At 41.1% G+C, this 115,343-nt stretch carries 101 protein-coding genes, 3 tRNA genes and 3 pseudogenes (2 of these 107 only partly in view); 44 read left to right on the forward strand and 63 right to left on the reverse strand.

Annotated features, from left to right (window positions below):
- A protein-coding gene (locus tag C825_RS20950; protein WP_010800038.1) for a THUMP-like domain-containing protein crosses the window boundary here: on the reverse strand, positions 1-222 show its start. Its footprint begins 966 nt before the window's first position; the window shows 222 of its 1,188 coding nt (coding positions 1-222); the start codon lies at positions 220-222; the stop codon falls past the left edge of the window.
- Between the two features lie 302 nt (positions 223-524).
- Between C825_RS20950 and trpB the strand changes: the two genes are divergently transcribed.
- From trpB to trpA, 7 genes and pseudogenes are all read left to right on the forward strand, one after another.
- Entirely contained in the window at positions 525-1,712 is a 1,188-nt protein-coding gene (gene trpB / locus C825_RS20955) for a tryptophan synthase subunit beta (RefSeq protein ID WP_010800039.1), read from the forward strand.
- A gap of 3 nt (positions 1,713-1,715) precedes the next feature.
- On the forward strand, positions 1,716-3,122 hold the full coding sequence (locus tag C825_RS20960; RefSeq protein WP_010800040.1) for an anthranilate synthase component I family protein: 1,407 nt from the start codon (positions 1,716-1,718) through the stop codon (positions 3,120-3,122).
- A gap of 26 nt (positions 3,123-3,148) precedes the next feature.
- Complete coding sequence (locus C825_RS20965; protein WP_010800041.1) at positions 3,149-3,718, forward strand: anthranilate synthase component II; 570 nt, start codon at positions 3,149-3,151, stop codon at positions 3,716-3,718.
- A 31-nt stretch (positions 3,719-3,749) separates the two neighbouring features.
- Positions 3,750-4,744: pseudogene (gene trpD, locus C825_RS20970) on the forward strand (anthranilate phosphoribosyltransferase).
- 3 nt (positions 4,745-4,747) lie between these two features.
- Complete coding sequence (gene trpC, locus C825_RS20975; protein WP_007652531.1) at positions 4,748-5,560, forward strand: indole-3-glycerol phosphate synthase TrpC; 813 nt, start codon at positions 4,748-4,750, stop codon at positions 5,558-5,560.
- Complete coding sequence (locus C825_RS20980; protein ID WP_044215157.1) at positions 5,554-6,228, forward strand: phosphoribosylanthranilate isomerase; 675 nt, start codon at positions 5,554-5,556, stop codon at positions 6,226-6,228. The genes trpC and C825_RS20980 overlap by 7 nt, the downstream gene beginning before the upstream one ends.
- Entirely contained in the window at positions 6,225-6,998 is a 774-nt protein-coding gene (gene trpA / locus C825_RS20985; RefSeq protein WP_010800044.1) for a tryptophan synthase subunit alpha, read from the forward strand. Before C825_RS20980 ends, trpA begins: the two co-directional genes overlap by 4 nt.
- A 411-nt stretch (positions 6,999-7,409) precedes the next feature.
- Here the strand turns inward: trpA and C825_RS20995 are convergent.
- Together C825_RS20995 and C825_RS21000 are read right to left on the reverse strand one after the other, a co-directional pair.
- Positions 7,410-7,496, reverse strand: a tRNA-Ser gene (locus tag C825_RS20995).
- A gap of 215 nt (positions 7,497-7,711) precedes the next feature.
- Positions 7,712-8,263, reverse strand: a complete 552-nt coding sequence (locus C825_RS21000; RefSeq protein ID WP_007652517.1) for an NADH peroxidase — start codon at positions 8,261-8,263, stop codon at positions 7,712-7,714.
- 185 nt (positions 8,264-8,448) lie between these two features.
- Here C825_RS21000 and C825_RS21005 point away from each other — a divergent pair, with 185 nt between their 5' ends.
- Together C825_RS21005 and C825_RS21010 are read left to right on the forward strand one after the other, a co-directional pair.
- Entirely contained in the window at positions 8,449-9,507 is a 1,059-nt protein-coding gene (locus C825_RS21005; RefSeq protein ID WP_010800045.1) for a class I fructose-bisphosphate aldolase, read from the forward strand.
- Between the two features lie 89 nt (positions 9,508-9,596).
- Complete coding sequence (locus tag C825_RS21010; RefSeq protein WP_010800046.1) at positions 9,597-10,514, forward strand: DMT family transporter; 918 nt, start codon at positions 9,597-9,599, stop codon at positions 10,512-10,514.
- Here C825_RS21010 and C825_RS21015 read toward each other — a convergent pair.
- The 4 genes from C825_RS21015 to C825_RS21030 are packed head-to-tail and all read right to left on the reverse strand — an operon-like array spanning position 10,500 to position 13,490.
- Positions 10,500-11,174 (reverse strand): RluA family pseudouridine synthase, encoded by a 675-nt coding sequence (locus C825_RS21015; RefSeq protein WP_007652514.1) that lies wholly within the window; start codon positions 11,172-11,174, stop codon positions 10,500-10,502. The two genes, C825_RS21010 and C825_RS21015, sit on opposite strands and share 15 nt — an antisense overlap.
- Position 11,175: 1 nt before the next feature.
- Entirely contained in the window at positions 11,176-11,922 is a 747-nt protein-coding gene (fabG, locus tag C825_RS21020; protein WP_007652512.1) for a 3-oxoacyl-[acyl-carrier-protein] reductase, read from the reverse strand.
- Between the two features lie 22 nt (positions 11,923-11,944).
- Entirely contained in the window at positions 11,945-12,889 is a 945-nt protein-coding gene (locus C825_RS21025; protein ID WP_007652511.1) for a 3-oxoacyl-ACP synthase III family protein, read from the reverse strand.
- Positions 12,890-12,896: 7 nt separating this feature from the next.
- The gene (locus C825_RS21030; protein WP_007652508.1) at positions 12,897-13,490 is read right to left on the reverse strand and encodes a TetR/AcrR family transcriptional regulator; all 594 of its coding nucleotides are present in this window, start codon (positions 13,488-13,490) and stop codon (positions 12,897-12,899) included.
- Positions 13,491-13,641: 151 nt separating this feature from the next.
- On the opposite strand from C825_RS21030, the gene C825_RS21035 reads away from it, so the two are divergent.
- The 5 genes from C825_RS21035 (at position 13,642) to makC (ending at position 16,091) form a co-directional block, all read left to right on the forward strand.
- Positions 13,642-13,713: transfer RNA gene (locus tag C825_RS21035), tRNA-Met, on the forward strand.
- Between the two features lie 159 nt (positions 13,714-13,872).
- Positions 13,873-14,796 (forward strand): DnaJ C-terminal domain-containing protein, encoded by a 924-nt coding sequence (locus C825_RS21040; protein WP_010800047.1) that lies wholly within the window; start codon positions 13,873-13,875, stop codon positions 14,794-14,796.
- A 12-nt stretch (positions 14,797-14,808) separates the two neighbouring features.
- Complete coding sequence (locus C825_RS21045) at positions 14,809-15,123, forward strand: chaperone modulator CbpM (protein WP_007652504.1); 315 nt, start codon at positions 14,809-14,811, stop codon at positions 15,121-15,123.
- Positions 15,124-15,299: 176 nt separating this feature from the next.
- Positions 15,300-15,371, forward strand: a tRNA-Met gene (locus tag C825_RS21050).
- Between the two features lie 306 nt (positions 15,372-15,677).
- The gene (makC, locus tag C825_RS21055) at positions 15,678-16,091 is read left to right on the forward strand and encodes an alpha-pore-forming tripartite toxin MakABE regulator (protein WP_010800048.1); all 414 of its coding nucleotides are present in this window, start codon (positions 15,678-15,680) and stop codon (positions 16,089-16,091) included.
- A 138-nt stretch (positions 16,092-16,229) separates the two neighbouring features.
- Here makC and C825_RS21060 read toward each other — a convergent pair whose 3' ends face one another.
- The 10 genes from C825_RS21060 to C825_RS21105 all read right to left on the reverse strand — a co-directional run bounded on the left by C825_RS21060 (position 16,230) and on the right by C825_RS21105 (position 27,479).
- Positions 16,230-17,972, reverse strand: a complete 1,743-nt coding sequence (locus C825_RS21060; protein ID WP_010800049.1) for a hypothetical protein — start codon at positions 17,970-17,972, stop codon at positions 16,230-16,232.
- Positions 17,973-18,190: 218 nt separating this feature from the next.
- Entirely contained in the window at positions 18,191-19,306 is a 1,116-nt protein-coding gene (locus C825_RS21065) for a GNVR domain-containing protein (protein WP_010800050.1), read from the reverse strand.
- 42 nt (positions 19,307-19,348) lie between these two features.
- Positions 19,349-21,745 carry an SLBB domain-containing protein gene (locus C825_RS21070; protein ID WP_010800051.1) on the reverse strand — a complete coding sequence of 799 codons (2,397 nt, stop codon included), beginning with the start codon at positions 21,743-21,745 and terminating at the stop codon, positions 19,349-19,351.
- A 23-nt stretch (positions 21,746-21,768) separates the two neighbouring features.
- Positions 21,769-22,158 carry a lipocalin-like domain-containing protein gene (locus C825_RS21075; RefSeq protein ID WP_010800052.1) on the reverse strand — a complete coding sequence of 130 codons (390 nt, stop codon included), beginning with the start codon at positions 22,156-22,158 and terminating at the stop codon, positions 21,769-21,771.
- Positions 22,146-23,609: a capsule assembly Wzi family protein gene (locus C825_RS21080; RefSeq protein WP_044215159.1), complete on the reverse strand. Its 1,464-nt coding sequence runs from the start codon at positions 23,607-23,609 to the stop codon at positions 22,146-22,148. The genes C825_RS21075 and C825_RS21080 overlap by 13 nt, the downstream gene beginning before the upstream one ends.
- A gap of 28 nt (positions 23,610-23,637) precedes the next feature.
- Positions 23,638-25,113, reverse strand: coding sequence for a CHC2 zinc finger domain-containing protein (locus C825_RS21085; protein WP_010800054.1), 1,476 nt, complete (start codon positions 25,111-25,113; stop codon positions 23,638-23,640).
- On the reverse strand, positions 25,113-25,448 hold the full coding sequence (locus C825_RS21090; RefSeq protein ID WP_052334432.1) for a DnaB-like helicase C-terminal domain-containing protein: 336 nt from the start codon (positions 25,446-25,448) through the stop codon (positions 25,113-25,115). Before C825_RS21090 ends, C825_RS21085 begins: the two co-directional genes overlap by 1 nt.
- Positions 25,445-26,458: a replicative DNA helicase gene (locus tag C825_RS21095; protein ID WP_010800056.1), complete on the reverse strand. Its 1,014-nt coding sequence runs from the start codon at positions 26,456-26,458 to the stop codon at positions 25,445-25,447. Before C825_RS21095 ends, C825_RS21090 begins: the two co-directional genes overlap by 4 nt.
- Complete coding sequence (locus C825_RS21100; RefSeq protein ID WP_044215160.1) at positions 26,439-27,002, reverse strand: hypothetical protein; 564 nt, start codon at positions 27,000-27,002, stop codon at positions 26,439-26,441. Before C825_RS21100 ends, C825_RS21095 begins: the two co-directional genes overlap by 20 nt.
- A 255-nt stretch (positions 27,003-27,257) precedes the next feature.
- Positions 27,258-27,479, reverse strand: coding sequence for a DUF4248 domain-containing protein (locus tag C825_RS21105; protein WP_007657246.1), 222 nt, complete (start codon positions 27,477-27,479; stop codon positions 27,258-27,260).
- Between the two features lie 244 nt (positions 27,480-27,723).
- On the opposite strand from C825_RS21105, the gene C825_RS21110 reads away from it, so the two are divergent.
- Genes C825_RS21110 through C825_RS21120 form a run of 3 tightly spaced genes read left to right on the forward strand, consistent with a single transcriptional unit; the run spans position 27,724 to position 28,976 of the window.
- Positions 27,724-28,173, forward strand: a complete 450-nt coding sequence (locus C825_RS21110; protein ID WP_007657245.1) for an HU family DNA-binding protein — start codon at positions 27,724-27,726, stop codon at positions 28,171-28,173.
- Between the two features lie 12 nt (positions 28,174-28,185).
- Positions 28,186-28,641, forward strand: a complete 456-nt coding sequence (locus C825_RS21115) for a glucosaminidase domain-containing protein (protein ID WP_010800058.1) — start codon at positions 28,186-28,188, stop codon at positions 28,639-28,641.
- A gap of 26 nt (positions 28,642-28,667) precedes the next feature.
- Positions 28,668-28,976 carry a hypothetical protein gene (locus C825_RS21120; protein ID WP_010800059.1) on the forward strand — a complete coding sequence of 103 codons (309 nt, stop codon included), beginning with the start codon at positions 28,668-28,670 and terminating at the stop codon, positions 28,974-28,976.
- A gap of 101 nt (positions 28,977-29,077) precedes the next feature.
- On the opposite strand, the gene C825_RS21125 is transcribed toward C825_RS21120, so the two are convergent.
- From C825_RS21125 to C825_RS21205, 17 genes are all read right to left on the reverse strand, one after another.
- Positions 29,078-29,500 carry a WbuC family cupin fold metalloprotein gene (locus C825_RS21125; protein WP_010800060.1) on the reverse strand — a complete coding sequence of 141 codons (423 nt, stop codon included), beginning with the start codon at positions 29,498-29,500 and terminating at the stop codon, positions 29,078-29,080.
- Positions 29,501-29,503: 3 nt separating this feature from the next.
- Entirely contained in the window at positions 29,504-30,505 is a 1,002-nt protein-coding gene (locus C825_RS21130; protein WP_010800061.1) for an MraY family glycosyltransferase, read from the reverse strand.
- A 3-nt stretch (positions 30,506-30,508) separates the two neighbouring features.
- On the reverse strand, positions 30,509-31,495 hold the full coding sequence (locus C825_RS21135; protein ID WP_010800062.1) for an NAD-dependent epimerase/dehydratase family protein: 987 nt from the start codon (positions 31,493-31,495) through the stop codon (positions 30,509-30,511).
- Positions 31,496-31,506: 11 nt separating this feature from the next.
- Entirely contained in the window at positions 31,507-32,751 is a 1,245-nt protein-coding gene (locus tag C825_RS21140) for a glycosyltransferase family 4 protein (protein WP_010800063.1), read from the reverse strand.
- A gap of 113 nt (positions 32,752-32,864) precedes the next feature.
- A complete protein-coding gene (gene wecB, locus C825_RS21145; protein ID WP_010800064.1) occupies positions 32,865-34,025 on the reverse strand; it encodes a non-hydrolyzing UDP-N-acetylglucosamine 2-epimerase in 1,161 nt (386 codons plus the stop codon).
- 8 nt (positions 34,026-34,033) lie between these two features.
- The gene (locus tag C825_RS21150) at positions 34,034-35,236 is read right to left on the reverse strand and encodes a capsular polysaccharide biosynthesis protein CapF (protein ID WP_010800065.1); all 1,203 of its coding nucleotides are present in this window, start codon (positions 35,234-35,236) and stop codon (positions 34,034-34,036) included.
- A 25-nt stretch (positions 35,237-35,261) separates the two neighbouring features.
- Positions 35,262-36,353, reverse strand: a complete 1,092-nt coding sequence (locus C825_RS21155; RefSeq protein ID WP_010800066.1) for a polysaccharide biosynthesis protein — start codon at positions 36,351-36,353, stop codon at positions 35,262-35,264.
- A gap of 309 nt (positions 36,354-36,662) precedes the next feature.
- The gene (locus C825_RS21160; RefSeq protein WP_010800067.1) at positions 36,663-37,901 is read right to left on the reverse strand and encodes a glycosyltransferase; all 1,239 of its coding nucleotides are present in this window, start codon (positions 37,899-37,901) and stop codon (positions 36,663-36,665) included.
- Between the two features lie 2 nt (positions 37,902-37,903).
- Positions 37,904-39,070 carry a glycosyltransferase family 4 protein gene (locus C825_RS21165; RefSeq protein WP_010800068.1) on the reverse strand — a complete coding sequence of 389 codons (1,167 nt, stop codon included), beginning with the start codon at positions 39,068-39,070 and terminating at the stop codon, positions 37,904-37,906.
- A 35-nt stretch (positions 39,071-39,105) separates the two neighbouring features.
- Complete coding sequence (locus C825_RS21170) at positions 39,106-40,383, reverse strand: nucleotide sugar dehydrogenase (protein WP_010800069.1); 1,278 nt, start codon at positions 40,381-40,383, stop codon at positions 39,106-39,108.
- A 385-nt stretch (positions 40,384-40,768) separates the two neighbouring features.
- Entirely contained in the window at positions 40,769-41,926 is a 1,158-nt protein-coding gene (locus tag C825_RS21175; protein WP_010800071.1) for a hypothetical protein, read from the reverse strand.
- Complete coding sequence (locus tag C825_RS21180) at positions 41,914-42,879, reverse strand: glycosyltransferase family 2 protein (RefSeq protein ID WP_010800072.1); 966 nt, start codon at positions 42,877-42,879, stop codon at positions 41,914-41,916. The genes C825_RS21175 and C825_RS21180 overlap by 13 nt, the downstream gene beginning before the upstream one ends.
- A gap of 186 nt (positions 42,880-43,065) precedes the next feature.
- Entirely contained in the window at positions 43,066-44,064 is a 999-nt protein-coding gene (locus C825_RS21185; protein ID WP_010800073.1) for a glycosyltransferase family 2 protein, read from the reverse strand.
- A gap of 3 nt (positions 44,065-44,067) precedes the next feature.
- Positions 44,068-45,504 (reverse strand): lipopolysaccharide biosynthesis protein, encoded by a 1,437-nt coding sequence (locus tag C825_RS21190; protein ID WP_010800074.1) that lies wholly within the window; start codon positions 45,502-45,504, stop codon positions 44,068-44,070.
- Entirely contained in the window at positions 45,497-46,432 is a 936-nt protein-coding gene (locus C825_RS21195) for a UDP-glucuronic acid decarboxylase family protein (RefSeq protein ID WP_010800075.1), read from the reverse strand. Before C825_RS21195 ends, C825_RS21190 begins: the two co-directional genes overlap by 8 nt.
- An 11-nt stretch (positions 46,433-46,443) precedes the next feature.
- Complete coding sequence (locus C825_RS21200; protein WP_010800076.1) at positions 46,444-47,760, reverse strand: UDP-glucose dehydrogenase family protein; 1,317 nt, start codon at positions 47,758-47,760, stop codon at positions 46,444-46,446.
- Between the two features lie 9 nt (positions 47,761-47,769).
- Positions 47,770-49,710 carry a polysaccharide biosynthesis protein gene (locus C825_RS21205; protein WP_010800077.1) on the reverse strand — a complete coding sequence of 647 codons (1,941 nt, stop codon included), beginning with the start codon at positions 49,708-49,710 and terminating at the stop codon, positions 47,770-47,772.
- Positions 49,711-50,644: 934 nt separating this feature from the next.
- Between C825_RS21205 and C825_RS21210 the strand changes: the two genes are divergently transcribed.
- The 12 genes from C825_RS21210 to C825_RS21265 are packed head-to-tail and all read left to right on the forward strand — an operon-like array spanning position 50,645 to position 65,891.
- Positions 50,645-51,742, forward strand: coding sequence for an MraY family glycosyltransferase (locus C825_RS21210; protein ID WP_010800078.1), 1,098 nt, complete (start codon positions 50,645-50,647; stop codon positions 51,740-51,742).
- Between the two features lie 45 nt (positions 51,743-51,787).
- Positions 51,788-52,993, forward strand: coding sequence for a UDP-N-acetyl-D-mannosamine dehydrogenase (wecC, locus tag C825_RS21215; RefSeq protein WP_010800079.1), 1,206 nt, complete (start codon positions 51,788-51,790; stop codon positions 52,991-52,993).
- Positions 52,993-54,546 (forward strand): lipopolysaccharide biosynthesis protein, encoded by a 1,554-nt coding sequence (locus C825_RS21220; RefSeq protein ID WP_010800080.1) that lies wholly within the window; start codon positions 52,993-52,995, stop codon positions 54,544-54,546. Before wecC ends, C825_RS21220 begins: the two co-directional genes overlap by 1 nt.
- Before the next feature lie 2 nt (positions 54,547-54,548).
- Positions 54,549-55,655, forward strand: a complete 1,107-nt coding sequence (locus C825_RS21225; RefSeq protein ID WP_010800081.1) for an EpsG family protein — start codon at positions 54,549-54,551, stop codon at positions 55,653-55,655.
- Positions 55,656-55,666: 11 nt separating this feature from the next.
- Positions 55,667-56,830 carry a glycosyltransferase gene (locus tag C825_RS21230; RefSeq protein ID WP_010800082.1) on the forward strand — a complete coding sequence of 388 codons (1,164 nt, stop codon included), beginning with the start codon at positions 55,667-55,669 and terminating at the stop codon, positions 56,828-56,830.
- Complete coding sequence (locus C825_RS21235) at positions 56,805-57,965, forward strand: glycosyltransferase family 4 protein (RefSeq protein WP_010800083.1); 1,161 nt, start codon at positions 56,805-56,807, stop codon at positions 57,963-57,965. The genes C825_RS21230 and C825_RS21235 overlap by 26 nt, the downstream gene beginning before the upstream one ends.
- Entirely contained in the window at positions 57,943-58,431 is a 489-nt protein-coding gene (locus C825_RS21240; protein ID WP_007657851.1) for a serine O-acetyltransferase, read from the forward strand. The genes C825_RS21235 and C825_RS21240 overlap by 23 nt, the downstream gene beginning before the upstream one ends.
- A complete protein-coding gene (locus tag C825_RS21245; protein WP_010800084.1) occupies positions 58,432-60,030 on the forward strand; it encodes an alginate lyase family protein in 1,599 nt (532 codons plus the stop codon).
- A gap of 13 nt (positions 60,031-60,043) precedes the next feature.
- On the forward strand, positions 60,044-61,255 hold the full coding sequence (locus C825_RS21250; RefSeq protein ID WP_010800085.1) for a glycosyltransferase family 4 protein: 1,212 nt from the start codon (positions 60,044-60,046) through the stop codon (positions 61,253-61,255).
- On the forward strand, positions 61,252-62,412 hold the full coding sequence (gene wecB, locus C825_RS21255; RefSeq protein ID WP_010800086.1) for a non-hydrolyzing UDP-N-acetylglucosamine 2-epimerase: 1,161 nt from the start codon (positions 61,252-61,254) through the stop codon (positions 62,410-62,412). Before C825_RS21250 ends, wecB (C825_RS21255) begins: the two co-directional genes overlap by 4 nt.
- Complete coding sequence (locus C825_RS21260; RefSeq protein WP_010800087.1) at positions 62,409-64,799, forward strand: SLBB domain-containing protein; 2,391 nt, start codon at positions 62,409-62,411, stop codon at positions 64,797-64,799. The genes wecB (C825_RS21255) and C825_RS21260 overlap by 4 nt, the downstream gene beginning before the upstream one ends.
- 15 nt (positions 64,800-64,814) lie before the next feature.
- On the forward strand, positions 64,815-65,891 hold the full coding sequence (locus tag C825_RS21265) for a GNVR domain-containing protein (protein ID WP_010800088.1): 1,077 nt from the start codon (positions 64,815-64,817) through the stop codon (positions 65,889-65,891).
- Positions 65,892-65,916: 25 nt separating this feature from the next.
- On the opposite strand, the gene C825_RS21270 is transcribed toward C825_RS21265, so the two are convergent.
- Positions 65,917-68,754 (reverse strand): bifunctional fucokinase/fucose-1-phosphate guanylyltransferase, encoded by a 2,838-nt coding sequence (locus C825_RS21270; protein WP_044215176.1) that lies wholly within the window; start codon positions 68,752-68,754, stop codon positions 65,917-65,919.
- 278 nt (positions 68,755-69,032) lie between these two features.
- On the opposite strand from C825_RS21270, the gene C825_RS21275 reads away from it, so the two are divergent.
- From C825_RS21275 to C825_RS21295, 5 genes and pseudogenes are all read left to right on the forward strand, one after another.
- Complete coding sequence (locus tag C825_RS21275) at positions 69,033-69,635, forward strand: master DNA invertase Mpi family serine-type recombinase (RefSeq protein ID WP_007657826.1); 603 nt, start codon at positions 69,033-69,035, stop codon at positions 69,633-69,635.
- A 619-nt stretch (positions 69,636-70,254) separates the two neighbouring features.
- Positions 70,255-70,716 carry a nucleoside-diphosphate kinase gene (gene ndk, locus C825_RS21280; RefSeq protein WP_007657824.1) on the forward strand — a complete coding sequence of 154 codons (462 nt, stop codon included), beginning with the start codon at positions 70,255-70,257 and terminating at the stop codon, positions 70,714-70,716.
- A 284-nt stretch (positions 70,717-71,000) separates the two neighbouring features.
- Complete coding sequence (locus C825_RS21285; RefSeq protein ID WP_044215177.1) at positions 71,001-71,510, forward strand: DUF4494 domain-containing protein; 510 nt, start codon at positions 71,001-71,003, stop codon at positions 71,508-71,510.
- The gene (locus C825_RS21290) at positions 71,507-72,175 is read left to right on the forward strand and encodes a YggS family pyridoxal phosphate-dependent enzyme (RefSeq protein WP_007657822.1); all 669 of its coding nucleotides are present in this window, start codon (positions 71,507-71,509) and stop codon (positions 72,173-72,175) included. The genes C825_RS21285 and C825_RS21290 overlap by 4 nt, the downstream gene beginning before the upstream one ends.
- Before the next feature lie 20 nt (positions 72,176-72,195).
- Positions 72,196-73,173 (forward strand): annotated as a pseudogene (locus C825_RS21295) (dihydroorotate dehydrogenase-like protein).
- A gap of 57 nt (positions 73,174-73,230) precedes the next feature.
- On the opposite strand, the gene C825_RS21300 reads toward C825_RS21295, so the two are convergent.
- Positions 73,231-73,557, reverse strand: coding sequence for a cupin domain-containing protein (locus tag C825_RS21300; protein WP_007657820.1), 327 nt, complete (start codon positions 73,555-73,557; stop codon positions 73,231-73,233).
- Positions 73,558-73,727: 170 nt separating this feature from the next.
- On the opposite strand from C825_RS21300, the gene C825_RS21305 reads away from it, so the two are divergent.
- Both C825_RS21305 and C825_RS21310 read left to right on the forward strand, forming a co-directional pair.
- Positions 73,728-74,093, forward strand: a complete 366-nt coding sequence (locus C825_RS21305; protein WP_010800092.1) for a MarR family winged helix-turn-helix transcriptional regulator — start codon at positions 73,728-73,730, stop codon at positions 74,091-74,093.
- A 66-nt stretch (positions 74,094-74,159) separates the two neighbouring features.
- Positions 74,160-76,616 carry a CoA-disulfide reductase gene (locus C825_RS21310; protein WP_010800093.1) on the forward strand — a complete coding sequence of 819 codons (2,457 nt, stop codon included), beginning with the start codon at positions 74,160-74,162 and terminating at the stop codon, positions 76,614-76,616.
- A gap of 144 nt (positions 76,617-76,760) precedes the next feature.
- Here C825_RS21310 and C825_RS21315 read toward each other — a convergent pair whose 3' ends face one another.
- The 4 genes from C825_RS21315 to C825_RS21330 all read right to left on the reverse strand — a co-directional run bounded on the left by C825_RS21315 (position 76,761) and on the right by C825_RS21330 (position 80,601).
- Positions 76,761-78,053, reverse strand: a complete 1,293-nt coding sequence (locus C825_RS21315; protein WP_010800094.1) for a DUF3472 domain-containing protein — start codon at positions 78,051-78,053, stop codon at positions 76,761-76,763.
- 96 nt (positions 78,054-78,149) lie between these two features.
- Positions 78,150-79,424, reverse strand: coding sequence for a serine--tRNA ligase (gene serS, locus C825_RS21320; protein WP_010800095.1), 1,275 nt, complete (start codon positions 79,422-79,424; stop codon positions 78,150-78,152).
- A 79-nt stretch (positions 79,425-79,503) separates the two neighbouring features.
- Positions 79,504-80,034 carry a C40 family peptidase gene (locus tag C825_RS21325; RefSeq protein ID WP_007657815.1) on the reverse strand — a complete coding sequence of 177 codons (531 nt, stop codon included), beginning with the start codon at positions 80,032-80,034 and terminating at the stop codon, positions 79,504-79,506.
- A 159-nt stretch (positions 80,035-80,193) separates the two neighbouring features.
- Positions 80,194-80,601, reverse strand: a complete 408-nt coding sequence (locus C825_RS21330) for a DUF1848 family protein (protein ID WP_007657814.1) — start codon at positions 80,599-80,601, stop codon at positions 80,194-80,196.
- Between the two features lie 220 nt (positions 80,602-80,821).
- On the opposite strand from C825_RS21330, the gene C825_RS21335 reads away from it, so the two are divergent.
- A complete protein-coding gene (locus tag C825_RS21335) occupies positions 80,822-81,286 on the forward strand; it encodes a YdeI/OmpD-associated family protein (RefSeq protein ID WP_007657813.1) in 465 nt (154 codons plus the stop codon).
- Positions 81,287-81,475: 189 nt separating this feature from the next.
- Here the strand turns inward: C825_RS21335 and C825_RS21340 are convergent, their stop codons facing one another.
- Complete coding sequence (locus C825_RS21340) at positions 81,476-83,857, reverse strand: ABC transporter permease (protein WP_010800096.1); 2,382 nt, start codon at positions 83,855-83,857, stop codon at positions 81,476-81,478.
- 12 nt (positions 83,858-83,869) lie between these two features.
- A complete protein-coding gene (locus tag C825_RS21345) occupies positions 83,870-84,568 on the reverse strand; it encodes an ABC transporter ATP-binding protein (protein ID WP_010800097.1) in 699 nt (232 codons plus the stop codon).
- Positions 84,569-84,782: 214 nt separating this feature from the next.
- Between C825_RS21345 and C825_RS21350 the strand changes: the two are divergent.
- Together C825_RS21350 and C825_RS21355 are read left to right on the forward strand one after the other, a co-directional pair.
- Positions 84,783-86,134, forward strand: a pseudogene (locus tag C825_RS21350) (sigma-54-dependent transcriptional regulator).
- Positions 86,131-87,387 carry a sensor histidine kinase gene (locus C825_RS21355; RefSeq protein ID WP_010800099.1) on the forward strand — a complete coding sequence of 419 codons (1,257 nt, stop codon included), beginning with the start codon at positions 86,131-86,133 and terminating at the stop codon, positions 87,385-87,387. Before C825_RS21350 ends, C825_RS21355 begins: the two are co-directional and overlap by 4 nt.
- On the opposite strand, the gene C825_RS21360 is transcribed toward C825_RS21355, so the two are convergent.
- The 16 genes from C825_RS21360 to C825_RS21435 form a co-directional block, all read right to left on the reverse strand.
- On the reverse strand, positions 87,343-87,885 hold the full coding sequence (locus C825_RS21360; protein ID WP_010800100.1) for an RloB family protein: 543 nt from the start codon (positions 87,883-87,885) through the stop codon (positions 87,343-87,345). The two genes, C825_RS21355 and C825_RS21360, sit on opposite strands and share 45 nt — an antisense overlap.
- Positions 87,886-87,893: 8 nt before the next feature.
- Positions 87,894-89,138: an AAA family ATPase gene (locus tag C825_RS21365; RefSeq protein WP_010800101.1), complete on the reverse strand. Its 1,245-nt coding sequence runs from the start codon at positions 89,136-89,138 to the stop codon at positions 87,894-87,896.
- A 500-nt stretch (positions 89,139-89,638) separates the two neighbouring features.
- The gene (locus tag C825_RS21370; protein ID WP_010800102.1) at positions 89,639-90,409 is read right to left on the reverse strand and encodes a DUF4384 domain-containing protein; all 771 of its coding nucleotides are present in this window, start codon (positions 90,407-90,409) and stop codon (positions 89,639-89,641) included.
- A gap of 39 nt (positions 90,410-90,448) precedes the next feature.
- Positions 90,449-91,156 (reverse strand): hypothetical protein, encoded by a 708-nt coding sequence (locus C825_RS21375; protein WP_010800103.1) that lies wholly within the window; start codon positions 91,154-91,156, stop codon positions 90,449-90,451.
- 76 nt (positions 91,157-91,232) lie between these two features.
- Positions 91,233-92,657, reverse strand: coding sequence for a hypothetical protein (locus C825_RS21380; RefSeq protein WP_010800104.1), 1,425 nt, complete (start codon positions 92,655-92,657; stop codon positions 91,233-91,235).
- A gap of 15 nt (positions 92,658-92,672) precedes the next feature.
- Complete coding sequence (locus tag C825_RS21385; RefSeq protein WP_010800105.1) at positions 92,673-94,103, reverse strand: caspase family protein; 1,431 nt, start codon at positions 94,101-94,103, stop codon at positions 92,673-92,675.
- A gap of 14 nt (positions 94,104-94,117) precedes the next feature.
- Positions 94,118-96,205: an SUMF1/EgtB/PvdO family nonheme iron enzyme gene (locus C825_RS21390; protein WP_010800106.1), complete on the reverse strand. Its 2,088-nt coding sequence runs from the start codon at positions 96,203-96,205 to the stop codon at positions 94,118-94,120.
- On the reverse strand, positions 96,206-99,010 hold the full coding sequence (locus C825_RS21395; protein WP_010800107.1) for a BACON domain-containing protein: 2,805 nt from the start codon (positions 99,008-99,010) through the stop codon (positions 96,206-96,208). It lies immediately after the preceding gene.
- A 12-nt stretch (positions 99,011-99,022) separates the two neighbouring features.
- The gene (locus tag C825_RS21400) at positions 99,023-99,496 is read right to left on the reverse strand and encodes a hypothetical protein (RefSeq protein ID WP_135033565.1); all 474 of its coding nucleotides are present in this window, start codon (positions 99,494-99,496) and stop codon (positions 99,023-99,025) included.
- 385 nt (positions 99,497-99,881) lie between these two features.
- Positions 99,882-100,493 (reverse strand): anti-sigma factor family protein, encoded by a 612-nt coding sequence (locus C825_RS21405; protein WP_010800109.1) that lies wholly within the window; start codon positions 100,491-100,493, stop codon positions 99,882-99,884.
- A 33-nt stretch (positions 100,494-100,526) separates the two neighbouring features.
- Positions 100,527-101,672: a hypothetical protein gene (locus C825_RS21410; protein ID WP_010800110.1), complete on the reverse strand. Its 1,146-nt coding sequence runs from the start codon at positions 101,670-101,672 to the stop codon at positions 100,527-100,529.
- 475 nt (positions 101,673-102,147) lie between these two features.
- Positions 102,148-102,600: a DUF6078 family protein gene (locus C825_RS21415; RefSeq protein WP_007657808.1), complete on the reverse strand. Its 453-nt coding sequence runs from the start codon at positions 102,598-102,600 to the stop codon at positions 102,148-102,150.
- A gap of 22 nt (positions 102,601-102,622) precedes the next feature.
- Positions 102,623-103,036 carry a DUF3592 domain-containing protein gene (locus tag C825_RS21420; protein ID WP_180334981.1) on the reverse strand — a complete coding sequence of 138 codons (414 nt, stop codon included), beginning with the start codon at positions 103,034-103,036 and terminating at the stop codon, positions 102,623-102,625.
- Between the two features lie 97 nt (positions 103,037-103,133).
- Positions 103,134-103,400, reverse strand: a complete 267-nt coding sequence (gene rpmA, locus C825_RS21425) for a 50S ribosomal protein L27 (RefSeq protein ID WP_007657806.1) — start codon at positions 103,398-103,400, stop codon at positions 103,134-103,136.
- A 22-nt stretch (positions 103,401-103,422) separates the two neighbouring features.
- Positions 103,423-103,740, reverse strand: coding sequence for a 50S ribosomal protein L21 (gene rplU / locus C825_RS21430; RefSeq protein WP_007657805.1), 318 nt, complete (start codon positions 103,738-103,740; stop codon positions 103,423-103,425).
- A gap of 361 nt (positions 103,741-104,101) precedes the next feature.
- A complete protein-coding gene (locus C825_RS21435; RefSeq protein WP_010800112.1) occupies positions 104,102-104,839 on the reverse strand; it encodes a hypothetical protein in 738 nt (245 codons plus the stop codon).
- A 266-nt stretch (positions 104,840-105,105) separates the two neighbouring features.
- Between C825_RS21435 and C825_RS21440 the strand changes: the two genes are divergently transcribed.
- A complete protein-coding gene (locus tag C825_RS21440) occupies positions 105,106-106,764 on the forward strand; it encodes an IS1182 family transposase (RefSeq protein WP_010800114.1) in 1,659 nt (552 codons plus the stop codon).
- Here the strand turns inward: C825_RS21440 and C825_RS21445 are convergent.
- The 5 genes from C825_RS21445 to C825_RS21465 all read right to left on the reverse strand — a co-directional run bounded on the left by C825_RS21445 (position 106,742) and on the right by C825_RS21465 (position 110,510).
- The gene (locus tag C825_RS21445) at positions 106,742-107,890 is read right to left on the reverse strand and encodes a leucine-rich repeat domain-containing protein (RefSeq protein WP_010800115.1); all 1,149 of its coding nucleotides are present in this window, start codon (positions 107,888-107,890) and stop codon (positions 106,742-106,744) included. The two genes, C825_RS21440 and C825_RS21445, sit on opposite strands and share 23 nt — an antisense overlap.
- Positions 107,891-108,068: 178 nt before the next feature.
- Positions 108,069-108,659 carry a Maf-like protein gene (locus tag C825_RS21450; RefSeq protein ID WP_007657804.1) on the reverse strand — a complete coding sequence of 197 codons (591 nt, stop codon included), beginning with the start codon at positions 108,657-108,659 and terminating at the stop codon, positions 108,069-108,071.
- An 18-nt stretch (positions 108,660-108,677) separates the two neighbouring features.
- Positions 108,678-109,199 carry a KdsC family phosphatase gene (locus C825_RS21455; protein WP_010800116.1) on the reverse strand — a complete coding sequence of 174 codons (522 nt, stop codon included), beginning with the start codon at positions 109,197-109,199 and terminating at the stop codon, positions 108,678-108,680.
- Positions 109,192-109,959, reverse strand: coding sequence for a Rossmann-like and DUF2520 domain-containing protein (locus tag C825_RS21460; protein ID WP_010800117.1), 768 nt, complete (start codon positions 109,957-109,959; stop codon positions 109,192-109,194). Before C825_RS21460 ends, C825_RS21455 begins: the two co-directional genes overlap by 8 nt.
- Complete coding sequence (locus C825_RS21465) at positions 109,956-110,510, reverse strand: nitroreductase family protein (protein ID WP_007657793.1); 555 nt, start codon at positions 110,508-110,510, stop codon at positions 109,956-109,958. The genes C825_RS21460 and C825_RS21465 overlap by 4 nt, the downstream gene beginning before the upstream one ends.
- Before the next feature lie 145 nt (positions 110,511-110,655).
- Here C825_RS21465 and C825_RS21470 point away from each other — a divergent pair, with 145 nt between their 5' ends.
- From C825_RS21470 to C825_RS21485, 4 genes are all read left to right on the forward strand, one after another.
- Positions 110,656-113,070, forward strand: coding sequence for a TonB-dependent receptor (locus tag C825_RS21470; RefSeq protein WP_007657792.1), 2,415 nt, complete (start codon positions 110,656-110,658; stop codon positions 113,068-113,070).
- 200 nt (positions 113,071-113,270) lie between these two features.
- Positions 113,271-113,681, forward strand: a complete 411-nt coding sequence (gene mce / locus C825_RS21475) for a methylmalonyl-CoA epimerase (protein ID WP_007657779.1) — start codon at positions 113,271-113,273, stop codon at positions 113,679-113,681.
- A gap of 37 nt (positions 113,682-113,718) precedes the next feature.
- Positions 113,719-115,272 carry an acyl-CoA carboxylase subunit beta gene (locus C825_RS21480; RefSeq protein ID WP_007657778.1) on the forward strand — a complete coding sequence of 518 codons (1,554 nt, stop codon included), beginning with the start codon at positions 113,719-113,721 and terminating at the stop codon, positions 115,270-115,272.
- Between the two features lie 19 nt (positions 115,273-115,291).
- On the forward strand, positions 115,292-115,343 hold the 5' end (the start) of the coding sequence (locus C825_RS21485) for a lamin tail domain-containing protein (protein ID WP_010800118.1). 824 nt of this gene lie beyond the right edge of the window; the window shows 52 of its 876 coding nt (coding positions 1-52); its start codon is at positions 115,292-115,294; its stop codon lies off the right edge, out of view.

Consider the following 115,343-nt stretch of genomic DNA (forward strand, 5'->3'; position numbering starts at 1 on the left):
TTCAGATGAACATTGCTCTGCCGATATCTTTGAAGGAAATAACAAATCGTCGTTTGCATACCATAAAGGCAGCTTTTCCTTAATCTGCCGCCGGGAGGCAATCTGGTCTACTGCAAAAGGAACATCGATTGAAGGATAACGGGATGCACTCAGCAGAAGACGAGTCAAATCATCGCCTGCATGTTCTTTTACAAATCTCCGGAATTCATCTGTCTGTTTCATGCGACAAAGATAAGGTTTTTATGATTAGTGATACAACGAATATTTTTCAAAAAAAATCCGCAAATTATTTGCAGTTTGTCAGAGAATATCTATATTTGCTGCCGTAATAACAAAAACAGTCATGAGAACATTTATAGTAAATACATTTTGGTGGTGGCGCTCTTTACTCCTACAACGGTCGTAAGGAACGCAGTCCTGTGTATATACTAGTCAAGATATCATAGAAAGGCCTGTCGCACTTGCGACGGGCCTTTTTTCTTTTTAATCCATTTACGAATACAATTAAAACAACATAGCAAAAGATGAAAACGTATCAAGTTGACAAAAACGGTTATTATGGTGAGTTCGGCGGCGCTTATATCCCCGAAATCCTTCACCAGTGTGTGGAAAACTTACAGAACATCTATCTGGAAGTACTGGAAAGTGAAAGTTTCAAGCAGGAATTCAACCAATTGCTGCGCGACTACGTAGGCCGCCCCTCCCCCCTTTACCTGGCAAAACGATTAAGCGAAAAGTATGGTTGCAAGATTTATCTCAAACGGGAAGACCTCAACCATACGGGAGCCCACAAAATCAACAACACAATCGGACAGATTCTGCTGGCACGCCGCATGGGCAAAACCCGCATCATCGCCGAAACAGGTGCGGGACAGCACGGTGTTGCCACAGCTACCGTTTGCGCCCTGATGAACATGGAATGCATCGTTTACATGGGCAAGACGGACGTGGAACGCCAGCATGCCAACGTGCAGAAGATGGAGATGCTCGGTGCAACCGTCGTCCCTGTTACTTCCGGCAACATGACCCTGAAAGATGCAACAAACGAAGCAATCCGTGACTGGTGTTGTCACCCTTCCGATACGTATTACATCATCGGTTCCACAGTCGGTCCTCACCCTTATCCCGACATGGTAGCACGCCTGCAATCCGTTATCAGTGAAGAGATAAAGAAACAGTTACAGGAAAAAGAAGGGCGCGACCATCCGGATTACCTGATTGCCTGCGTCGGAGGCGGAAGCAATGCAGCCGGTACAATCTATCACTTTATCGACGACCAACGGGTGAAACTCGTACTGGCAGAAGCCGGAGGAAAAGGAATCTGTTCAGGTATGAGCGCCGCCACCATCCAACTGGGAAAGAAAGGAATCATACACGGAGCCCGTACCCTGGTCATGCAGAGCGAAGACGGACAAATCGAAGAGCCCTACTCTATCTCTGCCGGACTGGACTATCCGGGAATCGGCCCGATTCACGCCAATCTGTCCGTCAGCCACCGCGCCTCTATCCTGGCAGTCGATGACGACGAAGCACTGGAAGCCGCTTTCGAACTGACCCGCCTGGAAGGAATCATCCCGGCACTGGAAAGCGCCCATGCGCTGGGAGCACTCAGCAAAGTGAATTTCAAGCCGGAAGACGTAGTCGTGTTAACAGTCTCCGGTCGTGGCGATAAAGATATGGATACGTATATTGAATACAAAAACAGAAAGTAACCGATGAAAAACTATCATTTCAAAACGATAAGCAAACAGGTCCTGGGCGACCTGCACACTCCCGTCAGCATCTACCTGAAAGTACGGGATATCTATCCGGAATCAGCCCTGCTGGAAAGTTCGGACTTCCACGGAAACGAAAACAGCCTTTCCTTCATCGCCCTCTGCCCGCTGGCAAGTATCGGCATCAACAACGGCGAATGTACGGCAACCTTTCCCGACGGCAACCGCGAAGTGACTCCCCTCAGCGAAAGCTATAACGTGGCAGATGCCATGAACGCATTTCTGGGCCGTTACAGCATCGAAGGGGCAGACAAGAAAGTCTGCGGCCTGTTCGGATACACGGCCTTCGATGCTGTCCGTTACTTCGAAAACATTCCGGTCATGGAAGCCCATCACGAAGAGAACGATGCTCCCGACATGCTATACATATTATATAAGTATATCCTCGTCTTCAACCATTTCAAAAATGAACTGACATTGGTCGAATTATTGCAGGACGGTGAAAAGAGCAACTTGCAAGAGATCGAAACACTGATTGAAAACCGCAACTATGCTTCCTATAACTTTCAGACCACCGGGCCAGAGACTTCTCCTATCACCGGCGAAGAATATAAGGCCATGGTTCGCGAAGGTATCAAACACTGCCTGCGCGGTGATGTTTTCCAAATCGTTTTAAGCCGCCGTTTCGAACAACCGTTCAAAGGCGACGACTTTAAAGTCTACCGTGCCCTGAGAAGTGTCAATCCTTCCCCCTACCTTTTCTATTTTGACTTCGGCGGCTTCCGCATCTTCGGTTCTTCTCCCGAAACGCACTGCAAAGTGACAGAAGGCCATGCAAGCATCGACCCGATTGCCGGAACCGCTTTCCGCACAGGCAACGTGGCTCTCGACAAACAGCGTACAGAAGCCCTCCTCGCCGACCCGAAAGAGAATGCCGAACATGTCATGCTGGTAGACCTTGCCCGCAACGACCTGAGTCGCAACGCACACAACGTACAGGTCGATTTCTACAAGGAGGTACAATATTACAGTCACGTCATCCACCTGGTTTCCCGTGTAAGCGGCGAAGTGAACAGCGACAGCAACCCGGTAAAAACATACATCGACACCTTCCCGGCAGGAACCCTCAGCGGCGCCCCGAAAGTACGTGCCATGCAGCTTATCACCGACCTCGAAAAACATAACCGTGGAGCCTATGGTGGCTGCATCGGATTTATCGGCCTGGACGGTGACCTGAACCAGGCTATCACTATCCGCACCTTCGTCAGCCGCGGCAACGTACTGTATTACCAGGCCGGTGCCGGTATCGTAGCGAAAAGCAACGACGAACGCGAACTACAGGAAGTAAACAACAAGCTGGGAGCCTTGAAAAAGGCAATCGACCTGGCAGAGAAGTTGAAGAATTAAAAATTGAAAATTGAGAATTGAAAATTATGAGCAAGATATTATTATTCGACAATTATGATTCCTTCACCTATAACTTATTACACATCCTGAAGGAACTGGGTGCAGAGGTGGAAGTTCACCGCAATGACAAAATATCCTTGGAAGAAGTAGACCGCTTTGACAAAATCCTTCTTTCGCCGGGTCCCGGCATTCCGGAAGAAGCGGGCATCCTGCTTCCTTTAATCCGCCAATATGCCCCGACAAAAAGTATTCTGGGAGTATGCCTCGGAGAACAAGCGATTGGAGAAGCCTTCGGAGCAACCCTGATTAACCTGACGGACGTTCATCACGGCGTTTGTTCCAATATCCGGGTAACAGCTAAAGAACCGTTATTTGCCGGACTCGAAGCCGGATTCCGCGCCGGGCGTTACCACTCCTGGGCAGTCTCCCGCGAAAACTTCCCCGATTGCCTGGAAATAACAGCCGAAGATATGGAAGAAAAACAAATCATGGCATTGCGTCACCGTACGTACGATGTCCGGGGTATCCAGTTCCATCCGGAATCGGTCCTGACCCCGAAAGGCAAGATTATTATTGAAAACTGGCTGAAAGGATAACGAGGACTAATAAACATAAGAAAGAAGAGTTATGAAAGATATATTATACAGATTATTCGAACACCAGTACCTCGGCCGGGATGAAGCCCGCCAGATACTTCAGAATATGGCTGCCGGCCAATACAATGATTCCCAGATAGCCAGCCTCATCACCGTCTATCTGATGCGTAACATTTCCGTAGAAGAGCTATCCGGTTTCCGCGAAGCCCTGCTCGAAATGCGCGTACCGGTCGACCTGTCGGATTACAAGCCAATCGACATCGTCGGTACAGGGGGAGACGGCAAAAACACATTCAATATCAGTACCGCTTCCTGTTTTGTCGTTGCCGGAGCCGGTTACAATGTGGTGAAACATGGTAACTACGGCGCAACCTCCGTCAGCGGTGCCAGTAATGTGATGGAACAACATGGCGTCAAATTTACCAACGATATCGACAAACTACGCCAAAGCATGGACACCTGCCATATCGCATACCTGCATGCCCCTTTGTTCAATCCGGCCCTAAAAGCGGTAGCCCCGGTACGTAAAAGCCTGGGAGTACGCAGTTTCTTCAATATGCTCGGTCCGCTGGTGAATCCCGTTATGCCGACTTACCAGTTATTGGGTGTATATAATTTACCTTTGCTGCGGTTATACAGTTACACATACCAGGAAAGCGGGACGCGTTTTGCCGTTGTCCACAGCCTGGACGGGTACGATGAAATATCACTGACCTCCGACTTTAAGGTAGCAATGCCGGAGAAAGAGAAACTATATACCCGGAAATGCTTGGTTTTGCCCGTTGCACAGAGGATGACCTCGACGGCGGACAGACTGTCGAAGATGCCGCCCGCATCTTCAATAACGTAATGACCAATACGGCAACCCCGGCACAAAAGAACTGCGTAGTTGCCAACTCTGCCTTTGCCATCCAGGTCATCTGCCCGGAAAAGAAGATAGAAACCTGTATCGCCGAAGCCCGCGAATCGCTGGAAAGCGGCAGTGCACTGGCTACGCTAAAGAAGTTTATTTCACTGAATAATTGATTTATGAAAGATATATTGCAAGACATTATAGCCAACAAACGCATCGAAGTAGACCGGCAGAAACAAGCCGTACAGCTCCGTACGCTACTGGCATTGGGTGGTGAACGGCTGGAACGTACCACCTATTCGATGCGTGCCTCGCTGGCTGCATCTTCTTCGGGTATCATCGCCGAGTTTAAACGCAAAAGTCCTTCGAAAGGCTGGTTGCATCCGGATGCCGCCATCCCGGACATCATCCCGGCCTATCAGCAAGCCGGAGCTTCTGCCTGCTCGGTCCTGACCGACCCGCAGTTTTTCGGTGGTTCGTTGGGTGACCTCTGCCAGGCACGCAAGCTGGCTGAGATTCCTCTGTTGCGGAAAGATTTTATCATCGACGAATACCAGGTGTACCAGGCCCGGGTCATGGGAGCCGACGCAATTCTGTTAATCGCCGCCTGCCTCACCCCCGACCAATGCCTGTCACTGGCAGAGCTGGCGCATACCCTCCAACTGGAAACATTGCTGGAAATCCACAGCGAATCGGAATTGGGGCATCTCAACCCGCATATCGACATGCTCGGTGTTAACAACCGCAACCTCGGGACATTCCATACCGATGTGGAAAATTCGTTCCGTCTGGCAGAAATCATGCAGGAAGTCAGCAAAGAAAAGGACCTCGCTCCCCTCCTGGTTTCGGAAAGCGGAATATCAGACACAGCCACAGTAAGCCGCCTTCGTGAGGCTGGCTTCCGCGGTTTCCTGATTGGTGAGACATTTATGAAAACAGAAGAACCGGGCGATACTTTGTCCGCTTTCATAGGAGGTTTGCCATGCTAATCAAGGTTTGCGGCATGCGGGAACCGGAAAATATCCGGCAGGTAGCAGAGACGGGAATCGACTGGATGGGATTCATCTTTTACGCTCGCTCCGCTCGCTCAATTGACAATGGAAAATGGACAATTGAAAATGAAAGAAAGAGTTCCTCTCTTAATAATTCTCAATTCTCAATTTTCAATTTTCAATTGAAGAGGGTCGGCGTCTTCGTCAACGCCACGCCGGATGAAATGATGGAAACAGCCGCCCGTTACCGGCTCGATTACCTGCAATTACATGGAAACGAATCGCCGGACATCTGCTATACCCTCCATAAACGGGGATATGCAATCATCAAGGCATTTTCTATCGCCACCGAAGAAGATTTAAAACCAGTCGCCGATTACGAAGGCCGTGCCGACTATTTTCTTTTCGACACCAAATGCAGCAGCTATGGCGGTTCAGGCAAACAGTTCGACTGGTCGGTACTCTCCGCCTACAAAGGGCAAACGCCTTTCCTGCTCAGCGGCGGTATCAACCCCGACAGCGTAGAAGCCCTCCGGAACTTCAGCCACCCGAAACTGGCCGGTATCGACCTCAATAGTGGTTTCGAAACCAGTCCGGGCATGAAAGACGTAGAGAAACTGAAAACATTTATTGACAAGATTAAAAATAAAAAAACTGACATATGAATCGTATTACAAACTTATTCGAAACAAAAAAGAACGGCATCCTGTCCGTTTACTTTACAGCAGGTTATCCTCAGCTAAATGATACGGTAACCATTCTGAAAGAACTGGAAGCAAAAGGTATCAACATGGTCGAAGTAGGCATCCCTTTTTCCGACCCGATGGCAGACGGTCCCGTCATCCAGGAAGCCGCTACACAGGCATTGCGAAACGGCATGTCGCTCCACCTCCTGTTCGAACAGTTGAAAGACATACGAAAAGAGGTACAAATGCCTTTAGTTCTGATGGGCTACCTCAATCCGATTATGCAATTCGGCTTCGAAGACTTCTGTAAAAAATGTGTGGAAGTAGGTATCGACGGCATGATTATCCCCGACCTCCCTTTCGCCGACTACATGTCCGACTACAAAGAGATAGCCGACCGCTACGACCTGAAAATGATTATGCTTATCACCCCTGAAACCTCCGAAGACCGTATCCGCCTGATTGACGAACACACTTCCGGCTTCATCTATATGGTATCGAGTGCAGCAATAACAGGTGCACAGCAGAGTTTCGACGACCAGAAACAGGCCTATTTCCGCCGTATCAACGGAATGAACCTGCAAAATCCCCGCCTGGTAGGTTTCGGAATCTCCAATAAAGCCACCTTCGATGCCGCCTCCTCTAATTCCTCAGGCGCCATCATCGGCAGCAAATTTATCCAATTGCTGAAAAGCGAAACTACAATCCCCGGAGCTGTAGATGCATTACTGGAAGGTTTGAAAAAATAGGACGGCAACCTGCCTGAAATGGGTAGGCATCGAAACAACAACGGACAAGCATCGCTTTATCTATGGATGCCTGTCCGTTTTTAGATTAATAAAATATACTCGAAAAAACAGCAACTTACAACAATGTTATTCCCTACTATTTAGTACATTTGCCAAAAACAGGAACGTCTTTTGTGCATTTTTGCCATTTTCAGGAACATAAAATTGATTTTATCATGGAATTATATCGTAGCATCATTGAAGATTTAAAAGATTGGAAAAGCAGACCGGATAGAAAGCCTCTAATTTTAAAGGGGGCCAGACAAACTGGAAAAACATGGATATCATGAAACTAATATCAATCCGATAATCTTTATACATCTGAAAAAAAACAGTTACCAGTTTATAACCGACAACTGTTTCTCTTTTCAGCGGAAAGCGAGGGATTCGAACCCCCGGAACAGTTACCCGTTCACCGCATTTCGAGTGCGGCCCATTCGACCACTCTGGCAGCTTTCCTGATCGTTGACGCAACAAATGTATAAAAAATTTGATACCGTTATCCTCCGAAGGTCCTTTTTTTCTGCACACAGCACTACTATGTCAGTCCCAACAACACTATTATGCTAATACCCATAGCACTATAGTATCATACAACACAGCACTATAGTGCTAAAAAAAGGGAGTAACCTCTCGGCACTCCCAATCCTATCGTGTTAACGAATTGAATGTTATTATTTGAAATAACGGTTATATAATCCTTCGAAACCTTTACCATGGCGGGCTTCGTCTTTACACATTTCGTGTACTGTATCGTGGATAGCATCCAGATTCTGCTGTTTTGCCAATGTAGCGATACGTTTTTTATCTTCGCAGGCACCGGCTTCTGCTTCCATACGTTTTTTCAGGTTAGTCTTTGTATCCCAAACAACATCACCTAACAGCTCTGCAAACTTGGCAGCATGTTCAGCTTCTTCCCATGCATAACGTTTGAATGCTTCTGCTACTTCAGGATAACCTTCGCGGTCTGCCTGGCGACTCATTGCCAGATACATACCTACCTCAGTACATTCACCCATAAAGTGAGCGTTCAACCCCTCAAGAATAACAGGGTCAACACCTTTTGCAACACCTAATACGTGTTCGTCTACAAACTGCAGAGCGCCTGTTGTTTCTACCAGTTCTTTGAACTTGCTTTTCGGTTGTTTACATTGCGGACAGAATTCAGGAGCTTCGTCACCTTCATGAACATAACCACATACTGTGCAGATCCATTTCTTTTTCATCTTCGTAAAATTTTATTGGTTGTATAACTATTAGTATAATCTTTTGTTATTCGCTGTGACAAAATTAACCAAACAAATCTAAACAGCAAGAGATAAGCCGATAGAAATATTCTATCTGTTAATTGATAAAAACTATGGAACTTATTCAAAGCGGCAAATGTTAGATTATAAAACTTACATATAGTATGGATACATTAAAGATTACAAGCCTCTTAGGCGACAAAGCAGAATATTTACTGGGTCACACCTGTAAAACGATAGACAAATCACTGATTCACATACCATCTCCTTCAACAGTCGATGATATCTGGATCAATACGGACAGAAACATTCAGACATTAAATAATTTACAACGGATGTTGGGAAGCGGACGTCTGGCTAACACCGGTTATCTGTCTATCCTCCCGGTCGACCAGGACATAGAACATACGGCCGGAGCATCATTCGCCCCGAATCCCATTTATTTCGATCCGGAAAACATCGTGAAACTGGCAATCGAAGGCGGTTGCAACGCTGTCGCTTCCACATTCGGAAACCTGGGAGCTGTGGCACGTAAATATGCACATAAAATACCGTTCCTCGTAAAACTCAATCACAATGAATTGCTTACTTATCCGAACAGCTACAATCAGGTGATGTTTGGCACAGTCAAGGAAGCCTGGAACATGGGGGCCGCAGCAGTCGGTGCCACCATCTATTTCGGTTCTGCGGAAAGCCGTGAGCAACTGGTCGAGATTGCGGATGCATTCGAGTATGCACACGAACTAGGTATGGCAACCGTCCTCTGGTGCTATCTGAGGAACAATGATTTCAAAAAAGATGGCGTAGATTATCATGCAGCAGCCGACCTGACCGGTCAGGCCAACCATCTGGGTGTAACAATCAAAGCAGATATCGTTAAACAAAAACTGCCGTCCAACAACGGCGGCTTCACAGCCATCAACTTCGGTAAGGTAGATAAAAAGATGTACACCGAACTGACGACCGAACATCCGATCGACCTTTGTCGTTACCAGGTAGCAAACGGTTATATGGGCCGTGTCGGCCTAATAAATTCCGGAGGAGAATCACACGGTGCCTCCGACCTGAAAGAAGCCGTCATCACTGCTGTCATCAACAAACGTGCCGGCGGCATGGGCCTGATCAGCGGACGTAAAGCATTCCAGCGTTCCATGAAAGATGGCGTCGAACTGCTTCACACCATCCAGGACGTTTACCTGGATCCGGAGATCACGATTGCATAAACAAGCAACGACATACAGGAAGTGCATGGAAGGATATATCTTTTCATGCACTTTTTTATTTACCTTTGCACCGATTCAATAAAGGCAAAATGAAATCAGATGCTTATAAAGGCCATCTGGCTATGCTGGGGGCAAATATATTATGGGGGCTGATGTCTCCCGTTTCAAAAGCCGTATTAATGGCTGGTCCGGTCAGTGCGTTGTCGCTCACGACTTTCCGCATGGTGGGAGCGGCTGTCGTTTTCTGGCTGGCGTCACTCTTCACCAAAAAAGAACATGTCAACCATCAGGACCTTGCGAAGCTGTTCTTCGCCGCGTTACTGGGAATCGTACTGAACCAGGGGTCATTCATCTTCGGCGTTTCCCTGACCTCGCCTATCAATGCCTCCATAGTCACGACAACAACGCCTATCATTACTATGATTATTGCGGCATTCTACCTGAAAGAACCTGTCACCGGAAAAAAGGTAATCGGTATCTTTGTCGGGGCAGCCGGAGCCTTGTTGCTGATTCTAAGCAGTCAAAGCGCAGCGGCCGGTAGCGGTAAAAGCAGCAATATATGGGGTGACCTGCTCTGCCTGCTGGCACAGTTCAGTTTCTCTTTTTATTTTGTGTTGTTCAAGGGATTAATAGGCAAATATTCCCCTATCACATTGATGAAATGGATGTTCACATACGCTTCCATCTGCACGATACCGTTCTCCTACAACCATATTGCAGGTATCGATTTCCTGAATCTTCCTTCTGAATTGTATATGGGTATCATTTATGTCGTACTGGGAGGTACTTTCCTGCCTTACCTGTTCATTCCTATCGGACAAAACCTGTTGCGCCCGACAGTAGCTTGTATGTATAATTACGTACAACCAATCGTTGCGTCACTGATTGCCGTACTTTGGGGGATGGATACTTTTGGAGTGATGAAAGGGATTGCCGTAGCATTGGTATTTACCGGCGTTTATATCGTAACACAAAGTAAATCGAGGGCCCAGTTAGAGGCCCTCTGAAATACCTTTCCATAAATTATCGTCAGGGACAGGGGCTACAATCTTTATCAATTCTTTGGATACCGGATGGATAAACTCGGCACTCCGGGAATGGAGACTGATACCACCATCTTTATTCGAACGCTCGGCACCATATTTCAGGTCTCCTTTAATCGGACACCCCATCTTTGCCAACTGGCAGCGTATCTGATGATGCCGGCCGGTTTTCAGGTCTATTTCCAATAAGAAATAATTATCCGAATGCGCAATCACCTTATAATGAAGAATCGCTTTCTTTGAATCCGGACGTTCGGTATCGTAAGCGTAACTCTTGTTTTGTTTCTCGTTACGGACCAGCCAGTTCACCAGTTCGCCTTCTTCAGCCGGCGGACAGTTCTTGACAATGGCCCAATAGGTTTTCTTCACCTCTCCTACCCGGAACATCTCGTTCAGGCGGGGCAAAGCTTTACTGGTCTTGGCAAACAGGACTACACCGCTCACCGGACGGTCCAGCCGGTGGGTAACACCGACATACACATTTCCCGGCTTGCAATACTTCTCTTTCAGCCACGCCTTGAGCATTTCCGAAAGAGGAGTATCACCGGTTTTATCTCCTTGTACAATCTCACGGCATGTTTTGTTTACCGCGATGATATGATTGTCTTCGTAGATAACTTCCATATTACATATTCATACCGCCGTCTACCTGAATCACCTGTCCGGATACATAAGCAGACAAATCAGATGCCAGGAATGTAGCTACATTTGCCACATCTTCAGTAGTACCGCCGCGGCGCAAAGGAATCTTCTTGTTCCATTCTTCTCTTACTTCTTCCGGCAATTTCGCAGTCATATCGGTAATGATAAAACCAGGAGCGATTGCATTAGCACGGATACCTCGTGAACCCAGTTCCTGAGCCACCGATTTAGCCAAACCGATCATACCGGCTTTTGAAGCCGAATAGTTGCTCTGACCGGCATTCCCGTGAACACCTACGACAGAAGACATATTGATAATGTTACCTGCACGCTGTTTCATCATGACCGGAGTACAAGCATGAATGAAGTTGAAAGCCGATTTCAGGTTCACATTCAGGACAGCATCCCACTGACCTTCGCTCATACGCATCATCAGGCCGTCTTTCGTGATACCGGCATTGTTAACCAGAATATCGATACGACCGAAGTCTTTCACGATTTCCGCCACTACATTATGAGTCTCTTCAAAGTTGGCTGCATTAGAAGCATATCCTTTTGCTTTAACGCCTAAAGCTTCGATTTCTTTCTGTGTAGCTTCACCGTTCTCGTCGATAACCAGGTCTGTAAATGCGATATTTGCACCTTCAGCGGCAAACTTTAAAGCGATAGCCTTACCGATACCGCGTGCAGCACCGGTTACAATGGCAACTTTTCCTTCTAATAATTTCATAATATTTCTATTTACGTTTATATTAACACTGTATCAGACAAGCACCCGCCGAATATCCGCCGCCGAAGACGGTCAGACAAACCAGGTCGCCTTTCTTGAATGTATGGTCATTCTGCGCATACACCAAAGCCGAACTAACCGAACCGGTATTACCCAGTTCTTCGATATTATGCAGGAACTTTTCTTCCGGCAAATTCAGCTGCTTGGCAATATTGGACATGATACGCATATTTGCCTGGTGACCGATGAAATAAGTCAGGTCATCCAACGCAAATCCGTTCTTCTCCAACAGATAAACTGCATTTTTAGGCATGTAGGTACAAGCCTGGATAAACACGTCGCGACCTTCCGGCATCTGGATACCACCGTCACGAGGACGCAACTGCACACCTTCAGGCCCTTTCCCCAGATGGCCCAACCCCTGTGTAAATACTTCAATGATATGCGGATCTTTCTCTGTCACACGTTCCTTTGAAATAAAGAACGCCGCAGCGGCATCTCCCCAGAGGTGACCGGCTTTCGGATCTGTTTCATTATAATAAGCGGAATTTTTATCTGCTGAAAGGATTAAAGCCTTTGTAGCCTTTCCCATGGCAAAATAACCTTCCACAACTTCCAGCGCATTTAAAAAAGAGGAACAGGCAGATGATAAATACAACGCTTTCGCATTTGTAATATTAAACTCACGCTGCGTATAATGGGCTGCGGTAGCAACTGTATCGTACGGAGAATAGGATGCTGAGATAATCAAATCAACTTCCGTAATGTCATACGGCAATTTTGGCAGTGCGTTACGTACGGCGTCCATTCCCATGGTACAAATTGTCTCTTCCGGTTTGGCTTTGGACCGGGTTTTAATACCCGTACGCTGTTCAATCCATTCACTTGTCAACCCGTTTAATTCCAAAAAATGTTGGTTGTGCACCCGCTCTTCAGGCACATAAAACCCTGTTGCATTAATAAACATCTCTGGTTTACTTTATCTTTATTCCGTTGAATATTAAATTCATTACATTATCTCTCCGCTTAATCCGCTGGCTGATATTATCTCCCATAATACCCCTTATATAAGGAACTTCCAATCCCTTTAAGGCATGATGTAGCACCACTGCTGTTATTTCTGTATCAGGCATTGCAAAGATTCCTTCCTTCACTCCGGCATCCAATATTCCCTTCAATAATTCTGTCTCACGTATGTCAAAGTTCTTACGAACCTTCTCCACGCGCCATATATCACGGAAAAAGTTAGCTTTCAGCGTACCATTACGAAATACGAGCGCTTTGATAGCATCCAATCTGGCATAGATGAATGTCATCAACTTCTCATCAGCTGGCAAATCCTTTCCGGCAACATCAAGCAGCATCTTGTATAACTGGTCCAGCTCCGATTCCACCACAGCCAGATAAATCTCATTTTTGCTCTTGAAATACGTATATAACGTACGTCTGCCTTTCCGGGAAGCCTGTGCAATATCGTTCATTGTCGTATTATCAACCCCCATGCGGGCAAACAATTGCCTGGCCACATCCACCAACATTTCGCGTGTTTTAGAAACTGTCATCGGCATTGTATTGCACATTTTGATTAAAACTGTGCGCAAAGTACCTAAAAAAGATTGGTTCTACCAAGTATATTAAAAAAAACTTACAATAAATTTGTTTTATAAGAGAAAATCCCTACCTTTGCACTCGCAATCACGAAATAATTGTAAACTATATCGCGGAGTGGAGCAGTGGTAGCTCGTTGGGCTCATAACCCAAAGGTCGTAAGTTCGAGTCTTGCCTCCGCAACTATCTAAAGGCTTTCAGTATTCACTGGAGGCCTTTTTCTTTTTTATCTTTCCTAAGCTTTATTAGCCAAATTTAAGCCGTCAATTTCCGCCCCGGCATGTTTATTGTAATGTAGATGTATGGATATCAACCGACAAAAAGACTTAACAATATAATAATATGGCTTATATAGACTATTACAACATTCTAGGGGTGAACAAAGGCGCTTCACAGGACGACATTAAAAAAGCGTACAAGAAGCTGGCCCGTAAATATCATCCGGACCTGAATCCGAACGATCCGGATGCTCACCGGAAATTCCAGGAGATCAACGAAGCCAATGAAGTACTGAGCGACCCGGAAAAACGGAAGAAATACGACCAATACGGTGAAAACTGGAAACATGCCGACCAGTTCGAAGCTCAACAGAACCAATACGGACAGTATCAGGGCGGCTTCGGTGGTTTTAGCGGCTTTGGAGGCAGCAACGGCGGGGGTGCCCAATGGAGTGCCTCAAACGACGGCAGCGGCTTCTCCGACTTCTTCGAATCCATGTTCGGAGGCGGCGGTCGTGGCAGAGGCAACCATGCTTTCCGCGGCCAGGACTATAATGCAGAACTGCATGTCTCTTTGGCAGATGCAGCCCAAACACACAAACAGGTTATTACCGTCAACGGTAAGAATCTGCGCATAACCGTACCAGCCGGTATCGCAGACGGACAGACCATCAAGCTGAAAGGCCAGGGCGGTCCGGGTGTAAACGGCGGACCTGCCGGCGATCTGTACATCACATTCAGCATAGCAGAAGACAGCCGTTTCAAACGGGTTGGCGACGATTTATATATAACCGCCCCGTTGAACCTCTACACTGCCATACTGGGTGGCGAACAAATCGTAGAAACAATGGACGGCAAGGTAAAACTGAAAGTGGCTGCCGGAACGCAGAACAACAGCAAAGTCCGCCTGAAAGGCAAAGGTTTCCCTGTCTATAAAAAAGACGGGCAGTTCGGTGACCTCATCGTCACCTACTCCATCGAGATACCGACTAATCTGACGGACAAACAAAAAGAGTTGTTCCGCGAAATACAGAGTCTTAATCAATAAAACACGAGTACTATGCAAACAGATTTAATTATAGTCAACGAATATTGCCGGATATGTCATATAGAACCTTCTTTCATCTTCAGGCTGGAAGAAGGCGGACTCATTGAAATCCGTATCATCGAAGGCGAAAAGTATTTACAGGCGGAGCAATTACACGATATCGAAAGATATACACGTATGTATTACGACCTCTCAATCAATTTCGAAGGAATCGATGCCATCCACCATCTGCTGAATCGTGTCAAATCCATGCAACAGCAAATCGGACATCTGAAAAAGAGGTTGCGGGTATATGAAGCAAAAGATTTTGAAGAAAATGAATTATAAAATCCGAATGACACATCTACCTTACATTCAACCTGGTAGATGTGTCATTTTGTTACTAAAAGAAGCCTTACTCCCCGGCTTTCAACAGAAAGACAAAAACTTTTTGTAAAATAATTTGGATTGTAAGAAATAATTCATACCTTTGCACTCGCAATCAGGAATGATAGCAACTATATCGCGGAGTGGAGCAGTGGTAGCTCGTTGGGCTCATAACCCAAAGGTCGTAAGTTCGAGTCTTGCCTCCGCAACTTTTTGAAGAAGCGACACAAAAGACAATATATGTAATGTATATTGTCTTTTATTATTTCAAGACAGAATACTGACTCTCCCTATTCACAGATTTCCTAATGTCCTATTTATTGTCTGGAAACATTGAGTTTAAATAACTATTGACATGCCATTATATGTCGTTCAGAAACTTATCTGGTTGTCTACCAGATTTAGGATGACAGTTTATTATTAATCTTTAAATTTGGACCATACAGCTGTACTTTACGATTCTTGAATATTAATTTTGCTTTCCGGCCTTCCGGTTAGCCTAACACTTAAAGAGTATGGATAATTCAGTGAATGCACTCAATAGTATTGATGTGCTTATTGTTGTAGATGTTGTCGGTGCGCTGGCATCGGGTAACCTGAGTAATAATGTCTATCTTGTTGATACCAACAAGTATATGGGCTCTTGGAATCAGGGACACTGCGAACTGGGTACAGTCTGCCATGATACGCAAAGAATCAATTGGAGAGTAGTTCCAATCAGTCCGAGCACGAATGTTTCGATAGTAAGATTTACAGGTGAGATTATCTCCAAACAAGTTTGTGTTCCTACGAAGCAAGGGGAAATCGATGACGAGTACTGGACAGCCAGAATGCAATCCAGAGGAGTTAAAACGACTTATCAGTATGCATGCGTATTGTCTATGAATGGCAAAGAAATGACATTTGATCCGTATATCAAAGTGATTTGATTTATGTATCAAAATAAAATTGTAAACGGGGATCATACCTTTTGGCTTTGCCAGTTGGGATGATCCCCGTTATTTATTTGTAACTTTTCTGCAAGCTGGTATAGTTAATACCATAAGGATGGACGTAAAAAAACAAAGTCATTCTGTTTTATAGTCTTGCGTAAATTTATCAATTGTCCAATCTGAACGTATTTCAGCCAAATGCAATTTTCGTTTTTCTCCGGAAGGTATATTGACAAAAGTATCTTTACGAACACCCAGTCCTGCATGTATTCCATCAAATGTCTCCTTCCCATAATGAACAGATTCGTTTCTTATCCAACGATCAACCGGAATCAGGGCATGGATTCTAAGTAGTGTAGCCTTTACTTCATTTCTAATAGCTAATTTTTCTTTCTCAGACACAACACGATTTCTGGATTTACGAAGTGCATCAATTATCATCTCTGAAATATCAGCGGCATGCCTGGTCGCTCTCCTAGGCTTCTTTCTCTTTTTGACATCATTTGTAAATCCGGATAATTGCTCGCATGCACTTCGGTCATCCAGAGCCGCACTGACAACTAAATTGGGAGTATTATCTTTTATCCAAATGCCAAAAATCTCTTTAACAGACGAAGCAACTCCATCTGAAACGTCAACACTGATATCTGGTAAAGCCCCAATACCAGCAAGCCCTTTTGACAACAGAATTTTAGCTGACGAAAGGTGCTTATTATCCATTTTACTATCCAGATAAATATTTATCTGATTAGCAAGATTGCTCAGCCAGTCATAACTTCTGGGGGAAAGTACCTTCTCATGTATCTTTTGCCTTTCTATATTTTCTGCAATTTCTGCGGCCGTCATAGACAAATTGATTTGCTCATACATATATTTGTTCTTTTCAGTTCCACTATGTAGACCTAAAGCCGAATTAACCTCTTCACGGCCAGAATAAGTATAAGTCGTACGTCCTTTAAATGCCAATGAACTGAGTGCCATCGCTTTTTTAGACCAGTTTTTACCTAATCCCTGATTAGGCATTTCCGCAACAAAATCACTAATAGTACCTCCATCTTTATATTTATCCCGGCTAGTTTCTAAAGCTGTTTTAACAATTCCACGTATAGAAGATATAACATCGATATTAATCCCTCCGGTTTCCGTGTCAATAACATACATGGGAGGAACACCTATCTCTAATTTCTGGTTATCATCGGTTTCCAGTACCCATTCTCCTGGAACACTTTGCAAAATACTGTCATTACTTACAGCCAGTTCTGTATGAGCTCCCAAGTCCGGACCGGCATACTGCGCAAACTCAAGTTCAATCCCCATTGTCCTATGGCTATCTAATATAGAGGTCCTGTCATTTTTACTTAATGCAGAAATGATTGTCTCATATTTTCTCTGATTTGTTATAAGAGAAATTAAATTTTGATTCGGGCTAACAGGGTTGGCTTTTTTTGCCCAGTAAGAATTGTATGCTCTGAGGTCTTCCATAGTTGGCTTTTTACCTTGCGGACTCTGTTCCGGATCCAATTGCTTATCTGGCATATATATTTTATTCCCTAATATACTACTATCTTTGTAAGCCTCCTGAATACTATTCCACTCACCATATGACATTTTACCCAGAACACTTGTTATTTGCTTATACCTTGCCGCCCACTCAATCAATCTGTTCAGGCGTTCAACATTCCACCCCTTTGAATCTTTATGTTGATTGATAAAGATCTGCTGCCAAGGAAACAAATCAGCCTGTTTCATAAGTTGTACAAGATTGTTATTATTTACCTTCAATCCCTGTCTCTGATCCACAAAACTTAATCTACCGTTTCCCGGTTCAGGTTGAAGTGTTCGGGAAAAGGATTTCTTATATTGTCTTTCAACTTTCATAGGAGAATGTTTTTAGTAATTAAACCATCGTATACTTTGTTTGAAATATATCAAAAAAACAGAACAGATTAAAATTTTATCTGCAGACGACCAAAATCACACCGTGAACGACAAAACAGAAGACGTGAACGTAAAAAAAATAAATATATAAAAAGCCAGTAAGGATAACCTTACCGGCTTATATTTTATACAATTTGAATTATAAGAAATATTCTATTTCATTCCACCGAGAAGCAATCTTCCTCTGCCTGTTTGTTTTTCGCAAACATATCCTTCACAAACAAATATCCGATACCACCGAACAGAGCTAAAAAAACAAAGCCGATAAGTATCAGTGGCTTTTTAGGTGAAGCAGGCTTTAATGGCACCGTTGCCGGGCTGATCACCGTATAGACCGGAGTTTGTTCCTGGACACGAAGTTTGTCCTGCTCCAGTTTCTGGGCCAACGTATTGTAAACATTGAAGGTCAGTGTCATTTCATTTTTCAGACGCTCCTGCTCGGTGCGGTAACTGGCAGAGATGATGTTCTTGTTCGCATCCTCAAAAGCGGCATACGCACGTTGGGCCTTGTAATAAGACTCACGAGCTTCGCTAAACACCTTCTCTGTAAACTCAAGATCCTGCTTGGCCTTCTGTGTACGGTAATTGGTGATGTACCCCTGAAGCTTTTCCACGACTATCTGAGTAAGGCTTGCAGAGATCAAAGGGTCCTGCATCTGGACAGAGACTGTTATTACCAATGTCTTTTTATCCACGGAGGCAGAGATACGTTTCTGCAATCCTTGTATTACGCCATCCTGTTCTCTGGTTAATCGGAAAGATGTTAATTCTCCCTTACCGGAAAGTTCTTCTTCTGAGAATACCCCCCTCACCCAACCAAGTAATTTGAAAGGAGCCTTTATCACATAACTCCACCACGCACTTTTCTGATGATCATCCATATATTCGTACAATGTCGATGAATAATCACCCTTTTCATTCTCTACCTGCACAGGAAACAACTCCAACAGAAACGGAATACTTTGTACCACATCCGGATACAAGTCCGGGGAAATGGCGTCCGAACCAGCCGAAGAACCCAGGTTTATCCCTGCCATAGCAGCCAGACCACCCAGATTTCCCATCTTTTTGGACGGGTCAGACGTTTCAGGTGCCAGCTTTACTGTCGTACTGTATTCTTTCGGTATGCTGAAAGCGACCACCAATCCTACAACTATCGCGGCTCCACAGCATTTGAACAAGAACTTACGCTCCCCCCATAGCCGTTTAGCCAACTCTATTAAATCTATCTCCTGCTCGTTTGTATCCATATCAGGAGCGTTCATTTGAATCATATCCACCTTGTTAATTGATAATTAAAGATTGAAAATTGATAATTATTTCAGTGTGTTGATGATAGAGGTAACCATGGCTGCCATCGAAGTGGTTGAACTAGCTATGCTCAGAACTTCTGCCAGACTGGTCTTACGATCACGCTGTGTCTTGGTCGGAACGACAATTTCACATCCGGGTTCAACCTTCGGATAACGTTTGAAGAAGATAAAGCTTTTCTTTGTCGTTGCCACCTTTCCGTTCATATAGATTACGATCGGATATTTACGGGCAATATCATTATAACCACCGGCTTGCGACAGGCAATCTCCCACAGACATACCATTGGTATAAGTCACACTGTTCGGATAAGTTACGGCTCCATTTATCTTCACTGTGCTCTGGAATTGCGGAATATAAAGTTCATCCCCATCACGTAGCACCACATCATGTGCACTACCCGGATTCGCCAAGGCTTTTTCCAGGTCAATACCCACAGAATAGTCTTTGATGTTTTCCAAAGACAAGGCAACCGAATCACGGCTTTGCTTATTTGCACTCAGTTGCAGCAGAGTTTCCAGGCGGCGCATCTCATCTTCTGTCAACTGGCGTTTCAAGCTTGCTCCTTTTACATAGGCATCGGGAGTTATCCCTCCGGCTTTGGCGATAATATCACTCAAACGGGAATTCTTTTCAGCCAATACATAATCGCCGGCAAAAGTAATTTCACCATTTACCTTTACCACCTGTTGTTCCTGATAACCCGGTGAAAAACGCACATACACTTCATCGAACGGTTCTAACGTAAAGACCGTATCGCTATTTTTTCCATTAACCGGTATCAGCCCTAAATTGTCATTCAATTCAAAATTGAATACTTCGGCAGTACGGTTAGTATTTTCGTACGTCTTTGTATCCTTAATACGACGGGCTACTTCCACATTCACTGTTGCTGCGGATTCCTTTAAACCGCCAGCCATCATAATAGCATCTTCCACTGTCAGGTTATTCCGGTAAGGAAGAACCGTATCAATGTAATTTACCGCACCACTTACTTTGATCGTATAAGGTTCTCTCAAATCAAAGAAAGAAGGGATATAGAGTTGATCTTCCGGCTTTAGTTCCATATCGGGAGCAGTACCATTCAGGATACCACGGATATCTACGGCTATGACAGTCGTTGTAAAGTCCGGATTCAAACGGGTGATCTGGGCACGACCGGCAAACTCATCTCCTTTCAAACCCGCTGCCTGATCAACCAGTTGACGGACCGTATGAACCGTACCATTCAACTCATATTCTCCCGGACGCCAGACTGCACCTGTCACTGTCAGACGGTTTTCATAGAAGGGGATCACTGAATCCACCAACAAGGAATCGCCGTCCATCATCGCAAAAGTCGGATATTTATCTTCCGTAACAGTAGCGATCTGGTAGCGGCTACCGGCTTTTCGCTTGACACGGACATCTTTCCTGTAAGCATCCCCGGTAAAACCTCCGGCCATATTTAAAAGTTGCTTCAGCGTTTCCCCCTTTTTCAACTCAAAAATACGGTTACGTTTTACTTTTCCCTGTACCACAGCCAGCTGGTCATAAGGAGAAACGATCACCATATCATTCTCTTCCAGACGGATATTCGTATTGTATTTGCCGTTCAACAAATAATCGTACACATCCAGGCTGGCTACCTCCTTGCTATTCCGGTAAACTTTGATTCCACGAAGCGAACCGATCTCATTCACACCACCTGCTGCATACAACGCATTAAACAAAGTAGCAAACGATGGAAGCGTATAGGTCCCCGGAGCAACGACCTCTCCTACTATATTCACCTTAATGCTACGTATCTGACTCAGGCTAACAGAAACAAACGTATTAGCCCCATCCGTATCTCCTGATAAGGTAGACATGATCCGTCCCAATTCCTGTCGGATACGGTTCTCAGCAGCACCGATTGTCAATCCGCTGACAGAGACAGGTCCCAGATTAGGGATCAGAATCGTTCCTTCAGGAGAAACCTTCAGTTTCAGATTCAGTTCAGAATCTCCCCAGACATTGATCAGTAATTCGTCTCCGGCAGATAAAACATATCCTTTGGGAGTCGGTACATTCAGATCCGGCTCAAAGGACAGGTTCTTGTTCGAGAATATTTCGCGACCGAACACGGTTCCGCTTAAATCTCCCGCCGGACGATTGGCTTCCCGCTGGGCATCCAAAGAAGGTATCACCTTTCCATCCGGAATGGCAACCGTACGATCTGTAACCACTGCATCCGATGCCGTACGCGTAGTCTGTTCCGCTCCGGACTGTCCCATCCGTTTATTTATCTCCTGGCGAATCTGGTCATCCGTCATACCCGCAGCTTTCGCCTTATCAATCAAATCCTGGGACACCTGTGCCGACAATGGAACCGCCAACCACAGTAATCCCCCCAATAATACATTTCTGATTACGATATTCATATTGTTATTTGTTTTTGTTGTTTTCAAAACTTCCTGAACTCCAACCGGGCATAATCCGATTGCAGAACCAGATGCTTCGATGTTAATTCTTTGACGCCAAAACGTTGCTCCGTTCCGTTCATGCCAAATGGCAATAAGTCTTCAACTTTACTGATTGGCATAACCACAAAAAGTGAATCCCCGGTATATTCCATATTGCCGGTCTGACTGGTTACATCAACCTTCATCAAATTGATCGTATGCAAAGCAACACTATAGTAAGCCCGCTCCGGCATCTCTTCCTCTCCCGATGCATATTCTATCTTCATGATCTGCCAGCGACCGTCCAGATCGCCATTAATTGGCATTTTCCCGCAAGCACTAACTATCAATATTAGCAGCACGGCTATTATATATCTTTTCATCGTATCCATCCTGTTTTTCTGATTGTTAACATACCACCGACACTTTTTCCCAACATCGCTCCCCGATCTATACCCAACGATGCTGTAAAATCCCAGCCCTCCAACGTATGGGGAGTATATTTTAATTCGGCTAAAGCGTTTCCGTTCTTTTTGATTTCATAAAAAGGCAAGTTATACGTTCCCCAGTTGCGAGTAACCGATAAAAGGATACGGTATTGCAAATCGCCACAAAGATTTCCAATGATCCCGAAATGATGTCCCTGCATACGCGAACTCTTAAAACTTATATCTCCATCCTCATTATAAACAGGAGACATCACTAAAGGATTTCCGATACCCATTCCCCAATGCTGCCAACCGGTATAAATACCATGATTATAATAATTATCGGCTCCACTTACTTGCTCCGGTATCTCCGGCGTATGATCCCAATAAACAGGACCGGTCTGATCCTTTGTTGAAATATATTCATAAACGAAACTACCGATCACCGGATTCTTCGGTAACGTTATTTCCACTCCCGCCAGACAGTCTTTCCAGCCATACTCCCCGAACATCTGTGAATGATCCTCAAAATAATGTTCATAATAAGGACGAACCGTCCAGTCCTGTGAAGCATACCAGGTAAGTGAAAAGTTCCAACTACCTAAATGATTCCCATAGATATTCGTTTGTTCACCCATCGGCGTATCACTACTCCCGCCGCTTGGAATAAACACTTTAAAGAAATCCTTTATCCCATTTGGCATATCGATCTTCTCATTTCCCCTAAACGCATTCCCTCCGAATTGAGCAGCCATCTCCAACCCTCCTTCAAAGATCAAAGGAAACTTCTCTTTGTTACCGATCTTCACATATAAATCTTTGGAATGATAAAGCACATGTTCCGTATGTTTACCGCCCGGAGCTACGAAATCTTTCTGCCAGCCGTCATCCGTAAACATACCATAGGCAATATGCCCTTTAAAAGCCAACCACCCTTTTGTTCCCGGAACAAGCGTATATTCAGGAATACCGATACGAACTTGCGGAACCGACCGCGCATTTCCCGAAAATGTCAGTCCACCGCTACTCAGTAACGGATTATTGAACTCGCTATGCCGCTCCTTACTTCCGATACTCAACCCCAGACAACGGTATTTCAAATCTGCATACAATTGTTGCACCACGAAAGTCGAAGTAAAATTATAAGCGACAGCCAGATCCGCCCCGAAAGCATACGAGAAAGGTTTATCCTTTTCCAACTCCCGAAAAACACCGGCACGCAGATACCCGTTATTCTTTTCAATAGACGAAAGCCCCTGCTTGTTTGCCGTCAGCCAGAAAGGCATATGTTCCCCTCCGCTAAAGCTGACACCAGTCTCCGCCCGATAACTCAGCCCTTTCGTAAACTGAGCATAAGAGGTTAAAGGAAGCATACACATGCTTCCCAAAAGGATTAAGTTAGATACAATTTTCATTAATTTCAGATATAAAATGAGAAGCTAATCATCTCCTGCCCAGTTCGCGGGAGACGCTGCTTAAATAATTTCGTTGATACTGTAAATCAGATAACAAAAGGACACGCGACTCTTCATCGGCAAAAGTCCGGGATAAACGGTGGAGATTCTGCCGGACACGGTCGACCAGGCGTACCTCCAGATAATTAAGAAAAAGATAGCGAACCAACTCACTTCGACGTACCCGGTCACTATGCGATGAATCGGTATGCAAAGCATAAAGGTTATCCAGTTCTTTCGTTTCCGGTCGGTCCTTTTGCGGTCCTGCGTCGAGCGCGGGAACAAGGCTGTCAGCCGGTAACAAATCGTCAGAAGATAATATTTTCCGGATATTATCCACATAAAGGACCTCTTCCCCTTCTTCCGTCAGGCATAAAGTATCCGGCCAACGGTGGCAGGCAGCAACCAAGAGCGACTCCGCTTTCCGTCTCGCCGGAGGGATCATCGCCTTTTCTACCCAATGGATAAAGGCTTCGCGCCCCAACGAACGGAACATCTCATCCGCATCCTTACCGCCTTCCGGTAATATATCCACCACCCGGAGACCGGCACTGCGCAGTTTGGGCATTACCCCCGTAACCGTTTCCCTTCCCACCTCGTCGGCATCCAGAAAAAGACAAACCGTAACGGCCTCTTTCCGGATCATAGCGATATGATGCTCCGACAAATTCGTGCCACAAAGGGCAACCGTATTGCTAAAACCTGCCGCATGCATCGCCAGCGTATCTTTGTATCCTTCGGTTAAAAAAACGATTCCCGTCTCACGAACCTTCGACACAGCCCGGTACCAGCCGTAAAACAGTTCATCTTTCTTATAGATCGCACTGGTCGAACTGTTTATGTATTTGGGGATTTTCTTAGCAGGCAAATCCCCCTGATAACGTGCTGCAAATGCAACCAACTCGCCCGCCGCATTACGGATCGGAAAAACAATCCGGCCACGGGTAAATTTCCAGGCTTCAGGCACGATAGCCGGAGCAATCCCAATCTCAAAAGCAGCATAGGTCTCCCGCAATTCCTCCATCCCCGGATCATACGGAAGCAACGTCTGCCCGTAACGTTCATTCATTTCAACCGTCGGAGCAGGCACCTGTTCCCGCACTTGATGCGGGACTGCAAGGGAACTATCCTTTTCAACCGGTTGCTTATCCGGCCTGTGTTTTTGCGTTCCCGCATCGAGTGCAGGAACGGGCAAGTGGCAGATATCCGCACAAAGACGGACCGCCTCACCGAAGCCACAACCCTCCTTCTCCTGTACGAAACGGAAGACATCTCCTCCGGCCCCGCAACTAAAACAGTGGTATACCCTTTTTGCCGGATCCACCCGCAGCGAAGGATGATGATCGTCATGGAAAGGGCACAAACCCAGATAAGCCGCCCCTTTCCTTTCGAGCGTCGAGTAATGGCCGACCACCTTTACCAGATCGACCCGTTCCTTGAATGATGTGATTTCCAACCTGTTCATCAGTCCTCAAAATGTAAATTACCACCCGGATTCACAAAAGACGTATAAGTATCATTCCTGTATACCTCGGCAATACCTGTCGATCCGTTACGATTTTTCAGGACATACAACTTGATCAGGCGGGAGGCATTCGACCCGCATTGGGCCGTATTCTTCCCGAAACGTTCCGGACAACCGATAATCACCACACAGTCCGCTACAAATTCAATGGCACCCGAATCACGCAAATCGCTCATTATCGGGACAAACCCATTCTCGGAACGCTTCAACACCTCACGATTCAACTGTGAAACCACCAGCATGGCACAATTAGCCTCTACGGCAATACGTTTCAATACCGTAATCGTAGACGGATCACAGACTCTTGTGTCTCACCCTTTTTCGTCAATGGAGCAAGTGTATGCAAGTAATCGATCACTACAACATCGCATTCACCTTTACGGCTCCGGAGCATAATCTCCGCCCGCAACGCATCCAGGCTCATAGAAGATACATTCGTAAAATAATAAGGCGTTTTTTCCATACCGGCAGCATACCGTCTCATCCGATCGATATCCCCCTCACGAAGTCCCCCTATACGCAGGCGGGCAGCCTCCACACCGGCATAACCGGCAAAAAAACGGGCGGCAGTCTGTTCGCCCGTCATTTCAAAACTGAAATGAAGCACATGTTTACCCTGGCGAGCCATATTCATTGCCATAAACATCGCCAGCGCCGTCTTACCGTCACTCGGAAGACCGCCCAGCACCAGCACTTCCTTCCGGTAAAGTCCTCCCGTCAGTCCGTCCAACCCGTTGATTCCGGTCAGCATACGCACCGAATCATCCTTACGGCTCATCCGGTCGAGATGATCGTCTATAGACAACTTCATCACTTCACTAAGCGGCAGAAGCGAATCCGATTCCGAATTATCCACACGCAAGCGTAGCAAATCGCGCTCGCAGTCTTCTATCACCTTCAGGTAGTCCATACCGTATTGCAGGCATTCCGATGCTTTTTGCACAAACAGCTTATGCATACACCCCAGCAGATAATGATGAAGGATTTCGCGGGCATACTCTACAGCGTTATGTTCCAGGCGAACCGTCTCCATTCCATCCGACAAGTACGCCATGCCTCCCATCTTCACGTAACGCTCCGGATCTTTCTTTTTCATTTCCTCTTCCACCAGGATCAGGTCGGGCCGTTTATTACGGTTAAACAGATCGGTAAACGCTTCGTAAATAAACCCATGATCCGGATCGGAAAACATTTCCGGACGCAACAATCCGACCACCTCAAGAATCGCCACCTGATCCAGAAACAGCGAACAGAGCAAAGCTCTTTCAATTACATTCTTTTCCATACTCATAGCAACTTTTTAACAGGTCGGTACGGGGTACGTTCCCATGACTTATCTTCAACTCGGCTTCCTCTCTCCGCAAAGCTATCGCATCCGGCTCAACCGTTTTTTTAGTCACTCTGGTTCTCTTACTCTCTTGCGGTATTTCCGCAGGGACATCCGAAGCCGTAAAAGAGTCATAACCACAAACACGGAAGCAGATACAGTTTGCTACCCGTTTCACTTCTATCAAAGATTCCTTTTCCAGCGAGTGGACATACCTTCTGACCGAACGGCTATCTACCATCATTAACCGGGCCAACTTTTCGTAAGAGATGATGCATTCTCCTCTATGGCAAACTTCTTGTTTTCCTTTGATCGACACATAGCCGTCGGCATAATTGCACAAACAAAATAACAACCAATGCACTATTCCGATCATACGTTCACTATTATCGGATGCAAACATCCGTTCTATTATTACACGAGGTACTTTCAAATAGGATTTTCCAAAATACATCAAGGCCTTAACATCCGTGTAAATATTCTCATTTTCAGCCATTTCCATAATGCCGTTTGTTTGTCACGCATAAAACACAGTAAATCAGCCCTATACACTACCTCCTGCCGGATGGTTGTCAAATCCCTACATTATATATAAGAATAAAAGAAAAGAGAGTCTTTCTTTTTATGCGTTTCGATTATTAAAATTGATTGGTTAAACAAAATACAATTGTATTCAGTTACAAAAACAATTGTATTTGCAAGTAAAGACAATTGTTTTTGAAATCAGAAACAATTGTTTTTTTTACATATGCAAACATCATGGTTCGCCCAGAAAATCCACAATAATTGCGACCTGTAAAGGAGACAAGATACGAGTTCCTTTAATCCATCCTGAACGAATCAGACGATCGTACAATTCTTTGTTTATTATTACCCAACGTGTAAGTCTTCTCGAGGCTGAATGGGGTGTTAATCCTGGAGCATAAAGGATAGCCAATTCCTGCCATCCAAAAGTTTTTTGTTGAAATAGTTCTTCCATAATAAGATGATTTTAAGTTGTTTTATTACCCTATAAATATACACATAAATTCGGATATAACAACTATATAATCAAATAAATTCAACAAAAAATGCATCTAAATGCCCGTTCGGTCCCATTCGGATCATTCAGCCTATGTCCCCACCATATCTTTGTAATGAATTCAAGGGAAAACACCGGTTAATCCCCTCCTGAATCACCAATAATTTTCAATTTTCAATTATCAATTTTCAATTAAAAAGCTATGCCATTAAAGTATCGAATCGTCCTCAAAAAGGACATGAGCAAAGGGGCCGCCCAAGGCGCTCAATTGTATTACGGTCAGATCCGCTCGATGGAAAAGACCTCTTTCAAAAAACTGTGTAAACTGGTATCTGGTTACTGCACCGCCAAAGCCGGTGAAGTAGAGCTGGTTATCGACGGTCTGATTTATGTTCTCTGCATGCTGCTCGAGAGCGGTAATGTGATCCAGATGGGTGAATTCGGCAATTTCCGTATGGTAGCCGGCAGCAAAGGATCCAAAACCCTGAAAGATTTCGACCCTATGATGTTCAAGAAACCTCGCATCGTTTTCACTCCCGGTGCCATGTTACGCCAGCTGATCTCCGAAGCCAGTTACGACCGTCTCGACCCGTTCTCCGACCCGGAAGAAAAGAACGGAGAAGGTGGCAGCGACAGACCGGAAATCGAATAACCCCCTACTGCCATGACCAAAAAGGATTTTATCACCAAGTATCTTCCCCTGGCCCAAAAGGCCGGGGAAGCTTTCCGGATCAATCCGGTTGTTATCCTGGCACAAGCGGCTATCGAAACCGGTTGGGGACAAAGTGATCTTTGCCTGCAACATCATAACTTTTTCGGTATCACCGCTTACGGGAAAAAGAACGTCTGGTGGACCGGGACCTCCGTGCAACTAAGCACCAACTCCCTCTCCTTCCGTACCTATCCCGACCCGTTACACTCTTTCATGGACTATGCCCGCCTGCTCCGCCACGCCTACACCGATGCGGCCGACGTCAGCTACCAACCAGCTGCCTTTGCCCTCAAAATCGGTTACAGCAAATACATCAGCGAAGTAAACGGCGACAACCGCGAAGCCTACCGGCGAATGCTAGTCTCGATCAGTCGGACAATCGAAAAGTTAATCGGTTCCTCCCTTTAATTTTCAATTTATAATTTTCAATTAACATGAAGTACCTTGAAACGATCCTCGCCTTCCTCACCCAGCTTGCCCGGATCATTTTTCCCCGCAAGCAAAAACCGGCAGCCGGTGACTGCCCCTGTCCTGATCCCTACCCTCGTCCTCTTCCTTATGGCGATCACCCTCCTGTCTCTCCTAATGAAACAGACGGAAGTGACGCTGACAGCAATCGGAGCGATACTCTCACTCTCGTCCAGGGTGACTGGGGAAAATATGTCGAACCGATAGATATTGCCGGATATTGTTTGATGGCCGGAGGATTGATCGGAGGGTTATATAAAGTATTTACCGCATAAATAGGAACTATATATTGGAACACGGACAACACAGAACACACCGATTGAATATTGTTTATCAATTTTATCCGCGATATTCCGTGTTATCCGTGCTCCAAATATTACCCTACATATGCCCCGTCCTTGGCCTCAAAAATCACTGATGGTTCAATCACACAAACAGTATGCCATACCCCTGCCGGAATCTGCATCCCGTATTTTCCTTCTGTCGGGGCCAGTAAATAGCGAGTGACCTCCTTGAAACTCTTCTTACGAGTCATATCTACAATATAAGAAGTGGAATCCGGCACAAATTCCTCCAACTCCTCATAAATAATTTCCTCTAACCGTCCGTGTAAACAAATCACAGTTTCCGCCGTATTCACATGCTGATGGATAGGCACATCCGTCCCCACTGCCAAAGCGTTCAACATCCTCTGTGATGTGTCTGCTGATGAATTCCGTAAATCATAGTTAACTCTGAGACGAGAAGATTCAGCAGCCTTCTTCAATAAATCATCCAATAAACGCTTGTCTAAAAACATATCTTAATTCTTTTTTAAAATCAAAGCCAAATATTCCTCATGTAAATAATAGTACTTCTTCATAAATACCAGATACCCCAATGTCAATACCACTACAACTACAGCCAAATACATCCAATGAGCCACTGCTGTATCAGGTACCACATAAATAAATATCAGAGAAACCGCTAACTGTAACATTGTGTAGAACATCGTCACTTTTACATGGCCAATCCTCAACTCATTCGCCATTAGTTGATATACGTGCTTGCGGTGTGCCTCTCCCAGATTCTCACGCAATATGATACGATGCATGATAGTCAGGCAAGCGTCCACTCCATACACTACTAGTAACAAGAGGTATGTCACATCCCGTGTTTCAACAATCACACGTCCCAGCACAAACAAAATGATGAAAGCGATCCCTATAGAACCTACATCTCCAGCAAAGCATTTCGCCTTTCCTTTCGGCCGAAAGTTAAAAAAACAGAACACAAGTACGCTCAGCAATGTCACAACAATTAGCGCAGGTTCCACAAACTCACCTGTTCCATTCAACAACATCAACGGTACCAATACAGCCAACGAATAACCGGCAGTTATTCCGTTTATACCATCCATAAAATTATATACGTTAGTGATACCTACGTATACAATCAATGCCAGCAAAACTACCCACCATAAATTCCAATGTAAAATATCCAACTGATAAAACACCAAACCTGCCGCCGAAAACTGTACCACCAATCGTATCGAATCGGGCAAACTCCGGATATCATCCACGAAACTGACACCAGTCACTAAAGTCAACCCCGCAAGAAACCATGGATAGGAAAAACCAAAGAAAACGCTCCACATCCAAATGCCGACCAAGAAAATGATACCACCTCCTCGTAACACTACCGATGTATGCGAACTACGCTCGTTAGGCTTGTCTATAATATTACACCAATCCGCAATGCGGAAATAAAAAAGTTCCGCCAGAAATAGCAATATGAAAATCAGCACATAAAATAAGCTGTTCATATCTTATCGTTTTTTAAAGCTAAGAATAGTATAAGTCAATCCCTCTTTTGCAGATACCGGCATCTTTTGTAACCCTAATACTTTTTTTATTTTAGCATTGCTTACCACATAATTCTCTACCAGCTTTTGCATTCGATTCGGATTGAGTGGAAGATGTAACCACCCACCAATCTTTGCCATCACGTTCATCACTCCTTTAGGGATGCACCAGATATTGGCTTTCTTGCCCAACACTTCACAAATCACTTCGATTAATTCGTTGGTAGATAATGCTTCATCATCAGCCATATGATAAATACCGCTCACGACCTTTTGAGTCAAGAGACCTTCTATCACAGTACAGAGATTCTGTATACTAGTAAATGAACGGTGATTCTCAAAAGCTCCAAGCGGCCAAGGTATTCCCTTACTTACTACATTATAAAGCAAATTCAAGTTTCCTTTATTTCCTGGACCATGAATCATACAAGGACGCATAATATACACCTGTTTATCAGGATAAACAGAACTGTCCCCAAAAGCATGATATAAATTATCCAGTGCTTCCGGTACAAACTTTTCGATGATGTAATTCTCAGCCTGAATTTTGCTTTCCCCGTAAGGTCCTATGGGAATAGGCACACACTCTTCAGTCAGTATGCCTCCCTGTACAGAATCCGCCGCACTTTTCACTGTAGAAAAAAAAATAAATTTCTTAATAGAAGACTGTACTAAAAACCAGTCAAAAATTCGTTGGGTCAACCCTGTATTAATTCTAAAATAAGTTTCCGCCGCACTTTTATTTTTAGTATCATGTGCTTTTCCGGCTAAATGAATCACCGCATCAAATTCCGGCATTTCCTTATCCAAATCATCCCAAGAAAAAGTATTTATCACCCCATCCTTTTCAGCCGCAACAATATCCAATCCGTAAATTTGATGCTTTTTCTTTAAAGCAGAAACCAAATTAGAGCCAACAAAACCATGGATTCCTGTTATAAGAATATTCATGCTCACAATTATTATTTCAGCAATTTACCTATCAGATTCACGTATTTCTGAACTACAATCTTTTTAGTGTATCCTTCATGAATTATTTTCTCGCCTTTGGCTCCCATTTGCTTAAGCTCTTTGCGAGATACTGAAGCCAACCACCGCAACATTTCATCTGTTCTCCTTTCTAAGTCAAGATCACACACCAACTTGGCACAACCTACAGGCTCCAAAAAATTAACAATCGGAGTATTTTTGCCCGAACTAATTAATAAAGCCCTACTGCAGGCCATAATCGTATAAACTTTTGAAGGAAACCCCTGTTTCTCCATCTTTGGAGTCATAAAAATATATTGAACATCACTATAAGCTAAAATAGCAGGCATCAAAAGTCTGGATTGATAAGGAAGCAAATGCAGTTTTACTAGATTCAAATCTTTCTTTTTTTCCTCCACATACGACTTCATTACCCCCTCCCCAATCACAAAATATTCAATATTTAACCTGCGTGTTTTTTCTGCTAATCTCACTAACGTTTCCCAATCTTGCGCAAGACCAATATTTCCGGCATACAATAACTTAATACTATCCGTATCCGGAAATAGTGATTTATCCAGAAAATCAGTAGACACTTCCGACTGATACAAATCTGTATCTACAAAATTAGGAATGATATGCAATTTTCCTTTGTCTTTAAATCGACTTTCTATCGTATTATAAAATACTTGATCAATGGTGGTAACTGCATCACTGTCATTATACACTTTGCGTTCCATTTTACTCAATACAGAATAAACCAACCCTTCTTTCTTCCCTAAGATATCAGGATAAATTTCCTGTACATTATATACCACCTTGCACCCTTTCAATTTAGCCAGCCACAGATTTAAATAACCAATAGTTAAAGGAGGAGATGGAGAAAGAATAACATCTACATTTTTAATACAGAGTCCCACAAAAAATGAAATAACATGCCAGTATATAAATCCAATCAATCTAAGTAAAGTACTCTTAAATTTCTTCTGCGGCACATGATAAACAGGAATACCCTTATACACACTCTTTTTAAACAATCCCCAATATCCCCATTTCAAAGATTGCTCTGCCAACCGCTCTCTCAACACATTAAAATGGGGAGTAGTAGATAATACTACCACCTCATAACCTGCATCTTTGAAAGTCTGTGCGATATCATTGTACAAATAAGCAGTTGACACACCATCAGGACTGAAGATCAAAGAATGTATTAAAATCTTCTTTTTATTATTCTTCATTATGTAAACTTATTTTTATGCCCCATTATATTCTTATTTGTTCCGGTTAGTGGAATTGCCCCACAAACATCTGCCTTACCAGTATGATCGGAAACCTATTAACTTGTGTATGTCTACTCCTTCCTCCACACCACCTTGTTCACCACACCCGTATAACTCTGAATAAGCTTCACCACCTTAGTAGATACAATCTCATCAGTATAATTAGGCACAGGCAAACCGTTATCGCCATTCAGGTTCATCTCAACGGCTAGATCCACAGCTTGCAACAGGTCATGGGTATTAATACCCGCCAAAATGAAACACCCTTTGTCCAACGCTTCCGGACGCTCAGTAGAAGTACGGATGCAAACAGCCGGAAAACTATAACCTACGCTCGTAAAGAAACTGCTCTCCTCCGGTAGTGTACCGCTATCCGAAACGACACAAAAAGCATTCATCTGCAAACAGTTGTAATCATGAAATCCCAAAGGATCCTGACGAATCACCCGCTTATCCAACTGAAAACCATTCTTCTCTAACCGATTCCTACTGCGAGGATGGCAACTGTAAAGGATAGGCATATCATACTTCTCTGCCATAGCATTGATAGCCGTAAAAAGAGAGGTGAAGTTTTTCTCGGTATCGATATTCTCCTCTCGATGGGCACTTAACAGAATATACTTACCCTTCTCCAAGCCCAAACGCTGATGCACATCGCTCGCCTCAATCTTGGCCAAATTTTCATGCAACACCTCTGCCATTGGTGACCCGCTGACATAGGTACGTTGCGGAGCTACACCGCTAGCGTTCAAATAGCGACGGGCATGCTCGCTGTAGCAGATATTCACATCACTGATAATATCCACGATACGGCGGTTGGTTTCCTCCGGCAGACACTCATCAAAACAACGGTTTCCCGCCTCCATATGGAAAATAGGAATATGCAAACGTTTCGCACCGATCACACTCAAGCAAGAGTTGGTATCCCCTAATACCAATACAGCATCCGGCTTGATCTCCACCATTAGCTTGTAGCTCTTATCGATGATATTGCCCATCGTAGCACCCAAGTCATCGCCTACAGCATTCAGATAAACCTCAGGATCGGCCAATTTCAAGTCCTTGAAAAAAACCCCATTCAAGTTGTAATCGTAATTCTGCCCGGTATGAGCTAATACGACATCAAAATAGTTACGACACTTATTTATTACCGCCGCTAACCGGATAATCTCCGGCCGGGTTCCCACAATAATCAACAACTTCAGTTTTCCATTATTCTTAAATGCAGCCATAATCTTTCTTATTTTACAGGTTCAAAATAAGTATCAGGACGATCTGGATCAAAACTTTCGTTTGCCCACATCACAGTCACCAAATCCTCCGTATCGGAAAGATTTATGATATTGTGCGTATAACCTGGTAACATATGTACCACCTCGATCTTCTCTCCACTCACCTCAAACTCAATTACCTCATTCGATCCAATCTTACGCTCCTGTATCAAGCCATGACCGGAAACCACAATAAAGAACTCCCATTTGGTATGGTGCCAATGCTGACCTTTTGTGATACCGGGCTTAGAGATATTGACACTCACCTGTCCACAGTTTTTGGTACGGAACAGTTCGGTAAAACTACCACGAGCATCCACGTTCATCTTCAACGGAAAGGATACTTTCTCCTTGGGTAAATAACTCAGGAAAGTACTATATAACTTCTTAGCAAAACTGCCATACGGAATTTCTGGTACGACCAACGTAGCGGGCTGACTCTTGAACTCCTCCAGCAAACGCACGATCTCACCCAGTTTCACCTTATGCGTGATCGGGACAGCGCAATAACGCCCCCCCTCAGTCAATACAGTCTCTACTCCATCAAACTCGCAACGATGCTCCTTCCCCTTCAAGGCTGCGATCATCTCCTCCACCAAGTCATCAATATAAAGCAGTTCCAATTCTACCATAGGATCGTTCACCATGATAGGCAAGTCGTTCGCTATATTATGACAGAAGGTAGCCACTGCACTGTTATAGTTCGGGCGACACCATTTACCGAAAAGGTTCGGAAAGCGGTACACCAATACTTTAGCACCAGTCTCCTTACCATACTCGAACATCAATTCCTCACCCGCCTTCTTGCTCTTACCATATTCGGAAGTGCCGAAACGTCCTGCCAACGTAGCCTGGATAGAGCTGGAAATCATCACAGGACAGTTATTATGATGTATCTTCAAGGTATTGAGCAACGTAGAGGCAAAACCAAAGTTACCTCGCATAAACTCCTCTTGGCTTTGCGGACGGTTCACTCCCGCCAAATTGAACACAAAGTCACAATCACGACAATAAACCTCTAACTCCTCCGGAGTAGAATCTATATCATATTCATAGACAGCACTCACTGTCAAGTCGCCATAACATCTCGCCTTCCCCTCCTGAATATTCCTCAATTGGGATACTAGATTCCGCCCCACGAATCCTTGGGAACCGGTAACAAGAATTTTCATTACAATATCTGTTCTTTTGTATTACTTACTCACTACGGATTTCACGACCTTTGGAGCCAGACACTACCCCCAGATCCTCTTGGATAAAACGCAAGCGCATCAACTGCTCTTTCATGCCCTCCACATCCAGACGAACGGTATTATGACTATGATAATCCTCGATAGTAGAAACCACCTCGTTACCCTCGGTAAAGAACTTATCATAATTCAAGTCACGGTTATCACAAGGGATACGATAATAATTCCCCATATCGATCGACTTCGCCATCTCCTCACGAGTCACTAACGTCTCATACAGTTTTTCGCCATGACGGGTTCCGATCACCTTCACCTCGGTCTCCCCATACTTCGGATTTACCTTAGTATAGATCTCCTTCAAAGCCATAGCCAAGGTAGAAAGTGTAGCCGCAGGAGCTTTCTGCACAAAAAGATCTCCATTTTCTCCATGGGTAAAAGCATAAACCACCAAATCCACCGCATCATCCAGTGTCATCATAAAGCGCGTCATCTCCGGATCAGTGATGGTTATAGGCTTACCATCCATCATCTGCTCCACCCACAAAGGAATTACGGAACCCCGAGAGGCCATCACATTCCCATAGCGAGTACAGCAAATCGTAGTCTTGGCATCCTTACCCAAGGCACGCCCTTGAGCAATCGCAACCTTTTCCATAAGCGCCTTGGAGATCCCCATGGCGTTTATTGGATAAGCCGCTTTATCCGTGGAGAGCACCACCACATTACTAACCCCATGAGCGATAGCGGAAAGCAATACGTTATTTGTCCCTTCCACATTTGTACGAACAGCCTCCATCGGGAAGAACTCACAACTCGGTACCTGCTTCAAGGCAGCAGCTGCGAACACATAATCCACTCCATCCATCGCAAAATCCACCGCCTCCCGTTGGCGCACATTCCCAATAAAAAACTTCACCTTATGAGCCACCTCCGGGCGTTGTGCCTGCAAGAAATGACGCATATCATCTTGCTTCTTCTCATCACGAGAGAAGATACGAACCTCCTTGATGTCGCTATCTAAGAAACGACGAAGCACGGCATTCCCAAAAGAGCCGGTACCGCCTGTGATCAACAGGACTTTATCTTTAAAAATTGACATGATTGTATTTAACTTAGGACAATGCAAATCTATTTCCTTACTCGTTTTTCTTTTCCTAGCGCAAACATTATTTTCACGCCAAGATTAATCAACCAACTATTCCCTTGCTTATATTCACAACCTTTCACAAGAGGCATATTGAGATAGAATTGTAGCTCTGACTCCGATATACACAAGAATTCAGCTACCTGTTTAAATATCTCACGACCTTCCTCTTCCGTTACTGAAAATGATTACGTACATCATAGCCAAAACGTTTAGAGTACCACCATGTCTCCCAAAATTTTGTTATCAAACTCTCAAAAGGCTTTACTTCTTTAAAATTGATTCATACAAATCAATATACTCTTGGTATTTGTCACGTTTGTCATACAACGAAACAGCCCTTTTTCTACAAGCATCCGAGTTTTTTAACTTTGATGTAAACAATTTAATAGTTTCTACTAATACATTCATATTTCCTTTCTTCACCACAACACCAGTTCGCTCATCAACAGATTCAACACTGCCTCCTGTATCATATGTTAAAACAGGTGTTCCACAAGCCAATGATTCCAGATTAGTCGTAGGGAATGTATCTGAATATGTTAAGTTCATAAATAAATCAGACATGGAATAATAATTAACCAATTCTTGAACATTCTGAGTTCTTGATATCCCTATTATTCCTTTAGAACAAACTTCTTCCTTTTGTTTTTGGGATACTCCAACCATTACAATTGCATAGGAATCATCCAATTTCTCTCTTAACTCCAAAAAGTCTCCATATCCTTTTTTTACACCGAATGGAACTGCACATCCCAATAACACTTTCTTTTCGGATATCCCCAATCGCTCTTTCAATGACTTTATCACCACAAAGGATTCAGGCTTAAAAACATCAATATCCACCCCATTATAAATTGTTTGTATCCTAATATTAGGACAATCTTTAAAGAAAGATTCATTCACCAAATTAGCCAACCAATTACTAACTGGCACTAAAGTAAGATCAGATAAAGATGTAAAAAAAAATTTCTTTAAAAGATAATTCCTCTTACTATTTTGAAGAACAAAAGAACCCGGATAATCCTTCTTCAATGGACATTCATAACATCCAGATTTCCATTTTTCGCAACCATGAAAATCAAAATGCGCACAATGTCCAGTAAAATTCCAACAATCATGCAACGTCCAAACCACAGGTATATTTGCTTTAGACAAATAATCAAAAAGAATTTTATAATTAATATAATAACCGTGAATCGTATGAAGATGCACAATAGTCGGATTTATTTCTTTTATCTTCTTTATAAATCTTCTAGTAGCAATTCTTGAAGACAAACCATGGTTATCAAATATTTTAGTCTCAATCGCGTGCCAATATTCCTCTAATTTAGAAACAACCTGTATACTTTTTAATCTCGATGGATTCACATACCTTGAACCATGAGCAATATAGCTTGTCCAGCCATTTTGTTCAGCTAACAATCCTATTTGTTCATTGATCCTACCTGTTGATCCATAGTTCCGGCAGGCATTGATTTGAAGAAGAATTTTATTTGACATATCTAAAAATTCATTTCTATTGATTGTTTAGCAATCTCTGAATATTTAAAATGAATAGAAGCCTTTTCCGCTTTTTGTTTCAGATTTTGGTATTTATCTGAAAAAATTAACCCTCTGATTGTATCAGCAATCGCTGTTTCGTTTTTACCATCAATGAAAATACAGTTTCCGTTAATATTTAAATGGTGCATAGACTTACCCCAATCATTGTAAATTGCAGGAATACCCACACCAACAGCTTGTTCCCACATAGTAGAATGAGTTCCTGGAAAACAACATAAGTTTGATGCTCTTAAATAATTCATGACTTGAGTAGCATCAGACCATCCTGCAAATATAATATTGGGACAACATCTTAACGGTTCAAAACTGTCCTCCATAGTAGAAACGATACTCCCAAAAATCAGTAATTTCACATTGGGATTCTCCATTTTTCTTATGGTATAACCTAAATGATGTATATTCTTTGCTTCATCAATTTTACCACCTGTGACAATGAGAAAATCGGAGTCTTTGATGTTGAATTTACTTTTCACATAACTTCTTGCATTTTCATAACTAGGAATATTGTCATCATCAACTCCCATAGGAATACATTTCAATTTTTGAAGAGGAAAACCATACATTTCATGCATGAAGTCACAACGCCAAGGTGTAGTTCCAAAACACATTTTTATATATGGTTCAGATAAATGTGAGAAATATCTCCAAACAATACCATGTAAAATATACTTTGAAAGAAAATTTCTGGCACTATTATAATAATCAGTATGACAATCACTATAACAAATCACTTTGGGATGCAATTTTAGATATTTGACTAGCTGTCTAGAATCAACAAAACAAGTTCCGTGAGTAAAAATTATATCTGGTTTTTCTATTTCTAAATAAGTAAAAAAGTTCGCATACATACGAAACCTTCTTGAAATTACTTTAGGAACCTTTTCTTTAAAAGGTATGCGAACCACTTTAAATCCATTCTCCTCAAAAATTACTGGTTGTTTAGCGTGTATCTCTTTTATTGTAGAAGTTGCCGCATCCATTGTTTGCATAGATGTTAATACGGTAACATCAAACCCCAACTTAACATGATACTTCGGTAAAATATTTTCTTGATAAGAGTAACCTTGGGTATATGGACCTGCCATACATAAATGCACAATCTTCATATCAATTTTTTCGAATATTCAATATCCTTATCCCTTTACAACCTACCATCTATCACACTTCTATCCATGACACCTTTCACGTCATAGACCACGCCATTATCATTTGACAAGAAAGAACGTACATCCATATCCTTGAATTCCTTATGGGCTACCCCCAAGATTACCGCATCGTATTGACCTTCTAGTTCATCTAACGGAACATCGCATATATCAATACCATACTCATGTTTTACTCGTACTGGGTTAGCCCATGGATCATAGACCGTAATACACTTAGAGTACTCGGACAATGTAGTATAAATATCCACAATTTTTGTGTTGCGTATATCTGGACAGTTTTCCTTGAAGGTAATTCCTAACAAAAGGATTTTAGCGTTCTTTACCAAAACGCCTTTCTTGTTCATCAACTTGATTACCTGATGCGCCACATACTCCCCCATACCATCATTCAACCGACGAGCAGCAAACATGACACGGGGAAGTACCCCATATACTTGCGCCTTTTGAATCAGGTAATAAGGATCCACCGAAATACAGTGGCCACCCACCAAACCGGGTTTCAACTTAATAAAATTCCATTTGGAAGCGGCCGCCTCAATCACGTCATTCGTATCGATACCCATTGCATTGAAGATCTTAGCCAACTCATTCATGAAAGCAATATTCACGTCTCGCTGCGAGTTCTCGATAATCTTCGACGCCTCTGCCACCTTGATACTTGGTGCTTTATGAGTTCCATTTATCAAGACTGTGTTATACACTTGATCCACAATGTCCGCTATCTCCGGAGTAGATCCCGAAGTAACCTTCTTTATCTTCTCCACCGTATGTTCCTTGTCCCCCGGATTGATACGTTCCGGCGAATAACCGGCAAAGAAATCCTTGTTAAACTTCAAACCTGAGATTTTCTCTACAACCGGAAGGCATTCCTCTTCCGTTACACCCGGATAAACAGTTGATTCGTACACCACGATATCCCCTTTGGAGATTACCTTCCCCACCGTCTCACTCGCACCCCATAATGGACGGAGGTCAGGACGGTTATTCTCATCCACAGGAGTGGGGACAGCCACCACATAAAAGTTACAATCTTTTATATCATCCAACCAAGTCGTACAACGAAATCCATTTGCCAAAGCGGCCTGAAGTAATTCATCATCCACTTCCAATGTAGCGTCATGCCCTCCATTCAAGGCATCCACACGTGCTTGACTCATGTCAAAACCGACCGTCTCGAACCTCGTTGAAAAAAGACGGGCTAAAGGAAGTCCTACGTAACCTAGACCGATCACGCAAATTTTTTTTGTCTGCATATTTTTATGAATTTATTATTTCCTTAATAGAATACTTTAGCTTAGCCGTGTGTTTTTCCGATAGCAAGTAAATCACATAACAGCAAACCAACGTGATAATCACAAGCAAAATATCTCCTGCATTCATCGTGCCCTCTCTCTTCCCAAACAGAACTCATACAACGAAAAAAATATTATAAGATAGCTTAAATAGAACGTATAAGAGAATGTAGCCAAATGATTTCCTCTGTTATCCAAAAATTTAATCCACTGACAAGTCAGTTCGCACAGAATGATTGCTGGATAAACAAAACATACCAACCTCAAAGTCAAACGGATAAACTTAAATACGACATCCATATTACTATAGACAAAAGAATCTTAAGAAATCCCTTTTCTATATATATTACATATTTACAAAATTAACATTATTCACCTTAACTCTTTCAATGTTTAAAAAAAGCAAAAAAGAGATAAAAACCCAAAAAGATTTAAACGATAGATAAGAATAAAACACAGTTACGATAAAAAAAGACAAGACAAAAAGCAAAAAAAGATTCCTCTTACCTTTCAAAATAGGCCATATTATATTCACACATATCAAATATATAAAAACTCCTATAAAAGTTGTTCCTAAGATGATTCCTGCAGCAAGAATGAACTCCGCAATACCATTGTGCATAAATTCACCATCAGGCAAATAATTGGTTCCATTTCCAAACAAAGAAACTTCTCCTTTTTCCAATGATTCAAACAATCTTTCTAATCGATCACTTCTACTCCCGACACCTCCTTCTTCCAATTCCACAGTAGAAGACACAAAAAGTCTATAAGTCAATGCCTCTAATGGAGTTAAAGAAAGACTCCAAGTCAGACTAAATGCAATGTGATACATATATCCTAACACAACAGATAATATTCCTACCAAGAACGAAAAAAGCCATTTAGAATACATAAAAAAAACTAATAATACCGTAACTCCCAATCCTAAAATTCCAGCTCGTGACAGTGACGAAAAAATCACAATTATATCCAACAGAAAAAATAATCCAAGAATCAATTTTAACATATTTCTTTTTTCTTGACTAAATAATACCATTTTGGCACAAAAAGAAATAAAAATATATACACACATCACATTAGGATCCCAATAAATACCTTGAAATCTATTAGCCAAATTTACACCACTAAAAGTAATCAAATAAAACAATATACTTGATAAATCATAACTAGCAAACAGCAACAAATTAGTATATGACAACCCTTTATTTTTAGTCAGAAAATCGACAAAAACAACAATTGTAAGAAAATTAATTATGCCTTGAATACAAAAATGAATTTCAGCATTAAATACGCCTGAAACAACTTCAAACACACAAAAAAACAAACAAAATAACAAAGAAAAAGATTTATATATATTCATTCTTCTTACACTAAAAACATATAGTAATAAGAATGGAAATATAAGAAAACGCACTACCGTAACAGGACCTATTCCAAAAGATTCAAACTGAAAAAAAAATATTATCCAGTTTACACAAAAAAGAGGAATTAGTTTTTGCATATGTTTTTTACGAATACAAACAAAAAATACAAAAAGAAAGAGAAATTCAGCAATCTAATCTTTGATCGTTGAGGCAAAAATTCATTTGTATTGACTGGCAAAACCTTAGACAATTCTAATCTTTTCTTTAATAATACCCAATTAAACTTATACAACTTTGTATAGTGATTAACTGCACTAGAAATAACAGAATACTGCTGATAATACAAAACAGACTTTTGTTCTGTAGTCAATAAAGAATCTGATAAATAATGATTAATAGCTCTCAAATTATTAGAAAACCCCCAAATTTTCTCCTCATTAAATTCCCTTGATGCACTATCTGTTCTTACAAAAATATAGTAAAATAAAATATCTGTAAATCGTACTTTATAAGCATATAATAAATTCAAACTAAGAAAAAGAGAATCCTCGCCATTAGTCAGTCCATCGACAAATAGCAAAGAATGTTTTATAAAAAATGACTTATTATATACTACCCCACATACACTACCTCTAGTATATCCCTTTTTAAAGACATCTACCCCCTTCATATCTATATCTACAGGACAAATATTAGACCACGCATAACATTCAATTAAACCACCCTTTATAAAAGAACGCATCATTAACATATCTGCTGATTCTTTTTTCAGATTTTCATATATTTTTGAAAGACTATTTTCTGCGATATAATCATCTGGATCCACAAAAATAATATAATCTCCAGAAGCTAATTTTATACCAGCATTACGCGCAGAAGATACCCCTCCATTAGGTTTGTTATAAATGACAATATTATCATATTTACCTGCATATTTTTCTACTATATCCATTGAACGGTCTAAAGAACCATCATTTACAGCAATTATTTCATATAATGAAATAGATAAATCTTGTTTAAACAAAGAATCAAAACATTTTTCAATGTAAGATTCAACATTATATATTGGCACAACTATTGATAGAAACATATTTTATTATTAATAAATCAAACAACACATAAAAAAAATCAACACACAATTTAGTGTATACCCCTTTGATTGGTTATTTTTATGTACCATAAACTGAGTTGTAGTAAATATTAATTCTGATTTTAACATTAGAGATATCTTTCCAAGATAGTAAACAGCAAAAACAAATAGTTTTAAAAAAAACAATTACAATTTATTATATATAGCAAAAATTATTTTTTGCAATTCTAAAGGAAGAGAAACGAATACACGATAAATAAATACTTTTCTATTCATCATAGCTTTTATATAAACAGGAAATTTTTTTCTGATAGCAAATAAATATTTCCTTTTCTCCAAGTCTGAGAAATTTCCATTCAAATAACAACTTATATAAGAGTAAGTAAAATGTAATACCCATCTATAATAGTTACAATAGATGGATCTCCCTTCTAACCTATTCAAATTTTCTTTATGAAAATTTATTATCTCTACAAATTGATCCGCTAATCGTTTCGAAAAACAATGTCGCATTTTATGCATTATTGATTCTTCTGCCTCATAATACAAATAAGTAGCTTTTGAAACAAATGAACATGAGCTCAATTGAAAAATACATTTTGTCGTAAACATATTATCCTCGTTCAACTGATTCGGTACACATAGAATATTCATATATCTTACTCTGGAAAGATCATATAATTTATTCCACATCGATATATGGACACGATCTTCGTACCAATGAGAATATTGAAACTTAGACAACTCTTCTTCTCCTCTGACAACAATATTTTTATAAATTTTCTCAGCTAAGGGTTTCTTCTCCTTTGAGACACGAATATAACTCCCGACCACTATATCCACCTTCTCCTCCATCATCCTATCATACAGCACCTGTATGCAATCCAAAGTAATCTCATCATCACTATCCATGAAAAACAAATATTCACCTTGGGCATTGTCTATAGCTGTATTTCGTGTAGCACCAAGTCCAATATTATGTGGATGTTCTATAATACGAACATCCTTTCCCCTTGGATGTTCCTTGATGATTCGACGGACAATATCCATACTATTATCCGTCCCTCGATCGTCTACCAATAAAAACTCTATACTCTCAAACGTTTGATTCAATGCGGACAACAAGGCACGCTCCACATAGGGCGCCACGTTGTAAATAGGCATGGACAATGTTACCTTATACATATTCTATATATACTTTTTTATCAATGAAAATAGCAGCCGGGACTCCCGTACCTTAAAAAGGAATCCCAATAACAAATAGGAAAATAGGGCGACCAAGCCCCCGATAATCAATTGCGGTAAGCTACCCTTAATCATGGATTGGGCGATATACGCACTCATTCCCATGCCCAATGAAAGCAAGAACAAGGGGAATATGTTTTTTATCTGTTCCATGTATCCGGTACTTATCACTTTCTTCGAGTAATAAATGATAATTCCTATATCAGAGAAATTGTAAAGAACGATTCCCCAACACAGCCAACGAACCCCGAAAGGCAGCGTGGCGCATAGAATAGCTATGGCCACCACTTTCTTGAGTATCTCCGCCCGAAGGAAATAGTCCGAGCGACCCTTCACGTTCAATATCTGGTTGTTAATCACCATGACCGGATACCACATATACGCTATACATAATATAGACAACAATTCGGCCGATGGAAGCCATTTGTCTGTCAAGAGGAATCGAATCAAGGGGTCCGATAACACCGCCAACAGTGTCATCAGTGGAAAGATGATATAGCAAGACACTCTCAAATAGCACATGAATGAACGATTCAATCGCTCAGTGTCATCCTGCAGCTCACACTGTACAGAATAAATAACCCGTGTGATGATCCCCACAAGATTCGTGGAAGGAAATCCAGAGAACTGATTGGCCCGATTGTAAAAACCAACATCCATAGCCGAATATCTCCTACCTATAACCAAGCTATACAAATTGATATAGATGGTATGCAACAGACCTGACAACAGCAATTTAGAGCCAAAAGAAAACAATGAGCGGAACGACTTCCAAGAGAAACACCACAAAGGCAACCATCTAGAGAATATCCACAATAAAAGCGTATTCAAAAAGCTGCTCAGCAAGCTCTGCAGCACCAACGCCCATACCCCATAGTCTCGATAAGCCAGACAGACAGCCACCAATCCACTCATGAGCACTGCAATCAAGGAAGCTTTCGCCTGTGTCTTGAAATCAACACAAACTGTCAACTTAGCCCGTTGAACAATAGAAAGACCATTCAACAGGAGATTCAATCCCACCCATCGAGTCACAACCGTTAGCTCCGGCTCCCTGTAAAACGAGGCGATATAAGGGGCAGAGATAAACAACACCCCATAAACAACCAAGGCTATAAGGATATTGAAATAGAACACCGTCGAATAATCCACCTCCGTCCGATCCTTCTTCTGGATCAAGGCATTCGAGAAACCGCTATCCACGAATGTCTGGGCGATCGCCAAAAAAATACCCAACATGGCAATCAAGCCGTATTCCGAAGGCAATACCAAACGGGCGATGACAATGCTCAGTACAAACTGTATCCCCTGTACAGAAAACCGTTCAACAGCACTCCACATCACACCTTTTACGGCTCGATGCTTTACAGAATCACTCATGTAATTTGATAAAATAAGCAATCGTTTTCTTTAACCCTTCTTCCAAAGGAATTTTAGGTTCCCAATCCAATTTCTCTTTTGCTAATGTAATATCCGGTTTTCTCTGTTTCGGATCGTCACCCGGTAACGGACAATGTACAATCTTTGATTTCGAATTTGTCAACTCTATCACCTTCTCTGCCAGTTCCAGCATTGTGAATTCTCCCGGGTTTCCTGTATTGACAGGGCCGATAAAGTCATCACCAGTAGCCATCATTCGGATCATGGCTTCAATCAAATCGTCTACGTATTGGAAGCTTCTGGTTTGAGTTCCATCTCCATAGATTGTGATTTCTTCCCCTTTTAACGCCTGTACGATAAAGTTGGAAACGACACGTCCGTCGTTCGGATTCATTCGAGGACCATACGTATTGAAGATACGGATGATTTTAATCCGTACACCATTCTGACGATGATAATCCATAAACAAAGTTTCAGCTGCGCGTTTGCCTTCATCGTAACAACTGCGAATTCCAATCGGGTTCACATTTCCCCAATAAGACTCTACCTGCGGATGAATAGCCGGATCGCCATACACTTCACTGGTCGATGCCTGGAGAATCTTTGCCTTGGTTCGTTTAGCCAACCCCAACATATTCATAGCTCCGTAAATGGAGGTTTTCATTGTCTTGATGGCATTATATTGATAATGGGGAGGCGATGCAGGACAAGCCAGGTTATAGATCTCATCGACCTCGGCGTAATAAGGAGAAGTTACATCGTGACGAACCAACTCAAAGTTGTCATACTGCAACAGGTAACGAATATTATCCTTACTGCCGGTAAAATAATTATCCAGGCAAATCACGTCATTGCCTTCTTTCACCAAACGTTCACATAGATGGGAGCCGAGAAAACCGGCTCCACCCGTTACTAATATCCGTTTCATTTTTGTCCGATTCATTTTTGTCCGATTCTCGAATAAGTAAAACCTAATTCTTTCAATTCCTCGCCATCGTAGATGTTTCGTCCATCCACTACCACATGATTCTTCATGGCTTTACGGATGATCGCCCAACAGGGCATACGGAATTGTTTCCATTCCGTCATCAAAGCAATAGCATCTGCATCTATCACTGCTTCATACATATCTTTACAATAGGTGACTGCTTCTCCTATTCTGCGCTTTGTTTCATCCATAGCTATAGGATCGAATACATTAATCACAGCACCAGCTTTCAGTAGTTTATCAATCACAACCAACGCCGGGGCTTCGCGCATGTCATCTGTTTCCGGTTTAAAAGATAATCCCCACATAGCAATAGTCTTTCCTTTCAGATCACCATTAAAAGCTCTATTCAATTTATCAAATACAATATTCTTTTGCTCTTCATTTACCTCTTCCACAGCTTCTATAACACGCATGTGATATCCGTTTTCTATTCCTGTATGCACCAAGGCTTTCACATCCTTGGGAAAGCAAGAACCTCCATATCCACAACCGGCATATAAAAAGCGGCTACCGATACGGGAATCCGTTCCCATACCTTTACGCACATGGTCTACATTCGCTCCAACACGTTCGCAAAGATTGGCTATATCGTTCATGAAACTGATGCGGGTTGCCAACATAGCATTGGCTGCATATTTCGTCATTTCAGCTGAAGGAACATCCATGATCAGGATGGGATAACCATTTAGTGTGAAAGGACGATATAGTTTTTCCATCATTTTCTTTGCCCGTTCGCTTTCAACACCTACTACCACACGATCCGGTGTCATGAAATCTTTTATAGCCGCTCCTTCTTTCAAGAACTCAGGATTAGAAGCAACATCAAATTCTATATCAACCCCACGTTTATCCAACTCTTCCTGCACCGCTGCACGAACTTTTTTTGCTGTACCAACAGGTACAGTGCTCTTCGTGACTAATACAACATGTTTTTTTATATGACGTCCAACTGTGCGAGCAACTTCCAATACATACTTCAAGTCTGCACTTCCATCTTCGTCCGGAGGTGTTCCTACCGCACTAAAGATTACTTCTACCTTATCCAAACAGGATGTCAAATCTGTTGTAAAATGTAGGCGATCGGCTTTTACATTACGTGCAACCAAATCATCCAAACCCGGTTCATAGATAGGCATCTCTCCATTTAGTAACTTCGCTATTTTGAATTCATCGATGTCTACACATGTGACATCAATTCCCATCTCTGAAAAACAAGCTCCAGAGACTAGTCCTACATAACCTGTACCTACAATTGCTATATTCATATATTACTACTATTTATCCAACTTTTCAAATTCCGAATTCTGACTCTTAAACTCAGGAACAAACCCTTTCATTTCTCTTACCATGTCTACAATTTCTACATTCAGAGAAAGATTTGACAAGAGATTGATACATCTCGTAACATCTTGGTAGTTATATTCTCTAACATCAGCAATTCGAATTTTTTTATGGAGAGTCTCTTTGGTATTTTCCTTATGACTCAAAAGCTCCTCATACAATTTCTCACCTGGACGTAATCCCGTATACTCTATCTCAATATCCTTTCCAACCTTCATACCTGAAAGTTCTATCATCCGCCGAGCTAAATCTGCAATCTTCACAGGTTGTCCCATATCAAATACAAAGATCTCTCCTCCATTCCCCATCGTACCAGCTTCCAAAACCAATCGACATGCCTCGGGAATAGTCATGAAATAACGAATTATTTCCGGATGGGTTACTGTTACTGGTCCTCCGTTATTAATCTGTTCACGGAAACGAGGTATGACAGAACCATTACTTCCCAAAACATTGCCAAAACGGGTCGTTATAAATTTTGTGCAACCTTGTACTTCACCCTTTATAATAGCCAAACTCAAACTCTGTACATAAATTTCAGCCAAACGCTTGCTACACCCCATAATATTAGTCGGATTCACTGCTTTATCCGTACTAATCATTACAAACTTTTCAACTCCGTACTTTACAGCAGCGTCTGCAACCAACCGAGTCCCATAAACATTCACCCGTACAGCTTCACAAGGATTCTCCTCCATCAACGGTACATGCTTATAAGCAGCTGCATGAAATACAATATGAGGATGCCAATTGCGAAAAACATAATCCAACCGGTCTCCATTTCGAACATCTCCTATCACAGGTACAAAATTCAAGTTAGGAAATTTATCTTCTAACTCTAAACGCAAATTATGCATCGGAGTTTCAGCCGAATCAAAACAAATCAACTTACAAATAGGGAAATGTGCTAACTGACGGCAAATCTCACTGCCAATACTACCTGCTGCACCTGTAACCAATATCACTTTATTTTCAAGCAAGCAAGCGATCTCCTGCATGTTGATCTGGATTTCTTCACGTCCTAACAAGTCTTCAATTTTTATGTCACGGATAGATCGTTTTATAGCACCGTTATGGACCTCTTCCATCTCAGGAACAACCAAAGTACGCAGAGAGATTTGTTCACAAAAACGAATCAACCGCTCTTTTTCTTGTTGTATGGTTTTAAGATTGGGGAAAAGTACACCATCTAAAGAAATCCTGTTTACTAATTTCAAAAGATCTTCGCGGGAAGCAATTTGATATACTGGCAATTCTGCTATACGGAAATTCTTTTTCTGTTTATTGAAAGTAATAAAACCGGTTATACTATAATCTTGCATAAAGATATGCCTTGTAGCAGTTGAAGCGATCATAACACTCTCATCACCGGTTCCATAAACCAATACCCGTTTTCGCTTTTTACCAAGCTGCAACAAAACCATATTATATATGTTCACAATAAAAATACGGAATGTTACCAGCATAAGCATTGTAAGAACACAATCGATAAATAATCCGACCAGATAAACTTTTGGAGTAAAGGAGGTTTTCAAAACCAGAAGCAATATACATAAAACAACCGATTTCAATATAGCCACTCCCCAAATTCTCCATAAGCCACGCAAAGTGGAATGACGAATAACACGGCGATAAACCTTAAATGTGAAAAAAGCAACTAAACTTCCCACGAAAGAGGCAAAACCTACTTTGACAACATCTTCCTGGGCATAGGAAACTCCTAGAAAAGAAAATATTCCTAACACACCTATCAATGAAACGCATAAAGATATGACCAAATCTACACTGAAAATGATCCATCCATTGATATATCTTATTTCTGTAAAACGAGAGAAAAGACGCGGCAAGCCTACATAATGATTATTCATTTCCATTGGAAGAGTATAAATAAAATTAGTTTAGGAATTTTCCAAAAGACATAGGTATGGCTAATAACAGCTTTCGATTAGCCATTACCACCTCCCACGGATTAACAATATCAGGGAACAAAGAACAGATCACCAGAAAGGTGACTATCAAAAGATAGGACATTAATACTAGTTTAGTATGTATACAAAAAAGTTCGTCAGTCACATAGCTGCAACGACGACCATAATAAAAAAAATGATCCCATTTAATCGCCGCAAAAGTATGTATTAATTTTCGAACAAACAAAATACAAAAAATTCATCACCCCTTGTCCAACAAGGTATAATGAAAAATAAACACTTAAAATTAACATAAAAAGCCACTTGATAAAGGTGATAAAAGAGAATCCTTATTAGCCACTTTCTCCAATATTCACACAAAAAAATTCCAGAACCCGCATATATCATAGCATACAGACTTTCAGTCACATACGGTATATAAATCAAATATTAAATCAGCCCCAATAAAAAACATGCCATGTCATAAAACAATTCATTTAACCATTCAAGAAGACAGACCTGATTAGCCAAAACAAATTATTCTCTATTCATTACTTATTTAATATTTTTTACCAATCGGCAGTTATCTTGCGATTTACAGAAAAACACATTTCGGAGAAGAACTGAAAATTATGGCATCAATCACTTAGCTATTTCTTTTTTATGCACTCCAAAGTACTGATATTCAACATTAAAATAAGGTAAACAGCTTCTAAATCGTGAACGATTCAGGGAGTCTTTTGTTTATTTAGCGAGCTAAACAAAGAACACATACCTCCGCTGAGGTGCAAGAGTAATTACCACCAGCAATAATCCGGTATGTTTTTATGCAAATACATTTTTCGACGGTTACAGTATGTGACTGACGAACATTGTCGTATAACTTAACTTAAAAGAGCGCATGATATACCTCTTGATTTTAATAGCCTTTGTAATATCTATTGTCTTTTCGATGCTGATTATTCCACGTATTCTTATCGTGGCTTTGACGAAAAGGTTATTCGATATTCCGGATGAAAGAAAAATACATACAGGAGCTGTCCCCCGGTTGGGAGGAATCTCTTTCGCTCCTATTATTCTGTTTACGCTGGCTTTTATCTCAGCCATCTCTTACCTGGGATACCTGCAAGGTCTGCCGATCCCTCCTAATATCATTTCACATGTCACACCCGATTTTTACCTGCTCACATGCGGATTGATCCTGCTGTATCTGGCTGGCATTAAAGATGATCTGATCGGATTACATTATTCTACCAAATTTATCATACAGATACTGGCGGCTTCGCTATTGCCTCTATCCGGGCTATGGCTCAATAACCTGTATGGATTATTCGGTATGCATGAACTGCCGGCATGGCTGGGTATGCCGCTGACTATCTTCGTCATTGTTTTTATTTGCAATGCGATCAACTTGATCGACGGAATAGACGGGCTGGCTTCCGGTTTAAGCGGTGTCTCCCTGATGGTATTAGGGGTATTGTTCCTGCATAACCAGATGTGGACATATGCCACGCTGGCTTTCTCGACATTGGGAGTGTTGATCCCTTTCTTTTATTATAATGTATTCGGGCAGGTCGAACATGGAAGAAAGATATTTATGGGTGATACCGGCAGCCTGACTTTAGGGTATATCCTGGCTTTCCTCTGCATTCGTTATGCAGTGTATAACCCGGAGGTAACACCCTACTCCACCAGTGCGATCCTGGTTGCTTTCTCTACCCTGATCGTACCGATGTTCGATGTGATACGGGTGATGTTGATACGGTTCAGAAGCAATAAGGGGTTGTTCTCGCCGGATAAAAATCATATTCATCACAAATTTCTGAAAATGGGATGCAAACCGCATGGAGCTTTATTATATATACTTGGTATCTCTATATTTTTCAGTGGCTTAAATATCATACTCGCCCCTTTTGCCAATATAAATATTTTATTCTTAACGGATATTATCCTATGGACAGCTCTTAATCTCTGTCTGGACAAACTTAAATGCATATAGAATTTATTTAACGAAAAGAAATTACTTAAAAGGTTTAATTGAATTATGAAAGCATGTTTTATGGGACTTGGCTACATTGGCCTCCCCACAGCAATTATAGCTGCCGAACACGGCATAGAAGTTATTGGTGTAGACATTAACCCGCAGGTTGTCGATATGACCAATCAAGGTTTAATCCATATCGTGGAACCCGGTTTACAGGAATTATGCCGGAAAGTAGTAACGTCCGGCCATCTGAAGGCTTCGGTAAAGCCGGAAACCAGTGATGTATACCTGGTCGTTGTCCCTACCCCGTTCAAAGGAAATCACGAACCGGATATTTCTTATGTGGAAACGGCAACCCGTTCGGTTATCCCCTTGCTGAAGGAAAATGACCTGTTCATCATCGAGTCTACTTCGCCGGTAGGGACAACGGACAAGATGACTGATTTAATTTTCTCCCTCCGTCCGGAGCTGAAAGGGAAAATCTACATTGCTTATTGTCCGGAACGTGTATTACCGGGAAATGTCATTTATGAACTGGTCCATAACGATCGTGTCATCGGTGGGATCAACCCTGAGTCGACAGAGAAAGCGATCGGGTTTTACAGCCGGTTCGTCAAAGGAACCCTGCACAAGACAAATGCTAAAACGGCGGAGATGTGCAAACTGACCGAGAACTCCTCCCGTGACGTACAGATCGCTTTCGCCAACGAACTGTCGCTCATTTGCGACAAGGCCGGCATCAATGTTTGGGAACTGATTGAACTGGCCAACAAGCATCCGAGGGTTCATATCCTGCAACCGGGTTCCGGCGTAGGAGGCCATTGTATTGCCGTCGATCCTTATTTCATTACGGCTGAGTTTCCCTATGAATCGCAATTGATAGCGAAAGCCCGTGAGATCAATAACTACAAGGCTTTCTGGTGTGCCGAAAAAGTAGAGAATGCCATGCTTAAGTTCGAACTGGAACATAACCGGAAACCAGTCGTTGCCATGATGGGACTGGCTTTCAAACCCGATATCGACGATCTGCGGGAATCACCAGCCAAGTATATCACGACCAAAGTCATGCAAAGCCGTAACAATGCAGATATTCTCGTGGTGGAACCGAATGTTCATGAGCACAAAATATTCAAACTCACCAACTACAAAGAGGCATACGAAAAAGCCGACATAATCGTCTTCCTGGTGGCTCATAAGGAGTTCAAGGAGTTACCCAGGAAAGAGAATAAAGTGATATTGGATTTTTGCGGGATATATAAAAAATGATGGTTAAATCAAGAACACAAAGAAGCATACAAAACGTTCGGATAGCATTGATTTATTATTTTATCAATCTAATAATCAGCTTTATATCCCGTAAGATCTTCATTGAATATCTGGGAACAGAAATTTTAGGGCTGAACACGACTGTCGTCAATCTCCTTCAATTCTTAAATCTTGCGGAACTTGGTATCGGGGCAGCAATATCCTATACACTCTATCAACCACTAGCAGATAATAATAGAGACAAGATCTGTGAGATAGTTTCAGTTCAAGGATACATGTACCGTAAAATTGCAGGATTTGTAATTTGGGGTTCATTTATCCTTATGTGTTTCTTTCCGTTCATTTTTGCCAAAACCCAGCTACCTTTATGGTATGCTTACGGCACATTTTTCGTATTACTAACCAGTTCACTGGCCAGCTACTATTTTAACTATCGTCAGATAGTATTGACTGCCGATCAGAAAGACTACAAAATTACGATCCATGTAAAAAGTATTACCATCATCAAATCCGTTCTACAAATCCTGGCAATAGTTTATTTGTCTGACGGATATGTATGGTGGTTACTTTTGGAATTCATAGCAGTAATTTTTACAACAATCTCCGTAAATCTTCTGCTAAGACGGGAATACCCCTGGTTATCTGCCCGGGTAAAAACAGGTAAAGAGTTAAAAGGAAAATATTCAGAAATCATAAAAAAGACAAAACAACTCTTTTTCCATAAAGTGGGAGGATATGTACTTACCCAAACAAGTCCTTTGATCATATATGCTTACACATCCCTGACACAGGTAGCCGTTTATGGGAACTATATGTTGATCATCATGGGGATTATGGCATTACTTGCCGCCATATTCAACAGCATAGGAGCCGGAGTAGGGAATCTGGTCGCATCAAGTGATAAAGATCATATTCTGAATGTATTCGAAGAATTATTCTGTTCTCGTTTTTTATTTGTTGGAACAGCATGTTACTGTGTTTATCAATTGGCACCCGCTTTTATTACTTTATGGGTCGGGCCGGAATATCAACTAGATAATTTATCGCTGATACTAATGGTTGCAATCATGTATATAAACCTGATCCGTACAGTTGTCGATTCATTTATCAATGCTTATGGCCTATTCCAAGATATCTGGGCACCAATTGCTGAAGCAATATTAAATATAGGACTATCCGTTCTGTTTGGATATTGGTGGGGAATACCAGGCATACTTTGCGGTGTCTTGATCAGTTTACTTCTGATCGTTTTTACCTGGAAACCTATATTCCTGTTCCGAAAGGGATTCAAGACTTCCATTAGCAATTATATTTACTTATATATCAAATCGATTATATCGTTACTATTTACAACGGTTATAGTACTCTATATTTCCAACTATATCGACCTTAACCCCGCTTCTTCTTATATTAACTTTATATTGTATGCATCATTGACCGGAAGCTTGTATCTCATTCTTTTACTGATACCGCTATATCTTTGTAATAAAGGAACCAGAGATTTTGTAAAAAGAATCACACACATAAAACTGTATCCCTTCGATCGATTTTAACCATGTACCTATATCTGATTTTCATACTATTGCTTGCCGGTAGTTTTCTCGAAATCTTCGACAGCAAAAGACAAGGGACGGCTCAAATTATTTATTATCTTACACTCTCTATCCTATTCCTGTTATCTTTTCTCAGATGGGAAAGAGGCACCGATTGGAGTGGATATTATGACTATTTCAGTAATATATATGACCTTGATTTTTCCAACAATTTCGAAAACGGATTCATATTTCTGAATTATTGTATCCATTACCTGTTCAACAGCTACACTGTTCTATTATTTATTTTAGCTGCTATACAATATTTTTTTATATCGAAAGCTATCCGGTATTTATCCATATATCCCGTATTAAGTCTGCTTTGCTATTTTTCTGTCACAAAAGGAGGGATATTCTTTGTACGACAATATATAGCCCTGGCAATTCTGATGTATTCCATCAGGTATGTAATAGAAAAAAAAATATATATGTTCCTTTTTGCTGTTATTATAGCTTGCATGATCCATCGTACAGCGTTACTATTTCTACCGGTGTATTTCATCTTCGATAAAGACATTAAAATAAAATATTATATAATTATATTGCTGGTACTAATACCGATGGCTTTTTATATATCAACAGTTTTTGATTCTATCAGCACAGGTTTGGTCAACTCGATCATTGAAAATAAGATCAATAACTATATTGATAAAAGCGCTTCCGGAGAAACTTATGGAGTAGAATTATCCAAATCAACTATACTAATCAGGGGAGTAATAAAACGGGGATTTATCATTTTGCTATATTTTCTGTTTATGAGAGAAGAACTATCAAATAATAATATCACACGGGGACTATTCAATATATATATTTTCGGAACCTGCTTATACATATTGCTTACTCCCCTATCAGAACAACTAAGCCGGGTTTGTCTGTATTTTGATATATTCGATATTTTCCTGTTCCCACTATTACTGGAGAAGCAAGAAAGATGGAATAAATTATTATTCTTCAGCCTGATAATAACATTTTCATTCATCAGATTACATAGTTCTATCGAACTTCGAAAAGAATTATTTATTCCTTATAAGTCTATATTCAACAAAGAACAAATCGTAGAAATCGGTTAAAATAACATCTAATGAAAGTATTATATATTTCAAGAGTCAATCCTTTTATCAATGGAGGAGGTCCTTTCGCTTCAAGAGCCTACATTGATGCCTTTATGGAACTATCGGAACATTTCACATTAATGATCGCCGATAACTGTATCGTACCTGATAATTATAAACAATCGGCCGATATTGTATATGTCCCCAAACGTCCTTTCAAGGAAAAGTTATTGTTCCCATTTACTGGCAGGCTACATCGTTTTATTCCTTTTATCTATGATTATTGGCAAAACATAAATGAAGATAGGTTCGATACAGTTGTCTTAAATGGAGGTGTACTGGCAGGAGACATGGTAGATTTTTTCAAAAGTAAAAAGTTAAAAGTGATAACTATTCACCATAATGTAGAACGCCGGTACCACAAAGATAACAAGACTATTGAATCTTTTGGCGGATTGTATGCCGGCTATATAAACAAAAATGAAAAAAAGGCTTTATTAAACAGCGATTTGAACCTATCTATCAGTAATGATGACATTCAGGAGTTCAAAGATATATATGATTTGCCTGAAAATATCCGGGTGAAATACCTCGGATGCTTCGAGAATAAAGAAAGAAGGACAGAAAATATCCTTTTGCAACCGGACAATTGCACATTAGCCATAACCGGGAGTTTGCACGACTATCAGACAGAAGACGGTATAACCCACTTTCTGAAAGAACTTTATACACCGATTATCAGCAAATATCCGGATATCAATATTATAATAGCCGGCAGAAACCCCGGAAAAAAACTAATAGAAAAATGTAAACGCTCTAATATAGAACTGATAGCTAATCCGGAAAATATGGATGCAGTTATAAAAAAATCATCCGTCTATATAGCTCCGGCACGGTTGGGTAGCGGACTTAAACTACGTGTCATGGATGGATTAAGAAACGGTAAAGCCATACTGACTCATCCTACTTCAGCAAAGGGTTACGATCTTTTTCATAACAAAGACTATTTTAAACAATATCATTCCGTAGAAGACTTTATGGAAAAATTGGATTATTTATTAAACAATCAGTTTAATCCTCTCTGTATCAAAACAGACTATGAGAAATATTTTTCATTCCCAAGTGGATTGGAAAGGCTTAAAGTAATATTAAATGAAGAATTGAATAATGAAAGTAGTATATATAAATCCTAATATAAATCATCACAAATTACCCTTTTATGATGCATTGAGAAATATCTATGGTCAGGATAATGTTATTTATGCGACTCCTTTGATTCATGAAGAAAATCGAATAAAAATGGGATTTGACAGTTACCAGCAAGAAAATTGGCTTTATCACATACAGCCTTCTAATTTTACTGAATTTTCAAACCTTTTTTACGAAGCGGATATAGTCCTATGCAGTATAAGAGATTATTATCGGTTAATGGAGAAACGTTTACAAAGCGGTAAACTGACATTCTATTTTTCAGAACGATGGTTTAAGGAAGGGATTGGGAAATTTCGTTTACTGCATCCTAAAATTCTCAATCTTGTATACCAATTTAGAAAATTATCTACTTATCCGAATTTCTTCTATTTGGCACAAGGAGAGTATGCCGCATATGATTTTAATTATCTGGGTATTTGTAAGAATCGCATTTTCAGTTTCGGATATTTTACATCTATCAATCAAACAGTTAGAGGTAACCATTTGCTTCCAAAAGAGAAAATTAACCTATTATGGTGCGGAAGGATGCTAAAATTGAAAAGGGTCGATTTATTAATCAAAGCATTCTGTGATCTGCAAAAGAAAAATAACAACATTCATTTAACCCTCGTTGGCAATGGTCCTGCTTCTAAATGTTTAATAAAATATTTACATAAACATGCCCTCCCTTCAAATTATACGCTATATGATTTCCTTCCGGTTACCGAAGTTCGATATTTGATGCAGCAGGCTGATATATATGTACTACCGAGTAACGGACATGAAGGATGGGGGGCCGTCATCAATGAAGCAATGGCAGAATCATGTGCAATAGTAGGAAGCAACAAGATTGGCGCCGTCAAAAGCATGTTGTCTCATGGCATAAATGCGATGATTTTTCCGTCAGGGAATCTACAGGCACTAAAAGAATGTATATCATCCCTAACAGGTGATCCTATACTATTGGCTAAGTTAAAAAAAGAGTCCAACGCATTAGTTAACAATCTTTGGTCTGCTTCTACCGCTGCTTTCAGATTCTCTATGGTCGTTGATGCCATATTGAATAAGGAGGATTATAATATATATCGAGAAGGTGTAATGAAATTATTAAAGTATGATAGTAATAAGATTATATAGGATCGGAAATTTACTGCATAGAAAATCATGGTTCAGATTAGCTAAGCTGGTATCTTACTTAAATCGGTTTTTGTTTGCTGTATGGCTACCTTCTTCCGCAAAGATTGGCCGTAATTTCAAGCTTGGATATGGCGGGCTAGGCGTTGTTATTCATAAAGACGCTATAATCGGAGATAATGTTTTAATTGCCCAGAATGTAACAATAGGGAGAAATTTTGGTGATAAAAAAGTACCTGTCATAGGTAATGATGTTTATGTAGGTACAGGCTCTGTTATTTTTGGAGAGATAACCATTGGAAATAATGTCATTATTGGTTCCAATACATTAGTCAATAAAAGCATACCTGATAATACGACAGTTGTAGGTAACCCGATGAAGATTATTCAAAGTAACCGTATCAAAAAATATTATGAATTAGACACCAAAACAGATCCATGTAAAAAAACAGTTTTGAAGAATCATTAAATGAGACATCTTATATTATACTATAATACAATACGTTTTCTAAAGTTCAAACAACTATTCTTTCAGCTTTGGTACAGAGGTAAACGATTGGTATGGAAAACATTCCGATTTCGATATTCTTTTGATCATACTAAAGAAGGATTTCCTTTACATATTATAGATTTCATACATAAATATATTAGTGCAGAAGGGATAAATTCTTTTCACTTTTTAAACAAAACCTCTGAATTTACAATTTGGGATGACGAACGACATGGAAAATTATGGTCATACAATTTGAATTATATGGATTTTCTTCTTCAAGACAATTTATCTTTACAGAAGAAATTTTATTGGATCAATAAATTTATAATTGATTTAAAATCTAACAAGAATGGATTAGAACCGTATCCTATAGCCCTGCGTGGTGTAAACTGGATAAAGTTTTTTTCCAAATATTATCTATTAATTCCTCCCGAAAACACAAAAAATTGGAATACATCGTTATATAACCAATATAGAATTTTATCTGATAACCTTGAATATCACTTATTAGGCAACCATTTATTAGAAGATGCATTTTCTTTGTTGTGGGCCGCACTTTATTTTAAAGACAACTTTTTTTATGAACAGGCCACACAATTATTATATAGTGAATTGGAAGAACAAATACTTCCTGATGGTGCACATTATGAACTAACTCCGATGTACCATGAAATATTGCTGGACCGTTTACTTGATTGCATCAATGCCGCTAAATATAATATGCGGTTCGATCAACAGAAATACATTGTAAAATATATGGAATCAAAAGCTATAAAAATGCTCGGATGGCTAGAAGCTATCATCTATACTGATGGTTCCATGCCTTTATTCAATGACAGCACCTATGGTATAGCTCCAATAGCCAGGGATTTGTTTCTGTATGCTAAACGACTGGGATTAACCTGGTCAAAAGAAAATTTGAAGGAATCCGGTTATCGAAAATTTGAATCTTCCGGATTTGAAATGGTACTGGATGTCGGTAATATCGGTCCGGACTACATTCCCGGACATGCTCATGCCGACACTTTCAACTATGAATTACGGATTGATGGGAAACCTTTCATCATCGACTCTGGTATCTCGACCTACGAGAAAAATGTACGGCGACAATATGAACGTGAGACACAGGCGCATAATACGGTTCGGGTTGCAGGTCAAAGCTCCAGCAATGTCTGGGGAGGTTTCCGGGTTGCCCAACGGGCTAAAATCACTTACCTGAAAGAAGAGCGTAACAGTATCACTGCCCGCCATAACGGATTCAGGCAACTGGGTGTCGAACACCAACGACGATTTAATATGAAAAACCGGGAGATTACGATTGAAGACCAACTTATACCCGCCAAAGGAGCAAAAGGGATCAACTATATACATCTACATCCCGATGTCACGATTCTATCGGTCAATACGGATTCAGTAAAGACAGACCGTGGAACCATCTCCTTCTCCGGGGCGGACAAAGTATGGATTGAATCCTGTGAGATCGCTTTTGAATATAATAAACTGATTCCGACAAAAAAAATATGCCTGGCTTTTACCAACCAAATGCAATATACAATCAGGCATAACATCCAATAAACATTTATCACTAATGAAAATCTTATTTTTAACTGATAATTTTCCGCCGGAAGTGAATGCGCCGGCTACCCGGACTTACGAACATTGTAAAGAATGGGTAAAACAAGGGGAAGAAGTCACGGTCATCACCTGTACTCCTAATTTCCCTCAGGGGAAAGTATATACAGGATACCGTAACCGCCTCTATCAAAAAGAAATAATGGATGGTATCCGTGTAATACGGATATGGAGTTACATCACGGCAAACGAAGGTTTTCTGAAACGGACACTCGACTATATCAGTTTCTCCGTTACTTCTTTCTTTGCCGGGTTATTTCAACAGGCTGATATAATCATTGCCACCTCTCCCCAATTTTTCACAGCCTTGTCGGGACGTACCCTTTCTTTCTGGAAAAGAAAACCCTGGATCATGGAAGTCCGCGATCTATGGCCCGAATCCATCAAAACAGTCGGTGCCATGAAAGAAAATCCTATAATCCGCTTTCTGGAATGGGAGGAAAAAAGATGTTACCGCTCTGCCAAAAAAATCATCGTTGTAACGGACTCATTCAAAAAGAGGTTAAGCGAAAAAGGAATCCCTCTCCAAAAGATAGAAGTTATAAAAAACGGGGTAAACAGGGAATTGTTCACTCCCATGTCTAAAGATCAAGTATTACTTGAACAGCTGGATTTAAAAGATAAAAAAATCATCGGTTATATCGGTACTCACGGAATGGCTCACAAACTGGATTTTATCCTTGAATGTGCGGCTGGGATGGAGGGGAAAAACAACTTTCATTTCCTGTTCCTGGGAACCGGAGCCGAGAAGAATAAACTGCTGAAACTAAAGGATGACTTAGGAATCAAAAATGTTACGATGCTCGATCCGGTATCCAAGCAGGATGTAAAAAGATACATTTCCATCCTTGATGTTGCATTGATCAATTTGCGTAAATCAAATTTATTCACGACAGTCATTCCTTCAAAAATCTTTGAAAATGCAGGCATGGAAATACCTATCCTGATGGGAGTGGACGGAGAGGCACGTCAGATAGTCGAGTCGTACAAAGCCGGATTATGCTTCGAACCCGAATCAAAAGAAGACTTCGAGCGTCAACTCGACAGGCTCCTCTCCGATCCTGTCTTATATGAACAATGTAAAGCCGGATGCAGAAAACTTGCACACGATTTTGACAGAAAAGTACTCGCCGGACAAATGCTGAATATAATAAAAGAAACAAAATGAAAAAGATTATGCTAGTCTTCGGCACACGTCCCGAAGCAATAAAAATGGCTCCGTTAATCAAAGAATTTCAGAAACATCCTCATCTGTTCCAAACAGTCGTTTGTGTTACCGGACAACACCGGGAGATGTTGGACCAGGTCCTTCGCATCTTTGACATACATCCTGATTATGACTTGAATATTATGAAGCAGGGACAGGACCTGTATGACGTTACAGCCCGCGTACTTACCGGAATGAGAGATGTGCTGAAAGAATTCCGTCCCGATCTGGTGCTGGTACACGGCGACACAACCACGTCGACAGCGGCAGCACTGGCTGCCTTTTACCAGCAGATACCGGTCGGACATATAGAAGCCGGATTACGGACACACAATATATACAGTCCCTGGCCGGAAGAAATGAACCGGCAACTGACGGGTAGAATAGCATCTTATCACTTCGCTCCGACAGCCTTAAGCAAAAAAAATCTATTGGAGGAAGGAATAGATGAGAAGCTGATTACAGTAACAGGTAACACTGTCATAGATGCCTTGTATCACGTAGTCTCAGAAATAAAAAACAAGGATGAACTGAAGCAACTACTTGCCAGTGAACTGGAAAAGTCCGGTTATAAAACCTCCCGCCTGTCAGAACAAAGTAACCGGAAATTGGTTTTAATCACAGGTCATCGCCGGGAAAACTTCGGTAACGGTTTTATTTCTATGTGTAAAGCGCTCAAAACATTAGCAATCAAATACCCGGACATAGACTTTGTCTATCCGATGCACCTTAATCCGAACGTCAGGAAACCGATAAAGAGTGTGTTTGGAGATATCCGTCTGCCAAATCTATTCTTCATCGAACCATTGGAATATCTGCCATTCGTCTACCTGATGGAACAGTCTGCTATTGTATTGACGGATAGCGGCGGTATTCAGGAAGAAGCACCCGGACTGGGAAAACCGGTCCTGGTAATGCGCGATACCACTGAACGTCCGGAAGCGTTAGACGCCGGAACTGTAAAATTGGTAGGAACAGATTTTATCAGGATACTCGATGAAACATCCCGATTAATTGAGGATAAAAAATATTACGACCAAATGAGTAAAGCCGTGAATCCTTATGGAGACGGTTTGGCTTGCCAACGAATTGTTACTAAAATAAAAGAGATTCTATGAAGACTTTAAACAAATGCATTCTTTGTTTCTTTTGCTCATTGTACTCTATCCTGGCAATAGCCCAGGTTCCGCAGGAGTTACTTGATAAGGCCAAGGCTGCCGGCATGACAGAAGAACAGATACAACAGGAAATTACCAAACGTTTAAACAGTAGCGGGACGAAACAGTCAGTAATCCCGGCCAGCGAACAACCGGTAACCGACCGGATCATGATAACAAATGAGATCCCTCCAATCGACATACAACGGAAAGATAACACCTCTGAAGACAGTCTAAAAAACCAGGTCTTCGGTCGTGAGATATTTTCCAATAAAAACCTGTCTTTCGAACCGAATATGAATATGCCGACTCCCAGAAATTATCCATTGTCAGCCGGTGATGAAGTACTTATTGATGTATGGGGAGATTCGGAGTTAAACCTGAAGCTGACTTTATCACCCGAAGGAACGATCATCATTCCCAATGTAGGGCCAGTCGCTTTAAGCGGGCTGACAATCGAAGAAGCAGAAAACCGGATCAAGCAGGAGTTGGGAAAAATCATGTGGAACCTGGTAGACGGAAAAGAACCTAATACATTTGTTTCGGTCGGACTAGGGAAAATCCGGAGTATTAAAGTAAATATTGTTGGAGAAGCGGTTGCACCGGGTACCTACACCTTATCTTCGCTAGCCTCCTTGTTCAATGCTTTATACGCAGCAGGTGGAGTGAACGACATCGGTTCCCTCCGTAATATCCGGGTATATCGTAACAATAAGGAAATAGCCAATCTGGATGTATACGATTATCTGCTTAACGGAAAATATGATACCAATATCCGGTTGGAAGACAATGATATGATTATTATCGAACCCTACGAGCAACTGGTTAACACACACGGGAAAATAAAACGTAACCGTACATTCGAACTCCGTAAAGGAGAGACATTGGAAGACCTGCTGAAAATGGCAGGGGGATTCACCGGAGACGCTTTTACAGAAGACGTGACAATCAAACGGAAATCTGGTTCCCGTTATCAGATTGCTACCGTAACCGCTGAAGAATTTCCTACATTTGTCCTTCAGGACGGCGACTCCCTGTTAGTAGACTCCGTAATCCCCTTTTATGACAACCGGATCACGATTACCGGTTCCGTATGGCGTCCCGGAGAATATGAATTAAGCCCAAAAGTACATACCGTCAAACAATTGATCAAACAGGCGGCCGGGCTAAAAGGAGATGAATTTATAGGCAGGGCGCATCTTACCCGTCTGAATCCCGACTTCACCAGTACGGTTATTGCCATAGATATACAAGGTATAATGAACGGGGAAATCCCGGACATGGAATTACAGAAAGAAGACAAATTATATATACCTTCTTTATTTGAACTCCGGGAACCTTATACCGTCAAAGTCGGCGGAGCTGTCAATAACCCAGACACAGTTATCCCTTTCAGCAAAAATATGACGGTGGAAGATGCCATCATTCTTGCCGGAGGACTACAGGAATCCGCCTCGACGATCAATGTTGAAGTAGCCCGCCGGATCAAGGATCCTACGGCTGATAAAAGTACGAACCAGGTTTCCAAAGTATATACTGTTGCATTGAGCGATGAACTGCAACTGCCATCCAAATCATCCGGGGCCCATGCAGATACACTTTTTACTCTTGAACCGTTCGATGAAGTTTTTGTCCGTTTCTCTCCGGGATATGAAAAACAGGAAGTCGTAAAAGTAAATGGGGAAGTCACTTTTGCCGGTGACTATGCTTTACCTTATAAAAACACACGCCTGAGTGATATTATCGCTCAATCGGGAGGAGTAACTCCGGATGCTTATGTGAGAGGAGCTAGTTTAAAACGCCAGTTGACGGAAGATGAAATCCGCCAGGTGGAAACATTGTTGCAACTAAGTAATAACAACAAGCAGAGTAAGGATTCTATCGCCTTGTCGCTTACCAATATAAAGAACTATTCTGTCGGAATCGATTTACAACAGGCACTTGCCCACCCGAAAAGTACCTATGACCTGGTTCTCCGTGACGGGGATATCATTTATATACCTCAGTTACAGAGTACAGTGAAAATCAGCGGGGCCGTTACCTATCCGAACAGTATCACATATACCAAAGGAATGTCCGTCCGCGATTGTCTGTCACAGGCCGGAGGATATAACGATACTTCCCGCAAATATCCGATTGTAATTTATATGAACGGAAAAGTAGCGACCACCCGTAAAGTTGGTATTTTCTTTAAACGTTATCCAAAGATCGAGCCGGGTTGTGAAATAGTCGTTCCAAGTAAAAGCCAACGCGACAGAAGGGCGAACCTGGCTGAAATACTCAGCATCACAAGTTCTACGACTTCTATCGCTGCCATGTTGACTTCATTGATAAATTCTCTCAAATAAACTTTGTAGTAAAGGATGATAAACAAGAGTGAAAAAAAGACTGATAAGATAGAATTGGATATAGATATTATAGCCGTTATACAGTTCTTATGGTCAAAAAGAAAACTATTTCTGAAAAGTAGCGGAATAGCGGTGATTATAGGACTTGTCATTGCATTCAGTATCCCGAAAGAATACACCACAACCGTCAAACTGATGCCCGAAACAAACAATACGGCAAGTAAGATGGGGAATCTCGGAGGACTGGCAGCCATGGCTGGAATAGATATAAACAGCGGAAACAGCCAGGATGCTATTTCACCCGAAGTTTATCCGGATATTGTTCACAGTACTCCGTTTCTTCTGGAACTTTTCCCTCAGGAAGTAACGAATAAGAAGAAAACGTTGAAAATGTCTCTGTTCAATTATCTGAAAGGACATCAGAAAGAGGCATGGTGGAATCTGATCATACAAGCCCCGCTGAAAGGTATCTCCTATCTCATCGAAATGCTGGGAGATGAAGATCACCAGCCAGACAAGATAGATCCTTTTTTTCTTACCAAAGAGCAAAAAGATATCATAAAGAAATTACAGGAACGGATATCGATCTTTGTAGATAAGAAAACGCAGGTAGTAACCGTTTCCGTCCGGATGCAGGATCCGGTTATCTCAGCACGAGTAACGGATAATGTAGTGGAAAAATTAAAAAAATATATCACCAACTACCGGACACAAAAAGCAAAAAAAGATCTGGAATTTACAGAGAAAGTACTAAAAGAGGCTCAGGATGCCTACTATAAAGCCCAACAAACGTATGCCGCATTTGAAGACGGTAATAAAAATATCGTTTCAGCCAGTTACCGGACAGAGTTGGAACGGTTGAAAAATGAGATGACACTGACATTCAATGTCTATAACACATTAGCGCAAAAACAGGAACAGGATAAATTACGGGTACAGGAACAAACACCTGTCTATACCATTATAGAACCTGCTTCCGTCCCCCTGAAAGCTTCAACACCTAAAAAAGTACTGATCCTTATCGGTTGTATTTTTCTTGACTTGATAGCAATAAGCGGATATGTACTGATCAGAAACAGGCAAATATTCTGATCAGTACATATTCTTGTAGTCGGAGTTACGACCGGCTGATCTGCAACCCCTTATCGGAAAGGCTCATCTCAACGAAACGGGCATTCGGATTATGCGGCGAAGCAGTCAGCTGTCTGCGTATTTGTAAGGCCGCATCCGGATCTTTAGCGACGATATACAGATAACCGCCTCCACCTGCTCCGGGTAATTTATATCCCAAGGCATACTCTTTAATCTGGGTGATAAGTGCCTCTACTGCCGGAGGATTTGTTCCGGAATCGAGTGCTTTCTTTTGTTCCCAGGTCTTTGCGATAAGTTTGCCGTAGGTTTCAAAATTACCGCACTGGATGGCTTCAAACATATCCAGGGCATGTGTTTTCATTTCTGAGAGCAGGTGGAGATGGGTCCCACTGTTCAGGAACATCCCTTGCACGATCTCAGCCAGGATATTTTTTGCCGTACGGGTTATACCGGTATAATAAAGTAAATGACAGCCCTGATATTGCGAGTCTGTAAACAAATATTCCGGCAACCAGCGCACGGAAGGATTCTGGTTGAATCCCTCTCCTGTTTGTAAAAGTTTCAGACCGTGCAATACTCCGCCATACTGATCCTGCCAGCCTCCGCCGGTTGTCAGCAATTGTTCCAGTATCAATGTGCGGTATCCAATCTTACTTTTATCCCAGGCCAGACCGCAAAAATCAGAGATTGCCCCCAGAACCGTCGCTGCCAGGATAGAACTGGTACCAAGTCCGGAACCGGCAGGAATAGCCGCCAGTAAAGTTACCTCCAACCCGCAACCGAAACTCTTCAACTGATCTTCCAGCGAAGGGTAATGCTCTGCTGAAAATTCCGGGACAAAGCCGGCAAGTGCTAACGCTGCTTTCGGTATAGAGAAAGGAGAACCGATCTTTTTATAATCATGCAATTCATCCCAGGTTGAAACAACCTCCATAGCCCCCAGGTCTATGGAACGTAAAATAATTTTATATTCTTTCGATGGCTTGACATATACTTGCAACGGTGGCTGGCCATTCAGTTCGATAGCTACATTAACCACGTTTCCCCCGGCATACATACAGTAAGGAGGTGTGTCAGTCCATCCGCCAGCCAGGTCGATACGTACCGGACTACGTCCCCAAACAATCTGATCGCGATAGACATTCAGGAAAGGAGATTGCTTTTCACGGGAAACAGACCCGATCAGTCCTTCTCTCAACAATGAAAAAGCATCCTGTTGTTCCTCTTCATAAGGCTTCCCTTCCAGTTGCAATACACGAGCCCGGAACATCCGGTTATGTATCCGTTTCATTAAAGGAACTTCAGAGGAAAGCACCTCAGGTAAAGCCAGATTTCCACCGGCAAATTCACGTGCAGCATCAGCAAGGTCCAACTGATAGAAGACACTTTTCTCGTGATTAGCGGCCAGCATCGGCCAGTTGGCATAACGGAACTTTTCACGTTGGGCAAACAACCGATCCAGATTCGCATAATCAGATAATTCATTCGCCGACATTTTCTGGGAAGTTTCCCATATCTTACGGCCATTTTCCAGTCCGGGTTCGGAAACCATCCAGCGTATCACCAGTCCTAATTCGTCCGTATTCTTACAAACCGGGAACAACGGGGCATTCTGTAAATCATCAAAAGGTTCGAATGTTACTCCCCTATCCTTTCCCCATTGAATGACAGGACATCCCATGAAAAGCGTTTTCTCATCGTCAGATGCTCCTTTAAACGGATCATTAAAACCATAAGGACGTGCAGCCCAGTCTTGCTCACCGACCGGAACGACATCGATACAAACACCGGAGGGCAGATCCAATTCCCAGTTATTTGCCGGGACACCGGTTAGTATATGGCGGTTATCCAGTTTCCAATTCTTTCCTATATAACTGTTTTCAATCCATAGCTCAGAGTTCTCGGCTGTCAGCGTCAAATCGATAGCTGCATTCTGCACGAACATGGCCGGATGAGGTTTAACCTTACGGTGCATAATTGCCCGCTGGTCACGTACCAGATTCTGAACGGCTAGTGTGGAAGAGATCAGTTCACGACTCGTGCCATAATGGTAAAACTCTCCTCCTTCCAATGGTAAAATAGCCACACTTAACTGATTCAGTTCAGTATCGGCAATACGGGGATGTTCTCCCAATGCCAGCCCAAATTCAGAATACAGATCGTAAGATTTCATAGTCTTCCTGTCGGCTGTATAAGAATGTTTCATCAGCAACTCCATTGCCCGGTCGCTAAGTAACCAGACCCCTATATCCATCAGGAAAAGATGTGTCTGTGCCAACTTCCCCAAATCATCCAAAGAAGGCTTCTGAAGCATAAAGTCCAGTTTATCGGGCGTCTGCCGGTCCGACACGAATACACCATGGTTGGTAGCCAGGGCAGGATCGACCCACAATCCGTAACAAACAACATCCACCTCCGGAATATCCTGTAACGGCTCACTGTTTCTTATATACACATCACCACTGGCAATCAGGGTATGGAGTGAATCCGGCGCTTTATACATGATCTCCTCATATAAAGGAAGTTGCAGGGATAGCAGATTTTGTGATAACTTTTGCCCTCTCGCCCATCTGAAAACAGGTATCGGAGTCAAAATCTTTCCCGACGGGGCATATCCGGGTAACCGCCGGCTTTGACCTCCGGCATGCAACAAAATTCTTTTTTCTTTTGCCAGCCATTCCTTTACAGATATTTGAGGTGCTTCATTTTGCCGGCATGCTTCGATCAACCAGGTTGTACCACCACCGGAACCAAGCCGTGCCCCTACGGGGTCGGAAGTACAAAACCATTCATCCACATTTACTTTCGCTATCTTGTGGAAACTATTCACCAAATTGGGCGGTAACGATAATAATTTCTTCATATTTATATATGTATCAGGAAACGATGAAATCATTCCTGCCTAGTTATTCTATCTTTATCACAAAAGTAGTTTTTCCTTCCATTATGATCACACGTAAGTTAAATTTTAATTTAATTTTACCATTCAATATGCCATTGGTTTAAATTATTATATTCATATTTGTAGTGAAAAGCAACTTACATATCCAGTTGACGATAAAAAACGTTGGTTTTTACTAATCACCCCCTATCATTTAGTTTTCTAACGTATCTTTAGTTATTCATTTAATATTCAATTGTATGATATACGGTTATGTAAGAGTCAGTACGGATAAGCAGAGTACTGAAAATCAGCGATTTGAAATTGAAAAGTTCGCAAAAGCCAAAAGCATGCGTATTGATCGCTGGGTAGAAGAAACAATCAGTGGAACAACAGATGTTGCAGAACGGCAACTAGGACGGTTAATCAAGCAAATCCGTAAAGGAGACATCTTGATTACAACTGAGTTATCCCGTTTAGGTCGTAACCTGATGCAGGTTATGAGCTTCCTCCATCAATGCATGGAGAGAGACATTTTCGTGATAACGGTCAAAGAACGCTATGAGTTGGGAAACAACATCAACAGCAAAATCCTGGCCTTTGCTTTCAGCCTGAGTGCCGAGATAGAACGTAACCTGATTTCTCAACGTACAAAAGAAGCGTTGGCACGAAAGAAAAAAGAAGGGACAAAACTAGGTCGTCCCAAGGGGGGAAAGTCGGAACAGTACAAACTGTCCGGTAAAGAAAATCTCATTCGTAAACTTCTGGAAGAAAAGAAAACCAGATTGTACATCAGTAAAAAGTTAGGAGTAAACAGACAAACTTTAAGAGATTTCATGAGGATGAACCCGGAGTTAGACTGATTATAGAAATATTAAGTTTTTTGTCGCCCGAAGAACATGTGTCCCAATTGTTAAACAATGCAATCCAGGTGAATAAAATCTAAGCTAAATTGTTTATTTATAGTTGTTTGTTCTAAATACATAAGAAAAATGTGTATTGAAACATCTAATATTAATACTGTTTGTGTTCTGAAGGAATATTTTATCCACCATTACACTCTCATTATGAAAACATTAGATACAATTATCGATCAACAAAAAATTAATTTTTAATGATTCACATATCAGAAGCAAATAACAGGCCGTCTTCGGACAAGACAGACATTTTTTTGAGAATAAAAAAGAGATTGTAAAAATTACACCAAGAGAAAAAATTCAAGGAATAAAGTGATATGGATATAAGTATTTAAGTTAAAAGCTAAAAAGTTATTCTATTAGGCGCAGCAAGGAATAGAAAGAACAAGAACTCTGGGATTCTACTTTAGTAAATAATTACTTGTGTATTGAGAAAACTTCATTTTTTCATCTCACTTTTACACATTATTATACTATAAATTAACTAATTGTGAATAAATATACTATCTTTGGGATAAATTGCGCTAGTAGAAATATTCGTTGAACCTTATAAAAAGAAAAAAGTATGGAAAGAACACTTGTTATATTAAAACCATGCACCATCCAGCGAGGTCTGATTGGTGAAATAATTGCCCGTTTTGAAAAAAAGGGATTGATATTGGAAGGCATGAAAATGACCTGGTTGACGGATGAGATTTTAAGCGAACATTACGCTCACCTGAAAGAAAGGTCTTTTTTTCAAAGGGTTAAAGACGCAATGGCTGTATGCCCTGTGATTGTTTGTTGCTGGAAAGGAGTCGATGCGGTAAATGTAGTGCGTACGCTGGCCGGATCAACCAATGGAAGAAATGCCGCCCCGGGAACCATCCGCGGAGACTACAGCATGAGTGTACAGGAAAATATCGTACATGCCTCCGATTCACCGGAAACAGCCGCAATCGAATTAAAAAGATTTTTCAATGAGGATGAATTATTTAGTTATGAGACAAAAAACCTGCTCAGTCTTTATGCAAACGATGAATTCTGAGAGATAAAGTAAACAAAAAGCCGGAAAAGAGAAATCATAGACTCTTTTCCGGTTTTTTTATTTCTACGATATCATCCTATCCTCCCGAACCGGATGAACAACCTCATTACTAATCTAAAAATCTAATACCATGAAAAACACACTACATTATATAAACAAGCCCATTCTATGAAATGTTCCGAAAAAATAAAGAAATTACTTGCAGTTGTATTATTCCCGAATTGGACCTATATTTGTACTGTATTTTAAACACGAGTACAGACAAAAAATTAAAAGAAAACAATATGCACAGTTGGTTTGAATGTAAAGTCTCCTTTGAAAAAGTACTGGAGAACGGAATGCAAAAGAAAGTAACAGAACCTTATCTGGTCGACGCCCTCTCTTTCACAGAAGCGGAAGCCCGTATCATTGAAGAAATACGCCCGTTCATATCCGGCGAATTTACTGTTACTGACATCAAACGTGCCCGTCTTTCAGAATTGTTCTTCAACGAAAACGGCGACCGTTTCTACAAAATTAAAGTATATTTCATCACACTCGATGAAAAAAGCGGCGCTGAAAAGAAAACGGCTGCACAGATGCTTGCACAGGCTTGCACACTGAAAGAAGCCATCGCCGTACTGGAAGAAGGCATGAAAGGCACCATGGCCGATTACACAATCGCTTCGGTTACAGAAACCATGCTGATGGACGTATTCCCTTTCTCCGTCAATGATGACAAAACGCCCAAATCAGGAGAAGAACTGATTGCCGAACAGAAAAAACAGGCTGAGGACAAAGCACAGGAAGCATGAGTATCTCCCAGAACATAGTACAGTTAAAGGCATCGCTACCGGCAAACGTCACATTGGTAGCCGTGTCCAAGTTTCATCCGGCAGAAGCATTGATGGAGGCCTACAATGCTGGCCAGCGTGTCTTTGGCGAAAGCAGGGCACAGGAGCTGACGGCTAAACAAAAAGTACTACCGGGTGATATCGAATGGCATTTTATCGGTCCGCTGCAAAGCAATAAAGTAAAAGATATTGCGCCATTTATCCATACAATCCATAGCATCGACTCGCTGAAATTATTACAGGAAGTAAATAAACAAGCCGCAAAAAACAACCGTATAATCCGTGTATTGCTGGAGATACATGTTGCTCAGGAAGAGACCAAACACGGACTAAGTCCTGACGAGTGCCGTGAGCTTCTGCAAAACGAACAACTTGCCGAACTAGGCAATATTCAGATATGCGGATTGATGGGAATGGCGACCTATACCGATGACATTGCGCTCATCGAACAGGAATTTCACATCTTACATGAACTTTTCAGCGAATTAAAAGCTATATATTTCATAGGAAATGATAATTTTGCAGTACTATCTATGGGAATGAGTCACGATTATCCGGTTGCCATTCGCCAGGGTAGCACCATGATACGGGTTGGAACCAGTATTTTCGGCGAACGCGAGTACTAACACATTAAATTGAATCTAACATGATTGACATTAAAACCCAATATGCGGGACTAACACTTCGTAATCCGTTAATTGTAGGAAGTTCAGGTCTGACAAACAACCCTGAGCGAAACAAGGAATTCGAAAAGGCAGGTGCCGGAGCGATTGTTCTCAAATCTCTTTTTGAAGAACAAATTGAAATGCAAAGCGATTCGCTTATGCAGGATTCAGACTATCCGGAAGCTGCCGATTATATCCGTGGTTATGTAAAAGCAAACCAGGTAAACAACTATCTGGAACTGATAAAAAAGACAAAAGAATAGTGTACCATTCCTATCATTGCCAGCATCAACTGTTACAAGTCTGATGTGTGGATTGACTTTGCCCGTCAGATAGAGTTGGCAGGAGCCGACGCACTTGAACTGAATGTCTATTTTCTTGAAACGAGTCTGGAATACAATCCCGACGAGATTCGTGACCTTTACGTCAACATCATCCGGAAAGTAAAGGAAACGGTTTCAATACCCGTTATCATGAAAATCGGGAAAAACGTCGGAAACATTCCGGCACTGGTTAATACATTAAAGGTTAACGGGGCAGATGGCGTAGTGATGTTCAACCGCTTTTACCAGCCGGACATCGACATCAACAATATGCAGATAGTATCGGGCAACGTATTCAGCAACCACTCCGACCTGAGCGACACAATCCGCTGGACGGCAATCATTTCAGGTAAGGTTCCCGGAATAAGCATCGCTTCGTCAACCGGTATCCACGATTGGGAAGACGTTATCAAATGCCTGTTGGCAGGAGCTTCTGCCGTACAGATGTGCAGCGCATTATATACTCATGGCGGCGAAATCATATCACAAGTACTTACTTGTATTGAAGAATGGATGCACCAGACACATTATCAGAATCTGGCACAATTCCAGGGTAAACTGAATTATGCCAATATCCCGGATCCGGCCATGTATGAACGTTCACAGTTCATGAAATACTTCTCAAACAGAGACTAAGAAACAAATCTGATAAAACAGAAAAGAGACAGGGTTCCAGCCTTGTCTCTTTTTTATTTATTCCTTAATCATTGTCAGAAGCATTTTAAAACGTTGCACCGCTGTTAAAGCATGCGGTACATTGGCAGGAAGCACCAACGACTCCCCTGCTTTCATCCGGGAATGATTTCCATCGACAACGATTTCCATTTCACCTTCCAGTATTTGTACCAGAGCATCAAAAGGTGCGGTATGTTCACTCAGTCCTTCCCCTTTATCAAAAGAAAACAGAGTAATGTTACCTGCTGCACTTTTCACGATTTGTTTGCTGACAACCCCACCCGCTGAATAATCAACCAAATTGCTTAAATCGACTACAACTCCTTTTTGAAATAATTTTTCCATATCTTTTCTATTTACTGGTTTATAATAATCCATTCTGTTTTTCTTAAAACAACAGATGAAAAACATTTGTTCTCAACTACCCTTCAACAAGCCGGATAAAATATTTTCCACTAAACAATATCAATATTAAAAATATTATCTATCTTTGCATCATTAATAAAGAATACGACATGGAAGCAATCTGCGTAATCAAAGACATATACAAAACATTATATCAGTTTGAAAAGGCTTTTTCAGACGTTCATGAAATTACAATCAACGAAGCAATGCTGCTTTGCTGCCTGAAAGACAATCAGCCCAAATCAGCAGGCACCATCTGTGAATATATCGGATTATCGAACTCACGTGTATCCAAAGTAATCACTTCCGTTGAAAACAAAGGCTTTATCGACCGTACGATGAGTAAGGAAGATAAACGGCAGATGTTCTTTTCTCTTACCCCGAAAGGAAAAGAAAAAGTACAGAAAATGATGAATGCCGAATTACGTTTCGACGGCCTGTTCGGAAAACTGCAACAATGTATGGAAAAGGGATAATCCCTTTTTTTACTTATTTATTTTCCATTAGAAAATATGTATAATAACAATAATAAAGAAAGTAAGATGAAATATTTAGTAATCGGAGGAGTAGCCGGCGGAGCAACAGCCGCCGCACGTCTGAGAAGAATGGACGAAAATGCAGACATTATCCTGTTTGAACGGGGCAAATATGTATCATACGCCAATTGCGGGCTACCTTATTATATCGGTGGCGTCATTGCAGAGCGTGATAAACTGTTCGTACAAACCGCCGAAGGTTTTACCGCCCGTTTCAATATTGATATACGGACCGAGCAGGAAGTAACCGTTATCCATCCCAAAGAAAAAAACGTAGAAGTGAAGAATCTCCGCACCGGACAGTCTTATACCGAAAGCTATGACAAACTGGTGCTCTCTCCGGGAGCCGAACCTTTGCGTCCCGGCATCGAAGGTATCGACAGCAAAAAGATATTCACCCTACGCAACGTACCCGATACCGATACGATCAAAAAGTATATAGATCGGGAGCATCCCCGCCATGCAGTAGTTGTAGGCGGCGGATTCATCGGACTCGAAATGGCCGAAAACCTGCACGACCAGGGTCTTGACATCGCCGTTGTCGAGATGGCTAACCAGGTAATGGCTCCGCTCGATTATTCAATGGCCGCTATCGTACATCAGCAACTGATTGAAAAAAAGGTAGACCTGCGTCTGGAAGACGGCGTATTACGTTTTGAAGAGACAGACGGAGGTATCATCGTCCACCTGAAGAGCGGCAAACAGATTCCGACAGACCTGGTTATCCTCAGTATTGGTGTACGTCCTGAAACAAAGCTGGCCAAAGAAGCCGGACTGGCCATCGGAGCCCTGGGAGGGATTGCCGTAAACGATTATATGCAGACCTCCGACCCGGACATTTATGCCCTGGGAGATGCTGTCGAAGTGCTCAATCCGGTAACAGGCAAACCGGCTTTAATCCCGCTGGCTGGTCCGGCGAACAAACAGGGACGTATCGTAGCCGATAATATCGTATTCGGCAATCGCGAAACTTATAAAGGTACGATAGGCACTTCTATTGCCAAAGTGTTTGATATTACGGTCGCTGCCGCCGGTGCCAATGCCAAGTTACTGAAACGGGAAGGCATCCCCTATCAGTCATCATACACCCACTCGGCTTCGCACGCCGGTTATTATCCGGGAGCCGTTCCGATGTCTATAAAAATAGTATTCTCACCGGACAACGGACAGTTATACGGTGCCCAGATTGTTGGATTCGACGGAGTAGACAAACGAATCGAAATGCTTGCCCAGGTAATACAACGCAAAGGAACAGTCTACGACCTGACCGAACTGGAACAGGCCTACGCACCTCCTTATTCGTCAGCCAAAGACCCCGTCAACATGGCTGGTTATGTTGCAGAGAATATCCTTACCAAAAAGGTCGAAACCATTAACTGGCGCGACATAGCACAGCTGGGCAGCAATTCCCTGTTGGTCGATGTACGCACTGCCGACGAATATAACCTGGGTTCCATACCGGGAGCTATCAATATCCCGGTCGACGAACTGCGCAACCGCCTGCCGGAACTGCCAACCGACAGACCAATCGTAGTGACTTGTGCCATCGGATTACGCGGATATCTGGCTTACCGCATTTTGGTTCAGCATGGTTATAAAAATGTAAAGAACCTGTCGGGAGGATTCAAAACATGGAGTGTAGCGACAGCCGGAATAGCTTCCAAACAAACAGAAGGCAATTCCCAAACAGCAATGACACCAAAAACGTCTACCGCCGCCGCATCTTCTTCTCCCTCACAACAGACTATCCGGATTGATGCCTGCGGTCTTCAATGCCCCGGTCCAGTCATGCAGCTGAAAAAACATTATGCTGAGATAAATACAGGTGACCGTCTTCTGATAACCGCCACCGACCAGGGATTCGGGAAAGATGTAGCCGCCTGGTGCAATATGACCGGAGCACAGCTGGTCGGAGTTGAGAATAAATCGGGAGTCATCCATGCTACAATCGAAAAAGGTGAACCTAAAAGTTCCTGTAAAATGGTGAACGGTACGGACAACAAGACGTTGATTGTATTCAGTGACGACCTGGATAAGGCCCTTGCCTCCTTCGTTATTGCCAACGGAGCCGCCTCGACCGGCAAGAAAGTAACCATGTTCTTCACTTTCTGGGGACTGAATGTCATCAAGAAACGGCAGAAACCGTCTGTTTCAAAAGATATATTCGGCAAAATGTTCGGCTGGATGCTTCCCGCCCACAGCGGTAAACTGAAACTATCGAAAATGAATATGGGTGGTGCCGGAAGTTGGATGATGCGCCTCATTATGAAGAAAAAGCATATCGACAGCCTGGAAAGCCTCATCGCTCAAGCCGCTGAGAACGGTGTCGAAATGATAGCCTGCACCATGAGTATGGATGTGATGGGTGTCAAAAAAGAGGAACTGATGGACAACGTCACGCTTGGCGGAGTAGCCACTTATCTTGAACGGGCGGAAGATGCAAACGTAAACCTGTTCATCTAAACACTCCGGTTATTTTCCAAAGGATATATACCCCATAAAAAAAGCATATATGTTTTGCGTTTAAAACATATATGCTTTGCTTACAAAAGTCCCTTATTTTGATTTCAAAAGTCCTATGTTTTTTTCTTGACAAATAATAGGCCTCTATTTCAGGGGCAATGTCGTTACGTCGACATCCGGAGCTGTTCCGTTCGGCTGACGTGTAAAAACTGATTTGAACTCTGTATTATCATTGAAGAAACCGCCGTTACGGAGGAAGAACATATTATCTTCCACCCCACCGGCATAATCCTGGCGGACGCTGGCACGGGCAGTGGCATCATAAGTGAACATGCCTTCAGTAAGCTCTTTCCACTCTCCTTTAGCCGTACGGGCCCATTGGTTTCCAAAATGGACACTACGTTCCAGATAACCTTGCCCGGGCATAAAGTTTTCAAGGAAAGAATGTGCTCCGGTGTACCATGCGTTTGTCTGCGGCCGCAGAAAACCGGCTATCAATCGCCACTCACCTTCTTCAGGAGCAAAGAACCAGGCATAATAGGCCGTATTCCCTTTACCGTCCGGATGAACACGGGTAATGACACGATAAGTTTGTCCGGCTTTCCAGGGATATTTCAGATAACTCTGTCCCCCCGACCCTTCGTTACCGAACTCTCCGATATGTACATCTTTTCCCTGCGCCAGCAGCTTGATGCGGTGGTCTTCCGGTATCGCTTTCGGGTCGTCCGTTTCAAACGGGCTCCATACGGAAAACAAGACACGGCGTTCCGCATCGCTATTCGCCTGGATACCGCAATAACCTTCACCGAAACCATTCGTCATAAAGTAACTGCCAATCTTATCTTCTCCCTCCGGAACCGTTATTTCATTGTAGAAATATTCGATCGATTCTTCCGGTAATGTATATTTCATATGTACGGAAGGTCCGCGCATTCCCCAGTAAGGTTCAAAGTTACGCACAAAATAAAGAGGCTCCTGCGCAGCCGGCCCGTCTATCAGCAGTTCGGAGATATTGGCAAACTGAGCGCCTTCTTTCTCTTCTCCCTGCAAATCCACACGGATATACCCCGGTTCCGTAACGGATACCTTCCCTACCGGAATAACCGTTTCCTCTGCTTCCGTCACTTTTACGGTAAAACTTTTACCACCGAAAGTTACCTTTACAGTCGACGGTCCGTCTGCCGCTTTCCCTTTCAGGAAAAGATTCAAATCACCGGGCTGGCTGGTTTTAAACCACGCCGACAAGACGGCATCCGTCCCCGTCCACGATTTGATACCATCGGTCGAAACCTTCGCACTCTCTTTTCCGGCAGTCACATAAGTGTTTCCGCCTAACGGAACCGATACCGCCTCAGCCGAAGGTTCCATCTGCTTACTCTGGCAGCTGCACATCAGGACAGCTATGCCGAACAGGATAATTTGTTTAATCTTATTCATTCTTATTTTAGATTTAAAGCAAAAACGGGACAGAAGTAAACCTCGCTACTTTCTGTCCCGTTTTTCTATTTATTGTCCGTAGATAAACTAAGGTAATTATTTAATCATATCGAAACCTGTATAAGGAATCAACGCTTTCGGAATGCGGATACCTTCAGGTGTCTGATTGTTTTCAAGCAATGCAGCAACGATACGCGGCAAAGCCAAAGCACTTCCGTTCAGTGTATGGCACAGTTGTGTCTTTTTGTTCTCATCACGATAACGGCATTTCAGACGGTTAGCCTGATAATTATCGAAATTGGATACGGAACTTACTTCCAACCAACGTTTCTGAGCTTCCGAATATACTTCGAAGTCGAAGCAAAGAGCGGCAGTGAAACTCATGTCGCCACCACACAGACGCAGGATACGGTACGGAAGTTCCAGCTTCTGGAGCAGGCCTTCCACATGGTCCAGCATTTCCTGATGAGACTGCTTAGAATGTTCCGGTTTGTCGATACGAACCAGTTCCACTTTAGAGAACTCGTGCAGACGGTTCAAACCGCGTACATCTTTACCATAAGAACCGGCTTCGCGACGGAAACATTGTGTATAGGCACAGTTCTTGATAGGCAACTGTTTTTCATCGATAATCACATCACGGTAGATATTGGTTACCGGCACTTCGGCAGTCGGTATCAGATAAAGGTCGTCCACTTCGCAATGGTACATCTGTCCTTCCTTATCCGGAAGCTGACCGGTACCGAAGCCGGAAGCGGCATTTACCACGGTCGGCGGCATGATTTCCATATAACCGGATTTGCGTGCCTCATCCAGGAAGAAGTTTATCAAAGCACGCTGCAACTGAGCGCCCTGTCCTTTATAAACCGGAAAACCGGCACCTGTAATCTTCACACCCAGGTCGAAGTCAATCAAATCATATTTTTTAGCCAATTCCCAATGAGGCAGTGCGTCCTTCGGCAGTTCTGTTTCCATACCACCCATTTTTTCTACCACATTGTCCTCAGCAGCAACGCCTTCGGGCACTTCATCGTAAGGCACATTCGGAATTGTATAAAGCAGGTTCTGCATCTCTTCCGCAGCCTGGTCCATTTCTGCCTGAATGCCCTTGCTCAGTTCCTTGATTTCGGCAACACGCTTTTTAGCAGCTTCGGCTTCTTCTTTTTTGCCTTCTTTCATCAGGCCACCGATTGTTTTCGACAGCGAGTTAACCTCTGCCAGGTTTGTATCTAATTGATTCTGTGTACTACGTCTTTTATCGTTCAGTTCAATCACCTTAGCGATGCTTTCTTTTGCACCCTTAAAGTGTTTCTTCTCCAGACCACGAATCACGCGGTCTGTTTCTTCCGTAATCATTTTAAGCGTCAACATACTTGCTCTATGTTTATTTATTTTGAAATGCAAAGATACATAAAAAAGCAACTTCCGCTCAGATGTTTACAAAAATATCTCACTTCACCCGTCCTCCCGTTATCCAGCTCCGGGTATAATAGGGTTCGCTCAAGCTGCTGACCATTACTCCCCTGGAAGTACTGGTATGGATAAACTTCCCGTTCTTCAGATAAATTCCTACATGGTTAGGCGTCTTTTTCTTGCCTCCTCCTGTTTTAAAAAACACCAAATCGCCTTCCTGCAATTTGCCACGACTGACCTTCTTACAATTATATTTCAGCATATCCGCCGACGAACGTGCCAACTGTTTTCCATAAACCTCGCGAAACACAATCGCCACAAACCCGGAACAATCCACGCCCCGCTTGGTACTTCCTCCCATCCGGTGAGGTGTCCCCAGCCATTTCGCCCCTTCATTATAAAGAAAGATATTATCATCCGGCGTAATACGCACACCATATAAACGTGACAATTCCTTCGGCCCTTTAAAATCAGCCGGAAGTGCCACACGTTTCTTACTGCTGCAGGATGTCAGGACCAGTACAAACAAAAACAGCCAAAGGCTGAATATAGGATTTTTATATATCATGATTTATTTATTCTCTTTCTGTAGTTGGAGCAATACGATGAACCGTTTCTTTTACTTGCTTTACAACATCTACCCCATCTCATACTTATTAGGATTGATTCTTATAATGCAAATATACATATTTTTCAACACCATTCGAAAAGTTTTTAGAAAACACCATCACATTCCAACGATCGATTCAAAGTAAGGATTCAGTTTGTGCTGGTTATAATTAGCTTCCGCTATCATTTTTGAAGAGTTTGCATAACAATACTCACATTTATGCGGACAGGTATATTTGTTCAACCCCATCAACCCTCTCGCCAGATACTCCATATCATCCTTCTCAAAAAGCCGGTAATTAATATGATTCTTTTCCAGATTCGCTTTTACCTTCTTATATTCCAGAATATCAGCAAAACTGAATACCAGCTTCTTCGTATACCCTTTTAACTGATTTCCGATACGCTCAACCTTTTCCAGTAAATCATCTTTAGAAATCCGGTCAGTCAGCACCATCGGGTCAAAGCGCCAGATAACCCGGTCGCTATCTAGACGGTCAACCAATCGTTTAAACGTATCTATCAACTGACTTATTCCTTCTCAAAATACAATTGTTTTTAGTTGCAAATACAACTGTTTTTGTTTCTAAATACAATTGTATTTGTATTCAAATACTTAAGTCTATGAAATAGAGAACATTTTGAATATTTGTTTTCTTAGAGTTGAAAGAAGATTATTTCACCTACTGACATACTGTTGTCGCCACAATAGTCTATATTTGTAACCTTACTATCAATATTGCAAAATGAAAACAGAAAAGCCATTAGTAGACAAAGATTACGTATTAGATAAAATTGAAAGTTGGACATTTGTCGAAATACCGGAAATCCCAATGCCTAAGACTCCTTTTGGAATGCTAAAAGTAAAAGGAAAGATAGATAACTATGAATTTTCCAATGTACACCTGATGCCTATCGGAAACGGACATATAGGTCTGGCTGTAAAATCGGAAATAAGAAAAAAAATAAAAAAGCAAGCTCCAGATATCGTACATATCACACTGTATGAAGATAATACGCCATTAATAATACCCGAAGAATTATTGTTGTGCATGGAAAATGAGGAGGGCCTCTTAGATAAATTTGAAAAATATAAGCATGGTCAAAAAAAAGCATTTATAGATTGGATTAATTCTGCAAAAACAGAACAAACCAAAGCTAACCGCATTGCCAAAACGATAACAATGATACAAAAGAATGAAAAGATTTAACAGTAGAAACCTGATCGATAGAATACGATCCACTCCTGACTCTTATGGAAATATCACCTGATGATAAATCCATAAAAGACTGGAGCGAACGTAAATGGGCGTTATGACAGGACTTTACTTCAAAAACATAGGCAAGTGAACAATAAAGACCATATCCAAAGTCTGTACATACTTTCTCTTGAATACGAATTACTCCGTCTTTATAGACTTCACCGGATTGTTGAGAGCCGCTCTTAACGATTGGAAACTAACCGTCAGCAAAGCAATCAGGGTTATCAGCAAGGCCACTCCTGCAAAAATATCCCAACCGAGTGTAATCCGGTAGGCATAATCCTTCAGATAGTGGTTAGCGGCATATAAAGAGACAGGAATACCTATTACAAAAGAAATAAGTAAAAGTACCATATACGCTTTTCCCAACAAAAATAGTATATCTATTATTTTAGCCCCCAATACTTTGCGGACACCGATTTCCTTTGTTCGCTGTTCGGCAGAAAAGGCACTTAATCCCAGTAACCCCAAACAGGAGATAAAAATTGCCAGCATAGCAAATAAGGCAGACAACTTTTCTACCAGATGTTCATCCTCAAACAAATCATCGAAACGGTCGGTCATAAAGGTCGGCTCAAACGCATGATACGGTGTAAAAGAACGCAATACCGTCTGTACCCGCCCTATCGCTTCATACGTATCGATATCCGGTTTCAGACGAACAAACAATATATACGTTCTTTGAGGATCATAGAAAAACAAAGCAGACGCCGGCTCAAGTGTATAAAAATCATCGAACACGAAATCTTTCATAATACCAACTATCTCCCATTTGTGATCAGGCGACTGGCCGATTTGTCCTCCTACACGGCCTTCCCTTCCCATTCTTTTTGCCAGAGTCTCATTGATAAGGATTCCTGCCCCTCCCTTATTATTTTTCTTAGCCGGATCGATATCCGTTCCGTCAAGCAGTTTTATCCCGACAGCATCTATCAAACCTTCCGACACAAAATTAAAAGAAATATAGGCATCATCTTCCGGATCTTTTCCATTCCAATACCAGGGATTGGTACGCATACTCGATTTCAGAATCGGACTGGCTGAAAACCCACAATTTTCTACTACACCGGTATTGATCAGCTCATTCCGCACAGCCGAAGACGCATTACACAATTCTTCGGTAGCCGGAAAACTTACCAGATTTTCTTTTTTTATTCCGATATCCCGTTTTTGTACCAGCTGTATCTGAAGATAAATAACGAAAGTACTACAAATCAGGATAAATGCCATCGTAAATTGAAAGATAACCAACCCCTGACGTATCCATGCAGCACTTCCCCCTTTACTCACTTTCTGCATTTTCAGCGTAGTCAACGGATTGAAAGAAGACAGATACAACGCCGGATAACTACCGGCCAGAAAAGTACAAAACAATCCGATCGCCACCAGTCCGGTCACAATCGTCGGATCGAGCAGACTAAAGGATAATTGAACGCCTATAAATTCATTAAACCAGGGAAGACTCAACCAGATCAATCCGACCGACAGCAAAAGAGCTATCGATGTTATCAACCCCGATTCTACCAGAAATTGCCGGATCAGGTGTTTTCGTTTGGTTCCGAAGGTTTTCCGCACTCCGACTTCCAACGCCCGTTTTTGGGAACGTGCAGTCGATAGATTCATAAAATTGATACAGGCAATCAGGAGTATCAACACTCCGATCAGAAAGAAAAGGGAGACAGTCTTTATGTAGCCGCCACCAGTTTCTATCCCATCTTTAAACTGACCATACAAAAGCATTTTATTAAGAGGATAAAGGAATATCTGAATACTCTCACAAGCCGGCCCGGCTTTACGAAAAGCGAGTCCTTTCAGCTTCTCATTCAACTGCTCCAGATCCACTCCCGGTTCCAACTCGACATAAGTTTGCAGCCAGGAAGCCCCCCATTCGTTTACATTAAATACTTTTTTCATTTCCTCTACGAAGACACGAAAAGGTATCAGCCATTCAAATTGGAACGAAGTATTACCGGGCATATCCTCAAACACACCCGTTACTTGATATATAACTCCTTCATGAATCAACCCCTTTCCTATCGGATCTTCTTCGTTATATATCTTTCGAGCCATCGACCGGCTGAGGACAATGGAATATTGCGGTTCGAAAACGGAAGAGGCATCACCACTTATGAACTTCATACCGATCAGATTAAAGAGAGTGGAATCGGCATAAGCTCCCTTTTCTTCAAAAGAGTCTGTTGTATTTTCAGGGACAAAAACGACTGGCTGAGCACTATATCTGCTACAACTCTTCACTTCCGGAAATTCGTCCTCCAAAACTTTTGACAGCATAGAATTTGATTCGAAGCTTGTTATACATTCATTCGAGACAGGAAAATAATGAGATGCACTGACATATATATTTCGGGAATTAGGGATTGCCTTGTTGAAATTCACTTTACTTTCCACCCAGAGAAAGATAAGTGCAGCCGAAGTAATTCCGATTGCCAGCCCCAGGATATTCAGAAAACTATATATTTTATTCCGGAAAATAATCCGGAGAGATCTTCTTATATTCATTGTGTAAGTTTTTTAGTTTGCGGTATAAGCTAATTCTTTCAGGAAATTTTCCGAAACAGGTTTCCCATCCAGCATATGAATAATCCGGTGGCTGTAACGGGCATCGTGTTCACTGTGTGTTACCATAACGATCGTGGTTCCGGCATCATTGAGCATAGTCAGCAGATCCATTATTTCCAGGCCATTGCGACTATCCAGGTTTCCGGTTGGTTCATCTGCAAGGATCAGTTTCGGATCATTGACAATTGCCCGGGCAATCGCCACACGCTGCTGTTGTCCGCCCGAAAGCTGCGACGGGAAATAGTTACGGCGATGATTGAGAAGGACGCTTTTCAAGGCTTTCTCTACTTTCATTTTGCGGAGGGAGGCTTTCATTCCACAATTTTCCAACGGCAATTCGATATTCTCAAATACAGTTAACTCTTCTATCAGATTGAAATTCTGGAAAACAAAACCGATATTCTCCCTTCGCAAATCGCAACGTTTGTCTTCATTTAATCCGGTAACCTCAACCCCATTAAAAAGATAGGAACCCGAATCAGGATCGTCAAGCAATCCCAGTATATTCAGTAAAGTAGACTTTCCACATCCCGACGGTCCCATAATGGCAACAAACTCATGTTCCTTTACATGAAGCGACATATTATCCAAAGCAATTGTCTCCACCTCTTCCGTCCTATAGACTTTCCTCAAATCATTTATTCTAATCATAGTCTTATGAATAATTTAGCATGTTACATATAAATCCGGAACAATTGATATGCCAAAACAGCAATCCCCAATATATTAACCCATTAACAAAACGACCGCCCTTGAATAGTGTCCATAAACGGACACCTTATGTCTGCCTACAGACAAAAAACAGGAACAGCTTGGGCATTCACTTCATTCTTGATATATTTGCAACCTACTAACAAGAGTAATTATGAACTTACACCAGGCAAATATACTGATTGTTGATGATGATAAAGACGTTCTGACCGCCGTACGTTTTTTGCTGAAGATGGAAGTGAAAACAATACTGACAGAAACAAACCCGGACAACATTCATAAGCTGGTCACAGAGAATGACATAGACATTATTTTGTTGGATATGAACTTCAGAAGCTCCATCAACACCGGCAACGAAGGTCTGTTCTGGCTGAAAGAAATAAAGAAACGGAAACCTTCCCTGTCAGTCATTATGATTACAGCCTATGCAGATATAGACCTAGCCATCAAAAGCCTAAAAGAAGGGCCGCAGACTTTATCGTCAAACCCTGGCATAACGAGCATCTGCTGAATATCCTGTCGGAGACACTTCGGAAACAGGCAACTCCGGACAGTAAAGAGAAAACAAATAAAAGAAATACTGATATAGAGATTATCGGAAACTCGGAAAGCATGCAGCTTTTGTTCCATAAATTGCAAAAGATAGCACCTACCGATGCAAACATATTGATCTTGGGAGAAAACGGAACAGGAAAAGATCTTGTTGCCCGCTACATCTATCAGTCATCCCTTCGCCGGAATCAGCCATTTGTAAAAGTAGACGTAGGTTCCCTGACGGAAACCCTTTTCGAGAGCGAACTTTTCGGACATAAAAAGGGAGCATTTACAGATGCGCGTGAAGATCGTACCGGTTTAATCGAGGCAGCAGATAAAGGGACACTTTTCCTGGATGAAATCGGAAATATAACTTTGCAACAGCAGGCCAAACTGTTGACCGTGCTGCAAAACCGTGAAGTGACCCGCCTCGGAGCCAATACACCGATGCCGGTGGATATCCGTCTGCTGTCAGCAACCAACCTGCCATTACGGGAGTTAGCCAACGAAGCAAAGTTTCGTAAAGACTTGATTTACCGAATCAATACAGTAGAGATAACCGTACCGCCTCTACGTGAACGAGGCGAAGATATTATCCTGCTGGCAAAACATTTCCTGAAAATGTATGAGAAAAAGTATTTCAAACAAAAGTTCCGTTTAGCCGACTCAGCCAAAAAGAAACTGATGCTGTATCATTACCCCGGCAACGTACGCGAGCTGCAATACACCATAGAAAGAGGCGTTATCATGGCCGACAGCGATGTGCTGAAAGCGGAAGACATCACCTTCTCTCCCTTAGAGCAACAGGAAGAAAATGCCCAACCGATACCGACACATAATCTGGATGATCTGGAAAAGACAGCCATCGAACAGGTCATTCAAAAACATAACGGAAACATATCGCAAGCGGCAAAAGAACTGGGATTAACCCGGGGAGCCTTATACCGCCGGCTAGAAAAACACGGACTATGACGATCGCCCTATCCATCCTAATCGTTATACTTCTGCTATATATAATATATGTACGCAGGAAAACAAAACAGGATATTGACGAATTTGCCGAGTCCATCATTAACAGAGATTTTTCAAGGAAATCCCCCCGGTTCCAATCTATCACGGATGCCTTCCTGAATCTGGCGGCCGAGAAAGAAGCGCAGCAGCATTACCTGAAAGAGATGCTGGAACTGGTCGATACAGGTATCCTCGCCTATGATGTGGAAACCCATGAATCACTATGGATGAATGATTCTTTTACGACCCTGCTCAACATTCCTCATATCAAGAATATCAACTGGCTGAAAAAGCAAAACGAAAACCTTTTCAATGAACTGCTCGATATCCCGGTAAACAAAAGTACCCTGATAACGATCCATGCCCGGAAGCAAACCATCAAAACAATGACAAACGCTTCCGTCTTTCAAACCGGAGGGAAAACCTACAAACTGATTGCCTTCCATAATGTAAGCGCAACGATGGAAGAAGTCGAATCGGGTGCCTGGAAAGGATTACTCAATGTAATGACTCATGAGATTATGAATTCTATCGTCCCTGTCTCATCCCTCTCGGATACGCTCAGAAGAAAAATACATACATTGAAAGAAAATGTATCCGAACCGTCTACTACGGATCTGGAAGATATGGAACTGGCGATGGACACAATTCACCGGAGAAGTGAAGGCCTACTGCGCTTTGCCGAAACCTATCGTAATCTAAGCCAAAAGATAGTACCTGATATGAAATCATATAATCTCTATGATTTGCTGAGTTCTGTTCATTCCCTGATGAATCCTTCCCTTCAACAAAAAGGGATCGCTTTCACGCTAAAAACAAACGCTCCGGAAGTCACCGCCTTTATGGACAGGGATTTGATAGAACAGGTTATCATCAATTTTATAACCAATGCCACCTATGCCACAAGTGAAAAAGAGAATCCGCAAATACATCTTTTCTCCGGGTATGACTCAGAAGGACATCCTTACCTCACCGTTGCCGACAATGGCAGGGGCATCCCCGACTCAATCCGCGACAAGATTTTCATTCCATTCTTCAGTACCAAGAAAAACGGCAACGGCATCGGCCTGAGCATTTCCCGGGAAATCGTCAAACTGCATAACGGAAAGCTGCACGTGCAAAGCCAGGAGAAAGAAGGAAGTGCCTTCACTATCCTATTCAGTAAGAAATTACAAACCTTCCAGCAGGTCTGTCATTTTATAGACAGTAGTTGATGGATTATTATATATCTCCAACACCTTGGCTCTTGCCGTTGCTTCTGATGTCTTGTCAGACAATAGCTGTTTCTCATTCAATGCCAAAGTTCCCTTTGTGTAGCGTTCAAGATGTCTTTTCAATTTTTTTATGCAAGTGTTTTGAATTAGTTCGGCATGACACTCCTCAAAGTGCAGTAAATACCACAACTCAATACATGGATTCGACACCAGCAATACCGCATCCGGAATACTTTGCAGGTGTTCCAGCATTCCGTCCACATCTAGGTCAAACATTAGAAATGTTTTATCATTTTTGGTTGCAACATATTCCCGTTTACAATTCTCTATATACCGAACGGATATGTTCGAATCGCTCTTTCTAGGGATAATCTGAATAGGCGCACGGTATTGCGAACGAAGGTGACTGATATAGGCAACCTCAGACTCCCCCTCACAGAAAACAAAGAAGTTTGGTTTCATTGTTTTACCTTTAGATTTTCTTATTTGTCGTCCCATATCGATTTCTATTTTATAAAACTATCCGCCTGTTCGTCAATATACGGGATGGCATCAAAACGACCTTGCAGATATGCCTTTTCTGCATCTAGTCCGTCGCGAAAATCTTTGTAATCAAACAGCGAATACAAATCCGAGGACCCGTCATCCCGTTTGTTGACAAAATATATCTGATCCTTACGCAACTTATTGGTATTAAGCAGATATGTATTATGCGTAGTATATATCAACTGCGCCGATTCACTTTTATTGAACAAACCGATAATATACTCTACCAGTTTTATATGCAGCTGCGTCTCGATTTCATCTATCAACAAGATTTTATTATTCTTGACGATATCCAGAATCGTCAGCATCATATTGAATAAACGCTGTGTCCCATCAGACTCTTCAGTAAAAAAATTGAAGGGTATATCCGGATTATTCTTGTGGTAGGTAGTAATAACCAACTGCGATTTCTGAATATCCTCTACCGACAATATCTGGTTTTCAGCCAGATCAATCACCGCAGTAGACAGGACTTTATTCTCGTGCCGGCTGTCGATTTTGACAATGTCGCTGTCGGCAATTCGCAGCACATTAAGGAACTGCTCTTTGTTCTCATTCAACAAGCGCTCGACAGAGAACGAATTATATCCGAAATAATTCAGAATAAAACGCTCATTGAAATATCTAAAAACATCTTTTGCGACATCTCGGTCCATCTGGCTGGCACGCGATACGAAAAGCGTTTTCTTGGAGGTGTTAGCAGCAACATCCATAGGGCGGCGAATCACCGAGCGGAATTCATAGATATCCTTTTTGTCGGGTCCCTTTGTCTCATCACGAGAAAATACCAGTGAACGACGACCATTCGGATAATAATACAGTGCCTCTTTCAATATCTCAACTTTATTGAGTTCAAAAGAATATTCATATTCGATACCTTCAAGAAGGAAGCGAATTAAGAATGTGCTTGGCCTGCCAATGCCCCCGAATTTGAACGGAGTAAAGGCAAATATCGTATTCTCGTTGTAATTGTGAGATGAGAATATCATTCCCACACAAGCGCGAATAGCCTTGATAACACTGCTCTTTCCTGAGGCATTTGCACCATAAATGGCAACAGTTTTAAGCAACCGTTCATCACCGCATACAAATGTATTTTCTTCAAGTTCCTTTGCCTTTTTAGTCTGTATGCTTGCTGCCTGCATATCCAGTACTACCTCATCTTTAATTGAGAAGAAGTTGCTCAAACGAATTTCAAGTACCATTTTATCCTCCTAATTTGTAATTCTTTCGCAAATATAACAAATTAAACAACAAAATCATAATTCAAACAACTTTTTATGGATTAGAGACAGCCTGCATAGACGGTAATATAGACCTTTCTGCATTTTCCACCTTTATTTTGCTGGGAAGGTTAAAAAATTTACTGAACGCTCTTTTATGTCTCTGTAAATATATCCTTGAACACACTAGATTTTTCGTGAATTACCAAATCATTTCCCAGTACTTTCCGGTGCCTGTGCACCCTTTTATAATCCACACAGAATACCCTTTATCCAACCGATAGAAAAAACAGTCCGCATAAAAAGCCTCATTTCTTCCCATCCAACAACAATACACGAAATAAGCAACAGCCAACACTTTAAAGTGTCAGAATCATTGACCATTTTGTAGTCGGAACATTTACCAGATTTCACAGACACATGATATATGATTCTATTCCTTTGTTTTTTAAGAGAAGGAATAATCCAAAGGAAGGCTGTTGCTAATGTATGATATGAATATTATAAAATTTAAGGATTCTTTGATCTGAAGGAACCGACAATACCCATTGATGAAAATCTTCTAATGTCATCTTCCTTGTATAAGGAACGTCCTTTTTGGTCAAAATAAAAATAACAGAAATACTTTCAATAGGTTCTTGTGTTTCTTTTCTGATTTTGTAATCCTGCGTAATAGGGAAAAAATTATGTTCATTAAAGCATAGTTGTTGAGATGGTTCAGCCGGATTAGGATACACAATATTTCCTTTTCCAGCTTCATCAAACCAAAACACACGAACATAACAAGTTTTGGTAGGGCGAATGCTAAATGAAAAATTTTCACCATCCTGATAAGGAACTTCCTTTATTCCTTCAATATAAGCATCAAACTCCAAATCTCGTTTATTTTCTCTAATTCGGATAACCGCATCTATATCAACAGTATAAAACAGATGTTTCTCTTCTGTGAGAATCTGTTCTTTCACAATTTTAAAATTCGTTATCTCTCCAGAAAACTCAGAACTACTTGAACTAACAAAATGATTTAAGCGATCTGATACAGAGCTCGTATTCATAACCGCAAAAAATTCCGATATGCCTGCATTTTGAAGAGCATTGTTCTTTGCATCTTCTATGGCTTTACTTCTTGCTGCTTCAGGGGTGATATTTGCTATTTCCCAACACCCCGTAGCATGAACCCTTTTGGTTTGTGCAAAAAGGGCCGAGACAGAAAGAGCAAACAAAATAAACAGAATAGATAGTATTTTATGCATATCAGAATTAATTGGATTATCTACAAAACTAACGCTTTTTTACTCTTGTTGCAAATTTGTATTATTGGTTGATATAATTTGTTTGATTCCTGTCAAATTATCCAATTTGTCATGCAAATGTTCGGCTTCTTGTTCCAAATTACGATGGATACTTTTGACTGCCACATCTGTTGCAGCTTTAGAACTATAAGAAAGACAAACCATTACTTCCACATTTTTATTACTCAAATCTCTATAAATCTCAATCTCTTTCGCAACACGTCCTAGATCTGCAATGATTAATTCTTTACTTGCTTGTACTGCCTTGTTGATTGCAACGGCTTCCTCACTTGTTAATTCTTTATTAGAAACACTGCTTTCTATAAGTGAACTGATATTGGAACTCATTAATCCAGCCAGTTCAACTTTAGCCTGATGATTTGCTTGCATCTTTGCCGAACTGACATTACCTCCAATCACTCTTGAATTGGCAACAAGGTATGCCGGTAATCCTGACTCATCTGTTGTGACAGATTTCATCCATGCATTTTCAATTTGTTTTTCTAAAGGAATACCACCAATAAATGTCTTGAATCCCTCTTTTTTGTACGTTTTTGCTTCTTTTCTTGCTTGTTTGATAGCTGTCTGTTTTAATTCTTTCCGAAGTTCGGATTTAGGTTGTGTTGGGTTACTTGGTTGTTTGCTACTACCACATCCCATAAAAAAAGTGCACAGACTGAATAAGATAAATACATACTTTGTTCTCATTTTGATTATATTTTAAATTGTTATTTGTTCTATTATCTGCTTCAATATGAATTTGTGACATTCGAACATGAAAAAATTAATCCAATATGTAGATCTGAGCTTTTTGTTCCTTATAACGTGGTATTGACTGCCCCACTTTTGCATGTAAGTATGTCGGATCGCAAATAATATATTTTTCACCTTCCACATTGATGAAGTCACCGGAAACAGGTCTGTTAAACTTGACCGCTGTTGTTACATGGTCTGGATAATCCAATAGAACAACCTGCAATCCCAAAAAACGTCTGACTAGTTGTGAGAACAAAACAGATCTGTCCTCACAATCGGAAAAAGGGTAGTAAAACAGTTCTTCCGCAAAGAAAAACTTTTCATACCCAAACTGTTGTAGGTCGTTTTTGTATTCAAACGAGGTCTGCACGAACTGCAAAAGATAATTCACCGCTTCTTGTTCTGTCTTATCCGATAATTGGGGTAACAATTCTTTCTCAAGACTTTTTCGTGTTATGTTGGAAAGCGGAGTATTGGCATAAACCGAAATCTCAGTTTGCGGATACGTCTGAAACAGATCAATCAGATTTTTGTTTATGTTGATGCTATATTCCTTGTCTCCGACATGACATTGTTTGGCATGCAATGATAAAGATAACCTGAAAGGCCTCTGGGCATGCAAATTTATGTGTTTGATCGTATTGGGATAATCAATTGTATAGGAATATATACCTCCATCTGTATTTGTGTCTTCCAATATATAATATTTTTCGCCATCAAAATTAATAAAAGGTTTTCCATAGACCGTTGTCTGAAAAGGGACAAGATGAATGAGTCTGTTGTTACATCTGCCAATCTTCATCCGAAATCCCAACTGATTCATAATGAATATAGAAAAAATCGTTTGTTCGTTTCTTCTCCCAGGATAAAATTTTTCTGTGATTCGACTTAATAATTGGAACATTCCCCAATCATTCAAATTCATATCGTTTTTGTAAAAAAGTAATGTGTTGATCAATTCCGTATAAGGTGAATCGGATAATTGTTCCCATACAGATGCTATTGTCTTCTCATCAAGGTTCGTCAAAAAATATTTGTATTCGGGAAAATAAAGGAACTGTAGCTCCGAACCATAATATGAGACCATTGTTTTCTGTCCTTTTTCTTTGTTTGAAATAGGCGCATCCCACAAATTGACATCTTCCGATGAAGCTTTTTGGCGAATGATGCTATCTATCTCCAATTCCAAAGTAGAATCGCTTTCTTCCGGTGCAATTTGTACATCCATCTGTGGAATCGGTTTCTTGGGAACTGGAATCGGGTGATTTGTTTGGAACTTAATCCAGTTTTCTTCTATCGATTTGATAAAAACTTTATTGATAGAGTCATTATAAACCACATATTGTTGATGCACCTCATTCTTGAATGTATCAAACTGTTCCTGAAATGTATTTTGTCCGTAGGAGGCCACGGATAGGATTGATACGATACTGATGGCTAAGAACTGTTTCATTGAATTTACTTTTGATTATTCCTTTATTAGTTTCCAGTTTTTCCAAACTTCAGAAATAGCTCTCGAAGTTTGCACTTGAGGTGTCTGCATCTTCCGGTTTACGTCGAATGCATGCGACTTTACGTTGTTGATCAGATAGGTAGCCAAATCAGCATAAGATGTTGTCCCCTTGCTTTCCTGTAACTTTTTTAACAGGAAATAGGTAAACATCCTATGTTGCTTTTCTTCATAAGGATAAGCAATTTCCGCATCGGTAGTTGCGCTGAAGACGACCAAATTACCGTTTAAGATTTCTTTACGTGGAGTAACTTCTATACCCGCCCCATCTACTAATGCAGTCAAAGCTCCTTCATCACTTTTCCCACTAAAACAAGCATCCAAGAAGACTGTAGCGGAAAGGGCTCGCATATCGGCTAAATCCCGATATAGGTTTTCGGCTTTTAAAGCGGCTTGTAGCGTTGTCGAACTACAATCTACCGGTAAAAGGTGCATACCATTTGTCTTGATATCAGACATTCCATGACCGGAAAAATAAAATACGATATGTACATTCCCGTTTTTTGCCTTGACTGCGTTTTTCAGGAATTGAATGGATGTCAGCATATCGCCATAGGTCGCATCTGTTTTGCTGAATATGTTCCGGGATGGGATACCTAATGTTTTGATACAATATTGATAGAAAATCTTGGCATCATTACTTGAAAACCGAGTTTGAGATTCGTAATGATAATGCTCGTTACCAATGATAACGGCATAGGTTTCATCATTCGTAATTCCAGTTTGTGGTATCTGCATATCAACGTCAGATAGGTTACTTATGGGTTGTTGAGTAATCTGCCGATTTCGGTTTTCAATATTCAATTCTCTTAACTTGGTCAATTCCAGATCATACGAAATGTTCAAATGTGCATACGTGTTCTGTGCACGGCTATCATAAACAGCCTGTTGTCCATTAGGTAGTGTGAAAGTCAATTTGTCCAAACCGATATAATTGTCAGAAAAATAGAAATCCGGTTGGCTGACTTTTACTGAATCAAAATAGGAGATGAACTCTTTGGCTGTTTTTCCTCGCGGGACTTTTACGGTCAATTGTCCGAATTGCTCGGAACGAATCAAGAAGCATTCATTATCCGGATCGTAATCTCCTTCAATATGGAACTGGTTCCAATTGATTGTTTCTGCATATTTTTTCTTATAAATGGCTAATGCTTCGTTTTCCCATTTCGTTATTTGACTGAGGCGATTTTCATCACTTGTCCGTTCTTTATATTGTTGCGTCGATTCTTCGTACCGATCCCATTTAAGCCAAGTTTGTAGACGAGGTTCAACATAGGAGCGGACATAGGTTTCTACGGGAACACGGAACTGGAGAGGAGCAGTAACTTGAGCACATAAAGTATGTGCAACAACAGATAAAATAAATAGTATTTTGTATTTGTTTTGCATGATTGTATATTGTATTATTTGTCTAAGACTAAACGAAAACCATTGCTATTGCCATATACACCAGGATAACCCCAAAAGCGATCAGACGTTGTTGTATGAAAATAGTACTCTCCCCTGACAACAATTTTATCTCCAGATACAGGTCCTGTTGGATTATACTCTTCCAAAGATGAATATGGACCATACCAATCAGAACAAAATTCAGAGACATTCCCTGTCATATCATAAATACCCAATTCGTTAGGTTCTTTAGAACCAACAAAAGCAACAGAAGCTTTCCACGCCAAATTACAAACATCATTATACGAATCACTACCACTATAAATATATCCTTTACTTTTATTTCCACCTTTTGCTGCATATTCCCATTCAGCTTCTGTTGGTAGACGATATTTTTTACCTGTTAATTGATTCAACTTATCAATAAATTCAAGGGCTTGGTTGTAAGCTATACTATTAACCGGTAGGTTTTCTCCTATATAATGAGATGGATTATTTCCCATGACAGCTTCCCACAAATCTTGAGTAACTTCATATTTACCAATATAAAAATCACTCAATGTTACTTTATGAATAGGACTACTTGATTCATTTTGACTATTTCCCATCATAAAACTTCCACCCTGTACAAATATCATTTCAATGTCTGGCAATTCTTTAGAAGTAATATCTCTTTTACCTCGCTGTATGACATGATTCTTAAATATCTTGTTACCTGATTTTAAAATATTTGTTGTAGCTCTATTTTGATAAGTATCATTTATTTGGATATATGCTTCTACTTCTTCCTCACCTACCCCAGACTGCTTTTCAAACTGATACCATTCTTCTGTACTACTAACAGTCCATTCTCCTGGTGCTTTTATTCTTCCATGCATATTATAACAAATACTATTACATACATCGATTGCTCCCCCTGACATGAATACAGATGCATTTGTAGATTCTTGTCCGACAGAAAAATATTGAACACCATCAGTAGAATGAATAGTAATTATTGCCACTCGTTGTTTTTCGATATCATCCAATGGATCAACCGTATAAGATACAATTTGTTGATTTTTACCTGATGGAGTATTGATTTTACACCAATCTTGATTAGATGATGCTGTCCAATATACATCAGAATTGACTACGAAGAAATTGGTACCTCCTTCTTCCCACACAAAATCTCCAGGTATAGATAAATTTAGCTTATTCGAAATATTTTCTTTACTTGCCTGCACAACAGATATAATTTTTGTCACATTTGAATTTGTATTTTTGATAATAATGAATCCTTTTCTTTCATATGGAATTTCTACAGGAGCAATATGAACATTTATCGTAGATTTACTTATTCCTTTATTAGGATTTACAGTGATCCAATATTGTTCTGTTGATATTTCCCATTCTATATTAGGAGCATTTAATTCAAAATTAAATACACCACCATCAAAATCTGCTTCTATAAATGATATTGGTATCTCAAAGTCATCTGTCTGGAACGATTTTATTTCTCCATAATGAATCGTTCCATTTTTATATTTGACATAAGCCTTATAGTAATAAGTTGTTCCTGGGTTCAATTCTTTAACTTCAAAGCTGAAATTATTACCGGATGGACTTGTATTTGAGACTGTCTGAAGATTATCTTTGCATAATTCGTCTGTTGAATATAGAATACCAACTTCACTCAGATTACTTCCTTTAAAACTCAAAGATAGAGTTGCTGTTTCTGTAGTTATCTCAGTCGCATCACCGGTTTTTACGGAAGGCGAAAGTGTTATAAAGTTTTTTATCTCACCAAACATCTGATTCCCCTTTTTGTCTTCTACAAAAACCTTATAAAAGTATTCCTTTCCCTGTTCAAGCCCATTCAATTGAACAGAGATTTCACCATTTGCCTTTTCCGCATATTGTATTTGGGTATTCGATAACTCTTTCTCTATACCATACATAACACCAGCTTTGTTGGCATTTCCTGTTATGGAAAATTGAATAACAGAAGTTGTATAGTCAATCGAACTTTTTATATCTTTAATAGATATAAAAACAGGAAGAATAGGATCTTTCTCACAAGCTATCATCATTATTGTTAAAAATAGATATACGTATTTCATTTATTTATATATTATATTTATACTATTATCAATATATGTTGATCTAACAATGTGTCCTTTTGTGAAATATATGTTTTTCAATTTAGGTACATTCCAGCATATTAATGTTTCTATCTTTATGTTGTTACTTAAATCAAGTTCTTCAAGATTTCTATTATTTGAACAAGTTAACCAAGTTAAAAGTGGGTTTTTACTTAAATCTATAGATTTTATATCTGTATCTGTAAATGAAAGAAAATCTAAATTAGGATTATTAATAAGATCTAATCTTACTAATGGATTATTTCCACAGTTTAATGTCAAAATATTAATATTATTGCTGGTGTCTATTTCTTTTATATTATTATTTCCACACCTTAATATTTTAAGTGACTCATTTTTCGTTATATCAATATTTTCAATACTATTGTTCTCACAACATAAAAAAGTTAAATTCACACAAGATTCTATACCTTTTATTGATTTTATATTTCTATTTTCACATGATATGCTCTTAATCAAAGATGCTTCATAGTTAGAAATCTCATTATCGTTATCTATATCAAATTCTTTTACTAGATAAGATTTAAAATTATTATCAGGAATATCAATAATTGAAATATTATTTCCTATTTGAGTAAGTACAATACGTTTAGATAGAGAGCCTGAATTGATAGTAATTACATCTGTTCTCATTTCAGAACTGCTATTTTCACTAAAATCAACACTTATGTTTTTGTTATATTCACCTGTTGTAGCAGATAATTTATACCATAATTGGTTAGAACTAATATTCCAATCAGAATTACTCCATATTAAAAAATCTAATGATTGACCATGTGCTATTGCTGATAATGATTCTGTAGATACTGATAAATATGCATCTGCTCCTATTTGTTTTAATGTTACTTGTTGAAACAAATTCCCAGCTTTTACAGAAACAATTGCAATTCTTTCTTTTGCTGATTTATTTTCTTTTAAAGAAAGTTTAATTTCTTTATCACCACTTCCTGATGTTACAGAAGGAATACACCAAGTTTGATCAGAAGAAATAGTCCAATCCATATTACTTAAGATATCAAAATTTACAGTTTGCTCATTTGCTGATGCGGATAAAGAATTAGAAGATACTTTTAATTCTTGTGGCATACCTGTCATTCCTTCTTGAGTAACAGTAATCGTCTTAAATAAATTATCTATGCGAATCGTTATTGTTGCTGTTCTTGTTTGCGATTGTGTATTCTCATCTATTGAACAAGTAATCGTTTTATCTCCACTTCCAGATGTAACCGAAGGTGTACACCAAGTTTGATTGGATGAAATCGTCCAGTTCGTATTGCTTGCGATGCTGAAACTGGATGTCTGCTCATCTGCTGTTACCGATATAGATTCCGGAGAAACAGACAGGTTAGGAAGTACTTCGATTTTTCCTTCCTGAGTAACTACGATTTGAATGGAAGATGAACTTGTTTCTACCGTGATAATTGCACTTCGTCTTTGTGTCGATGTATTTTCTGTAATTAAAAATGAGACTGTTTTATTGTTGGAACCTGATGTGGTAGCAACACTGCACCAGGATTTGTCAGACGAGATGTTCCAATTGGTATTACTGCTAATAGTAAATTCTCCATGCCCTTTTTCTGAGCCAAAAAGGAAAGAATTTCTGGAAACAGCCAATGTTTGGTTGGTTCCTGTTTGTGTCACTGTTATTTGTTGAAGCAGTGTTCCGGCTTTTACTGAAATCATAGCCGTCCTTTCTTGTGCAGATGTATTTTCTGAAACCACAAAAGAAACAGTTTGATTATTAGAACCAGCTGCAATGGAAGGGGTACACCAAGACTGATCAGAAGTGATAGTCCAATCGAGATTGCTTGTGATTGAGAAATTGTAGGTGTTTCTATCTGCATTGACAGAAAAAATATTTGTTGAAACAGACAATGTTGCAGACTTGCTCTGTTGGATGATCGTGATTTCTTGGGTCAAGGAGCCGGATTTGACTTTTACGACCGCTTTTCTTTCCAAGCCGGTTGTATTTTCTGAGACATTGAAAGATAGAGTATTTTCTCCATTTCCAGATGAAGAAGATAAAACACACCAAGATTGGTCGGAAGATGCCTCCCATGACATATTCGTATATATGACGAAATTATAAGATTTATTTTCCGGACTGACCGAGAAATAATTGGAAGAAACCGCTAAGTTTTCATGACAACCTTTTTGATTGATTGTTATTTTCTGTTCTTTGTTTCCGGCAGTAACGGTTACTATAGCTTGTCTTGCGGATGTTGTTGTGTTTGCTTTCAACAGAATATTGATAGTGCTATTGGTCGTCCCTGTGTTTGGGGAAACTTCACACCAATTTTGGTTGGAGGATGCATGCCAATCAGTGTTACTGTTAATCTTTACACTGTATGTATTTTCCAGATCACCTGCTTCGATATTATTGATAGAAGTTGATAATTGAAGTTGCTCGGTCGTAAATGACTTCGTTATCCCATAAATACTGTTTGATTTTCCAGATGCGTAAGCTTTATAAAAATATTTGGTTCCATCAGATAAGTTAGATAACTGGAAATTAAAATGAGTTCCAGTTATTGTTTGAATGGAACTTTTGTTTACTGTATTGGAATTGAATAAAGAATCTGTACTGCAAAAAACACCTATTTCATTAATAAGATCATTTTTATCCATACTGACTTGGATGGAAGCACTATTAGTCGTAATATTAGTTGCATCACCGGTTGAGACTGCTATTTGTACCGGTTGAAGTTCTTTTTCACAGCCCAATAAAAATAGTACACTGAATATGTATAGAATCTGTTTCATCTTGTTGAACTTTTAAAATATGACACCTACTGAAATATTTCCTTCTCCGTTTTTATGTCCTTGTCCAATCAGGCAGTTAAATCCGCCACCCAGAGTGAACATTTTTATTTTAAACAATACTCCTATTTCCGAATCGATACCGGAATACGTTCCACTTGCGATTTCAATCTGTTCGCTATTGACCGTTTCCCATTGCAACCATTTGTTACCATATCCAATTCCGGCATACATACAAATGTTTGGATGAAGTTGGCCGACTGTTCCGGCATATACGGAAAAGCGCCCTTTTTTTGAATTGCCGTTAAAGAAGGCATCTTCCACATCTCCTTTTGTTGCATTTTTATCTTTGCTTCCAAACGAAGACTTAATCTTGACATAGCCACCCCATTTTTTCATATATCCGGCCATAAATGAATAAGATAATATATTACCAAAAGAACATCCTGGCAGGATCATAAAATGACCTGAAGATTGTTGCTTTTCCATCTGTTGTGTTGGTTTAGGTGCGTTTTTAAGAGGTTCTTTCTCCTTTTGAGGAACTGTCGAAATCGAAGTTGTATGAAGAATGATTTTGAAAATGAAATTTCCCATTAGCACGTTATCTTTCAAACAGTTCCAATAAATGTTTTTTTCTCCGCTTGCTTGGTCGGAGATATCCCCCTGTATGGTCTTGCAATCATTCCAGGTAAGCCCGTTGTTTTCGGAATATTGCAATTGCAAAGAGCAGAGAACATCAGTTTCTAACGTACAACTAACTTGAATTGTGTCATTGTTAGCTGTAGCCGTAAGATTCGTTACCTGTTGTGCATTTATCACAGATAGAAAAAACAAATTAGATAGTAGAATAAAGATAAAGCGCTTCATGATTTTTTTAATTGTTAGAAAAAATGATTTGTCCGGAATAAGATTGTTCGTCAACTTTCAGATCCCAGGTTATATATGGATAAAGAGCAAATGACTCGGTAGATAAAGAATATTCCAATCCATTTCCTTTGACATCCAACAAGATAGTATCCTTATATCGTGCTTTTAATTGATATATGCATGGAGAATCCCATTTGAACAAGACCGATTGGCGAAAGGGTATACAAATCGAATCTTGGTCAGGATATAATAATTTGACAAAGGCATGGTTACCGGATGCACGATTCCGATATTCGATGGAAGTCGGATATAATACTTCATCTGTTTTCTGTTGTCGTGTATGCCAAAAAGCAGAAATACTGATCACAAATAAAATACAAGCTGCAACTGATGACCAGCGCCACATCTGTATTTTCTTCCTTCGGGAAGTAGAATCCGGTATATCCTGTAAATCGTTTTCTTCTACAATTGTTGCTACAACCCGAATTTTAGTCAGATAATCCCGACATGATTCACATTGTGTCAGATGCTCTTGAAAACGTGTTTCTTCTTCTTGCTCCATTTGGTTCAAGAGGTACCGTTCTACTTGCATCTTGTTGCATATATTTTGGTTATCCATGATATGTTTTTTCTCTATTATCTGATCCTGAAATCAAATGTGACATTTTTCTTGTTCTTTTTTTATGTTAATAAAACGTTCTTGTAATGTTTTCCTGACCCGTTCGTATTCTTTTCTTGTTTTCGTTACTGTCTTGACAAAATCAGAAGACCCGGGAAGAAGATTATACTTGGCTTCTACTATGTGGTTATAACTTTGCCCTTCTATAACTTTTCGTAATAAAATATCCACTTTATCTTCTATTCCTTGCGTTAGTTTTTTATAAAGAGGATGTTCTGAATTCAATAGTATGATTGATATTGCGTAAGCGACTTCATAGGAATTGTGAATGTCTATGTCCAGCCATGAACTTTCGGGATTATCCGATTGCTCGTCTTCTTCTAAATCCAAATAAGGATAAAGCTCTATCGATTCTTCTTTAGACGTATATTTGAGTCGTTGATTTTGTAGGCGGTAATTGCATATTTGGACAACATAATTTCTAAAATCAGTTCCGCTTTTGAAGAAAAGAGTATTGTCTGTCTGCAATTTGTTTTGCAAAATCTCATATGTGTCGCTCCAAGCCGCATCTTTGATCAAATCGGTTTGTTCTTTGGGTAACGAAGCAAACAGAAGATGCCGAGCTGCTATTTCGATGATTTCTTTTACATAAGAACAAGTGACACTCCAAAAAGAAGATATATTTTTTCTCAGGTACTGCAAATATTGTTGAATGGATAGAGGATATTGGTTATCAATATATTCTTGAAAAAACTCATTGACAAATGTCGGAGTATTGAATATTCGGGAACATGAACAAAATAGTGCATAATATTCTTCAAATACATCCAACGGAAAAAAATAACCGATAGATATTTTATTATATGCCAGTTCTTTGTCCAATAGTGCCTGCATTCTATCTTTCTTACGTTTTAAATACATATTGGAGAAATAAAACAAATGCATCTTTAGCTTGATGTTTGAAGTTTTCTGTGTAGCTATAAAATTGGAATATCCAACAACTTTAGTATAAAAATAATCCAAGAAACCGGTTTTCGTAAAGCAAGACTCATTATATTGAAACAACATAGTGTCAACAGCCTTCTCGAAATTATCAATGACACCAAGATACGTCAACCGGTGTCTTTCCTCTTCTTTCTGTAATATTTCTCTTTTCAGAAACAGTTGGTCGTTTATCATAATTTATTTAATGTTATCAAAGAAAAAACGTGGCACTGTTGCTACTATGTCTGTGAGGCTCTGGTAAGCCCTGACTACATTAATAAGCAACAGCCCACGTAAATAACATAAGAACCATTAGCCTTATCCTGTAGTCACAAAATTTACCAGATTTCACAGACCGGAATAAAAGGAAATGTCTCTTACAATATCTTTGCTATTTTATCATTGGATAGATCTACTCTAATCCTTTGCAAAATTAGGAATTTTCCTCCAGACTATATTTAATTTTATCACAATAATAAAAAACAACCATCATAAAACCGGAACCATCCACTTCCCTTTCCGGCTTCTTTTCAGTTTTTCCATACTATCTTGACGTCTTTGCACAATAGAATGCAAGAATTTGCATTAGTCAATGCAAACCTTTGCACCACTGAATGCAATAGTTTGCACTACCGAATGCAATTGTATAAGCAGTTGGATGCAAAACAGATTACAGCTTATTCCATTCATAATGCCATTCGTAACGGTCGAACTCGATAGGCTCTTCCAGTCCACATCGTATCAAGATCTCAACGACTTTCTTCTGCATATGCGGATAGAGAGGCTTATCCCCACGCAACAGATAATAATAGTCGCGCTGACACACTATGCCGCACATAAAGGAACGTACCATGCGAACTTTCCCTGACTCCACCTTCGCCAATGCTCGTTTGAATCCGTAAGCCACACGCACCTTCTCCGCCTTGCGAAAGAAACGGCAAGACGAAACGCCCATGGAATCAACCAACAGCGGATTTATAACAGACACAACAACCATCTTCTCTGTCAGGTCGCGGGCGGCCAATCCTCTAAGGCATTCGCCAGCCGAAGCACAGTCTGCGTTCAGACAAAAACTGAAATCACCGGGTGCGTTTTCACAAAAGTTATATTTATCGTCGTACATATTGTTATATTTAAAATAGTTCTTACACATTTTTACTTCTCAAAGCCAATCCGCCACCTACACAAACGCCCCCGCCCACAAGCAGAATACTCCACAGCCATTTCTCACAAACCGGAAACCGGACCTCCCGAGGCCGTTCCGGATGATAAAGGATCCGGATTTCATCACCCTTCCCCCACAAAGAAAGAATAGGTTCTTTCAAAACACTCAACTCACCATACCGATGGGTATCATATCTCAACAATATCTCACATTTGGTCAGTACTTTCCGGTGCCTGCGCACCCTTTTATAATCCACACGCTTAACTATACCGACCGTCGATTCATACGCCTTTTCAGCCTGCCGGATAGAGTATAGTCCGTATCCTCCTCCCAACAGTAATACCATGCCTATCAACAAAATAGCCATTACCAAATAATTGATTTCCTTTCCCATTTCACTACTGCATTCAAAACAAAATCTCCAAAATACAAAAAAGCGGAACATCTTTTCAGACATTCCGCTTTCCCTATTCTTTATTGAACAAAAACGATTATGCTTCTGCTACAACCTCTTTAATAGAAACGAAAGAACGGTTTTCTTTTCCTTTGTGGAAAGTTACAACACCATCTTTCAATGCATACAACGTATGATCTTTACCGATACCAACGTTTACGCCCGGATGATGAACTGTACCTCTCTGGCGAACCAAAATGTTACCAGCTTTAGCAACTTCACCACCAAAAAGCTTAACACCTAATCTTTTACTTTGTGATTCACGGCCGTTCTTTGAACTACCCACACCTTTCTTATGTGCCATTTCTTCTTTTCTCCTTTAAACGTTAAGCAACAATTTCTTTAATACTCACTTCAGTGAACTGCTGACGGTGACCGTTCAGTTTACGATAACCTTTTCTTCTCTTCTTGTGGAAGATCAGCACTTTATCACCTTTTACCAGCGGAGACAGTACTTCACATACTACCTTTGCGCCTTCTACTGTAGGAACACCTACTTTAACTTCTCCGTTGTTGTCAACCAACAACACTTTGTCAAACTCAACAACAGCACCGCTTTCTGCGTTCTGAATGTGATGAACGAACAACTTCTTACCTTCTTCAGCTTTGAACTGTTGTCCGTTAATTTCTACGATTACGTACATCTGTCTTTTTATATTTAAACAGGTTATGTCCCGGGGGTGGATACATATTCCATATCACTTGTTTACCCTCTGCGGAATTTCAGACTGCAAAAGTACTGTTTCCGAATATATTATGCAAGAAATATTCGTTTTTTTTCGATTATTTCCTATCTAAGAAGAAAACCACTTTATTATAAATACAAATTATACGCAACAACAGACCTATGGTTTCATACCTTTTAAACACTCTTTTACGTTAAGCTACTACCAAAGTATTATAAATACACAACAATATCAATAAGTCCTAAAGTAAACAATAAGACTATTATATCAAATTGTTTACTTTAGAACTTTATTCAACCTTCTTTTTCCTTAAAAACATTCACTTTGATGAATAATCTCCTTGAAGAGTATATTGCCATTTGAAGGTATTAAAATCTACCCCCGGCTCATTCAATGAATATACAGGAATACAATAGACACCAATAACACTATCTGAATTTGGACCAATACTACGCTTTTCGTAACGATAATATATAGTAGAAACAGTCCATTGATTACTTCCCGTTTGCACTAAATCATAACCATAAGAATTTTCATCACTAGGTTTGACTCCTGCATAATCACCTATTACAAACTCATGTGATCTTGATTGATTGTAAACCAAAGTCAGTTTCCAAGAATACACATAATAATATCCCGGATCAATACCCCATTTATTTGCAACACTTTCACTGATGGTAACAGCTGTTTTGTTTAATACAATTTCATGATTAGTAACACCTTGCATGGTAACATAAGTCATATCCTCAATCCAATTATACTCAACCTTGATAATAGTATAGTCACCAGCTTTTGTAAGAGGTGTACTTATACTATATTCTTTGACAGTAACTAAATTAGTCGAATCTGGATTATTAACTAAGCGAATCGCTTCATATTCAGCTTTTGTCGATGTTGCCATAATAGGGATAACATCTTCAATAGGAACTGATTCGGCAGCAATTGTTGCAGAATCAACAAGTTCAGAAACTTCATCAACTGATACTTTTTCATCAATAAATGAATTGTTACAAGCTGTAAACACAACTAATAACACTAAGGGAATCATTCTTTTCATAATACATTCTAATTAATAACAATACTAATACTATTTACAAAAGCAAATTGATATTGAATATCTATAAATCATTATTTATATTGTAATACAGATTTATCTCCGCCACCTAAATCTATAGCTTCCCCATTTACATTACGCAAATTTGTTACGAGGTTGTGTCAAAACGCTGGCACAACCTTTTTTTATGCACAAAGCCCAGACTTTCACAAGCCCAGGCTTTGTTATTACCCAAAGTTTTTGTATCTTTAGGCATAAAGTTTTTCATTATGGCAAAGTTACATTTTCGTCCTTACATTCCCAACCAAACAGTTCTTTTTCCCGGAAGAATTGATGAAAACATAGCAGCGAATGATCCGGTTCGCATAGTTAATACAGTTGTTGATAATCTCAATCTTGACAATTTCAAGAAGCTTTATAAAGCAACCGGTCGTTGTCCTTATCATCCTAAAATGATGCTTAAGGTGATTATCTACGCCTACATGAACAATATCTATTCGTGCCGCAAAATAGAGAAGCTTCTCCTACGTGACATTCATTATATCTGGCTTTCCGGTAATGAACATCCGGATTTTATTACCATCAACCGTTTCCGTAATCGTGTAAAAGAAGAGATAAATAATGTATTCACGCAGTTGGTTCTTGTCCTTGTCGACAAAGGTTTCATCAGCCTTGACGTAGAGTATATCGACGGTACCAAGATTGAGTCCAGAGCCAACAAATATACTTTTGTCTGGCGCAAGACAGTCGAAAAGAACCGTACAAAGCTGATGGATAAGATCCGCATTCTCCTGGAGCAGGTGGATGAAGCCATAGCCCAAGAGAACTCCACCAAAGACACACCCGTAGAGTTCACTCCCGCCATGCTCTCAGATATAGTGAATGAACTTAAAGAGGTGCTGGAACACCAGCCTGTAACAAAGGACAAGGAACAAAAGAAAGTCATCCGGGAAAAGAAGAAACAAGTCCGGGAACTTGAGGAACACCGTGACAAGTTGATGGAATACGACAACCATCTTGACACTCTTGGAGAACGCAACTCCTATTCCAAGACCGATCCTGATGCCACCTTCATGCGCATGAAAGAAGACGCCATGAGAAACGGGCAGACCAAGCCCGGATATAATCTGCAAATAGGTACCCAGAACCAATTCCTCATAGACTTCCGACTGTTTCCCAATCCAACCGATACACTGACCCTCATACCTTTCTTCCACTCCTTTGAGCAACGCTATAACCGCTTACCGACTGTCGGTGTGGCAGATTCCGGTTACGGCTCGGAAGAAAATTACCGATTCATGCAAGATAATGGGATAGAAGCCTTTGTCAAGTACAACTACTTCCATAAAGAACAGCGTCCCCGTTATACCCCCAATCCATTCCATGCGGAGAGTCTCCATTACAATGCGGAAGAGGATTATTACGTTTGTCCTATGGGGCAGCACATGAACCGTATAGGAACCAGGAGTGACAAAACAGCTAGCGGATACATCACCGAAAGTGCCCGGTATAAAGCACAAAGATGTGAAGGGTGTCCTTTACGTGGTAGTTGCTTTAAAGCCCGGGGGAACCGTATTATAGAAGTCAACCACCGATTAAACCAATACAAACGGCTGGCACGGGAAAGGTTACTCTCGAAAGAAGGCTTCAGGCATAGGGGAAGGCGATGTATAGAACCGGAAGCAGTTTTTGGACAAATGAAACACAACATGGCATACAAAAGGTTCCGGCATGTGGGAGAAGACAAGGTTACAATGGACTTTGCCTTCTTTGCTATAGCTTTTAATATCAAAAAGATGTGTACAAAACTATTAAAAGCAGGAAAGAGAAGGAGTACACACATTATATTTATCTTTATCAGACCACGTGTGGCTCAACATACGAGGAATATTAAGCCTTACCTAATTACTGAAGAAATAGTCGCATAGACAAAAAAAGAGGAACGACTATTTTTAAGATAAAAAAGGAGATGTGCCTTAGTTTTGACACACCCCCATTATTCAAAGGGCGATTCAAAGTAAAATATAGACATTTGATGGCGGGACATAATGAAATATCCAACGTTTGAAGCAGATTTTGTGATACATCTAAATAAGTGATCAGAGTAGAGTTTAAAGTAATGGAAGATAAAACATTATTATGACAATCAATATGTGTAAGATCTTTGGAATCAGACATATTCAACGATGACAAATTATTTGAATAGCATTCCAATGTTTTCAAGGACACACAGCCTTTAATTCCTAGGATTTGCATTGATGGATTTTCAGAACAATACAATTCCTGTAAATTCTCACAGTTTGCAACATGCAACCAGGATATATCATTTCCGGAACAGGACAATATCTCTAAAGCCTTTGAATAAACATCGATAGCGGTAAGTTTATTTGAATAACAAATCAATGTTTTTAACGATGTACATTCTGTTATATCTATCAATTCAATAGAATTCTTTTCACAAAGCAAAGCTTCCAGTTTAGTACATTTACTTAAATTAAGATCTCCTTGCAATTTATTTCCTGAACAAGAAATTTCTTTCAAATCGGGATTGTTTGTAAAGTCCAAAGATGTCAGTACGTTGAAATCACAATACAAATACGCTAAACTTTCAAAATCGGAAAGATTGAGTTCATTCAAAGAATTACTATAACAATATAACTCTTCCAGTCGACTGCATCCACTCAGATTAAGTGAAGAAATATTACAATTATGGCAATCTGCTTTTTTTAAATAAGAACACTTACTGAGATCTAATGAAGTCAATTCCGTATTATCACTACATGTTAATTGTTCCAGGTATGCAAAATTTTCAATCCCACCTAACGATTTTATTGTTTGTCCGTTATACTGAGCAGGAATATTCATTTCTGTTACGAGATAAAGTTCCCGAAACGATAATTCTTGATCTCCGTCCAAGTCAAAAGAGCTAAGACACCATTCATAGAAAACATTGTCAGAAAAATCAACAAATGTTATGCCTTCTTCATTCTTCTCACACGAAGATACTATTCCTAAAATAATTATCTGTAGAATAAGGATAATTGTGTTTTTCATTTTATCTGAAATTTAATATTGTTCATATTTCAATACGAACAAATATCTCATATGTTTTCAGATAATCAAAATAAAATCCGCCAACGGGACATATCAGTCGATGAGGCAGCTTAATTTATCGGCCATGCCCATAAATCAGCCCCATCGTTCACTAAATATTTTCACAAGGAAACAACGCTTAAAACTTTTTCAATTCCTGATACAACCGTTGCACCGGCAACCCCATTACATTATAGAATGAGCCATTGATAGCTTCTACCCCGACGTAACCGATCCATTCCTGTATCCCGTAACTGCCGGCTTTATCATACGGACGATATTTATCTACATAATAGATAATGTCATCCTTTTCAAGTTTGGAAAAGGCGACTGCCGAAGAGACGGAAAAAGAAACCGTTTTCTGTTTAGTCGTCAGGCAAACGCCGGTGATGACTTCATGTACATGGCCCGACAGGTGGCAAAGCATCTCGATTGCTTCCTCACGGTCGGCCGGTTTGCCCAGGATACGATCCGGTTGCCCATAAGTGACAACGATTGTGTCAGCCGTAATGAGCAATTCGTTATCAGTCATTTTTTCCAGATACGCTTCTGCCTTTTTACGGGCGATATAAGCAGGTATCTCGTCTGCCGTCAAGTCATCAGGATATGATTCGTCGATACCGGGAATTACTTCGACCTCGAATTTGAGGTCAAGTCCGGCCAATAATTCTTTTCGCCGGGGTGAGTTAGATCCCAGCACGATTCGGTAATGTTGTAGGTTAGTCAGCATAATTATTTTTCATTGTTATTACCATCCGAACGCTTCTGCGCTCATCCAATGGCCTTGTGCTTTCATTGTTTGTTCTATCACATCGCGGGCAACACCTTCGCCCCCTTTGCATAAGGAGATATATTTCGCTATTTGCTTGACTTCCGGGGCTGCATCCGCCGGAGCAACCGGCAAGCCTACCCGCTTCATCACATCATAGTCGGGGATATCGTCTCCGGCATACATGACTTCTTCAGGCGTCAATCCCGTCTTTTGCAGGAAATCATTGAAATCGTGTATCTTTACGGCACTCCGCATATATATATGTTCGATACCCAAGCGGGAAAAACGGATTTGCACTGCCTCCGTATAGCCACCGGTAATAATCCCGACCTGGTAACCTTTCTTTACAGCCAGTTGCAGGGCATAACCGTCTTTGATGTTGACTGTGCGCATCGGATCGCCGTTGGGATGAAGTGATACCACATCGCACGACAGCACACCGTCTACGTCAAACACAAACGCTTTTATCTTTGTCAGGTCATAATTGATACTACTCATTTTGGGCCTCCTTATGTATACTTTGGCTAAGAAGCCGGTAGATCGCTTGCATATCCGGATCGTCCAGCATAGCCAGGTGTTTATTGATCACATTTTCATCATACCGGATTGCGGGCCCGGTCTGAGCCGCAGCAGGCGGCATGGAATGTATTTTCGATACTGTCTCATCGATAAGCGGCAAAAGGACATCTGCCGGAATGGATTCGTTTTCCAGTAACTTATAAGATAATGTATAAATATGATTGGTAAAATTACAGGCAAAGACAGCCGCCAGATGCAAACTCCGGCGTTTTTCCGAAGACATGAAACGAACATTCTCAGAAAGGGCGCTGGCTATATTCTTCAGATAATCCGCATTCTTATCCGTGTTTGCTTCCAGAAAAATGGGAATCACATCAAAATTCACATTCCTTCCCTTACTGAATGTCTGCAAAGGATAAAGGACTCCGAAACGTTGGGCATATCCTTCAAATACGCTCATCGGCATACTTCCTGCCGTATGGACCCACATACCGTTATTCGGTTTAACCTTCGATATTACATCCGACAAGACAGTATCCTTCAGTGAAAAGACATACAGATCACCATCTTCCTGCAAAGCGGATAAATCATTCGTCCACGGACACCCCAGTCGTGTTGCCAACTGACGGGCACTCGCCTCTGTATGGCTGTACACCTGACCAATCTGCATACCAACCCGTTGCATAGCGAGCGACAAACGTGTCGCCAGATTTCCGGCTCCGATAAAAACTATTTTCATGCTTCCTTGTTTTCTTCCGGCATTTTATAAGTGCCCAGGTGAATCTTTTCCCATTGCAAATGAGCTTCATCAAATGGTTTGCGCTCCTGGTCCTTATAACCAAAACCGATAATCGAGAGCACCTCCAGCTGATAAGGAATATCCAGCAGGCTACGGACATACACATTGGCGTCTGCATCATCTTCCGTCTGCCGGTTACGTATCTGGCACCAACAGCTGCCCAGACCCAGATCTTCCGCCTGGAGTTGCATATAGATAGAAGCGATCGAGGCGTCTTCCACCCAGACATCGCTATCCATTACATTCGCCATTACCACAACAGCCAGTGCACAACCTTCAAGAAACGAAGCTCCGGCCGGCTTACAACCAGCCAGTTTTTTCAACATTTCCTTATCTTCCACCACAACGAACTGCCAGGGATTTTTACGCTTGGAAGCGGGTGCCATCAAAGCTGCCTTTAAAATCATTTCGACTTGTTCAGGTGAAAGCAACTGATCGGTAAACTTACGCGTGCTTCTTCTATTCTTTATCAGTGTTGCAAAACTCTCCATTTTTATCTTATTTTGTAGCTGTTAATTAATCATCTTCATTCTGTAAGGAAGATATTTCTGAACAGGACAAAGATAAATATTTTTTACACGCTGAATATACGCTTCCTTCATTTTTCGCGTTAGTAAAGCTATAACATTATTAATTATGAAGATTCGTGCGATAGCTGCACTGCTATTTATATTAGTTTCAATCAGCGCTTTTGGACAAAAGCATGTTAAAATCACGGGATATGTTCGGGATGCCGACGGTAGTCCGCTTGAACTTGTGCTTGTTCAGATAAAGAATACGCTGAACGGGGCAATGACCAATGAAAAGGGTTACTATTCGATCACCACGTCGCCGGGCGATTCCGTTGCGGTTATTTTCTCTTGCCTGGGATATAATAAGGCAGAACGTATTCTACCCAGTTTGCAACAGGACATGCGGCTGAATGTACAGATGAACTACACAAGTATCGACCTGGGGGAAGTTGTTGCTGTAGGTACCCGTTACCAAACCAGTACCCTTCAAACCATGAATGCAGACCGTGTCAAGCTCCTCCCCGACCCTGCCGGAGGAAGCATCGAAAGTCTCGTGGTCACTTTTGCCGGAGTTTCATCCAGCAACGAATTAAGTTCCCAGTATTCGGTTCGCGGCGGTAGTTATGATGAAAACATAGTATATGTAAACGGTCTGGAAGTATTCCGCCCGTTACTGATCCGTTCCGGCCAGCAGGAAGGTCTGAGTTTTATCAATCCCGACCTCACCGAAGCTGTCAACTTCGCAGCCGGAGGATTTGAAGCACGGTACGGAGATAAAATGAGCTCTGTTCTTGACATCACCTATAAAAAACCCAAGTTATTTGAAGGATCGGCCTCCGCCAGTTTACTGGGAGCAAACGCCTATGTGGGAAGTTCCATCGGCAAGTTCACACAAATAACCGGTGTTCGTTATAAGACAGGACGTTCGCTACTAAAAACAATGGATACGGACGCCGAATACCAGCCGGATTTCGTCGATCTGCAATCATACATGACTTATCAGTTAGCTCCGAAATGGGAAGTAAACTTTCTGGGGAACCTGGCGTCCAACACATTCAAATTCACCCCGCATAAACGGGAGACAAACTTCGGTACGGTAGAAAACGCCCAACGATTTGAAGTGTATTTCCCCAACAGCCGCGAGCGGGATAAGTTCCAGACAATCTTCGGCGCACTGACCTTGAAACACAATCCGAACGAGAAAACAGAACTGGGCCTTCAGGCATCCGCTTTCTCCAGCAAGGAAATAGAAACCTACGACATCACCGGCGAATACTGGCTGGGTGATGCTACAACAGAAAACGACAATAACCAGAATGCCCTTGAAATAGCCCGCTACCATGAGCATGCCCGCAACCGTTTAAGTTCAACCATCATGAATGTAGGACATTACGGCAGCAGCAAGATCAAAAACAACACGCTGAAATGGGGAGCCACCGTACAGATGGAAAAGATAAACGACCGCATCAGCGAATGGGAAAAACGCGACTCGGCAGGTTACTCACTTCCTCAAACAGGGAACGGGGTAAACGTGATCTCCAATCTTTATTCGGACAATGATTTGTCGACTACCCGGATATCGGGATATTTGCAGGACGTTTTCAAGTTCCGTACCAAGCAAGGTATGTTCACACTCATCGGCGGTATCCGCGGAAGCTACTGGAGCTATAACAAAGAATTCATTTTCAGCCCACGCGTTTCTTTAGGTTTTATCCCTAATTTCGATCAGAATCTGACCTTTCGTGCAGCGACAGGTATCTACTACCAGTCACCGTTCTATAAAGAATTACGAACCACCGTGCAGGATGCCGCAGGCAATGATATTATCGAACTGAACAAGGATATCAAATCGCAACGTTCCATCCATTTCATTCTCGGTGGCGATTATACGTTCCGGGCAGCCGACCGTAACTTTAAAGTCAGTGCCGACCTCTATTACAAGAAGCTGGACGACCTGATTCCTTACACCGTCGACAACGTAAAGATCCGGTACTACGGAGAGAACTGTGCCAAAGGCCATGCAATGGGTATCGATGTTAAATTCTTCGGTGAATTTGTACCCGGAACCGATTCATGGATCAGCTTCTCGCTTATGAAAGCAGAGCAAACAATCCGTGACATGGTAACCGTTCCCATGCCCAACAGCCAGGGATATAACGTATCGTTATTCTTTCAGGATTATTTTCCCGGATACAAACGTGTAAAACTGAATCTGAAAGGCGTCCTCTCCGGCGGACTTCCTTTTATTGCACCACGCACGAAATACGAAGATGTGAAGAGTACTTTCCGCACGCCGGCCTACAAACGTGTCGATCTCGGCTTCTCTTACCAGCTGGCCGGAGGAACCGATGCGATCATGGACCGCGGAGTCTTTCGTCACCTGAAAAATATCTGGATCGGAGTGGACGTATTTAACCTGTTCGATATAAAAAATGTCAGTTCCTATTACTGGATCACCAACATCGACAACCAGCAATATGCTGTACCGAATTACCTGACAGGCCGACAACTCAATGCACGACTGATAGTCGATTTCTAAGAATATGCCAATAAGATAATTTGCCAATATGCCGATAAAAAACAGGATTTGCCAATGAGAAGTCAAGGCTTTCATTGGCAATTTTGCATATTAGCAAATTGCCAAATTATTATTAATGAAATATTTCTTGATTCTTCAAAAAGAATGTACCTTTGCCATCAAAACAAAAAGCATTTATCAATTATTAAATTCTTATTGACATGGAAATTACACATATTGAACATCTGGGAATTGCAGTAAAAAGCATCGAAGCTTGTCTGCCGTATTATGAAGAAATTTTAGGCATGAAATGCTACAACATCGAAGAAGTTGCTGACCAAAAAGTAAAGACTGCGTTCTTTAAAGTAGGCCAAACAAAAATCGAATTACTTGAACCGACCAGCGAAGACAGCACTATCGCCAAATTCATCGAAAAGAAAGGCGAAGGTATTCACCATATCGCATTTGCTGTACCTGATGTACAGGCTGCATTGGACGAAGCTGAATCAAAAGGTGTCAAACTGATCGACAAAGCTCCCCGCGGTGGTGCAGAAGGTCTGAACATTGCATTCCTTCACCCGAAATCAACTTGCAGCGTATTGACTGAACTTTGCATGCCGGGTAAAAAATAATTAATCAGTTCATTTCTAACAACAAATCAGAAATACAATGAGTAACCAACTTGAAAAAGTAAAAGAGCTTATCGCTCTTCGCGAACAAGCCCGTTTAGGTGGTGGAGAAAAAAGAATCGAATCTCAGCACAAGAAAGGCAAGTACACAGCACGCGAACGTATCGCCATGTTGCTTGACGAAGGTAGTTTCGAGGAGTTTGATATGTTCGTTCAGCACCGTTGTACTAACTTCGGTATTGAAAAAACAAAATTCCTGGGTGATGGTATCGTAACCGGATATGGTACGATCGACGGCCGTCTGGTCTACATCTTCGCACAGGACTTCACCGTATTCGGAGGAGCTTTGTCAGAATCACTGGCCATGAAGATTTGTAAGGTAATGGATCAGGCCATGAAGATGGGTGCCCCTGTCATCGGCTTGAACGACTCAGGTGGAGCACGTATCCAGGAAGGCGTTAACGCCCTGGCAGGATATGCTGAAATCTTCCAGCGTAATATCCTTGCATCCGGTGTTGTACCTCAGATTTCAGGTATCTTCGGTCCGTGTGCAGGTGGCGCAGTTTATTCTCCGGCGCTGACTGACTTTAACATCATGACACGTGGTACCAGCTACATGTTCCTGACTGGTCCGAAAGTAGTAAAAACAGTTACCGGTGAAGACGTAACTCAGGAACAACTGGGTGGCGCAAGCGTACACACAACCAAATCGGGTGTTGCCCATTTCGCTGTCGACACAGAAGAAGAAGGTCTGCAACTGATCCGCAAATTGCTCAGCTTCCTTCCGCAGAACAACCTGGAAGAAACTCCGCTGATCGAATGTAAAGACCCGATCGACCGTCTGGACGATGTATTGAACGACATCATTCCTGACAACGCAAACCAGTCATATGACATGTATGAAGTAATCGGCACAATCGTTGACAACAACGAATTCCTGGAAGTACATGCTGATTATGCTAAAAATATTATTGTTGGTTTCGCACGTTTCAACGGCCAGTCTGTTGGTATCGTAGCTAACCAGCCGAAAGTAATGGCAGGCTGTCTGGACAGCAACGCTTCCCGTAAGGCAGGCCGCTTCGTCCGCTTCTGCGACGCTTTCAACATTCCTTTGGTAACATTGGTAGACGTACCGGGATTCCTTCCGGGAACAGGCCAGGAATACAATGGTGTAATCCTTCACGGAGCCAAATTGCTTTACGCTTACGGCGAAGCAACTGTGCCTAAAATCACTGTTACATTGCGTAAATCTTACGGTGGTGCTTACTGCGTGATGAGTTCTAAACACCTGCGTGGCGATATGAACTACGCATGGCCGACAGCAGAAATCGCAGTTATGGGCCCGAGCGGTGCTGTAGAAGTTATCTTCGCAAAAGAAGTTGCCGCATCCGAAGATCCTGCAAAAGCAACAGCCGAAAAAGAAGCAGAATACAAGAAGGCATTCGCAAACCCGTACAACGCAGCTCAATACGGTTATATCGACGATGTGATCGAACCGCGTAATACCCGTTTCCGTATCATTCGTGCTTTACAACAATTGCAGACCAAGAAGCTGTCGAACCCGGCTAAGAAACACGACAATCTTCCTCTGTAATTCTTAAAACCGCATGAATATGATGAAAAAGAAAATAGGGATTCTGGCACTGTTTGCTTTGCTCTGCGTAT

Source organism: Parabacteroides sp. ASF519 (assembly GCF_000364265.2).
GTDB lineage: Bacteria > Bacteroidota > Bacteroidia > Bacteroidales > Tannerellaceae > Parabacteroides > Parabacteroides goldsteinii.

Coding starts and splice junctions, on each gene's coding strand:
- trpB (WP_010800039.1), top strand. CDS start 525: ATGAAAACGTATCAAGTTGACAAAAACGGTTATTATGGTGAGTTCGGC.
- C825_RS20960 (WP_010800040.1), top strand. CDS start 1,716: ATGAAAAACTATCATTTCAAAACGATAAGCAAACAGGTCCTGGGCGAC.
- C825_RS20965 (WP_010800041.1), top strand. CDS start 3,149: ATGAGCAAGATATTATTATTCGACAATTATGATTCCTTCACCTATAAC.
- trpC (WP_007652531.1), top strand. CDS start 4,748: ATGAAAGATATATTGCAAGACATTATAGCCAACAAACGCATCGAAGTA.
- C825_RS20980 (WP_044215157.1), top strand. CDS start 5,554: ATGCTAATCAAGGTTTGCGGCATGCGGGAACCGGAAAATATCCGGCAG.
- trpA (WP_010800044.1), top strand. CDS start 6,225: ATGAATCGTATTACAAACTTATTCGAAACAAAAAAGAACGGCATCCTG.
- C825_RS21000 (WP_007652517.1), bottom strand. CDS start 8,263: ATGAAAAAGAAATGGATCTGCACAGTATGTGGTTATGTTCATGAAGGT.
- C825_RS21005 (WP_010800045.1), top strand. CDS start 8,449: ATGGATACATTAAAGATTACAAGCCTCTTAGGCGACAAAGCAGAATAT.
- C825_RS21010 (WP_010800046.1), top strand. CDS start 9,597: ATGAAATCAGATGCTTATAAAGGCCATCTGGCTATGCTGGGGGCAAAT.
- C825_RS21015 (WP_007652514.1), bottom strand. CDS start 11,174: ATGGAAGTTATCTACGAAGACAATCATATCATCGCGGTAAACAAAACA.
- fabG (WP_007652512.1), bottom strand. CDS start 11,922: ATGAAATTATTAGAAGGAAAAGTTGCCATTGTAACCGGTGCTGCACGC.
- C825_RS21025 (WP_007652511.1), bottom strand. CDS start 12,889: ATGTTTATTAATGCAACAGGGTTTTATGTGCCTGAAGAGCGGGTGCAC.
- C825_RS21030 (WP_007652508.1), bottom strand. CDS start 13,490: ATGCCGATGACAGTTTCTAAAACACGCGAAATGTTGGTGGATGTGGCC.
- C825_RS21040 (WP_010800047.1), top strand. CDS start 13,873: ATGGCTTATATAGACTATTACAACATTCTAGGGGTGAACAAAGGCGCT.
- C825_RS21045 (WP_007652504.1), top strand. CDS start 14,809: ATGCAAACAGATTTAATTATAGTCAACGAATATTGCCGGATATGTCAT.
- makC (WP_010800048.1), top strand. CDS start 15,678: ATGGATAATTCAGTGAATGCACTCAATAGTATTGATGTGCTTATTGTT.
- C825_RS21060 (WP_010800049.1), bottom strand. CDS start 17,972: ATGAAAGTTGAAAGACAATATAAGAAATCCTTTTCCCGAACACTTCAA.
- C825_RS21065 (WP_010800050.1), bottom strand. CDS start 19,306: ATGATTCAAATGAACGCTCCTGATATGGATACAAACGAGCAGGAGATA.
- C825_RS21070 (WP_010800051.1), bottom strand. CDS start 21,745: ATGAATATCGTAATCAGAAATGTATTATTGGGGGGATTACTGTGGTTG.
- C825_RS21075 (WP_010800052.1), bottom strand. CDS start 22,158: ATGGATACGATGAAAAGATATATAATAGCCGTGCTGCTAATATTGATA.
- C825_RS21080 (WP_044215159.1), bottom strand. CDS start 23,609: ATGAAAATTGTATCTAACTTAATCCTTTTGGGAAGCATGTGTATGCTT.
- C825_RS21085 (WP_010800054.1), bottom strand. CDS start 25,113: ATGAACAGGTTGGAAATCACATCATTCAAGGAACGGGTCGATCTGGTA.
- C825_RS21095 (WP_010800056.1), bottom strand. CDS start 26,458: ATGGAAAAGAATGTAATTGAAAGAGCTTTGCTCTGTTCGCTGTTTCTG.
- C825_RS21100 (WP_044215160.1), bottom strand. CDS start 27,002: ATGGAAATGGCTGAAAATGAGAATATTTACACGGATGTTAAGGCCTTG.
- C825_RS21105 (WP_007657246.1), bottom strand. CDS start 27,479: ATGGAAGAACTATTTCAACAAAAAACTTTTGGATGGCAGGAATTGGCT.
- C825_RS21110 (WP_007657245.1), top strand. CDS start 27,724: ATGCCATTAAAGTATCGAATCGTCCTCAAAAAGGACATGAGCAAAGGG.
- C825_RS21115 (WP_010800058.1), top strand. CDS start 28,186: ATGACCAAAAAGGATTTTATCACCAAGTATCTTCCCCTGGCCCAAAAG.
- C825_RS21120 (WP_010800059.1), top strand. CDS start 28,668: ATGAAGTACCTTGAAACGATCCTCGCCTTCCTCACCCAGCTTGCCCGG.
- C825_RS21125 (WP_010800060.1), bottom strand. CDS start 29,500: ATGTTTTTAGACAAGCGTTTATTGGATGATTTATTGAAGAAGGCTGCT.
- C825_RS21130 (WP_010800061.1), bottom strand. CDS start 30,505: ATGAACAGCTTATTTTATGTGCTGATTTTCATATTGCTATTTCTGGCG.
- C825_RS21135 (WP_010800062.1), bottom strand. CDS start 31,495: ATGAATATTCTTATAACAGGAATCCATGGTTTTGTTGGCTCTAATTTG.
- C825_RS21140 (WP_010800063.1), bottom strand. CDS start 32,751: ATGAAGAATAATAAAAAGAAGATTTTAATACATTCTTTGATCTTCAGT.
- wecB (WP_010800064.1), bottom strand. CDS start 34,025: ATGGCTGCATTTAAGAATAATGGAAAACTGAAGTTGTTGATTATTGTG.
- C825_RS21150 (WP_010800065.1), bottom strand. CDS start 35,236: ATGAAAATTCTTGTTACCGGTTCCCAAGGATTCGTGGGGCGGAATCTA.
- C825_RS21155 (WP_010800066.1), bottom strand. CDS start 36,353: ATGTCAATTTTTAAAGATAAAGTCCTGTTGATCACAGGCGGTACCGGC.
- C825_RS21160 (WP_010800067.1), bottom strand. CDS start 37,901: ATGTCAAATAAAATTCTTCTTCAAATCAATGCCTGCCGGAACTATGGA.
- C825_RS21165 (WP_010800068.1), bottom strand. CDS start 39,070: ATGAAGATTGTGCATTTATGTATGGCAGGTCCATATACCCAAGGTTAC.
- C825_RS21170 (WP_010800069.1), bottom strand. CDS start 40,383: ATGCAGACAAAAAAAATTTGCGTGATCGGTCTAGGTTACGTAGGACTT.
- C825_RS21175 (WP_010800071.1), bottom strand. CDS start 41,926: ATGCAAAAACTAATTCCTCTTTTTTGTGTAAACTGGATAATATTTTTT.
- C825_RS21180 (WP_010800072.1), bottom strand. CDS start 42,879: ATGTTTCTATCAATAGTTGTGCCAATATATAATGTTGAATCTTACATT.
- C825_RS21185 (WP_010800073.1), bottom strand. CDS start 44,064: ATGTATAAGGTAACATTGTCCATGCCTATTTACAACGTGGCGCCCTAT.
- C825_RS21190 (WP_010800074.1), bottom strand. CDS start 45,504: ATGAGTGATTCTGTAAAGCATCGAGCCGTAAAAGGTGTGATGTGGAGT.
- C825_RS21195 (WP_010800075.1), bottom strand. CDS start 46,432: ATGAAACGGATATTAGTAACGGGTGGAGCCGGTTTTCTCGGCTCCCAT.
- C825_RS21200 (WP_010800076.1), bottom strand. CDS start 47,760: ATGAATATAGCAATTGTAGGTACAGGTTATGTAGGACTAGTCTCTGGA.
- C825_RS21205 (WP_010800077.1), bottom strand. CDS start 49,710: ATGGAAATGAATAATCATTATGTAGGCTTGCCGCGTCTTTTCTCTCGT.
- C825_RS21210 (WP_010800078.1), top strand. CDS start 50,645: ATGATATACCTCTTGATTTTAATAGCCTTTGTAATATCTATTGTCTTT.
- wecC (WP_010800079.1), top strand. CDS start 51,788: ATGAAAGCATGTTTTATGGGACTTGGCTACATTGGCCTCCCCACAGCA.
- C825_RS21220 (WP_010800080.1), top strand. CDS start 52,993: ATGGTTAAATCAAGAACACAAAGAAGCATACAAAACGTTCGGATAGCA.
- C825_RS21225 (WP_010800081.1), top strand. CDS start 54,549: ATGTACCTATATCTGATTTTCATACTATTGCTTGCCGGTAGTTTTCTC.
- C825_RS21230 (WP_010800082.1), top strand. CDS start 55,667: ATGAAAGTATTATATATTTCAAGAGTCAATCCTTTTATCAATGGAGGA.
- C825_RS21235 (WP_010800083.1), top strand. CDS start 56,805: ATGAAAGTAGTATATATAAATCCTAATATAAATCATCACAAATTACCC.
- C825_RS21240 (WP_007657851.1), top strand. CDS start 57,943: ATGATAGTAATAAGATTATATAGGATCGGAAATTTACTGCATAGAAAA.
- C825_RS21245 (WP_010800084.1), top strand. CDS start 58,432: ATGAGACATCTTATATTATACTATAATACAATACGTTTTCTAAAGTTC.
- C825_RS21250 (WP_010800085.1), top strand. CDS start 60,044: ATGAAAATCTTATTTTTAACTGATAATTTTCCGCCGGAAGTGAATGCG.
- wecB (WP_010800086.1), top strand. CDS start 61,252: ATGAAAAAGATTATGCTAGTCTTCGGCACACGTCCCGAAGCAATAAAA.
- C825_RS21260 (WP_010800087.1), top strand. CDS start 62,409: ATGAAGACTTTAAACAAATGCATTCTTTGTTTCTTTTGCTCATTGTAC.
- C825_RS21265 (WP_010800088.1), top strand. CDS start 64,815: ATGATAAACAAGAGTGAAAAAAAGACTGATAAGATAGAATTGGATATA.
- C825_RS21270 (WP_044215176.1), bottom strand. CDS start 68,754: ATGAAGAAATTATTATCGTTACCGCCCAATTTGGTGAATAGTTTCCAC.
- C825_RS21275 (WP_007657826.1), top strand. CDS start 69,033: ATGATATACGGTTATGTAAGAGTCAGTACGGATAAGCAGAGTACTGAA.
- ndk (WP_007657824.1), top strand. CDS start 70,255: ATGGAAAGAACACTTGTTATATTAAAACCATGCACCATCCAGCGAGGT.
- C825_RS21285 (WP_044215177.1), top strand. CDS start 71,001: ATGCACAGTTGGTTTGAATGTAAAGTCTCCTTTGAAAAAGTACTGGAG.
- C825_RS21290 (WP_007657822.1), top strand. CDS start 71,507: ATGAGTATCTCCCAGAACATAGTACAGTTAAAGGCATCGCTACCGGCA.
- C825_RS21300 (WP_007657820.1), bottom strand. CDS start 73,557: ATGGAAAAATTATTTCAAAAAGGAGTTGTAGTCGATTTAAGCAATTTG.
- C825_RS21305 (WP_010800092.1), top strand. CDS start 73,728: ATGGAAGCAATCTGCGTAATCAAAGACATATACAAAACATTATATCAG.
- C825_RS21310 (WP_010800093.1), top strand. CDS start 74,160: ATGAAATATTTAGTAATCGGAGGAGTAGCCGGCGGAGCAACAGCCGCC.
- C825_RS21315 (WP_010800094.1), bottom strand. CDS start 78,053: ATGAATAAGATTAAACAAATTATCCTGTTCGGCATAGCTGTCCTGATG.
- serS (WP_010800095.1), bottom strand. CDS start 79,424: ATGTTGACGCTTAAAATGATTACGGAAGAAACAGACCGCGTGATTCGT.
- C825_RS21325 (WP_007657815.1), bottom strand. CDS start 80,034: ATGATATATAAAAATCCTATATTCAGCCTTTGGCTGTTTTTGTTTGTA.
- C825_RS21335 (WP_007657813.1), top strand. CDS start 80,822: ATGAAAACAGAAAAGCCATTAGTAGACAAAGATTACGTATTAGATAAA.
- C825_RS21340 (WP_010800096.1), bottom strand. CDS start 83,857: ATGAATATAAGAAGATCTCTCCGGATTATTTTCCGGAATAAAATATAT.
- C825_RS21345 (WP_010800097.1), bottom strand. CDS start 84,568: ATGATTAGAATAAATGATTTGAGGAAAGTCTATAGGACGGAAGAGGTG.
- C825_RS21355 (WP_010800099.1), top strand. CDS start 86,131: ATGACGATCGCCCTATCCATCCTAATCGTTATACTTCTGCTATATATA.
- C825_RS21360 (WP_010800100.1), bottom strand. CDS start 87,885: ATGGGACGACAAATAAGAAAATCTAAAGGTAAAACAATGAAACCAAAC.
- C825_RS21365 (WP_010800101.1), bottom strand. CDS start 89,138: ATGGTACTTGAAATTCGTTTGAGCAACTTCTTCTCAATTAAAGATGAG.
- C825_RS21370 (WP_010800102.1), bottom strand. CDS start 90,409: ATGCATAAAATACTATCTATTCTGTTTATTTTGTTTGCTCTTTCTGTC.
- C825_RS21375 (WP_010800103.1), bottom strand. CDS start 91,156: ATGAGAACAAAGTATGTATTTATCTTATTCAGTCTGTGCACTTTTTTT.
- C825_RS21380 (WP_010800104.1), bottom strand. CDS start 92,657: ATGAAACAGTTCTTAGCCATCAGTATCGTATCAATCCTATCCGTGGCC.
- C825_RS21385 (WP_010800105.1), bottom strand. CDS start 94,103: ATGCAAAACAAATACAAAATACTATTTATTTTATCTGTTGTTGCACAT.
- C825_RS21390 (WP_010800106.1), bottom strand. CDS start 96,205: ATGAAATACGTATATCTATTTTTAACAATAATGATGATAGCTTGTGAG.
- C825_RS21395 (WP_010800107.1), bottom strand. CDS start 99,010: ATGAAACAGATTCTATACATATTCAGTGTACTATTTTTATTGGGCTGT.
- C825_RS21400 (WP_135033565.1), bottom strand. CDS start 99,496: ATGGAAAAGCAACAATCTTCAGGTCATTTTATGATCCTGCCAGGATGT.
- C825_RS21405 (WP_010800109.1), bottom strand. CDS start 100,493: ATGGATAACCAAAATATATGCAACAAGATGCAAGTAGAACGGTACCTC.
- C825_RS21410 (WP_010800110.1), bottom strand. CDS start 101,672: ATGATAAACGACCAACTGTTTCTGAAAAGAGAAATATTACAGAAAGAA.
- C825_RS21415 (WP_007657808.1), bottom strand. CDS start 102,600: ATGTACGACGATAAATATAACTTTTGTGAAAACGCACCCGGTGATTTC.
- C825_RS21420 (WP_180334981.1), bottom strand. CDS start 103,036: ATGGGAAAGGAAATCAATTATTTGGTAATGGCTATTTTGTTGATAGGC.
- rpmA (WP_007657806.1), bottom strand. CDS start 103,400: ATGGCACATAAGAAAGGTGTGGGTAGTTCAAAGAACGGCCGTGAATCA.
- rplU (WP_007657805.1), bottom strand. CDS start 103,740: ATGTACGTAATCGTAGAAATTAACGGACAACAGTTCAAAGCTGAAGAA.
- C825_RS21435 (WP_010800112.1), bottom strand. CDS start 104,839: ATGAAAAGAATGATTCCCTTAGTGTTATTAGTTGTGTTTACAGCTTGT.
- C825_RS21440 (WP_010800114.1), top strand. CDS start 105,106: ATGGCAAAGTTACATTTTCGTCCTTACATTCCCAACCAAACAGTTCTT.
- C825_RS21445 (WP_010800115.1), bottom strand. CDS start 107,890: ATGAAAAACACAATTATCCTTATTCTACAGATAATTATTTTAGGAATA.
- C825_RS21450 (WP_007657804.1), bottom strand. CDS start 108,659: ATGCTGACTAACCTACAACATTACCGAATCGTGCTGGGATCTAACTCA.
- C825_RS21455 (WP_010800116.1), bottom strand. CDS start 109,199: ATGAGTAGTATCAATTATGACCTGACAAAGATAAAAGCGTTTGTGTTT.
- C825_RS21460 (WP_010800117.1), bottom strand. CDS start 109,959: ATGAAAATAGTTTTTATCGGAGCCGGAAATCTGGCGACACGTTTGTCG.
- C825_RS21465 (WP_007657793.1), bottom strand. CDS start 110,510: ATGGAGAGTTTTGCAACACTGATAAAGAATAGAAGAAGCACGCGTAAG.
- C825_RS21470 (WP_007657792.1), top strand. CDS start 110,656: ATGAAGATTCGTGCGATAGCTGCACTGCTATTTATATTAGTTTCAATC.
- mce (WP_007657779.1), top strand. CDS start 113,271: ATGGAAATTACACATATTGAACATCTGGGAATTGCAGTAAAAAGCATC.
- C825_RS21480 (WP_007657778.1), top strand. CDS start 113,719: ATGAGTAACCAACTTGAAAAAGTAAAAGAGCTTATCGCTCTTCGCGAA.